The organism is Bradyrhizobium sp. MI1.7 (genome assembly GCF_055811795.1).
This window is the reverse complement of the sequence record NZ_JBVVPO010000005.1, coordinates 18,932-130,293: the sequence shown is the minus strand read 5'-3', so window position 1 is coordinate 130,293 and position 111,362 is coordinate 18,932. Positions and strand designations below refer to the sequence as shown.

The following is a 111,362-nucleotide window of genomic DNA, read 5'->3' as shown; positions in this document are numbered from 1 at the left end:
ATTCCGGTGTGCGGCCGACCATCAGGCCGGCGACGAAGATCGCGAGCACGACGAACAGCAGCATGCCATAGAGGCCGGCGCCGACGCCGCCGATGATGACTTCGCCGAGCTGCATGTTGATCAGCGGGATCATGCCGCCGAGCGCGGTGAAGCTGTCATGCATGGCGTTGACCGCGCCGCACGAGGCGGCCGTGGTCACCACGGCGAACAGCGAGGATGCGACGATGCCGAAGCGGACTTCCTTGCCCTCCATGTTGCCGCCGGTCAGGCCGAGTGCATGCATCATCGAGGTGCCGTTGGCTTCCGCCCAGTAGGTGATGGAGACACCGGCGATGAACAGCACGCCCATCACCGCGAAGATCGCCCAGCCCTGGCGCTGGTTGCCGACCATGCGGCCGAACACATTGGTCATGGCCGCGCCGATCAGGAAGATCGAGAGCATCTGCACGAAGTTCGACAGCGCCGTCGGGTTCTCGAAGGGATGGGCGGCGTTGGCATTGAAGAAGCCGCCGCCATTGGTCCCGAGCATCTTGATCGCGACCTGCGAGGCCACCGGGCCGACCGCGATGGTCTGCTTGGCGCCTTCGAGCGTCGTGGCCTCGACGTAAGCACCGAGCGTCTGCGGCATGCCCTGCCAGACCAGGAACAGCGTGTAGACGACGCAGATCGGCAGCAGCACGTAAAGTGTCGTGCGGGTGACGTCGACCCAGAAATTACCGACCGTGCGCATCGAGGCGCGCGAGAATCCGCGGATCATGGCCACCGCGAGCGCGATGCCGGTCGCCGCCGACAGGAAATTCTGGTGCGTCAGGCCGAGCATCTGCACGAGATAGGATACCGTGCTCTCGCCGCCGTAATTCTGCCAGTTGGTATTGGTGATGAAGGAAATCGCGGTGTTGAAGGAGAGATCCTGGGCGACAGCGCCCTGCCCGGCCGGGTTGAACGGCAACACCGCCTGAAGCCGCATCACGCCGTAGATGATCAGGAAGCCGCCGACATGAAACAGCAGCATCGAGACCGTGTAGGTCAGCCAATGCTGCTCGCGCCTCTCTTCGACGCCAGAAAACCAATAAATGCCGGCCTCGATCGGCCGCAGCACCGGCGACAGGAACGTCCGCTCGCCGTTGAACACAGCCGTCATGTACCCGCCGAGCGGTTTTGTCAGCGCGACGATAATCGCGCAAAAGAGAATGATCTGGAGCCAACCGATCATAGTCATGGCATCAACCCTTTAGGACGTTTGTCCTGCGCAGGAGCGGCAGGATCAGGGCAAGCAGGCACGCGACGAGCGCGGCGTCCGCGAGCAGCAATTCGAGAAGCAGCAGCACGGGTCAGAACCGCTCGGGCCGCAGCAGTGCGTAAGTGAGGTAGAACAGGAGACCGAGCGAGACGACGGCGGCGAGCGAATAATCGAAGGTCATGGTCCGCTCCCTCACAGCCGTTCGCAGGCGTAGGTGTAGCCGATCGCAAGCGCGAAGAAGCCAAAGCCCAGCGCCAGCACCAGAATGTCCATCATGGGAATGCTCCTCGTTGCGGCTTTATGTCGGACGCAACCGTTTCTCAGGCGTCCGGCGAGCGCGTGGAACGAAGGAAATGCAAAGCATTTCCACGGCACCAGCCGGGACTTTTGACCGTGTTGAAGTGCCACCACCGGCATAGGTTTTCGAGATGAGGCCTATGGCGAAGTTATATGAATTCTATAAGTGCCGACGCGTCGTGGCTGTTCGCCATGTGGCACCGACACTGTATTCCGGACGGTCGTTCCGAGCAGGCAGCGCAGCGACACAAGCCACCGTTGCTTTCACTACCGTTGTTAAGGCAGGCCATGGCCAGGGTCTTTTCAAAAAGCCCTGCTTCTATAAGCCTCGACCTTCGGCGGCGACGGCGGCCGGGGATCTGTCGCTCTTATCCGGAAGATTCCGTGCACTTATGAAATCCTTATATCGCCCGTCCCGCCCCCATCTCGTTTTCAAATGCGCTTCCAGCCATCTTGGAGAGGCCGGCCGACTGACCGACGCCAATTCCAGGAGGCCTGACATGACCGCCGTTCTCCGACGCCTTGCCCCACCTTCCCTCAACCAGCAGCTTCGCGCGGCACCGGCAATGACGCGTCCGCTGATGCTCGACATCATCGATCAGGCCTGCCGGCGCTTCCCGTCGCGCGGGCGGAGCGAGCGCAGCGCGCATATCACGCGCCTGGTCGACGCCGAGGCCTGGACCGACGCCGCGCTGGCGCTGATCGAGCTCGAGCTGCCGATGTGGCAGGTCCGCCGCATCGCCTATGACGAGGGCGAGTGGCATTGCGCGCTGTCGCGCGAGCGCGAATTGCCGGACTGGCTCGACGCCGCTGTCGAAGCCCGGCATGCCGATCTCGCGCTGGCGTTGCTGTCGGCCTTCATCGAGGTACAGGCATTGGCCGTGGAGGTATCGCGGCCGAGCGTTCCCACCGTGCGCGCCGCCCCGGACCCGCTCTATCAGCCGGTCGCTTGCGAGAATTTCAGCTAGGCCAAGCGGAGGTTCGCGCCTTGCCGCAATCTTCAGACATGTCGCGGGGCCTCAGCCCGACGCGGTTGATCGCGCGCTTTGCCGTCCGCATCGCACTGCTCGTCGCCTTTGCAGCCTTCGGCAGCGTCGGCTTTGCACGCAGCCTCTCCGCCCTGCTCTGGATGTCGATCATCCTGTGCGCCCTCGCCGGCCTCGTCAGGCGCGAGCCGCTGTTCGGTGCCGTCCTCAATCATTGGGACGAGGGCGTTGCCTTCGGCGCCCTGTTCGCGCTGGTTCAGGTCGTCAACGAGCTGGCCTGAACATCGGGCTTTATGACCTTCCTATGAGATCGTCGCGCAGCCTCACTCGAAATCATATTCGCTTGAAAAGATATTGATCGGGTGGTCGCGGGACACGCACCCGCCGCCCGCGTCAATCGGACGGAATACGAAAGTGAAACTCGTCGAACCTCCCTCGTGCAGCTCTCCCTCGACCATCGTCTTCATCGGCCGCAACCACAGGGGACAGTGGGTCGCCCAGCAGCAGAACGGCCTCTACGGTGGCCTGTTCGTCAACCGCGCCCAGGCCATCAAATATGCGCTGTTCGAAAACGGACAGCACCCCGAGACCATCATCGAGCTGCCACGCGAGATCGAGCTCGACATGGGCAGCAGGCCCGATGCCGCCGCTCCCAAGCGCGCCGCCTGAGCTTCTCGGCAAAAAACCATGTTCATCCCACCCTCCGCCTGGTTCACCGGGTTCATACCGGACCTGCCGACGCCGTTCGATTCGGCCGACGCGATCGACCTGAAGGCGTTCGTCGCGCTCTGCGAGCGTCAGATCGCGGCCGGCGTACCCGCACTGGTGGTGTGTGAGACCGCCGGCGAGGCACCGACGCTCTCGCCGGCCGAGCAGGCGCTGATCATTCGCACCGCGGTCGATGTCGCGCGTGGCCGCGTGCGGATCATTGCCGGCGCCGTGTCGAATTCAACGAGCCACGCCATCGAACTCGCGCGGCGCGCGGAGGCGGCCGGCGCCGATGCCGTGATGTCGGTGGTGCCCGCCTACAACAAGCCGATGCAGGAAGGAATGCTCGCGCACTTCCGCGCCATTGCCGGCTCGATCGGCCTGCCCGTGATCCTGCACGACGCACCCTCCCGCACGCTGCGGCCGCTCGCCGACGAGACGCTTCTGCGTCTCGTCGAATCGCGCCAGTTCGTGGGCTTGCGCGATGCGAGTGGCGACATTACCCGTCCGATGCGCCTGTCCCACCGCCTGCCCGCCGGCTTTCGCTGTCTATCCGGCGACGACACCACCGCCTTCGGCTTCATCGCGGACGGCGGCGATGGCGCGATCTCGGAGATTGCCAACGTCGCGCCGGATCTCTGCCGCACGATTTTTTCACATGTCAGGCAGGGCCGGCTGCAATCCGCCCGGTACCTGCACAGGCGCCTGATCCCCTTGATCGCCTGCCTCGGGAAGGAGAGCCCGGCCGCACTTAAATGTGCACTCGGCGTGCTTGGCCTGATGTCGCCCGCCACAAGGCTTCCGATCGTTCCGCTGGACGCAGCCGCGCAGAGGGAAGTGGTACGCGCATTCGCCGCGATCGCCGACGAGGAGCTGATCGACCGCGTCGGCGCCTGAGGCGTCGCACGGCATCCGGGTATCCCCATGCGGCAATCAATCGAAGGGCCTCACAGGCTGCTCCGCGCCTGGCAGCTCACGCTGCTGCGATTTGCCGTGACGCTCGATGAGTCCGACAGGCTTAATGTCGCCGCGCTCGCGGCGGAGCTCGATCATCTGGGCGGCGGCGCCACGGACTCCCTCCACTTCTTTCGGCGGACCAGCTCGCAACTCTGTGCGGCCATCAGCGGGCAGCGGCAGAGTGTGGAAGCGACGCTGGAATGCTTCTGCAAGCAGATCGAGGAACCGCGGCTGCGGAACGCCTTTGCCGCAGCGATCGGGATGACGCATTCGGATCCTGCGCCGTCTCAGGCCCGGCCGAAGCGGAACCCCGGTCTCTTCAGAGGGCTGCCGGCGCGACGGTCGGCATCCTTATAGCATTCCTATACTGGTGCCTCGGCGCTCATCTCGCAATCCTACGCAACGATGGACATCATAGGAGGCAGATTGCGGCGGCCTCGGCCGCCGCCATGCTGACGAAGGAATGCAGACATGTCGATGCTGACACATGGCGTTGAGCGCTCCCTTGGCTGGGCCGAACGCCCCGCACGGATCTCGCCGGAGCGCAAGGCGCAGCTCAAGCGCATCGCGCTCAGCGCGCTGACCCTGCTCTCGATGGGCAGCGTGCTCGCAGCGCTGATCGCGCTGAAGACCGCGATCTATGTCTGGCACCTCCACGCCTGACGGCATGGGAGACCATCATGACCTTGCAGATGTGTGAGGAAGCCGCGATGACCGCGATCGCCCTTCAAGCCACGCGCCGCCAGCCCGAGCGACCGACAATGGCCGCGTCCGCGGCGTGCCTTGGACCGATCGACCCGGATGTCATAAGCACCGCCATCCCCGCCTTCTTCATCGGGCGCAACAGCGCCGGCCTCTGGGTCGCGCGGGAGGCGCATGGACGCATCGGCGGTCTCTTCCTGTTCAAGAGCTCAGCGGTCGATTTCGCCAACCGGCAGAGTGGCCTCGCAAGATGCGCGCTGGTGTTTCCCGCCGAGACCTTCGAGCTCGATATCGAGAACCGCGGCAATCCGCTGATTGCGCTGGCGGAGGGCGCGAGGCGGCTCCTGGCCCGCGCGGCGGCAAGGCTGCGGACATGATTGAGCTCAAGATCGCCATCCTGGTTGCGGTGATGGGGGCATTGCTGCTCGGCATGCGCATCGGCGCCGCGCCTGCCACGGACAAGTAGCATGCAGCTCCTCAAGGGAAATCTGGAGCAGGCGGTCACGACGACGATCCTGACCATGACGCTGAGCCTGATCTGGGGCGCGATCCTGACAATCGTGATCACGCTCGTGGCACGCGGGCTGGGAGTTTAGAATCCGGCACATCGATGGACCGTGAATTGACCATGGCTGCCTACGAGGCCAGCAGCCGGGTGCGCAGCGCCGTCGCGATGCCCGCCTGAGGCCGCGTATCCCCGCGAAAAGATCTGGCCGATCTGGCGCAATTTCACGGAACCGTGTAGATCGGTTTCATGAGCACAAGCAGCGTCAATGTCGTCGCCCACCCCCTGGTCCAGCACAAGCTCTCCCTCATGCGGGAGAAGGACCGCTCGACCAAGAGTTTTCGCGAGATCCTGAACGAGATCGGGATGCTGCTCGGCTACGAGGTGACGCGCGATCTGCCACTGGAGCTCGTCGAGATCGAGACGCCGATCTCCCCGATGCGGGCACCGAAGATCGCCGGCAAGAAGCTCACGCTGGCGCCGATCCTGCGCGCCGGCGTCGGCTTCCTCGACGGCATGCTGGCGCTGATGCCGTCGGCGCGCATCGCCCATATCGGGCTCTACCGCGACCCCGAGACATTGCAGGCCGTGGAATATTACTTCAAGGCGCCGCAGGACCTGTCCGACCGCACCGTGATCCTGATGGACCCGATGCTGGCGACCGGCAACTCGGCCTGCGCCGGCGCCTCCCTGCTCAAGGCGCGCGACGCCCGCGACATCCGCTTCGTCTGCCTTCTGGCCGCGCCCGAAGGCATCGCGCAGTTCCAGAGCGAGCATCCCGACGTGCCGATCTGGACCGCCGCGATCGACGAGCGGCTCAACGACCACGGCTACATCGTGCCGGGCCTGGGCGATGCCGGCGACCGGATGTTCGGCACCAAGTAGACAGGTCTGCGCGATCGGGTTAGTCCGGTTGCCATGAGCGTCAACCAATTCTCGCTTCAATCGCTGATCGGCACCGAAGGCGCCGAGCCCGCCTTCGTGTTTGACCGCAGGCCGGTCTCGCGCGCGGAATTCTCCGGGAAGGTCGAGCAGACCGCCGCATGGCTTGCCGCGCAAGGCATCGGCCAGGGCGACGTGGTCGCGGTCTGGCTGGTCAACCGGGTCGAATGGATCGCACTGCTGTTCGCCGCCGCCCGCTGCGGTGCGATCGTGGCCGCGGTCAATACCCGCTACCGCAGCGCGGAAGTCGGCCATCTGCTCAAGGTGTCCGGCGCCAGGCTGATGGTGGTCGAGGCCGCCTTCCGCTCGATCGATTTTTCCGCCATCCTCGCCGAGGTCAGCAGGGACGAAGTGCCTGCGCTGCAAAGGCTCGTGGTGGTCGGCGGGGATGCGATCCCCGCACACTGGCCCTGTGCGCACTTCGATGCGTTCGAGAAGTCCTATCCGCCAGCGCCGCCGGCGCAGGACGATGTCGATCTGCCGGTGCTGCTCTACACGACATCGGGCACGACCAAGGGGCCGAAGCTCGTCGCGCATTCGCAGCGGACGCTCGCCACGCACGCCGCCTCCGTCGCCAAGGCGCTAAAACTCGCGCCACAGCGCCATTCGCTGCTGGCCATGCTGCCGTTCTGCGGCACCTTCGGCATGACCAGCCTGCTCGGCTTCATCGCAGCCGGCGCGACCATCCATGTGCTCGATGCTTTCGAGGCGGCATCAGCGTCGAAGGTCCTTGGCGAACACAAGATCACGCACGCCTTCGGCTCCGACGAGATGTTCCGCCGCATCCTCGCGCTCGCCGATGCGCCACGGCCATTCCCGCATCTCGAAGTCTGCGGCTTCGCCGCGTTCCAGCCCGGCTGGCGTGAGCTCGCCGCGGAGGCCGAGGCGCGCGGCATGCCGCTGTTCGGCCTCTACGGCTCGAGCGAGGTGCAGGCGCTGTTCTCGATCGCCCGCCCCGGTGATGCCTTCGCCGATCGCATCGAAGGCGGCGGCTGGCCGATGTCTCCCGGCGCGAAGGTGCGCGTGCGCGATACCGAGACCGGGGAGCTGGCGGCGCAAGGCATCTCCGGCGAGATCGAGATCAGCGCGCCCTCGTGCTTCCTCGGCTATTTCAACAACCCGGATGCGACGCGCGATGCGATCACTGCCGACGGCTTCTTCCGCACCGGCGACATCGGCCGCCTGCGCGGCGACGGCGCCTTCGTCTACGAGACCCGCGCGGGCGATGCGATGCGGCTCGGCGGCTTCCTGGTTGCGCCGGGCGAGATCGAGGACGAGCTCAAAGCCTGCACGGGGGTTGCCGACGCCCAGGCTGTCGCGATCGATCTTAGGGGTCAGGCGCGCTGCGTCGCCTTTGTGATCCCGGCCAAGGAGCCGCCGCAGCAGGAGATGCTGGTGGCGCGCCTGCGCGAGCGGCTCGCCGGCTACAAGGTGCCGGCCCGAATCTATATCGTCGACGCTTTCCCCGTCACCGACAGCGCCAACGGTGTGAAAATCCAGCGCGCCCGGCTTCGCGCCATGGCAATGGAACGGATCGCCGCCGAATAGGCCGGCCTGTTTCAGATAGCTCGCTAGTGCGCGGCGCGAAGTTGTGCCGACAGCGCATCGCGGTGCCCGGGCGCCGCGATCGCGATCATGCGGCGCGCGCGCTCGGCAAGTCCGCAACCGCGCAGCTCCGCAACGCCCCATTCGGTCACGATGGCATCGACGTCGGCGCGCGGCGTCGTCACGGTCTCCACATTGACGACAATGCGGCTGGTCCCGTCGGACGCCGTCGCCGGCAGCGCGATGATCGCCCTGCCCCCGGGCGATGCATTGGCACCGCGCACGAAATCGAGCTGCCCGCCGATGGCGCCGATCGCGACGCCGTTCAGCGTCTCGGAATTGACGCTGCCGTCGAGCCCGACCTGGAGCGCCGAGTTGATCGCGACCAGCCGGCTGATCCGCGCCAGCACGTTCTGGCCGTGCGTGTACAACGTCGGTCGCACCGAAACAGCCTTGTTCTCGTGCACGAAGCGATAGAGCCGCTTCGTGCCGATCACCTGGTTCGTCACCGTGATCCCGGCATCGGTTCCCTTCTCCGCATTCGTCACCGCGCCGCGCTCGATCAGGTCGACGACGGCGTCGTTGATCAGGCCGGAATGGATGCCGAGATTGCGCGCATGCGACAGCGAAGACAGGATCGCATCCGGAATCCGGCCGACGCCGAACTGAAGCGTGCTGCCGTCGGCGATCAGGCTCGCCGCATGTGACGCGATTTTCCGTGAGACGTCATCAAGTGGCGCCGGCGGCAGTTCGACGGGCGGACGGCGAGCGGCGACCCGCAGATGGATCGGCGCGTCCGCAGGCCATTCCGCGCCAAACGTCCAGGGCGCATCCGGATTGATCTCGGCGATGACGATGCGCGCGCCCCGTGCGGCATCGATGACATAATCGTTGGAGAGGCTTGCGCTCAATCGACCATCGCCGGACTCGGCGAGTTGCACCAGCACCACATCCGCACGGTGGCGCCGTGAGGCGAAATCGGCGCAGAAGGCGCTGTAGTTGCTCGGGATCACGTCGAGCCGTCCCGCTTTCGCGAGCCGCCGCGCATTCCCGATCACACCATAGCTCTGGAACGAGATGTTGGGCGCGCACGCCGCGGAAAAGGTGTCGGAGAATATTGGACCGACCATCATGCGGAACGCCGGCAGATGCCCGGCTTGCGCGACCAGCGCTTCGGTCAGGGTGACCGGCTCAGCCGTTGCCTGCCCGCACACGACACGGTCGCCCTCCCGGATCAGGCCGGAGAAGTCGACTTCCATTGGCGTCCCCGCTAAGCGATCCGCGCGAAGACTAGTAAGACTTCGCCAGACCGAGCACCTTTTCCGCAATGAAGCTGAGCGCGAGCTGCGGGCTGACCGGTGCGATGCGCGGGATCAGGACTTCACGCAAATAGCGCTCGACGTGGAATTCCTTGGCATAGCCGAAGCCGCCATGGGTCATCACGGCCTGCTCGCAGGCATGGTATCCGGCTTCGCCTGCGAAATATTTCGCGGCGTTCGCACCAGCGCCGCTGGGCAAGCCCTTGTCGTACTGCCAGGCTGCCTGCATCACCATCAGCCAGGCCGCCTCGAGCTCGACCCAGTTCACCGCGAGCGGATGCTGGATGCCCTGGTTCTTGCCGATCGGCCGATTGAACACCACGCGCGTCTTGGCGTATTCGGTCGCGCGCGACAGCGCGAGCTTGCCGAGGCCGACGGCTTCGGCGGCGATCAGGATACGCTCGGGGTTCATGCCTTCGAGGATATACTGAAAGCCCTTGCCCTCTTCGCCGATGCGGTCCTCCATCGGGATCTCGAAATCCTCGAAGAACAGCTCGTTGGAATCGACGATCTTGCGACCCATCTTCTCGATCTCGTGGACCTTGATCTTCTTGCGATCGAAATCGGTGTAGAACAGGCTCAGCCCATGGGTTGGCGAGCGCACGTCCTCCAGCGGCGTGGTGCGCGCCAGCAGCAAGATCTTGTGCGCGACCTGCGCGGTGGAGATCCACACTTTCTGGCCGTTGACGATGTAGCGGTCGTTCTTGGCCACAGCACGCGTCTTGAGCTGCGTGGTGTTGAGGCCTGTGTTGGGCTCGGTGACGGCGAAGCACGCCTTCTCGCGGCCCTCGACCATCGGCGGCAGCATGCGCTTGCGCTGCTCTTCGGTGCCGAACACCACGACGGGGTTGAGCCCGAAGACGTTGATGTGCACCGCGGAGGCGCCGGACATGCCGGCGCCGGATTCCGCGATGGCGCGCATCATGATCGCGGCTTCGGTGATGCCGAGCCCGGAGCCGCCATATTCCTCCGGCACGCAGATGCCGAGCCAGCCGGCATCGGCCATTGCCTTGTGAAAGTCATGCGGGAAGCCGCCGTCGTGGTCCTTCTTCAGCCAATAGGCGTCGGGAAAGTCCTCGCAAACTTTTGCAACGGCGGCACGAATGGCTTCCTGCTGATCGGTGAGCGCGAAATCCATGTTCTTGATCTCCTTATTGGGAGCCGAGCTCCGATCCTAGCGCCCCATCTGCGAGGGCAGCCAGAGAATGATCGAGGGAAACGCCACCAGGATCGCGATTGCGATCAGGTGCGCGATGAAATGCGGGAAGGTACCGTGGAAGACTTCCGCCACCGGTCGCTTGGCATAGCGGGCGACGATAAAACAGTTCAGCCCGACCGGCGGCGTGATCATGCCGACCTCGGCGGTGACGATCTTGATGACGCCGAACCAGATCGGATCGAAGCCGAGCGTCTTGATCAGCGGCAGCACGATCGGCACGGTCAGCACCAGGATTGCGATCTGGTCCATGAACGAGCCGAGCACGATGTAGCCGCACAGGATCAGCGTGATGATCACCCAGCGCGAAGCGGGCAGGCTGCCGATCCAGGCGACGAGGTCCTGCGTGACATGGGTGAGCGTGAAGAAATAGCCGAAGATCGAGGCACCGACCAGGATCATGATGATCATGCAGGTGCCGTGGCAGGCGCGCAGCAGCGTCGCATAGAGCGATGACGGCGTGATCTTGCCCTTGACGATGGCGAGCAGGAAGGCGCCGAACGCACCGAAGGCGGAGGCTTCCGTCGGCGTCGCGACGCCGAGATAGATCGTGCCTGTCACGATCGAGAACAGCACCACCATCGGCGAGACCTGCCACAACAGCGCGAATTTCTCGCGCCACGGTACAGACTTCGCGGCCGGTGCGCGCGAAGGGTCCTGCCAGACCAGGAAATAGATCGTGGCCATGATGGTGAACGTCACCAGGATCGCCGGGATGATGCCGCTGATCAGGAGCTTGCCGATGTTCACCTCCGCCAGCAGGCCGAAGATGACGAGCGCAACGCTGGTCGGCAGCAGCATCGACAACGTGCCTGAGATCGCAACGACGCCGGCCGCCATCTTCGGCTCGTAGCCCTGGCGGATCATCGCCGGCAGGCTGGTCGAGGACAGCGTCGCGGCCGATGCCGTCGAGGTGCCGCAGATCGCACCGAAGCCGGCGCCTGCGAGCGCAGTTGCCATGCCGAGGCCACCGGGAATGCGGCCGACCCAGGCCGATGCCGTCTTGAACAGATCGTCCGCGACGCCCGACAGCAGCACGAGGTCTGCCATCAAGAGAAACATCGGAATGGTGATCAGCTCGTAGGCCGAGACGGTCGAGAGCGGCGCGGTCTGCAGGATGCCGAGCAGCGTGGGCCATCCGCCGACCATCACGAGGCCGACCGAGCCGGAAAAGGCCATGGCGAAACCGACGGGCGTGCCGAGCGCGAGCAGGCCGAATAGCAGGGCGAGAACGATGAAAGGGGTCATGAAGGCCTGCCGTTACTCGAAGCTGCGTGCTTCGCCGACGCCGGTCACCGGCGGCAGCGGATACAGATCGCGGCCGCTGACGAGGCTCAGCACGTTGCCGACGAGCTGCAGCGCGAGCCGCAGCACCAGCACGCCGCAGCCGAACGGCACGAGCGCCGCCGAAATCCAGGTCGGCCAGGGGATCGCGCCGGAGAGCACGTCGTGCTGCTCGTAATTCTCCAGCGCGCGCTCGAAGCCGACCTTGCAGATTAGGATGAACACGAACAAGCCGGCGAGCGCGGTGACGATCTCGGACAACCGCCGCCCCGTCAGCGAGAAGCGCGACAAGAGGATGTCCACGCCGACATGGACATGCTCACGCAAGGCGTCCGACAGCGTGAAGAAGAACACACCGGCGAGGAGGTAGAGTCCGATCAGATCATAGGTGAAGGAGAACGGACTGTTCAGCGCGTAACGCATGAACACGTCGGTCACCACCAGCAGCATGATCACGAACATGAACACCACCGCGATCACCGTCAGCGCGCGTTCCAGCGCGCCGAGCACATCTCCTGCCCGTTTGATCACCTCTAGCGTCTCCCTGTTGGATATCGGACTACCTGGCGCTTTACTTGGCGCCGCCCGCGGTGAGCAGATCGTCGAACTCCTTCAGCGCGGCAGACGCCTGCTTGCCGCGGCTGTCGAGCCCGCTCGCCCACTCCTTGCCGACGCCCTTGAGCTTGTCCTTGATCTCGGTGCGCGTCGCCTCTGGCAGCGGATCGAAGCTGATGCCTTCGTCCTGCATTTGCTTCTTGGTGACTTCGCCTTCCTTTTCGACGCCGGCGCAGGCTTGCGGCGTAATCGCCTCCGAAGCCTCGTTCATCGCCTTCTTCACGTCGTCGGGCAGCTTGTCCCAGACCGACTGGTTGATGGAATAGGCGACGATGAAGCTGCCGAAGCTGACGCCTTCGGTGGCGTGCTTGACCAGCTTGTCGAGGCCGTAGGAGACGACGCTGTCGAGCGGGAACAGCAGGCCGTCCATGGTGCCGCGCGACAGCGACTCATAGGCATCGGGCGCAGCCATGCGCACCGGCACGGCGCTGAGCGCACGCAGCGTCAGGTCCTGCGCGCCGCCCGTGGTGCGCAACTTCAGGCCCTGCATGTCCTTGGTGGTTTCCACCTTCGACTTGACGGTCCACACCTGGTAGGGCGGCAGCACTACGGCGAGCAGCAGCTTGATCTTGTTCGGCGCGTATTCCTGCTTGGCGAGAATGCCTTCACGCGCGATCTTCCAATAGGCGAGTGTGCCCTGGCAGCTGGTTGCGAACGCACCCGGCAATTGCGCGACTTCCGAGAGCGGCATCTTGTCGGAGACATAGGACGGTCCGATGTAGCCGATGTCGACCACGCCGGACTGCGTCAGACGCAACATGTCGGCGGCTTTGCCGATCTGCTGGTTCGGATAATAGGTGAAGGTCACCGTGCCATTGGTGCGCCTGGTGACGTCGTCCATCCAGGGCTTCAGCATCAGGCGGACGAGATAGTGACCGGCGGGGAAGCTATCGGCGACCTTCAGCTCCAGGGCCTGCGCCTGCAGCGTCGAGACCGGCAGCGAGAGAGCGAGCACTGCTGCGGCCCTGACCAGATTCTTCTTCATGTCGTTCTCCTTGACGCGTCCCCACGCCGAACGCGGCAGCGAATTGCTGCGGCGCCGTCCGGCCCTCGCTCTATTTCTTGCTTGAAAATGTACATATAGGTGAATTTATCTGTCAAGTATATGAACTATGCATGGAGCTATGCGTCGTAGACCGGAGCCGTCGAATTGACACGGCTACTTTATGAACTTTAACTCCACCTATATGAATTTATCCAACGAGGCCTCATGGGACCGCTCGCCGGCTTCACCATTCTCGACCTGACCTCGGTGCTGATGGGCCCCTACGGCACCCAGGTGCTGGCGGACATGGGCGCCGACGTGATCAAGGTCGAAAGCCCCGAGGGCGACATCGTTCGCCAGATCGGTCCCGGCCGCACGCCCGGCATGGGCGGGATGTTCCTCAATGCCAATCGCGGCAAGCGCAGCATCGTGCTCGACCTGAAGAAGACGGAAGGCCGCGACACCTTGCTGCGGCTGGCGAAGCAGGCCAACGCGCTCGTCTACAATGTGCGCCCGCAGGCGATGGCCCGGCTCGGCCTCGACTACGAGACGCTAGCCGCGATCAATCCCGCTCTCGTCTATGTCGGCGCGTTCGGCTACGGCCAGTCCGGCCCCTATGCCGCAAAGCCCGCCTATGACGATCTCATCCAGGGCGCCGCCACGATTCCGACGCTGCTTGCGGCGGCCGGCGACGGCACGCCGCGCTACGTTCCCGTCACCATCGCCGACCGCATCGTCGGCCTGATGCTGGTCAATGCGATCATGGGCGGGCTGATGCATCAGAGCCGCACCGGCGAAGGCCAGCGCATCGACGTTCCGATGTTCGAATCGATGACGGAGTTCGTGCTGGTCGATCATCTGGGCGGCCTCACCTACGATCCGCCGCTCGATCATGGCGGCTATGCCCGCCTGCTCTCGCGCTATCGCCGCCCCTACAAGACCAGCGACGGTTATCTCTGTGTCCTCATCTACAACGACAAGCACTGGCGCAGCTTCTTCGAGGCGATCGGACAGCCGCATTTCCTCGATCAGCCGCGCTTCGCCAACCATGCGTCGCGGACGAAGCACATCGACGAGATCTACGAGGAGATCGGCCACATCTTCCTCACACGCACCACCGCAGAATGGCGCGATCTGCTCGAGCGCGCCGACATTCCGGTGATGCCGATGCACACCCTGGAAACGATCCTCGACGATCCGCATCTCCAAGCCGTCGACTTCTTCAGGACCGTCGATCATCCCGTCGAAGGCCGGATTCGCCAGATGCGCGTGCCCTCCACCTGGAGCGTGACCCAGCCGGAAGCCGCCGGCCCCGCACCGACGCTCGGCCAGCATGGCCGCGACATTTTGCGCGAGGCCGGCTTCTCGACCGAGGAGATCGAGCAGCTCGCAGAGCAAAAAGCAGTTCACCTGGCCGCGCCGCCCTAACGGCAGCGCTGGCCAGAATCGCAGCGATACAGGGAGGAAACCGCGATGGCCGGACTTTATTTCGAGGACTTTTCCGTGGGCCAGGAGTTCAGGCATCCGCTGACCCGGACCGTCACGGAGATGGACAACACCATGTTCAGCCTGCTGACGCTCAACCCGCAGCCGCTGCATATCGACGCGCATTTCGCTGAAAAGACCGAGTTCGGCCAGCGCATTTTCAACAGCCTTTACACCCTCGGCATCATGATCGGCATGACGGTCTATGATACGACCATGGGGACCACCGTTGCCAATCTCGGCATGACCGACGTCACGTTCCCAAAACCGGTCTTCCATGGCGACACCTTGCGGGCGACGACGAAGGTGCTTTCGTTGAGGGAATCCAAATCGCGCCCGAGAGCGGGTATCGTCGAGTTCGAGCACCACGCCTTGAACCAGAACGACGAGATCGTCGGCAAATGCCGCCGCATGGCGATGATGCACAAGAGGCCGGTCTGATGCGTTCGATGCTATTCGTGCCGGGGGATTCCCCGCGCAAATTCGAGAAGGCGAGCGAAGGCAAGGCCGACGCGCTGATCATCGATCTCGAGGATTCCGTCGTCACGGAGAAGAAGCCGGAAGCGCGCGGGCTGACGCTTGCGATGCTGAAGGGCCGCCCCGGCCCGCATCAGCTCTATGTCCGCGTCAACGCGCTCGACACCGACCTGACGCTCGCCGATCTCGCCGCGGTCATGCCCGGCAAGCCCGACGGCATCGTGCTGCCGAAATCGCAAGGCGGCGATGACGTGCGCCAGGTTGCAACCTGGCTCGAAGCCTTGGAAGCCGCGGCCGGCATCACGGTCGGCGCGACCCGCATCGTCTGTGTCGCGACGGAGACGGCCAGCTCGATCTTCGGGCTTGGCAGCTACAAGGGCTGCTCCCCTCGCCTCGCCGGATTGATGTGGGGTGCGGAGGATCTCTCGGCCTCGCTCGGCGCCACCGAGAAAGCCTCGGGCGGCGTGTTCCACAGCCCCTATCGGCTCGCGCGCGATCTCTGCCTGATGGCGGCGGCCGCGGCCGAAGTCGCGCCGATCGACACCGTCTATACCGACATCGACAACCTCGCCGGCCTCGAGCAGGAAACGCGGGCGGCGCGGCGCGACGGCTTTTCGGCGAAGGCGCTGATCCATCCGAAACATGTCGACGTCGTCAACGCGGCATTCGAGCCGACCGAGGCTGAGCGCACCTGGGCGGAAAAAGTGATCGCGGCATTCGCGAGCAATCCGAACTCCGGCACGCTGCGGCTCGACGGCCAGATGATCGACAAGCCGCATCTTCGCGCCGCGAAGAAGATCCTCGGCCAGACCTAGATCGGAACGCCGCCACCATGATCGTTCGCCAAGCCGCAAACGTCCTGGAGATCATGGAATTCTTCGCGCAAACGAGGAAGCCGGCGACGCTTGCCGAGATCGCCGATCATTTCGGCTGGCCGCGCTCGTCGACCTTCAACCTGCTCGCGACGCTGTCCGAGAAGGGCTACCTCTATGAACCGCGGCCGCGCGCCGGATTCTATCCGACGCCGCGCTGGCTGGCGATGGCACGGATGATCTCCGAGGTCGAGCCGCTGCCGCCGTGGACGCATCAGCTGATCGCAGATCTCTCCGCCGAGACGGGCGAGACCGCATCGATCGTGGCGCCGGCCGGCGTGATGGCGGTGTTCATCGACGTCGTCGAATCCCAGGCCGCGATCCGCTATTTCGCGACCATCGGCCACCGCGTGCCGATCCACGCCACCGCCAGCGGCCGCGCCCTGCTGCTGCAATATTCGCAGGAAGAGCGCGACTCCGTCTATCGCAAGATCGAGTTCAAGCAATACGGGCCCTCGACGCCGATCAGCATCGAGGCGGTCGAGATCGAGCTGCGCAATTCGATCGCGCGCGGCTATTGCCAGAGCTTCGCCGATTACAGCCGCGACCTCGCCGGCGCGGCGATCCCGCTGCCGATCGGTGACCGCCGGCTCTCGGTCGTCGTCGCAGGGCCGGAATTTCGCATTGGTCCAAAAGTGCCGGAGGTGGCCGCGCTGATCGCACGGACCGTCGACCGGCTGCGGCCGAAGACGACCGCGGCCTAAAGCCGGAGCCTCATTCGAGTCCCTGAACGGGCGGGGTCGAAGTCTCCGCCGGCGGAGCCGGGGCAGCTTGAACTGGCTGCACCGGGGGCGTGGCTTGAGCCGGCGGATTGCTGGCAGCTCTGATCTGGCCGTTGGCATTCATCGCCTCACGCGCGCGCGGCGGAGCGCCGGTCGCGGCTGCGCGGTACGCCTCGCGGCGTGGCGGCTGCTGGTGTCTTGCCGACCGCGAACCTCTCACGCCCCATGACCTCGCGATTGAAGGACCGGCGGTATAGCCAATCACTGCACCCGCGACCGCACCGACCGGACCGAGCACGACGGCCCCGGACACGGCGCCTATCGCCGCAGCACCAGCGCGCTCCTGCGCAACGGCGCTCGCAGGCACGCCAGCCAGCAGCACGACCGCAGTGATCAAAACTTTCTTCATCGGAGCGCCTCCCTCTCGGGAGATCACTCTTACTCAAATATGGCCGCACGAGGTTTGTTCGTTGCCCAACACGGGGCAATGGCCGATGGAACTCCGGCAATTCAAAGACCCCCGCCACCAGTCGCGGTTCCAGCGGACGCAGTTCGGCGCAACTACGGCGCGATCTTGTCGCTGGTAAATCCATTACCATCGAGCGCACGACGCACGGTCCCGTCTACCTTGGCTTCATCCAGGAAGCGCGCCGCCCAGGCCTTCGCCACGGCCTTGCCCTTGGGAACGACCACGACCACGCCGGTCGATTGAATAACTTCGTCCAGCACCTTGGTTCCGGGCAGCTTTCGCGAAAGGTCTTCCAGAGCTCCCATGCCCATCGCCAGAGCATCGAGCTGCCCCTTGCCGATCAATTCGGCCGCCTCTTCCGGCTTCACGAACTTTGTCAGCTTCGCCTGCATCAGCGATTTCTCGACCGTACGTGACGTCGATGTCCCTTCGATGCAGCCGACCCGCATGCCGGCGCGATCGACATCCGCAACGATCAGGATGTCCGAACCGGCCCGCACGAGATAGCCGCTCATATAGGCGACGTAAGCAGGCCCCTGGTCCACGAACGCCTCGCGCTTGACGTCCGCCGGCATGAAGGAGAGATCCCAGACGTCCTTGCTGCCGGCCGCGGCGATCTCGTCGGAGCTCTGATATTCGACGAGCTGGAGCGGAACGTGCAGCTTGTCAGCGGCGGCCCTGGCGAGCTCGACCGTGACGCCGCGCGGCTTTCCGGTCGAAGGATCGCGCGTGGTCCAGAAGGCCGACGCGGCCGGGCCGACGGCCACCGCTACGCGGAGCGCTCCCGTCGGCGCGATGTCCACGGGGCCTTCGGCCTTTGCAACGGTGATCGCAAAGGCCAGACTCAACGTGGCGATCACAGCATGCCGCAACATGAGCACCTCCCGACGCGATACTTGGCTGCAGGGATCGGTTAAACGATCTTGATCGACATATCAGGCAGGCCCTCGAGCTTGCACAGCAGCACGTCGCCCTTCACCACCGGGCCGACATTCTCTGGCGTGCCGGAATAGATGATGTCGCCAGCTTTCAGCTCGAACGCTTCGGAGAGCTTTGCGATCTGCTCGGCAACGCTCCAGATCATCTTGCTGAGATCCGAGTTCTGTTTCACCGTGCCATTGATCGCCAGCGAAATGGCGCCCTTCTCGAAATGGCCGGTCTTGCTGGCCGGATGGATCGGCCCGATCACCGCGGCGTGGTCAAAGCTCTTGCCGATCTCCCAGGGCTTCTTTTCCGCGGCCATGCCGTTCTGGAGATCGCGCCGGGTCATGTCGAGGCCGAGCGCGTAGCCATAGACGTGATCGAGCGCCTTGTCGGCCGGGATGTTGGTGCCTCCCGATTTCAGCGCGGCGACCAGTTCGACCTCGTGATGATAGTTCTTGGTCAGCGACGGATAGGGATGGTCGGCGACCTCGCCCACCGCAACGTTCTGGATAGCATCCGTCGGCTTCTGGAAGAAGAACGGCGGCTCGCGGTTCGGATCCGAGCCCCGCTCGATCGCGTGCGCGGCATAGTTGCGGCCGATGCAGTAGATGCGGCGGACCTGGAACACCTGGGTCTCGCCGACGATCGGGATCGCGACCATCGGCACCGGGAAGATCGGCTTGGGTGCGGCCTGCGCCGCAGCCGGCGCCGCCTCAGTAAGGCCTGCCGCTGTCATCGCGGCCGCGGCAGTGAGCACGCTGCGTCGCGTGGTTTTTGTCATGGCTTCACTCCCTGATATTTGCCGTTTCTTGTCGAACGGTAGTCTTAGAGCCAAATGCAGGGCGGGCCAATGGCCCGCCCTGTGCATCTTAAGTCGCGACGCGATCGAAGAACGCGCGAACTTTTTGCGCGCAGACGTCCGGGTCAGTCGCGGCGACGTGATAGGAATCGCCCGGCAGCACTTCCAGCTTCGAGCCCAGAATCGTTTCCTGCCATGCCTTCACGGAGGCGACGTCGCCAAGACCGGAGCCGGTCGTGGTGATCACCAGCGTCGGACGCTTGATGGACGGAAGTTCGCCGGTGACGTCGACCGTCGGCACCATCTGTAGGAATGCCTCCAGCGTCGAAGCCTTGGTCTTCGACATCAGCTTGATCCACCAGTCCAGCGCCGGCGGCGGCAGCGAGGAGCCGAGGCGGCCGGCCGTGGTCTCGCGCACCCAGGGCTCGACGCCCTGCTCGCGGATCTGCTTGCGCCAGGTCGGCGCCCGCTCGTTGAACGAGGTGAGCGAGGCCGGCGCACCGACCGCGGCGACTGCGATCACGCGATCCGGGTGTTTTGCGGTCAGGTGCATCGCCAGCGTGCCGCCGATCTTGCCGCCAACCAGGAAAACGCGATCGAGCTTCAGCACGTCCAGCATCCGGATGATGTCGTCGCCAAGGCCTGCGAAGCGGTAAACGTAGTCGCCCTGCATCGGTGTCGAATCGCCATAGCCGCGCAGGTCAGGCCGCACCACCAGATGATGCGTGGCGAAATACGGCACCCAGCGCCGGAACGCCTCGCCGCTCTCGGCGAGCCCGTGCAGCATCACGACCGGCGGTTTGACGTCCCATGGCAGCAGATAATCGTCGATGCGAACCGCAAGCTCGCAATCCTCGCTGACACCGATCTTCCGCAGTTCGCTAGCCATTAGATACACCTCGTTCCACCGCCATCGACATTGATGCAGGTACCAGTAATGAAGGACGCGCGGTCTGAACAGAGGAACGCGACGATGCCGGACACCTCGTGCGGCTGCCCGACGCGGCCGAGCGGAACCGAGGCGATCGCCGCAGCATTGGTCGCGCCCTGATCCTGGCCCGAGATCGCCGCACCTTGAGAGATGAGGCTGTCCCAGCGGTCGGTCTGCACCGGTCCGGGATTGACGCCGGTGACCAGCACATTGTCCGGCGCGCATTCCTCGGCGAGCGCCAGCGTGAAGTTCAGCAGCGCGGCATTGACCGCGCCGCCCGCCATATAGGCCGCGCGCGGCTGGTGGCCGCTGCGGCCGATGATGTTGATGACGCGGCCCCAGCGGCGGTCGCGCATTTCCGGCAGGACATTGCGCGCACAGCGCATGTAGCCAAGCAGCTTCAGCTCGATCGACTTGGCCCAGGTCGCATCCGGCGTCTCCGCGATCCGGCCCATCGGCGAGGCGCCGGCGTTGTTGACGAGGATATCGATGCGGCCGAAGGCCTCGCGCGCGGTGGTCATTGCACGGGCGATGTCGTCAGGCTTGGTCATGTCGCCGGCACAGGCAATCACGCGCCGGCCGGTGTCCCGCGACATCTCTTGCGCCGCCGCCGCAAGCCGCTCGGCGTCGCGCGCGACGATGACGACATGCGCCTGCTCGCGCGCGAGTTCGGCGGCAATGGCACGACCGATGCCGACGCTGCCGCCGGTCACGACGGCAACCTTGCCGCCCAGGTTCAGATCCATGACGCTACCCTAACTCGCTAATCGACCGTGGCGCCGGAGGCCTTGACGAGCTTGCCCCATTTTGCGGTTTCTTCCGTCATGAACTGACCGAATGTGTCGCCGAAAACGGTGCCGGGCTCGGCCCCGAGTTCAGCGAGCCGCTTCTTGACATCCGGCATCTTCAGAATGGTCTCGAGCTCGCCGCTCAGCTTGGCGAGCGCGGGCGCAGGCGTCTTGGCCGGCGCCACCAGTCCGAACCAGGACGAAGCCTCGAAGCCGGGAATGGTGTCGGCCACGGTCGGCACGTCGGGCAGTGCTTCCGCACGCTTGGTACCGGCAACCGCGATCGCATTGATGGCCTTGCCCTGCACCTGCGGCAGCACCGCGGGCATGTTGTCGAACATGAAGGGGATCTGGCCCGCGAGCAGGTCGTTCATCGCCGGCGCCGCGCCACGATAGGGCACGTGGACGATGTCGACGCCGGCCATGCTCTTGAGCAATTCGCCCGCCAAATGATTCGTCGAGCCGATGCCGGACGAGCCGAAATTCAGCGAGCCCGGCTTGGCCTTGGCCAGCGCGATCAGTTCGCCGACGTTCTTCGCCTGCACCGACGGATTGACAACCAGCACGATCGGCACCGAGGCGATCAGCGCCACCGGCGCAAAGGCTTTTGCAGGATCGAACGGCAGCTTCTTGTAGAGCGAGCCGTTGATCGTCAGCGGAGGCGGCGCGGTCAGCAGCAAGGTGTAGCCGTCGGGCTCTGCGCTCGCGACCGTCTCGGCACCGATATTGCCACCGGCGCCGCCGCGGTTCTCAACGAGGAAGGTCTGGCCGTTCCGCTCAGTCAGCTTCTGCGCGACGATGCGGGCGATGATGTCGTTGGACCCGCCGGCCGGGAACGGCACGATGATCTTGACGGGTCGGGAGGGATAATCCTGCGCTACCGCGAAGCCGGAGAACAGAACGGCCGCACAGGCGGCCACAAAGGTGCGTCGCATAACCCCGCGCATGGGCACTTCCTTGATGTTTGTCTTGTTGTTGATTGATTCATCACGCCGTCAGCAATGGCCTCAACTTGCCGACGTCGTCAAGCCGTTCGAGATGACCAATCTGGTCGATCAGCTTCTCGGCCCTGTCACTGCCCAATACCGGTGCAATCAGATCCCGCGTCTTGGCCGCCACGGCTTCCGTACTCAGCGGATTCTCCTTGGTGCCCGGCGGATATTTCGTGAAGTGCTCGACCTTCTTGCCATCGGTCAATGTCACTTCGACGACAGCGCCGCGCGGCGCTACCGGGTCCATCAGTGCCTTGTCGTCGGCCAGCGTCACCTTGGCGCGCTGTTCGAGGATCTTGGGGTCGTGCATCAGCGCGACGTCGTGACTGTCGTTGAACGACACGGCGCCCTTGACCAGCGCGACAGCCACGAGATGCTGGCAGTTGACGTCTGGCATCGCGCTCTCGCCCACAATTCCCATCGCATCGGTCGGCAGCTTGACCAGGATGCTACGCACGTTGTCTGGCGCGAGGCTGTGCTGCTTGCGCAGCGTCAACATCGCATCCAGCGGCGACTGGATGGGATAGCCGACCGAAAATGTCTTGATTGCGGTCTCCGTGACGTAGAAGCGACTGCCAAGCTCTTTCACCATCTCTTCCGGCTTCGGATCGCTCGACAGTGCAATGAAGAGATTATGCGTGCCGTCGAGCACGTCGTCGACGCCTGTTAAGCCATTCTTCACCATGTCGACGGCCATCACGCCGTTGCGTGCGCCCATGCCGGCGAAGTCGAAGGCCTTCTCGATATGGTCCTTGTCCTTGACCCAGCTCCAGAGGCCGGACACCTGCTGCGACGAATAGGAGATCGCGTAGCGCGTCCCCTTCTCGTCGAGCTGAGCCAGCGATGCGGCGGCGCCGAGCGCGCCAAATGTCGACGACGTTCCCTCCGCGCTCCGATGCGAGCCGCGCACGAGATCCGGGCCCAGCGCCATCAGCAGCCGGCAGGTCAGGTCGTAGCCGAGCGTAACGGCGCGAATGAAATCCTGTCCGCTGCGATGCTCGCGCTCGCCAATCGCGAGTGCAGCCGGCACGACCGAACACCCAGGATGCGCCTTGGTGACGGGCTCGAAATCGTCGGTCTCGTCGGCATGCGCACACATCGCGTTGGCCAATGCCGCGTTGACCGCCGTGGTGCGGAAATCGGAACCGATCACGGATGCCTGCTCATCACCGCCGAGCGTGCGAATATATTTCAATGCCATCTCGCCCGGCCGCATGCGTGAGCCCGACACCATCGCACCGAGCGTATCGAGAATGCGATGCTTGCATTCGAGCAGCACCTGCTCCGGCAGCTCCTGGTCGCGCGCGGCGACCATGTAGCGGGCGAGACGCTCGGTGACACCTGGGCTCGCCGCGAGAGCCGCACGACCGCCGGTCGCGGCCAAGGCGGCAACCGAACCGGCGGACTGCAGGAAACGGCGGCGTGACGGCATGCTGTTCTCCTCCGCGGTCAGGTTGCGACCGACATCCTTGCGATCTCCGCCGCGTTCGGCAAGTTCTCGACATTCCAGCAGGCGTCCATCACGCGCCGGATCGTCGCACCAGGGATGATACCCTCGGCAAGGTCCGAGAACTTGGTTTCGAGCTGCTTGTCGGTCATCGGCACCTCGACGCTGCCGATCGCATGCTCGATGTAGCGGTTGAGCTTGCGGCCGTCCTTCAGCATGATGGTGAGATCGACCTGCTCCGGCTTGATGCCTGATGTTATGACCGGGTTCACCTTGCCGCGCAGCGCGACGACGGTCGGATCGGTCACGGCCCGGTCGCTGAACTGCTTCTCGCCGCCGGCGCCCTCGACGATGGCGACCGCGACCGCGTGATAGATGCTGAACTTGCCTTCGAGGCCCGCCTTCGGCGTCTTCTTGCCGGTGAGCTCCAGCACCAGCGGATGGACCTTGAGGTCGACGCGCTCGATCTGGTCCGCAGTCACCTTGCTCTCGTTGCGGAGCTGGATCGCGGCGTCGATCGCCGGGTGCATGACGATGCCGCAGGCGAATGGCTTGTAGGTATTGAGCGCGGCCTCATAGCGTTTGCCGAGGTCGCCCAGGATCTCGTTGTAGTCCTGCTTGGTGCTGATCGTGTTGGCCCACCCGCGCTTGGCCTCGATCATGGCGTCGGACGAGGTAAAATTCTTCGAGGCCAGGATCGCCGCAAAAATGCCGCTTGATGCGGCACGGCCTGGATTGAAGCTCTTGTTCATCGAGCCGAAGGACTCGCGCAGGCCCACCGGCTGCGAGGCGGCAAGGCCGAGCGCCCATGTCATCTGCTGCTCGTTCAGCTTCAACAGCTTGCCGACGGCCGCGGCCGAGCCGAACACACCGGCGGTGCCGGTGATGTGCCAGCCGACATCGTAGTGGTTCGGATAGACCGAGTTGCCGATCCGGCACTCGGTCTCGACGCCGAGCACCAGCGCGTTCAGGAATTCCTTGCCCGATACCGGCTGCATTTCCGACAGCGCGAGAATGGCCGAGGCCACGGGACCGGCAGGATGGATGATCGTCTTCAGGTGGGTGTCGTCATAGTCGAAGATATGGCTCGACACACCGTTGATGAAGGCCGCGTTCATGATGTCGAACCGCTCGCGCCGCCCGAACAGCGAGGCCTGCTGCGGCCCGGAGAACGGACCGAGCGCGGAGACCGCGATATCGACCGTCTCGTGATGCGATCCGCCAATGGCGACGCCGACCCAGTTCAGCAGCGTGCGCACGCCTTCCTTGCGTACATTGGCCGGCAGGTCGTCATAACTCGCGGTCACGAGATAATGCGCCAGCGCACGCGTCACCTCCTTGGGTGGCGCTGCTGCGGGAGCTGCGGTGGGTGCCTGCGCGAATGCCGCGTTGGCGCCGACAGTTGCGAGCGGCAGCGCGGCCGCCGCCTGGAGCAGGGTCCTGCGATCAGTTTGCATGGGCAGCCTCCTTGACCTTGATCGATACCAGTTGCGCTGCAAGGCGGACCGCGCTTTCGAGCGCGCCGGTCTTGGCGACGCCCGTGCCGACGATGTCGAACGCGGTGCCATGCGATGGCGTGGTGAAGACGGTCTCGAGACCCGCGGTGACGGTGACGCCGCGGTTGAAGCCGCGCAGCTTGGTCGCGATCTGGCCCTGGTCGTGATACATCGCGACTACGCTGTCGAATTCGCCGGCGAAGGCGCGGATATAGACGGTGTCGGCGGGATAAGGCCCGGTGCAGGCGATGCCGGTCTTCGCGGCGGCCTCGACCGTCGGGCGGATCATCTCGATCTCGTCGCGGCCGAACAGGCCATTCTCGCCGGCATGCGGATTGAGGGCGGCGACCGCGATGCGCGGCTTGGCGACGCCGGCCTTGCGCATCATGCGGTCGACCAGTTCGATCGAGTCGGTGATGCTCGCCGGATTGATGCCGTCGAGCGCCTCGCGCAGCGACTGATGCCCGGTCACGCGCGACATCCATTGCCCGTCGAGCACGTTCATCTCGGAGAAATAGGTCTTATGCCCGAGCAGGCTTGCGAACATCTTGTGCTCGTCGGGGAACTTCCATCCGCCGTCGAACATCGCGCGCTTGTTGAGCGGCGCAAACGTGATCGCGTCGACCTCGCCCGCCTTGGCGAAATCGATCGCACGCGACAGCGTCTCGCCGGTCAGCCGGCCCGATTCCGCGCTGGCCTTGCCGATCGGGAATTTGCCGGGATCGGTGTTGCCGAGGTCGACGAGCTGCACGGCGCCGCGGCCCCAGTTGGCCGCCTTGGGCGAGGCAATCCGCTCGACCTTCAGCTTCACGCCGGCATGCGCCATGCCCATCTCGAGCACGCGGGCATCGCCGACGACGACGAGACGGGCCGCATCCGCGAGCCGGTCATCGGACAGAATGCGCGCGACCTGTTCGGGGCCGATGCCAGTGCAATCGCCGGGGGTGAGCGCGATGACGGGCAGTTCTTTGGTGCTGGTAGCCATGATAGAAACCTTGAGTCCTTACTTCACTTCTTGGATTTGATCGGCGGACTGAGCCCAGTCCTCGCGGTTGAATTCCCCATCCCATTTCGCGACCACGACGGCGGCGACGGCATTGCCGATGGTGTTGGTGATGGCGCGCGCCAGCGACATGAAGCGGTCGATGCCGAGCAGCAGCGCCAGTCCCTCCGCCGGCAACCCCGCGGCGATCACCGTCGCGGCGAGTGCGGCGAAAGCGCCGCCGGTAACGCCCGCGGCGCCTTTGCTGGTGAACAGCATCACCACGAACAGGCTCAATTGCTGGCCGGCCGACAATTCGATGCCGTAGACCTGGGCGACGAACATCGTGGAGAGCGGCAGCGTCAGCGCGACACCATCGAGATTGAAGGAATAGCCGGAGGGAATGACGAGGCCAGCGACTGCCCGCCCCACACCCGCCCTCGGCAGCTTCTCCATCATGCCGGGGATGGCAGTCTCCGACGAGGAGGTGCCGAGCACGACGAGCAGCTCGTTGCGCAAGAGGCGCAACAGGTCCATCAGGCGGATACCGGCGAGACGGCAGATCACGTTGAGAATGACGAAGATGAAGAACGCCATCATCGCCCAGGCGGTGCCGACCAATAGCGCCAGCGCATAGAGCGTGGCGGCGCCGAACTTCGCCACGGTGAAAGCCATGGCACCAAAGGCGCCGATCGGCGCCAAGGCCACCACGACATGCACGACGCTGAAGACGAGTTCGGTGATCCGCTCAAGGCCCGTCCGCAGCGGCGCTGCCTTTTCGCCGAGCAGCAGCAAGCCGATACCGCACAGAAGCGCGAGCACGAGAACCTGGAGCACGTCGCCGGCCGCGAACGCGCCGACAAAACTCTCCGGGATCATGTGCTGGATGTAGGCTGACAACGACCCGACATGGGCCTGCGAATAGCGCGCGACGGTCTCCGCCTGCTGCGCCGTGGCATGCGCCACGCCCGCGCCGGGCTGCACCCAGCGCACCACCACAAAACTGATCAACAGGCAGACGGTCGTCACCGCCTCGAAATAGGCAAAGGCCTTGAGGCCGATGCGGCCCACCGCCTTCATGTCGCCGACCTGCGCGATGCCGGTGACCACCACCAGGAAGATCAGCGGCGCGATCGTCATCTTGATCAGCGAGATGAAGGCATCGCCGAGCGGCTTGAATTCGACGGCGACGGTCGGAAGCAGGAATCCGAACAGTGCGCCGAGCGCGGCGCCGGCGACGACGAGGACATATTGCTCGCGCCAGAGCGGCTTGCGGCGGCGTTCGGAAACCGGGCGCGACATCGGCTCAGTCGATATGGGCTCAGACAGCGGCGTTGCGGCGATCTGCAATTTGCTTCCTCCAACGGCATCGTCGCGCCATGCGAAGGTGGCGCTTTGTTCTTGTCTTGCGATGCCGTTTACATTGGACCAGCGGCGTGTCAGGCGCTAATGCCGTATCGGTATGATTTGAGGACAAAACCGCATCATGGACCTGGTCTGGCTGGAGGATTTCCTTGCCATCGCTGAGGAAGGCGGGTTCTCGCGCGCCGCCCAGCGACGGCATGTGACCCAGCCGGCGCTGAGCCGCCGCATCAGGTCGCTCGAGGAGTGGCTGGGCACGCCGCTGTTCGAACGTTCGACCCACACGATCACGCTGACGCCGGCCGGCGAGAGTTTTCGCCCCGTCGCGGAGGACGTGCTGCGCCGGGTCCTGGTCGGACGCGAGGAAGCGCTCGAAGTGGCGCGGCTGAAGGCCGAGACCATCACCTTTGCCGCCACGCATTCACTGTCGCAGACCTTCTTTCCGGAATGGATTCGCAACTCCGACAGCGCGCGGGCCGACTCGGCCGTGCAGCTCGTCGCTTCGAATTTCGCCGGCTGCGAGAAGCTACTTCTGGACGCGCAGGCGCATTTCATGCTGGCGCACTACCATCCGACGCTGGTGAGCCGGCTCGACATGGACCGCTTCCAGCGCGTCGATCTCGCGACCGACGTGCTGATCCCGATCAGCGCGCCGGCTGCAAAACCGGGCCGCGGTGGACGCAGCAGCAAAAAGGCACAGCCTCGTTACGCGCTGCCCGGCGCATCGGGCGCGCCGCTGCCCTATCTCGCCTATCACCCCGGCTCGGGCGTGGGGCGGCTCGTCACCTCGTTCCTGGCCGCGAAGGATTCGACGGCGTGGTTAGCGCCCGGCTTCGCCGCGCCGGTCATGCTGCTGGTCGACATGGCGCGCGAAGGGCGCGGCGTGACGTGGGCTCCGATGAGCCTCGTCCGCGCCGATCTCGACAGCGGCCGCCTGTTGCGCGCCGGCGGTGCGGATTGGGACATTCCGATCAGCGTCTCGCTGTTCCGCACGCGGGCCCGCATGACCCGGGCGGCCGAGAATTTCTGGAATTCGGTGCGCAAGGGCCGGCCGGGAGGGAAATCCATCGCCGCTGCGCCGCGGACCAGATGACCGTGTCGCGGATCAAGTCGGCCTTCGGGCTGCTTCGGCCGCAGATGCTGCTGATGAGCCTGCTCGCTGCCACAACGTTAGACGCGGCGCACGCCGGCGGCGCCTCCATCGCACCCGCCGAGCTGAAGGCGATCGGGACGATCGATGCGCGCTTTCAATCCTACAATATCGAAATGGTGGAGGTGACCGGCGGCCGGTTCTGGAAACCTTATCCGCAAACAATGCGCACGCTCGATGAGCGGGATCGTTACGGCGAGAGGCCGCCGATCAATCTTGCCAATGCGCGGCTGCGCAAGCTCGCCGCCGCTTTGGCGCCGGCCTATCTGCGCGTGAGCGGCACCTGGGCCAATGCGACGTTCTTTGCCGACACGAACCATGCGCCGGCCAAGCCCCCGCCGGGATTCAATGACGTGCTCAGCCGCAACCGATGGCGCGACGTCATCGACTTTGCGCGCGCAGTCGACGCGGAGATCGTCACGTCCTTCGCGATCAGTCCGGGCAGCCGCGATGCGGATGGCGCGTGGAAGACCGATCAGGCGCAGCGCCTGATCGACACGACGCGTTCGCTGGGTGGCCACATCGCGGCGGTGGAATTCATGAACGAGCCGACGCTTGCGGCGACGAACGGCGCGCCGCCGGGATATGATGCGGCCGCCTATGGCCGGGACTTCAGGATCTTTCGCGAATGGATGCAACGCGCGGCGCCCGAGACGCTGATCGTCGGTCCGGGTTCAACCGGCGACGCGCCGTCGCCATCCGGGTCGGGCATCACCACGCGCGATCTGCTCGCCGCATCCGCCCCCGGCATCGATCGCTTCTCCTATCATCACTACAACACGCTCTCGCCGCGCTGCGGCGGCCGCGACGATCCGGCGCAGACGCTCTCCTCGGACTGGCTGGCACGCACCGACGCGACGTTCGCGACCTACCGCGCCCTGCGCGACGCATTCGAGCCGGGCAAGCCGATCTGGCTGACGGAGACGGCAAACGCCGCCTGCGGCGGCAATCCATCGGACAAGACGTTTCTCGACACCTTTCGCTATCTCGACCAGCACGGACGCCTCGCAAGGGCCGGCGTCCAGGTGGTGATGCACAACACGCTGGCTGCCAGCGACTACGGCCTGCTCGACGAGGGAACGTTTCGTCCGCGGCCGAACTACTGGGCTGCGCTGCTCTGGCATCGGCTGATGGGAACGATCGTGCTCGACGCGAACCCGGTCGCCGCGCCAGATCTCCATCTCTACGCGCATTGCCATCCGGGCATGCGGGGCGCCGTGTCCGTGCTCGCAATCAACGCATCGCGGCATGCATCATCGACCCTGACGCTGTCACACCCCGCCGAGCGTTACACGATACATGCGAGGCGGCTGCAAGACGCGACAGTTCAGCTGAACGGCAAGACGCTCGCGCTGAGTGCCGACGACGAACTGCCCCGACTTGAGCCGCGCGCAACACCTGCGGGAGCGATCCGGCTGGTGCCGGCGACCGTCACCTTCCTGGCGTTTCCGGACGCAGCAAACCCCGCCTGCCGGTGACCGCGCCTACGACTTCAGCGCGTCGCGCGCCGTCTCCGGCGCCATCAGCGTCGCGATGATCGTGATGACCGACAGCGCGATGATGTAGACCGACACCGGCCAGTAGGCGCCGGCCCATGCGAGGAGCGCGGTCGCAATCAGCGGCGAGAAGCCGCCGCTGAGCGCGGCCGCGACGTTGGCGCCGAGCGATGCGCCGCTGTAGCGCACCTGGGTGCGGAACAGTTCCGGCATGAACGCCGCCTTCGGCCCGAACAGCAGCGCGTGCGTCAGCGTCATCGTGACGACGAGCGCGAACGTGATCAGCGCCGGCTCCCTGGTGTCGAGGAACCAGAACAGCGGAAACGCCAGCGCCACCGAGAACACCCCGCCGGCGAGATACAGCGCCCTGCGGCCGAAGATATCGGAGAGCCAGCCGGCGAGCGGCAGCGTCGCGAACTCGACGAGCGCGGCATAGACCACCGCGTTCAGGATCACCTGGCGAGGCAGGCCGAGTTTCGTCGTCGCGTAGACCACGGTGAAGACGGTGAGGAGATAGGCGAGCCCGACCTCCGACACCGTGATGCCGATCGCGAGCAGAAAACTGCGCCAGTCGCGGCGCAGCACCTCCAGCACCGGCTGCGCCAGCACTTCCTTGCGCTCGACGACTTCCTTGAAATGCGGCGTTTCCGCGAGCTTGAGCCGCACGATGAAGCCGACGCCGACGAGCAGGATGCTGATCAGGAACGGCACGCGCCAGCCCCAACTCAAAAAGTCGGCCTCGGGCAGTTGCGTCATCAGGGCGAAGATACCGGTCGAAGCGGCGACGCCGACCGGAAAGCCGATCTGCACCAGACTGCCGTAGAAGCCGCGCCGATCACCGGCGTGCTCGATCACCATCACGACCGCGCCGCTCCATTCGCCCCCGAGCCCAATGCCCTGGACGAAGCGCAGGATGATGAGCAGGATCGGCGCCCAGACGCCGATCTGGCTGTAAGTCGGCAGGCAGCCGATCAGGAAGGTGCCGAGCCCCATCGCGATCATGGTCGCGACCAGCATGGTCTTGCGGCCGAGCCGGTCGCCGTAATGCCCGATGATCGCGCCGCCGATCGGACGCGCCACGAAGCCGACCGCATAGGTCGAGAACGCCACCAGCGTTCCGACGAAGGGATCGAAGCTCGGAAAGAACAGCTTGTTGAAGACCAGCGCAGCTGCCGTGCCGTAGATCAGGAAATCGTACCACTCGATCGCGGTGCCGAGCGCGCTTGCCCACACCACATGCGCCGTCGTCGATCTCTCCGCGGCCGCGGAGACCCCCGTTGCTGCCGTCATGCCCTGCCCCAAAGATTCCTGACGGCATCATGGCCAATCGCGATGGCGGTTGCAACCTGCGGAGGTGTGATCTCTGTGCGAGATTACGATGCGAGATTTTTGCGCGTCGCTGCTCCCGCACTCCGTCATTGCGAGGAGCTCTTGCGACGAAGCAATCCAGGCTGCCTCCGCGGAGAAAGTCTGGATTGCTTCGCTGCGCTCGCAATGACGGGTGTGGCGGCAGTTGCGCGCACGCCTCCGGCAATGTCTCCCGGGCGACCATGGAACTCATCGCCCCCATTATTCGCCATTGACAAACTCATTCGCCAATATCTAATTTACCCCCCACAATAACCAGCCGCGCCAAGCGGCCAATAAGAGAGGGATCGACGATGAGAGGGCTTTTGGCCTGCACCTTGCTCGCGGCCATGACTTCGGCTGCCATGACCACGGCGGCGCGCGCGCAAGTCTCCGACGACGCGGTGCGGATCGGCGTGCTGACGGATCTGTCGAGCTGGGGCCGTGACAACAGCGGGCCGGGGTCGGTCGAGGCGGCCAAGATGGCGGTCGAGGAGTTCGGGCCGACCGTGCTCGGCAAGCCGATCGAGATCATCAGCGCCGACCACCAGATGAAGACCGATGTCGGTGTGCAGATCGTGCGCGGCTGGTTCGACAACGGCAAGGTCGACGCCGTCGTCGACATCCCCAACTCCGGCATCGCGATCGCCGTGCACAACATGGTGCGCGAACGCAACAAGATCGCGCTGCTCTCCGGCCCCGGGGCGAGCTCACTGACCGACGAGCTGTGCAGCCCGAACACCGTGCACTTCACCTACGATACCTACGCGCTGTCCAAGGTGACGGCCTCCGCCGTGATCAAGGAAGGCGGCAAGTCCTGGTACTTCATCACCGCGGACTATGCCTTCGGCCAGCAGCTCGAAAAGGACGCCACGCGGTTCATCAACGAGATGGGCGGCAAGGTGCTGGGCGGCGTGAAGCATCCGACCAACACAGCCGACTTCTCCTCCTTTGCGCTCCAGGCGCAGAGTTCGAAGGCCGACGTGGTGGCGTTCGCCAATGCCGGCCAGGACACCGACAACGCCATCAAGCAGTCCGGCGAGTTCGGCCTGGTGCAGGGCGGCCAGAAGCTGGTCGGTCTCCTGATGTTCGACACCGACGTGCATGCGGTCGGCCTGAAGGCCGCGCAGGGCACCTACATGACAACGGCGTCCTACTGGAACATGGACGAGGCGACCCGCGCCTGGTCGAAGAAATTCTACGAGCGCACCAAGGTGATGCCGACCATGATCCAGACCGGCGTCTACGGTTCGGTGCTGCATTATCTGAAGGGCATCAAGGCCGCCGGCACCGACGATCCCGCCAAGGTGATGGCCAAGATGCGCGAGCTGCCGATCGAGGATACCTTCGTCCATGGCGGCAAATTGCGCGAGGACGGCCGCGTGATCCGCGACATGTATCTCGCCAAGGTGAAATCGCCCGAGCAGTCCAAGGAGCCGTGGGACTATCTGGAGATCGTCAAGACCGTGAAGGGCGAGGACGCCTTCCGCCCGGTCTCCGAATCCAAATGTCCGCTGCTGAAGAAATGAGGCCCGCATGACCGGCAACGAGCGCAACGCAATTGAGACTTACGAGTGCGATGTGCTCGTGGCCGGATCGGGGGCCTCCGGCATGTCGGCCGCGATCACCGCGGGTTATCGCGGCCTCGACGTGCTGATCGTCGAGAAGGAGCCGCGCTTCGGCGGCACCACCGCCCGCTCCGGCGGCTGGCTCTGGATCCCCGGTACGTCGCTGGCGAAGGCCTACGGCATCGAGGAGGCGCCGGAGCAGGCCCGCACGTACTTGCGCCATGAGGCCGGCAACAACTTCGATGCCGCGCGGGTCGATGCATTCCTGAGTGCGGGTCCGGAGGCGGTCGATTTCTTCACCACCAAGACCGCGCTGCGCTTCGACATGCCGCTGGTGTTTCCCGACTATCACGCCGAAGCGCCGGGCGGCGCGCAGGGCGGCCGCTCCATGGTGACGCGCCCGTTCGACGGCCGCGAGCTCGGTAACCAGATCAAGACGCTGGGTATGCCGCTTCCCGAGCTGACCGTGTTCGGCATGATGCTCGGCTCCGGCAAGGAGATCATCCATTTCATGCGGGTGACGAAGTCGCTGACCTCGGCGGTATACGTCGCCAAGCGCCTGTCACGGCACCTGATGGACGTGCTGCGCTATGGCCGCGGCATGACCTTGACCAACGGCAACGCGCTGGCCGGTCGCCTCGCGAAATCCGCACAGGATCTGAAGATTCCGATGTGGCTGTCCTCGCCGGTGCGCGAGCTGACGGTCGAGAACGGCGCGGTCACGGGTGCCATTGTGACTCGCGAAGGACGCGAGATCCGCATTCGCGCGCGCCAAGGCGTCGTTCTCGCTTGCGGCGGCTTCCCCCATGACGTCGCCCGGCGCAAAAAAATGTTTCCGCATGCGCCGACCGGCAACGAGCACTATTCGCCGGGCCCCACCGGCAACACCGGCGACGGCCTGCGCCTTGCAGAAAGCGCCGGCGGTCACGTCGAGGATCGTCTGCCGAACGCGGCGGCCTGGGTGCCGGTGTCGGTGACCAAACGCAAGGATGGTTCGAGCGGCGTGATGCCGCATTTCATCGACCGCGCCAAACCCGGCGTGATCGCGGTGATGCGGGACGGCAAGCGCTTTGCCAATGAGGGCAATTCCTATCACGACTTCGTCCAGGCCATGATCAAGGCCGCCAAGCCCGGCGAGGAGATCGCCGCATATCTCGTCTGCGATCACCCGACGCTGCGCAAATACGGCCTCGGCTGCGTGCCGCCGTTCCCGATGCCGCTCGGTCATCACCTCGATACCGGCTATCTCATGCGCGGCGACACGCTGGAGGCGCTCGCGGCAAAGGCCGGCATCGATGCGACGGCGTTCACCGAGACGGTCAGGCGGTTCAACGCGACTGCGCCGCAAGGGCACGACGCCGCCTTCGGCAAAGGTTCAAAAGCCTATAACCGCTACCAGGGCGACGCCATGCACGGCCCCAATCCCTGCATCGCGCCGATCGAGAATGGCCCGTTCTACGCCATCAAGATGGTGGTCGGCGATCTCGGCACCTATGCCGGCATCGTCACCGACGAGAACGCGCGGGCGCTCGATGCCGAGGGACGGGTGATTCCCGGACTCTATGCCGCCGGCAACGACATGGCGAGCATCATGGGCGGCAACTATCCGGGCGCCGGCATCACGCTTGGGCCGGCGCTGACCTTCGGCTACATTGCCGGCCGTCATCTCGCCGACAGCGCCGCCAAGCGCAACGCGGCGTAAGCCACGCGCCAGGAGACGCATGAAGAGAGAAAGCCGCGGCATCCAGTCGATCGAGGTCGGCGGAGAATTGCTTCGTGCGCTCGCGAGATGCGGCGAACCGATGATGCTGCGCGATCTCGCGCGCGAGGCCGGCATGACGCCGGCCAAGGCGCATCCCTATCTCGCCAGCTTCTCCCGCATCGGGCTGATCGAGCAGGACGAGACCACCGGCCGCTACGAGATCGGCGCGCTGGCGCTGGAGCTCGGCCTGATCAGCCTGCGCCGGCTCTCCGGCGTGCGGATCGCGCGTCCGAAGATCGCAGCGCTCGCAAGTCAGATCGGACATGCGGTCTCGCTGGCGGTCTGGGGCACGCACGGTCCGACCGTGGTGCAGCTGGAGGAGCCCGGTCAGCCCGTTCACATCGTGATGCGCGCCGGCTCGGTGATGGCGCTATTGGAAACGGCTACAGGCCGGGCGTTCGCTGCCTTCCTGCCGGAGAAGACGATCAACGCTGCGCTCGAAAGCGGCCTCGACCGCCACGGCGTCGGGTACAATCCGAAGCGCGCCGTGAAGGGCGCGAAGGTCGCCGAGATGCTCACGGAGGTCCGAAAACACGGACTCGCCCGCGCGCTCGGCGATCCCCTTCCCGGCGTCAACGCATTCTCGGCGCCGGTGTTCGACCATTCCGGCCATGTCGCGCTGGTGATCACCGCGATGGGGCCGGAAGGCACGTTTGATGCGCGCTGGGACAGCCCGATCGCCCATGCCCTGCGCGACTGCGCCGGCGGGATCTCGAAGCGGCTCGGCTACGGGATGACCATCGCGGCGGAGTGAGGCCTGTTAGGCCGGCGACACGCGCACCTCCTCCGCGGAGATCGATCCGCTGTCGACGACGAGCGCGACGGCGCCGCTGGTCAATGGGAGATCGCCCGTGTCCTGAACGCTGAAGAGTTTTTTACCATCGACATGGGCTTCGATGTCGGTTCCGGCCACGCGCAGCTCAATCCGATATCTCCGGTCGAGCTGCCAGTCGAAGCGTTCGCTGGCGAGCACAAGTTCGTCATGCACGCGCTTGACCAAACGGACGCGGCCGCCCTCGGCACGGTCGAACATCAGCGCGTAATAGCGCTCGCGTCCCTGCACCCGCGCCGCGAGGCCCCAGGCGTTCGCCAGCAGCGGCATGATCTCGGACGTTACGCGATAATCCTTCCAGTCGCGCGTACCTTGCGCGATGAAGCCGAGCCCGTCGCCATTGGTAACGCGCAGGCCCTCCCAGCGGGTCTGGAACTGGCTGACATTGTTGACCCAGGCGTGCTTCCACATCGTGCTCAGATTGTTGTCCGGCCGCTTCAGCACGGTGTCAGGCGCGCCACCCCAGGTCAGATAGTCGAGATAGAGCGTGCCATCGACGCCGAGCGGATCGCGCGTTTCGATCTCCACCCCGATCTCGAAGATCGGATAGGCATGGGTCTCCGGCACCTCCCAGCTCAGCACGGCGTGACAGCCGCCGGTCAGCTCATGCGCATCGCCGTAGATCTGGATCAGCTCATCGTGCTCGTCATAGATGCTGGAAAACAGTCGCACCGCCACGGTGCCGCTATCCGCTTCCGATTCAATCCGGCACTCCACCCGTTGCCCCGAATACAGCGTCGGACAGGCCACAAGCTGGTAGGTCGGCATCGTAAACACCTCCTTGTCGAAGAAGGTGGGGCTCGCAACGCGTGCCACGCGTCCGGGCGCCAGACGGCGGAAGTCGATCGCCAGACTCCGCTCCCCAGTGCGGCTGTGGCCGGCGACATTGCTGAGCTCGACCTCGTGGAGCCGTGCGGGCGAGCCGCCCTTCACGTGGAAGCCCTGCAGGCTGCCCGGAAAGTTGAAGTTGAAGCGCGCGCCGTCCTTGGCGACCGCCAGCGCCGGCGCACCGGCGAGCGCAAGCCCGGCCGCGACCAGCGACTGCGTCTCGATCACGGCGTCGGAGATCGCAGCGCCACCATCGGCCGTCGAGATGTACATGCGGTCGGCGATGGGGGTGCGGAAGTCCGGCCCGGCGTCGAGGCCGGCAAGTCCGGTGCGGATGCCGAACAGGCAGCCGACATTGCCGGCATTGCAATCGGTATCCCAGCCGGCCGTGTTGGCGATGCGCATCGCCTCCTGAAAGCTGTTCCCGCCGTAGAGCGTCGCCAGAATGATCAGCGCGTGGTTGGGCACGACATGGCAATTGCCGAGGAATTTGTCGTAGCCGTAACGTTCGGCGATCAGCGCACGGGTCCGTTCCCAGTCGTCGCCGTTGTCGCCGGCGTGCCATTCCCGGACGTCGTTGACGACGCGCCGGATCAGCGCGTCCTTCGGCACGAAGCCGAGCCCGACATCGATCAGCTTCTGCACGTCGTGCTCGACGAAGGCCAGCGCCTCCATCGCCGCGAGCAGTTTTGCGGCATGCACGGATTCACCATCATGGCTCACGCGCCCGGCCTGCTCGGCCAGATAAGCGGCCTGCTCGGGATTACCCGGGCTCACCATCGCCCAGCCGTCGATGAAGATTTGCGCACCGATCTGCTCGGCTACGGTCGTGCCGTTCAGCGCGATCGAGCCGCTCTGCGGCGCCGGGATACCGGACTTCAGCCGCAGATAGGCGGTGTGCTCGGTGGAATTGCCGATGCCACCCCACCATAGGATGGCGCGCTCCTCGACGATGTAGTTCAGCCAGGCTTGCCCGATCTGCTTCGAGGTGAGACGCTTCGGATAGCCATTGTCGGCAAGCGCGCGGGGAAACGCAAAAGTGCCGGAGACGTCGTCGTCGGTAACGACGAGATGATGGGATCGCAACGCGACGTCACGACGCTCGTTGACATAGTAGTTGATCGGCCCGAGCTCCTTCATGATGCGCTCATAGGTCCAGCCCTCGAAGGGCCGGCCGAGGTAGACACCGATGAGCTTGCCAAGCACGCCGGCATAGACCCGCTCCACGTAGTCATGAGGAATAGCTGTCACGAGTTCACTCCCATATCCAATTTCTTGGCTCGCGGGTCAGACCGACGAGCGCTTCATGATCTCGAATTTCAATTCATGGCTCCGGCCCGGCGCCGCGAGCCCGCCCGGTTGCAACCGCTTGACCAGCGTCTCCGCCGCAAGCGCGCCGAGGTCGAACTCCGGTTGCCGCACCGTGGTGAGCCCGAGCAGCTTTGCGACCGGGATATCGTCGAAGCCAGCGATTGCAATGTCGCTGGGGATCGAGAGCCCGGAAGCACGCGCCGCCTCCATCGCACCGAGCGCCAGCACGTCGCTCGCGCCGAACACGGCGGTCGGGCGATCGCCCTTTCTTTCGAGCAGCCGCTTCATCGCACGCGCGCCGGATTCCTCGGAATAGGCGCTGTCGGTAATGAAATCAGGCGCAAGTCCCGCTTCCCGCATCACCGCGCCGTAACCCTGCGCGCGCCGCTGGCTCGGGCCGAACTCGGCCTGGATCATCGCGATGCGCCGGTGCCCGCGCGCGATCAGAAGCCGCGTCATTTCCGCGGCCGCTTCGGCATTGTCGATATAGACGCTGTCGATCGCGAGCGGTCCGTCCGGCTTGTGCTGGCTCTCCAGCCGCACCAGCGGGATGCCCTTACGCGCGAGCACGGCGAGCTGGGGCGCCCGCAGATGAAAGAACGTTGCGACGACGCCATCGGCCCGTCCCTGGAGGAGCCAGTCGATGGCGCGGGCCTCGCCTTCCGGCCGCCCGTCGGTGTCGAAGATCAGGACGTCATAGCCAGCCGGCGCCGCGACCGTCTGCAATCCCCGGACGAGGCCTGGATAGAACGGATTGGTGATATCTGGAATGACACAGGCAAACGTCATGGTCCGCGCGCTGCGCAGCATCCGCGCCGGATGGTTCGGCTGGTAACCCAGCTCCTGTGCGACCTGAAGAATGCGCGTGCGCGTCGCAGGCGGAACGGACGGCGTCTCCGTCTTATTCAGGACAAGCGACACCGCGGCCTGCGAAACACCGGCCGCGAGCGCGATATCCTTCTGCGTGGGGCGGGCTGGCGCCTGCTTGTCGCGCCCCTTCCCCCGCTTCGTCCTCGTTGTTGACGTCGCCATTTGGCTTAGTTATACGTATTACTAAGGGAAAATCAACAATCACCGCCAATGACCTGAGGAAACCGAGGTTCATCGCCATGACCATGACCCGACGCCAGCTTGTTGCCGCCATCCCCGCTGCCGCGCTTGCCGTTAGCTTGCCGCGCGACGTTCGCGCCGAGGACGGGCGCAAGGTCGTGACGTTCTGGTTCGGCCAGGCGAATTCGGACGGCCAGGCCGCGCTGCGCAACGATTTGGTCGAGGCGTTCAACGCCTCGCAGGACAAATATCTGCTCCAGCTCGAGGTGAAGGGCGCCGCCGTAAACAACCTCCTGAAGGTCGCACTCGTCGCCGGTAACGGCCCGGACATCGTGCAGACAGCGGGTCCCGCCTATCTCACCGCGATCGCGAATGCCGGCCAGGTGCTGCCGCTCGACGATTTCGCCGAGAAGTACAAGTGGAAGGATCGCTTCCTGGCGCCGCTGCTCAACACCAGCGTCTACGGCGGCAAGCTCTACGCGCTGCCGCGCGACTACGAGTCGATGCACCTGTTCTATAACAAAGAGCTGTTCAAGCAGAACGGCTGGAAGCAGCCGACCAACCGGCAGGAGATGGAAGCGATCGCAGACGCAGCGCTCGCCAAAGGCATCATCCCCTTCGGCGCCGGCAATGCCGACTGGAAGGGCGTGAACGAGTGGCTGATGACGGTGTTCTTCAACAACGTCGCTGGCCCCGACAACGTGCGCAAGGCACTTGCCGGCGAACTGCCCTGGACCGCGCCGCCGTTCGTCGAGGCGGTCGAACTGTCAAAGGCGTGGTACAACAAGGGCTATTTCGGCAAGAACTATTTCTCGCTGACCATCGAGCAGAGCTTCCTCCAGGTCGTCAACGCCAAGGCGGCGATGGCGTTCAGCGGCACCTGGTCGTTCGGCACCAAATCCTACGGCATGTCGAAGCCCGATACCGTGATGGACGTCATGCCGACGCCGACCCTCGGCTCGGCCTTCACGGGATCACTGGTCCATCTCGCCTGCGGCGCGACGCTGTCGATCGCCAAGAACTCGCAGAATGCGGAAGGCGCAGCCGCGGTGTTCGAGTTCATGCTGACGCGCAAGTTCTACGAGACCATGAACCGCGACTGGCCCGGCAAATGGGCACTCCCGGTCAAGGACCTGCCGCCGGACATGCTCCAGGGCATCGGCTATCCCCTATTCGAGAAGACGATCGCGAATCTGCACGAAGCGTTCAGCAAGGGGCAGTACGGCTTCACCACCTGGACGTTCTGGCCCGGCGCCACCAACTCCTATCTGATCGAAGGCATCGAGCAGGTCTGGCTCAACAAGATCACGCCGGACGCTTACCTCACGCGGATGCAGACGCTCTTCAGCCAGGAAGCAAAGGAAGGCAAGGTGCCGCCGCTGCCGCCGCGGACGGCCTGACGCACGATGTGGCTCTTCGCGCTTCCAGCGCTCCTGATTAACGTCTGCATCATCCTGGTTCCCGCCGTGCTGACATTCACGGCGGCGTTCTTCATGTGGGACGGTGTCGGAAAGCCGGCGTGGGCGGGACTGACCAACTTCCAGAACATGTTCGCCGATCCCGTGTTCTGGTCGGCGCTGACAAATAACTTCATCTGGACGGCGATCTTCCTCACCGTGCCGGTCTGCCTCGCGCTCGTGATGGCAGCGGCGCTGCTGATGGCGCCGAAGGCGCGCATCGTGGTCCAGTCCATCATCTTCCTGCCGCGCATCATCGCTGTCGCAGTCACGGGCCGCATCTTTCAGGGCATGATCTTCAGCCCCGCGACCGGCGTCGTCGCCTGGTTGAACGAGCACGGCTTTTCGATCTCCGATCCCCTCGCCGATCCCGACCGCTCGCTCTATGCTGTCGCCGCGGTCGACATCTGGCACTGGTGGGGATTTCTCGCGGTCGTGTTCCTGTCGGCGATGCGGCAGATCAGCATCGACCAGATCGAAGCCGCGCGGCTCGACGGAGCCGGCTTCTTTGCTTTGTTCCGCTACGTTCTGATCCCGGGCATCCGCCCGACCCTGACCTTGATGCTGATTCTGACCGTGATCTGGTCGTTCCAGGTCTTCGAATTCATCTTCATTGTCACCCGCGGCGGCCCCGCCTATGGCAGCGAGGTGCTGGCAACATTTGCCTACCGCCACGCCTTCTTCGAAGGCGACGTCGGCCAGGCTGCAGCCGCCGCCTGCGTCATGAGCCTGTTCGGCCTGTGTGCCACCGCCGTCTATCTCTGGCTCCAGATCACCGACGACGCGCAATCGACATGATCGGGGATCGCTGGAGCAGGACATTCAGCCTCGGGCTGATCGGTATCGCATCGTTCAGCTCGCTGCTGCCGATCGTGCTCGCCGTGATGAACGCACTGAAGACGACGGTCGAGATCGGCAGCAATCCGCTCGCGCTGCCGACCCAGTTGCACTGGGAGAATTTTTCCTCCGCCTGGCGCAACGCCCAACTCGGCCCGAGCCTGCTGCACAGTGCCGAAGTCGCGATCCTGACCATTCTGATGGTGTGCGTCACCGCGACGCCCTGCGCCTATGTGCTGGCGCGGCAGAAGGGGAAATTCTGGCGCTTCATCACCTTTTACTTCATGGCCACGATCACCGTGCCCGTGCAGCTCTATCTCTACCCGCTCTACTTCATCTTCGCGAAGCTCGGGCTGGTCAATTCGATCCCCGCGGTGGCACTGATCTACACGGCGATGTTCTCGCCGTTTGCGATTTTCCTCTTGCGGACATACGCGCTCGCGATTCCCGTCGCGCTCGAGGAAGCAGCTCAAGTTGACGGCGCAAAGCCGTGGCAGACCTTCTGGTACGTGATCCTGCCGATGATGCGGCCCGGGCTGCTCACGGTCGCCATCATCGTCGGGCTGAACGCCTGGAACGAGTTCGTCATCGCCGTGACGTTCCTGCAGAACGACAGCAACGTCACCGCGATCGTGCGCTTCTACAATCTGACCGGCCAGTATTCGACCGACTGGGGCGAGATGCTGGCCGCAGCCGTCACCATCGTGCTGCCGATCGTTGCGATCTTCGTGCTGCTGCAGCGTCAGTTCATCGACGGCATGACGTCGGGCGCGGTGAAGTCTTGAAGCCCTACTTATCCTTCACCGGCACCGTGTAGTTCAGGATCAACCGCCCGCCATCCGGATAGATCGTCTGCCCGGTGATGTAAGACGCGTCATCACTCGCAAGGAACGCCACGACGGAAGCCACCTCGCTCGGCTCGCCGCCACGTCCGGCCGGCGTGCGTGACATCACCGTCTTGCGGGCATCCTCCGAGGTGTAGATGGAAGACGCCACCATGTCGGTCAAAATCGTGCCCGGCCCGACCGCGACGACGCGGATGTTGTGCGGGGCGAGCGCGACGGCGGCGACCGAGGTCAGCTGCTTCATACCGCCCTTGGAGATGGCGTAGGTCGCAAGCGTCGGGATCGCAAGCAGTGCGTTCACCGAGGACATGTTGATGATGACCCCGCCGCCGCCCTGCGCGATCATCTGCTTGGCCGCGGCCTGCACGCCGAAGAACGCGCCCTTCAGGTTGATGCCGATGATTTCGTCGAATTCCTCTTCCGAAATCTCCAGGATGTCGCGGTTGCGGGCGACGCCGGCATTGTTGACCATGATGTCGAGCCGGCCGAATTCCCTGACCGCGGTCGCGACCGCGCGATCGACGTCCGCACGCCGCGCGACGTGACATGGCACGGCATACAATTCCTTGGGCTTGCCCAGCTCGTTGACCGTCTTCTCGAGCTCATCCGTATCGACGTCCGAGATGACGACCTTGACGCCGTCGTCGAGGAACCGCTTTGCGCACGCCTTGCCGATGCCGCGCGCCGCGCCGGTGATGACGGCGACCTTGCCGGATAGTTTCATGGGTCTCACTCCAGGATAGCTGCTTGGGCAGCGAGCTATCCCGGAGAAGGCCCCGGTTCAAGCCGCCGCGAAGCCGAGATGAGCACGGAACCGGTTCTTGATAAAGACGGCATCGCGCGAGGGCAGCGAGCGCGGCGGATTTTCCGCCAGAACCTTGACGACAAAAAGCCGCGGGCCATCGGCCGGCTCGGCGATCTGCGCGGTGAGGCGTTGTACCTCCTCGAGCGTCCGCACGGTTCCGGTTGCGGCAAAGCCGCAGGCGGCGGCAATTGCCGTGAGATCGACGCCGCGGCCGGTGTGGCTCGCCTGCATGCCGGTCTCGCCAAAATGCTGATTGTCGATCACGACGATGTCGAGATTGCGCGGACGCGCGACGCCGATGGTGGCGATGCCGCCGAGACCCATCAACTGCTCGCCATCGCCCGTCAACGCAAGGACGCGCTTGCCCGGCTGCGCCTGCGCGAGCCCAAGCCCGATCAACGCGGCACCACCCATTGCGCCCCAGAGATAAAAATTGCCGTCGTGATCCCCCACGGAATGCAGGTCGTAGGTGGGCGAGCCGAGACCGGAGACGACCAGCGCGTCCTTGCGGTCTTTCAGGAGCGCGGCGACAGCGGCGCGACGATCGAGTTGAGCTTGCATCGGCATCACCACTTCTTCTTGCCGATCAGGCGCTGCCCGATCAGAACCGCGATCTGCTGATCGGACTCGTAGGCGAGCGATGCCGCCGATTCGACGGTCTCGACCAGATCTTCCGCCGTCTCCGCGCGCATCACCTTCAGGCCGATCGCCTCCAGCGAGGGCTGCGTCGCTCGGCTCATCGGCACCTGCCAGGGATTGAACTCGGCCCATTCACCGCGCATCGTCACCAGCATCAGCAGGGGAAAGCGGCCGATCGCCGACAGCGACAGCATGTTGATGCAATTGCCGACGCCGCTCGACTGCATCAGCAGCACGCTGCGCTGCCCGCCGAGCCAGGCGCCGGCGGCGATCGCAATACCCTCCTCCTCGGTCGTCAGCACGTTGGTGGTGACGTCGCGGTCGGCCGAGAACATGCGGATGAGCTGGCTATGGCCGGCATCGGGAACGTAGGACATTTGCCTGACGTCGGCGGCTTTGAGGATACGATAGAGCTCGGACGGCCAGTCGTCGCTGCTGCGCGTTTCAGGATTCGGTTGAGGGCTGTGCACCGCGAGGTCTCCGTGAAATTCGAGCGGACCCTAGCGAATAGTCCGCGCGAAAGCTCTGACCGTCTGGCACGATCAGGTATTGAAGGATTGTATAGCTGCCTTTTCCGTTGTCGCCTGGACCAGAGCACGATGCGCATGACTGCGCCCTCTCCCCTTGCGGGAGAGGGCATCACCGCAGGAAGATACAAACTCATTGGGGTGAGGGGTATCTCTCGGCGCATTCATATGCATCGATATGCGCGGAGAGATACCCCTCATCCGGCGCTTCGCGCCACCTTCTCCCACAAGGGGAGAAGGGAAGAGACACTGTCGCTTGGACTAGCGACTCAATTCGCCGCGGACCTTGCCGCAGCCGGCATGTAGATCTGCGCGTAGCCTTCCTTGATCGCCGAGGTGATGCGATCTAATCGGCGGTCGATGTGCTTCTCCAGCACCGAGACGCAGGCCTCTTCGTCGCGCGCCTTCAGTCCTTCGACGACCGCGCGGTGCTCGGCCTGGGTGTTGGAACGGTTGATGCTGTCCATGTCGATCCAGCGGACGAAGCGGATGCGGGCGTTGACGTTGCGGAGCACGCGCAGCATCTCGGCATTGTTCGACATCGCCATCAGCCGCTCGTGAAAGGTCTCGTCGAGCTCGACCAGCTCCACCGAGGAGCGCTCGCCGGGATCGGGACCGGTGGCTTCGAGGAATTTCAGCAGCGCGTCGATGTCCTCGTCCTTGGCGCGCTTGATGGCGAGGCGGACCGAGGCGACCTCGATCGACTTGCGCAGCTCGTAGAGATCGAAGATCTCGTGCGCGTCGAGCTCGCGGCAGAAAAAACCCTTGCCCGGCGTGAAGCGCAGGAAGCCTTCGGTGTTGAGACGGTTGAGCGCTTCGCGCAGCGGCGTGCGGCTGACGCCGAGGCGTTTTGCCAGCTCGCCCTCGTTGAGCCGTTCGCCCGGCTTGAACTCATAGCTCACGGCCATCGCCTTGAGCTGTTCATAGACGCGATCGACGATACTATCGGAAGCCAGTTCCACGTTGCTCTTCATAAGCTGCATTCATGCCCGAACACAGCCCAATATACCGGGGCTGTATGGACGATTGCAATCCAAACAGCTGCCTAGCACATCTTGTGCAGAGCTTTGCGACAGCCGGACTCAGGCAAACGCGCGCGGGCGCAGTCCAGCATGAAACCAGGTGATCATGGAATAGATGTCGTAGACCGGCAGTCCAACTTCGGCCTGCAGAGCTGCCGCATAAGGCGGCATGTTGGTGCATTCGAGCACGATGGCGCCGACATCCGGATTTTTCGCGACCAGCTCCTTGCCCGCCTCGACCACGTCACGCTCGGCCTGGGCCACATCCATGTCGTCCTTCTCGGCCTTGATCAGGACGCGAAAAAATTCCTTGCCGTGCTCGGTGCCGACCAGTGGCGTATCGAGCGGCACGCCGGCGCCTTCGAGATGGGCCGGCGTCAAGGTCGAGCCCGAGACCGTGACGAGGCCGACACGCTTGCCTGGGGGCAAGGTCGCCTGCACCCACGGCACCTGCATCAGCGACGAGGTCGCAACGGGAACGCCGACGGCGGCCGCGATCTCCTTCTGAAACAGCGAGAGGAAGCCGCAATTGGTGGTGATGGCTTCCGCGCCCAGCCGGACGAGGTCCTTCGCCGCATCGATGAAGTCAGGCAGCAGGCCGGCGGCGCCCTTCAGCACCACCTTCTCCGGCGACGCGCCGCTCACCACCCGATAGAGCACGGGGAACGGCCAGGTCGTGCCGTTGCCCATGTCGCCGGGAATGCGGGGAAAGCGCGCTTCCAGCATCAAGATGCCGAGCGGCGCGCCATAGATGGCCTTGCCGCCGCGGGCGATGCGAGAGGACGAGTTGGCTGGATAGGTCATGTTGCGTTCTCAGAGGAAGCGAGTGGGCGCGAACGGCGCGAGCGGAATCTCCGGCTGCTTGCCGCTCAGAAGCTGCGCGACCAGACGGCCGGTGCGGGCCGATCCGACCAGGCCGACATGGCCATGGCCGAAGGCGTAGACGATATCGCGCGAGGCACGCGCATGGCCGATACAGGGAAGGCCGTCCGGCATGCTCGGCCGATGGCCGAACCAGGTTTTGATGCGCGAGGGGGGAATGTCCTTCGGCAGTTTCGGGAACATGCTGAAGAGGTTGTTGCGCAGGATTTCGGCGCGCTTCCAGTTCGGCGCGGCCTCGAGGCCCGCGATCTCGACCGTGCCGGCGGCGCGCAGGCCCTTGTCGGTCCAGTTCACCACCATGCTGACGTCGGACGCCATCATCGAGCTGCGCGGACCCGATTCCGGGTTCTCGATCATGACGTGATAGCCGCGCTCGGTTTCGAGCGGCAAGGGATCGCCGACGGATGCGGTGAGCTGTTTTGACCGCGCGCCGGCGGCGACCACCGCGGCATCGCAAGCAATCTCACCGGTCTCGGTGAGAACGGCAACGAGCTTGTTGCCTGAAAGCTTCAGACCGGTCGCCCTGGCATGAACGAGCTTGGCACCGCTCGCGAGCGCATGCTGGGCCAGCGCCGCAACGTAAGCGCCGGGATCGCGGCAGCGGCCGGCTTCCTCCACCACCACGCCAAAGGTGTAGCGCGGATGCAGATCCGGCTCGCGCTGACGCATCTCGTCGGCGCTCAGCTCCATCCATTCGACGCCGACCTTCTTGCGCAGGCGCCAGCCGAGATTGCTGTCGAAATTGCCGCGCGACGGGAATACGTGCATCACGCCGTTGCGCTCGACCAACTCGGGCACGCCCGCTTCTTCCGCGAGCTTCTTGTGCAGCAGCGGCGCGTCCTTCAGCAGATCGCGCAGCGCAAACGCCGTCTTCTCGACCCGTGCCTCGGTCCAGCCCGAGAGCAAATACTTGATCAGCCAGGGCAGCGCCTTCGGCAAGTAAGACCAGCGGATCGCGAGCGGGCCGAGCGGGTCCATCAGATAACCCGGCACCTTCTTCCAGAGGCCCGGCTCGGCCGGCGGAATCACCGAATGGGAGGAGAGCCAGCCGGCATTGCCGTAGCTCGCCGCCTGTTCGCCACCGGGCTCGCCTGCGTCGATCAGCGTGACGCGATGCCCCTCGCGCAGCGCCTCGATGGCGCTGATCACGCCGACCGCGCCGGCTCCGATGATAGCGACGTGGCGGCCTTCCGACATCGGCTACGCCTTCACCGCCGGCGCGAAATCCTTGCCGACCGAGATCGCGCGCGGATCGATGATGCAGTGGAGGATCGACGGCTTGCCCGAAGCGAGCGCGCGCTCGAACGCCGGCGCAAACTCTTCGGTGCGCTCGACGCGCTCGCCATGGCCACCGAATGCCTTCGCATACATCGCAAAGTCAGGGTTCTTAAGCTGAGTTCCGACCACGCGGCCGGGATAATCACGCTCCTGGTGCATACGGATGGTGCCGTATTGCGAATTGTCGACGACGATGACCACCAGCGGCGCATCGTACTGCACGGCGGTCGCGAACTCCTGGCCGTTCATCAGGAAGCAGCCATCACCGGCAAAGGCGACGACGACGCGATCCGGATATTGCCGCTTTGCAAGCACCGCAGCCGGCACGCCATATCCCATCGAGCCCGAAGTCGGCGCGAGCTGGGCGGCAAAGCTGTGGAAACGGTGATGGCGATGGATCCAGCCGGCATAGTTGCCGGCGCCGTTGCAGACGATCGCGTCCTTCGGCAGGCGGTCGCGGAGCCAGGTCATGACCTGACCGTACTGGAATGTGCCCGGCAGCTCACGCGCCTTGTCGGTCCAGGCGAGGTAATCGGCGTGCGCCTTGGCGGCCTCGCCCTTCCAGGCAACGGCGCCAGCGGGCTTCAGCGCCTCGACGGCGGCGGCGAACGCGGCGGGCGTCGCCTGGATCGCGAGCGCCGGCTGATAGATGCGGCCGAGCTCTTCGGAGCCCGGGTGCACGTGGATCAGCTTCTGCTGCGGGGTCGGAATGTCGAGCAGCGTGTAGGACGAAGACGGCATCTCCGACATGCGGCCGCCGATCAGGAGAATGACGTCGGCGCCATCGATACGCGCCTTCAGGCCCGGGCTCGGCCCGATGCCGAGATCGCCGGCATAATGCGAATGATCGGCGTCGATCAGCGAGGCCCGGCGGAACGAGGTCGCGACCGGCAGGTCGAACCGTTCGGCGAAGCGCGCGATGCTCTTGGTCGCCTCATCCGTCCAGCGCGAGCCGCCGAGGATGACGAGCGGCGCCTTGGCACTCGCCAGCATCGCACTGACCTGCTCGATGTCAGCGGGCGCGGGCCAACTCACCGCCGGCTCGACGCGCATGGCATCGGCAACGGCGGCTGTTTCGGTCAGCATGTTCTCCGGCAGCGCGATCACCACGGGACCCGGACGGCCCTGCATGGCGACGCGGAAGGCACGCGCGACCAGCTCCGGAATGCGATCGGGGCGATCGATCTCGACCGCCCATTTCGCCATGGTGCCGAACACCGCCTTGTAGTCGAGCTCCTGGAACGCCTCGCGCTCGCGCATGCCGGTGTCGACCTGTCCGACGAACAGGATCATTGGCGTCGAATCCTGCATCGCGATGTGGACGCCGTGGCTGGCATTGGTGGCGCCGGGGCCGCGGGTGACGAAGCAGATTCCGGGACGGCCGGTGAGCTTGCCATAGGCTTCCGCCATCATCGCAGCACCACCCTCGGCGCGGCAGATCACGACGTCGATCGGGCTGTCATGCAGCGCGTCGAGTGCCGCGAGGTAGCTCTCGCCCGGCACGCAGGTGACGCGCTCGACGCCTTGGGCGACGAGCTGATCGATCAGGATCTGGCCCCCGGTGCGGGTGTTGCGAATGGTCATGACAGCTCCCTGCAGGCTTTGGCGATGCGCATCACGGCCTCGCGCAAGTTTTGTTCCGAGGTGGCGTAGGACAGGCGGAAATAAGGTGCAAGGCCGAAACAGCTGCCCGGCACCACGGCCACGTCATGCCTCTCCAGCAGGAAGCGGCAGAACGCGGCATCGCTATCGATAACGGTCCCATCCGGCGTGCGGCGACCGATCAGGCCGGCGCAGCTCGCATAGGTATAGAACGCACCTTCCGGCCGGCGGCAGGTGACGCCGTCGATGGCGTTGAGCGCATCGACCACGATGTCTCGGCGGCGCTGGAACGCGGCACGGCGTTCGATCAGGACATCCTGCGGGCCGGTCAGCGCGGCGATCGCAGCGGCCTGGCTCACCGAGGAGGGATTGGTCGTGCTCTGGCTCTGCACCACCGCCATCGCTGCGATCAATTCGCGCGGACCGCCGCCATAGCCGACGCGCCAGCCGGTCATGGCGTAGGCCTTGGAAACACCATTCACGGTCAGCGTGCGTGATTTCAGGCTCGGCTCGAGCGCCGCTGCGGTCACGAACGGCATGCCGTCATAGATCAGGTGCTCGTAGATATCGTCCGCCATCAACCAGACATGCGGATGGCGCTTGAGCACATCCAGGATCGGGCGAAGCTGCGCGGCCGAATAGGCGGCTCCGGTCGGATTGGACGGCGAGTTCAGCAGCAGCCAGCGCGTCTTCGGCGTGATCGCGCGTTCGAGATCGGCGGCATCGAGGCGAAAGCCGTTCTCCTCGCGACAAAGCACGTCCACCGGCGTGCCGTCGGCGATCCGCACCATGTCGGCATAGCTGGTCCAGTAAGGCGCGGCCAGGATGACCTCGTCGCCGGGACTGAGCGTCGCCATGAAGGCGTTGTGGATCACCTGCTTGGCGCCGGCGCCTGCGGTGATCTCGTCGGCGGCATAGACGAGATCGTTCTCGCGGCGGAATTTCTCGGCGATGGCCGCCTTCAATTCCACCGTGCCGTCGAGGATGGTGTATTTGGTCTGGCCGGCGCGGATGGCGCGCTCGGCCGCGTCCTTGGCATGGTCGGGCGTATCGAAGTCAGGCTCGCCGGCGCCCAGCACGATCACCGGCCGCCCCTCGCGCTTGAGCCGCTGCGCGACCGCACCGATCTTCAAGATCTCGGAGACACCGATCGCGCTGATGCGCTGCGCGGGGCGGAAGGTCGATGCGGGCGCCTGGACAGTCACGGCCGAGCCTCAACTACGTGCGGCGATTGCGATCACCTCGATACGGAAGGCGGGATCGGCGAGCTCGACCTTGCCGCAGGCGCGGGTCGGCGTGTTGCCCGGCACGACCCAGGCACCATAGACCGCGTTCATGGCGTCGAAATCGTCCATGTTCCTAAGCCAGACCTGCACGCTGAGCAGGCGCGATTTGTCGGTGCCGGCGCGCGCCAGCATGTCGTCGACCTTCGCCAGCGCCTCTTTCGTTTGCTGGGTGATATCAGCGGTCTTGGTGTCCGCCACCTGACCTGCGAGGAAAACGAGATCGCCGAACACGGAAGCGCGGCTGCGGCGGGCGTTCTGGTCGATGCGGGTGATATCAGACATGGGATGTCCTTAACTTTACTTGCCGGTGGCGATGATGCGGCGGCAGTGGTCGAGCGCCGCGCCGATGAGGTTGTCGCTCGCCTCGGGCGTGCGGAACGCCGAATGCGCCGACAGCGTCACGTTCGGCAGCTTGGTTACGGGATGCCCCGCCGGCAGCGGCTCGACGGTGAAGACGTCGAGGCCGGCATGGGCGATGTGGCCGGAGCGCAGCGCATCCAGCATTGCGTCTTCATCGACCACAGCGCCGCGCGCCGTGTTGATCAGAATGCTGCCGGGGCGCATCTGTGCGATGCGCTCGCGCGACAGGAAACCCTTGGTCTCGTCGTTGAGCAGGAGGTGCAGCGAGACGACGTGGCTGTCGGCGAGCAGCTTCTCCAGCGAGACGAACTCGACGCCCGGATGCGTCTTCGGCGTCCGGTTCCAGGCGATCACCTTCATGCCGCAGCCCGCCGCCATGCGCGCGGCTTCCGCGGCGATGCCGCCGAAACCGATCAGCCCGAGCGTCTTGCCGGTGAGCTGAACCGCGTCACGGCGCAGCCAGTTGCCCTCGCGCATGCCGCGATCCATCTCGCCAAAGCTCTTCGCAGACGCCCACATCAGCGCGATCGCGCATTCGGCAACGGCCGTATCGCCATAACCCTTGATGGTGTGGACGGAGATGCCGCGCTCGGCGAGCTCTTCCGGATTCATGTAGCTGCGCGCGCCGGTGCCGAGGAAGACGACGTGCTTCAGCTTCGCGCACTTCTCGGCAATCGCTGATGGCACCGCCGTGTGGTCGACGATCATGATCTCGGCATCGCCGAGCAGGCCGGGCAGATCGTCGGGCTTGATCGAGGGATTGCGGTTGATGCTGACCGGCAGCTTCTGCGAGGCCAGCAGCTTGTCGGTCACCGCTGCCAGGGTCTCGTTCGCATCGACGAATAGGGCGCGCACAGGCCTCTCCTTCAGCTCACTTCCACATTGCGTTCAGTCTTGTATTCAGACTTAAATGCAATTTACAACCCCACCCTATCAGGAATTTTGCGCAATCCTGCCAAGATATTGGGCTCATTTCTGCCTTGCCGCCCAAATGGCCAGCAACTCGAAATACCGTATTGCATTTTATCCTGAATACAGAAATAGTCCAGAGGCCGGACACGATCCGACCCAGATTCCAGGGAGACAAAGACCATGAATCGCAGGGATGCTCTCACCACAGTCGCGCTGGCAGGCGCAGCGATCGCCGCCGCGAGCGGCTCGGCCAGGGCCGATGCGCCGGCCTCCACGCTCGACCGCATCAAGAAGAATGGCGTGCTGCGCGTCGCCGTCATCGTCGGCCAGGAGCCCTATTTCCATAAGGACCTCGCCACCAACGAATGGTCGGGCGCCTGCATCGACATGGCCAAGGACATCGCCGGCAAGCTGGGCGCCAAGGTCGAGACGCTGGAATCGACCTGGGGCAACCAGATCCTCGATCTCCAGGCCGACAAGGTCGACCTCGCCTTCGCCGTGAACCCGACGCCGGAGCGCGCGCTCGTCATCGACTTCTCGACGCCGATCCTGGTGCACTCCTTCACCGTCATCACCAAGAAGGGCTTTGCCAAGCCGCAGACCTGGGCCGAGCTCAACAAGCCCGAGGTCAAGATCGCCGTCGACATCGGCTCGACCCATGAGACGATCGCGCGCCGCTACTGTCCGAAGGCGACCATCCTCGGCTTCAAGAACCGCGACGAGGCGATCCTGGCGGTTGCGACCGGCCGCGCCGACTGCAACGTCTCGCTGGCCGTGCTCTCGGTCTCGACCCTGAAGAAGAATCCGAACCTCGGCGATCTCGCCATTCCGCGGCCGCTGCTGACGCTGCCGACCAACATGGGTATCCGCGCCGAGAGCGACCGCCGCTACAAGGATTTCCTCAGCGCCTGGGCCGACTACAACCGCGCGATGGGCCAGACCCGCGAATGGATGCTCAAGGGTTTTGAGGCGGTCGGCCTCACCGTCGACGATCTCCCGCCCGAAGTGCAGTTCTGACGGTCGATCGATGTACGTCTGGGACTTCGCGGCGCTCAAGCCGTATTGGGGCCTGATCTGCCAAGGGCTCCTGGTCACCGTGTATTACACGGTGACCACGGTGGTCGCGGGTCTCGCCATCGGACTGTTCGTCGGCATCCTGCGCACGACGGCACCGCGCTGGGTCACGGTGCCGTTGCGTCTCTATATCGAGGTGTTCCGCTGCACGCCGCTGCTGGTGCAGCTGATCTGGGTCTACTACGCCCTGCCCGTGCTGATCGGCGTCGACATGTCGCCGGCGATGGCCTGCTTCATCGCGCTGTCGCTCTATGCCGGCTCGTTCTATGCGGAAATCTTCCGCGGCGGCATCGAAGCCGTCGACACCGGCCAGTGGGAGGCCGGCCGCGCCATCGGCATGCGCCGCGGCAAGATCTTTCGCCGCATCGTGCTGCCGCAGGCGACGCAGGTGATGATCCCCTCCTTCATCAACCAGACCATCATGCAGCTGAAGAACACCTCGCTGGTGTCGGTGGTCGCGGTCGGCGACCTCCTCTATCAGGGCACAGTCATCACGGCGTCGAGCTACAAGCCGCTCGAGGTCTACACCACGATCGCCATACTTTATTTCGTCGTGCTGTTCCCGCTGACGCTGGTCGCCGACCGGGTCGAGCTGAAAATGGGAGCGCATCGATGAGTGCTCTGATCGCTGACAACATCCACAAGGCGTTCGGCGACCATGAGGTGCTCAAGGGCGTCTCGCTCTCGGTCGCCCGCGGCGAGGTCGTCACCTTGATCGGCGCCTCCGGCTCGGGCAAATCCACCTTCCTGCGCTGCCTGAACCTCCTGGAAATGCCGCAGCAGGGTGAGCTTGCCATCGGCACGCATAAATTCGCCTTCGGCAAGGGCATGCGCGCCGCCGGCGATGCGCAGCTCGCGCTGCTTCGGCGCAGCGTCGGCATGGTGTTCCAGCATTTCAACCTGTTCCCGCACATGTCGGTGCTCGCCAACGTCACAGAGGGGCCGGTGCAGGTGAAGGGCATGGCGCGAAACGACGCCGATGCGCTTGGCCGCGATTTGCTCGCCAAGGTCGGCCTCGCCGACAAGGCCGACGCCTTTCCGAGCCGCCTCTCCGGCGGCCAGAAGCAGCGCGTCGCGATCGCGCGTGCGCTCGCGATGAAGCCAGACGTGATGCTGTTCGACGAGCCGACCTCGGCGCTCGATCCCGAACTCGTCGGCGAAGTCCTGTCCGTCATCCGCAGCCTTGCGAGCGAAGGCATGACCATGGTGCTGGTGACGCACGAGATGGCCTTCGCCGCCGACGTCTCCACCCGCGTCGGCTTCATGAACGACGGCATCATGGCCGAGATCGGCACGCCCGAAGAGACCATCCGCCAGCCCCGCAGCGAACGGCTGAAGTCCTTTCTCAGCCGGTTTCACGAGACGCATTAGACTGCCTGGCAAGACCATTCCGAATCGGTGGGGACACCCATGAAACTCCGCGGCGGCTTCACGAATTACGGCGAGACGATCGGCATCCTGATGCTCGATACCCGCTTCCCGCGCCCGCGCGGCGACATCGGCAATGCGCTCTCCTATGATTTCCCGGTGCGCTACAAGATCGTGCGCGGCGCACACGCCACAAGGATCATGGGTGACCACCCCGATCCCGCCCTGCTCGAGCCGTTCATCGCGGCGGCCCGCGAGCTGGAAGCCGACGGCGTCAAGGCGATCACGACGAGCTGCGGCTTCCTCGCGCCATTCCAGAAACAGCTCGCGGCCGCCGTGAACATCCCGGTCTTCACCTCGAGCCTGATCCAGGCACCGTTGATCCATGCCATGCTGCCGCCGGGCAAGGTCATCGGCATCTTCACCGAACGCGGCCACCACATGAACGAGGGGCATTTCCGCGGTGTCGGCTGGTCGCCGGACGAGATCCCCGTCCAGATCCAGGGCATGAAGCCCGATGCGCAGTTTCCCGCAACCTACATTCTCGGCCGCGAGGAACTGGACACCGACGTGCTGCGCGCCGAGATGATCGAGATGACGGAAGCCTTCATGGCGTCCTGCAAAAACCCGGGTGCGATCCTGTTCGAATGCACCAACATGTGCCCGTTCTCGAAGGACGTTGCCGAAGTCTCGGGCCTTCCGGTGTTCGACATCAACACGTTGATCAATCTGGTCTACCGCGCGGCCAATCCGGTGCCGTTCCTGCCCTGATCGCCCTTCCAGACGATCAGCGGCAATTGAATCGATTGTCAATCGCGCCAAAGGCGCGGCAAAAATTCACACCATACTCTTCGTGCGAATTCGCAAATGCTGCGGGGTCGTCGTTTGACAGCATCGGCGCTTGCGCGGCACGCTGACCACGCCGGTCCAACCTTCGACGACGCTCGCTGGAGCGTGCCTGTTCGACCTCACGTCCCGCGAGGACGCGCGAAAGGAACATCGACATGATCGAGCTCACGGTCAACGGGACCAAGCGCCAGGTCGACGTCGTTCCCGAGATGCCCCTGCTCTGGGTGCTCCGCGACGAGCTCGGCATCACCAGTCCGAAATATGGCTGCGGCGTCGCGCAATGCGGTGCCTGCACCGTCCAGATCGACGGAGCCGCCGTGCGATCCTGCCAGGCCCGCATTGGCGATCTCGCCGGCAAGTCGGTCGTCACGCTCGAAGGATTGGACAACAGGGAGCAGCATCCCGTTCTGCAGGCCTGGATCGAACATCAGGTTCCGCAGTGTGGCTACTGCCAGACCGGCCAGATCATGCAGGCCATCTCGCTGCTTGGATTGATCGACAAGCCGACGGACGAGGACATCAACGAAGTGATGTCCGGCAACCTCTGCCGTTGCGGCACCTACCCGCGCATTCGCACCGCGATCCACGCGGCTGCCGCAAAGATGGTGGGGAAGTGAAATGGGACTTCAGACGCTTTCCCGCCGCACTTTCGTTTTCGGTTCCGCCGCCGTGGCTGGCGGCATCGCGTTCGGTTCCTATAGCGACGCAGCACAAGCCGCGACTGCCAGTGACAATCCCCTGAGCACCAGTCTCGGGCCGAACTCCGTGACCTTCAATCCCTGGGTCGAGATCAGCCCCGAAAAAATCACGCTGATCGCCCAGCACGCCGATATCGGCCAGGGCGTCGGCTCGGTGCAGCCGATCATGATCGCCGAAGAGATGGACCTCGATCCCGGCCAGTTCGAAGTTCGCTTCGCCGGCCCCAGCCCCGCCTATTTCAACACCGGTTTTGCCGACGAGTTCGCACCGTTCGTGGCTGCGGACCAAAGTCCCGCCGCCGAGGAAGCGCGCGCCAAGACGCTCGAATGGCTGAGAGAGTCCGGCCTGCAGATGACCGGCGGGTCGAGCACGCTGCCGGACACCTATGAAAAGCTGCGCGTTGCCGGCGCGGTCGCGCGCGAGACGCTGAAGGCCGCCGCTGCCAAGCGTTCGGGTGTCGCCGTGGCCGACCTGCGCACCCAATCAGGCCATGTGATCCTGCCCAACGGCACCAAGATCGCCTACGTCGATCTCTCCGTGGACGCCGCAAAGATTCCGCCGGTGCTCGATGCCAAGCCGCGCGATCCGTCGAAATGGCGCATGCTGGGCAAGCCGATGATGCGCCTCGACGTTCGCGCGAAGGTCATGGGCGAGCTGAAGTTCGGCATCGACCAGAAGATGGACGGCATGCTCTATGCCGCCGTCAAGCTGAACCCTGGCAAGGGCCAACCCCTGAAGTCATACGACGCCAGCAAGGCGCGATCGATGCCGGGGGTCAAGAAGATCCTGGAAATCAAGAATGGCGTCGCGGTGATCGCCACGAACAGCTGGTACGCGATGAAGGCGGTTGACGCCGTCACTTGCGAGTGGGCGCCCTCGGCCTATCCCGCCGAGCAGGCGGATCATTGGAAGGTTCTTGAATCCTCGTTCAAGCCTGAATTCCTGGGCAAGGAGTGGCGGAAGACCGGCGATATCGAAGCCGGGCTGAAGACGGGCAAGCTTGTCGAGGCCGAATATCGCGCGCCCTATGTGGGGCATCAGCCGCTCGAGCCGTTGAACGGGATCGGCCTCGTCACCGACAAGGGGATGGAGATCTGGGTCGGCCATCAGAGCCCCCGTTTCGTGCAATATGTCGCGGCGACGGCGATCGGCCTCAAGCCGGAACAGGTCACCTTCCACAATCAGTGGACGGGTGGAAGCTTCGGCCACCGTCTCGAATACGAGAACGTCCGCGTTGTCGCCGAGATCGCCAATCAGATGAAGGGAACGCCGATCAAGCTGGTGTTCTCGCGCGAGGAGGATTTCCTCCAGGACATTCCGCGGCAGATCGCGATCGCCCGGCACCGAGGCAGCATCGACAAGAGCAAGATCGTCGCAGCCGATCTGCAACTGGCCTCGACTGCTCCGCTCAAGGGGCTGCTCGAGCGTTCGGGCACACCCTCGAAGGATCCCGACGGGCAATTGGCTGCCGGCCTGTGGAATGTCTATTACGACATCCCCAATTTCCGGGCCACAAGCTACGAGGCGCAGGGGCTTTCGCCGAGCACCACGTGGCGGTCGGTCGGCGCCTCGACATCGGGCTTCTTTACCGAGAGCTTCATCGACGAGCTGATCCACGCGGCGGGTCTCGATCCCATGAAGGCGCGCATCGTGATGTGCACCGTGCCGCATTATCGCAAGGTGCTGGAAACGGTCGCGGAAATGTCGGACTGGAAGGGACCACTCGGAAACGGTAGGGGCCGCGGCGTCGCGTTCGTTGAATCCTTCGGCACGCCGACAGCCGAAGTCGTCGAAGTCACGAAGACGGAGCGAGGCATAAGGATCGACAAGGTCTGGGTCGCTGTCGACGTCGGCAAGGTGGTCGATCCCGTCAACTTCGAGAACCAGGTGCAGGGCGGCGTCATTTGGGGCCTCGGCCACGCCATCAATTGCGAGCTCACCTACGCCAAGGGCGCGGTGCAGCAGACCAATTACAATCACCACGAAGCGATGCGGATCTACCAATGCCCCGTCATCGAAGTTCGCGGGCTCGAGAACGATCCCAAGGTGAGAGGCGTCGGAGAGCCGCCTGTTCCGCCAGCCGCCCCCGCACTCGCCAACGCGATCTTCGCCGCGACCGGGCAGCGCATCCGCGAAATGCCTTTCAACAAGTTCATCGATTTCGTGTGAGGCGAGCCATGAAGAGTTCTCTCATTGTGCTCGCTTTCGCCGCTTCGACAATTGCGGCTCTCACCGGGATTGTCGCGGCCAAGGACGAAGCGAACAAGGACGCTTTGCCGCCGGGCAGCGTCAGCCGCGCCGAAGGTCTGGAGGCCTGGAAGCGGATTGAAGCCGTGGTGACCCATCCGCGCTGTGCCAACTGCCACGTCGACGCCAAGGCCATACCGATCTGGACGCCGGCAGGCGAAACCAGGCCGCGCGTCCACGGCATGAACATCCACGGCGGCGACAGCCGCATCGGGGCCGAGAAGGTTGCCTGCTCGACCTGTCACATGACCTCTACCCAGGCGAACGACCCGGCGCCGTCACCGCCGCGTGCCGGTATCGACTGGCAGCTGGCGCCAGTCGAGTTCATCTGGTTCGGCAAGAGCGGCGCCGAGATCTGTACGCAGCTGAAGGACCCCAAGCGCAATGGCGGCCGCGACGCTGTGGGCCTGCTGGCGCATCTACGGCACGACGCATCGCTGAACGGCTTCATCCCGCGCGGATGGGCGCCCGGAGCTGGCCGCACGACCCCACCGGGCACCTTCGAGGACCACGTCAAGGACATGGCCCTGTGGGGCGCTGCGGGACAACCGTGTCCGAACTGACGGTCTTGCTGTTGCCTAGCGGCAGGCCTGCTCGCGCTGAACCCAACCCGTCGCAATCGCGCTTGCCCAGCTGAGCATGCCTTTGCTGCGCGCCAGTGCGGCCATAGCCGAGGTGTCGTAGGGCACGTAGCGGATCGTCGCGGACCAGTCTGCGCCGGCATGCTCCAGAATCGCGTAGCACGCATGCGGCGTACCGACCTCGACCACGTAAGGAACGGGCGCCTTCCCGTCATAACCGGGCAACCCGACGCTGCCGGGATTCACGACCAGACGTCCATCCCTCAAACGCACCACGCGCGGAATGTGGGTGTGGGCGCACAGGATGATCTCGGCGTCGATCCCCTCAGCTTCAGCCTCGATCGCGTCGATGCCGCTCGGACGCGGGCAGCCGTCGTCGGCGATGTGGTCGAGCCAGAAAGCTGCGTCATCCCTTGGCGATCCATGGCACAGGAACACCCGTCCCTTGTACATGAGCGTGGACGGCATGCTTGCCATCCAGTCGAAGTGCTTGCGCGCGAGCTGACGGAAATCGCTGCGAGCGGAGCCGCCGGCCTGCCAGAGCTCGACGAGGATTCGATCTTGGTCGCCCCGTATCGACGGAAAGCCCCTCGCCATCAACAGGTCCGCGGTCCTGGCTGCCTCGAGCGGGCCACTGACGTGGTCGCCGAGGTTCACGACCTCAGCGATGCCGAGCATGGCAATGTCCGCAAGGACGGCTTCAAGTGCCGGACGATTCCCATGCACATCCGCGATGGCAGCAAATCTCATTTGGCCCCTCCCATTCGGAATGGCCGATCGTTCTCGCTATGCGGGGGATGCAGGACTGGCTAGTCAATTTAGCTACGTCTCTTTAGCTGCATTTGTAGAAGCGCCCGCAAGCTGAGGATCAAATCGGCGCTGCCAGAAGAATTACACGATCGTGGTTGCCAGGCAAGCAATGCGAGTTACGAACTGTCGCGGCAATGCCGACGTGACCTCGGGAAAATAACACGCTACGTTTCCCGGACAAGACCAAGAGGAAACGCCAATCGTGTACGACTTCATTATCGTCGGCGGCGGCTCGGCGGGGTCCGTGCTGGCCCACCGGCTCTCCGCAAAGAGCGCGAACAAGGTCCTGCTGTGCGAGGCCGGACAGGACACACCGCCCGGCAACGAGCCCGCCGAGATCAGGGACAGCTATCCGGGCACGGCCTATTTCGATCCCCGCTTCCACTGGACCGAACTCAAGGTCACGACCCAGATCGTCAGCCACAACAATCCGAACGAAGCGCGTCCTCCTTTACGCAAATACGAGCAGGCGCGCGTGCTCGGCGGCGGCTCGTCGATCAACGGCCAGATGGCCAACCGCGGCGCACCGACCGACTACGATGAATGGGACGCGCGGGGCGCCGACGGCTGGAGCTGGAACGACGTGCTGCCCTTCTTCAAGAAGGTCGAGCGCGACCTCGATTTCGACGGCCCGTACCACGGCAAGAACGGCCGAATTCCGGTACGCAGAATTCCGCGTGAGCACTGGACGCGGCATTCGCAGGCGTTCGCCGACGCCTTCCAGCAGGCCGGCCATCAGTTCGTGCCGGACCAGAACGGCGAGTTCGTCGACGGCTATTTTCCGGTGACGCATTCCAATCAGGCCGAGCAACGCGTCTCGGCCGCGATGGGTTATCTCGATCGTGACACGCGCAAGCGCGCCAATCTCACCATCTCCACCAACACGCAGGTCAGGGAGCTGCTGTTCGAAGGCACGCAATGCGTCGGCGTGAAGGCGATGGTCGACGGACGGGAACAGGAATTCCGAGGCCGCGAGATCATCCTGTCCAGCGGCGCCATCCATTCGCCGGCGCATCTCCTGCGCGCCGGCATCGGCCCGGTCGGTCACCTCAAGGATATGGGCATTCCGGTCCTGATGGGGCTGACAGGCGTCGGTCAGCGCCTGATGGATCATCCCTCGATTTCGCTGTCGTCCTTTGTCCGCCGCGGCGCGCGCATGAACGAGCACACCAGGCGCCACATGCAGCTTGGCCTGCGTTATTCATCCGGGCTGTCGGGCGTACCGAAGGGCGACATGTTCGTCGTCCTGCTCAGCAAATCGGCCTGGCACGCGGTCGGCGAGCAGATCGGCTCGCTGCTGACCTTCGTCAACAAGACCTATTCCGAGACCGGACAGGTCAAGCTCGCCTCGCGCGATCCCGCCGCCGAGCCGATCGTCGAGTTCAATCTGCTGTCCGACCGCCGCGACCTCGATCGCCTGATGAGCGGCTTCCGCAAGATGGCGGCCGTGCAGATGAGCGACGTGGTGAAAGCGGTGACGGACAAGCCGTTTCCGGCCGCCTATACGGACAAGGTGCGCAAGATCGGCGTGGTCAATACCAAGAACAGGATCCTGACCAAGATCGCCGCGACCTTGATGGACGGGCCGGCGGCGCTGCGCCACTACCTGATCGACAATTTCGTCGTCGAAGGTTTCACCTTCGACCAGGTGATGAACGACGACGATGCGCTGGAAGCCTTCGTCCGCAAGGCGACCATCGGGGTGTGGCACGCCTCGTGCTCATGCCGCATGGGCCGGGCCGACGATCCGATGGCGGTGGTCGATAATCAAGGCCGCGTCAAAGGCGTTCAGGGCCTGCGCGTCGTCGACGCCTCGATCTTCCCCGTGGTGCCATGCGCCAATACCAATTTCCCGGTGCTGATGTCGGCGGAGAAGATCGCTGCGGCGATGGTGCAGTGAACGCTAGCGACTGCCGGGCAGGTGGAGGGATTCATGGATTGCAGCATCCGCCCGGCGCGCGAAGAGGATAGCGGCGAAATCAGCGCCGTCATTCTGCGCGCACTGCGCGAGACAAATGCGAGGGATTACACAGACGAGATCATCGAACGGGTCGAGCATAGCTTCAGCCCGACCGCCGTTCTGGAGCTGATCCGCAAACGCACGGTCCTTGTTGCCGCCCTTGGCGGCCGCGTCGTTGGAACGGCGAGCCTTGACGGAAGCGTCGTCCGCACGGTCTTCGTGGCTCCCGACGTTCAGGCGCAGGGGATCGGCAAGTTCCTGATGGCCGAGATCGAGCGCATCGCGCGCGAGCGAGAGATCGCTTTGTTGACCGTCCCGTCTTCGGTCACCGCGGAATCGTTCTACGCGCGGCTCGGGTTCAAGGCCGTGCGCGACAGCTACTTTGGCGATGAGCGCACGATCATCATGGAGCGATCGCTCGATGCCCCTATGTAGGCCTGGATTGGCTCGCAGGCGGGAGGAACGGCCATGCCAACATTGCAAGTTCTACGACACGGCGAAGCTCGCCAACAGTCGCGCCGGCTTGCGGCAAATTCATTATCGCCTGCAACACACCGAGGTAGTGCCACGCCAATCCGTCGATGTCAGCTGTCACCGCCAATTCTCCACTTGCGACCGCCTCGCGTAAAATGCCGCCGAGGATCGCGCGCTGCCGCGTAAGTCCCTGCCGCGCGACCGACTGGCCTGCCGGAGGCAGGTCCACCATCTCAGCGCACGATCGGGCCAGCATGCATCCAGCGGGCCGCGCCGTCTTGCCCGCTCTGGGCAAGAATTCGTGCAACAGCGCTTCAAGCTGTTGGCGCTTCGTCTCGCCTCGAACGGCGCTCATGCGCCGCTCGACGCGCTCGATGTAAGCCGAAAGGACCTCTTCGAATAGCCCGTCCTTGTCTTGAAATCGCTTGTACATACTCGACCGCGACAAGCCCATCGCTGTCGTCAGTTGATCGATCGACGAAGCCGAATAGCCGTGACGCCAGAACACATCCATCGCGGAATTGATCACGGCATCGTCATCGAATTGGGGTTTTCCACTCATGCCATTCCCACTTGACATCATGGAACGATCGTTCCACGTATCTTGAACTGATCGTTCCAAGATACGGAAGGTTATCCGGATGTTCAACCCCTCCCAGCGTGGCGCCGGCCGCACGCGCATTGCCGTTGCTGGAGCCACAGGTCGCGTGGGCTCCGCCTTGATTTCGAAACTGTTCACGGAACCGGTTGAGATTGTGGCATTGACCCGCACGTCGGATGCTGGACGTCTGCCGTCCGGAGTTTCGCTTGCGACCGTGGACTTCGATGCGCGATCGACTTTGGACAACGCGCTGCGCGGAGTTGACCGTCTGTTCCTCGCCCACGGCACGTCCCCCCGGCAAGTCGCCAATGAAATTGCGCTGATCGACGCAGCCGTGGCCGGCGGCGTAGGCCACATCGTCAAATTGTCCGTGTTGGGACCACCGTCTCGGCTACATCCGTTCGACTGGCATGCGCAAATTGAGGCGCATCTTGCGGCCTGCGACGTAGGCTTCACGGTTTTGCGGCCATCGAGTTTCGTCGATATCCTGGCACGGGCTGGCGCTCCAGTCGCCAATGACGCATGGGGCGGGGCAGCCGGCGATGGATTGGTCAACTTGATCGACACGCGCGATGTGGCGGACTCGGCTTTCGCTGTGCTTCTCGACGACGCGCACTTAACGTCCCAGCGCGCCTATCATCTGACCGGGCCAATCGCGGTCAGCATGCCTGAGATAGCAAATGAAATGTCCAGACTGCTTGGACGTCTCGTCACATATCAGCACCGAAGCCCTGCGGAGCAGCGTGAGAAGCTGATGGCGTCTGGACTCAACGAATTTGTCGCCGACCTGCTGCTCGGTCTGGATCGCCTTTTCTACGAATCGGTCCTCGCAGAAACCACGTCAACTGTTCGCGAGTTGACTGGCCACGCTCCGCGCCCGGTAACCGATTGGCTAAGCGACAACATCTCGGTGTTTCAGGCGACGCATCATGGAGTCTAATCTCATGGTGCTGCCTTGCTACATCGCAGTCACAGCTTGCGCTGCTCCGGATTGCGCCAATAGCTCCGCCCACACGCGGAAGCGTGCGCCGTCGTTGAGCGGCACGATGTGAAACGGCTGGCCGAAGATCGCGAGCGGCTCATGGCCCGGCTCGAACCGCGGCCAGGCTTGAGCGATATCCGGCCTGCCGGTCGTGACGAAGCGCAAGACGCTCACCTGAAACCGCGCGGCGACATCAATGTCGGCCGGCGTCATCGGCCCGCCCTTGCGCTTGAGGATCGGCCGATCGATGAAATCAGGCAGATGCGCCCACAGGCAGGCGTTGTCCGCACCGTGTGTCGGCCCCTGCGACAGGAACGGCTCCAGCGCTGGGCGATGATCGAACCGGCTCAACCACACCGCGCCGCCTGCCGCAGCATGACGCCGCGCGAGATCGGCCATGGGGCGATGCCAGAACGCATCCGACAACAGCGCCTCGTACGGATCCTCGTCGAGGCGCGCGTTGGCGCGATAATAGGATAGCAGCCGGCACCAGCCGGCATCGCCGAACGCCGCGCGCACTTGTCGCTCGGTGGTGCGGATCATCGCGGCCGGCGGCACGCTCTTCAGGAACATCACCATCTCGTCGCGGCAGGAGCCGAGCCAGAGCGGAATGTCACGCAAAGTTCCGTCGGCGAAGACGTCGCGCGGCTCGCGCGCGATGACGGTGCCGTCGAGCACCGGACCGAACACGGTGCCTGCGTCGGTCTCGTCCGCGAGCCTGCGTCCGACGCGCTTTACCGCCGCAAACAGCTTTGGCAGCGGCACGGACGCAATCGCGCTGGGATCGCGCGCAAGCTCGAGCTCCTCGAGCACGTGGCGCGCGACATCGTCGGCATGATCGGCGCTCATGATGTTTCGGCCGGGCGCGCTCAGCGCGAGCGCACGGATAAACTTGCCTCTTGTCTGCGGCAGGGTTGCGAGCGCGATCACCATGGAGGCGCCGGCGGATTGTCCCGACAGCGTAATCGCATCCGGATCGCCGCCGAAATTCGCAATGTTGGCCCGGACCCAATCGAGCGCTGCGAGCGTATCCTGGAGCGCGAGGTTGTTGGCTTCGGTGAGGCCGTGACGATGCAGTTGCAGGAAGCCGAGCGGCCCGAGCCGGTAGTTGATGGTGACGATGACGGCCGGGCCGTGGGCGGCGAGGAAGGAGCCGTGATAGTCGGCGCCGCCGCCGGTGACGAAGGCGCCGCCATGGATGAAGAACTTGACCGGCAGCGGGTGATCCGCCGCCGGCGCCCAGATGTTCAGGCTGAGACAGGATTCCTCGTCAGCATGATCGAGATGGCCGGGCTGCGGCGCGTAAGCGCCGTAGTCCGTGCATTGGCGCGGCTCCGTCCACGCGAGCGGCGGTGTCGCCCTGGCAAAGCGCCGCGCGGTCGCGAACGGCACGCCCTTGAAGGCGCGTATGCCGTTCTGCTCGGCGCCGATGATCGGCCCGCTGGCGGTCGAAACTGCGTTGGTCAACATGCGACTTTCACTCATCCCGACTCAAGCGCGCTGCTTGCCGAGATCGGCGATGTCGACATTGTGGGTTTCGCGCGCGGTGGCCGCTGATGCCGCCGAGATCACGCAGCAGCAGGCAACGAAGATTGCCACGGGAATCCAGCCGTTCGGCCCTTCGCCGACCAGGCTCGCACTCACCAGCGGCGTGAAGCCGGCGGCGAGGAAGCCGAGCTGCGTGCCGATCGCCGTGCCGGAGTAACGCACGCGCGCGTCGAACATCTCCGCATAGAACGACGGCCAGATCGCGTTCGGCGCGGCGTAGATGACACCCGAGAGGATCATCGCCGCGGCGAAGATCGCCAGCGTATTCCCTGATGTCACCAGCATGAAGTACGGGAACACCAGCACCGCACAGCCGAGCACGCCACCGATGAACACCGGCTTGCGGCCGATCCTGTCGGCCAGCAGCGCCCACAGCGGCTGGGTGATCAGCGCGGTGACATTGCCGAGCACGCCGGCCCACAGCATGGTCGGGCGCGCGACGCCGAACTTGCTGGTGGCATAGCCGAGCGCGAACACCGCGGTCATCGTGCTCACGGTGGCGATCAGCGCACAGACGATCACGCGCAGCACGTCCGGCCAGTAGTCGCGCAAGAGCCTAACGACGGGAAAGCGCGCCACCTGCGCCTTGTCCTTGATGTCTTCGAAGACGGGCGTTTCCGGCATGGTCCTCCGCACCAGATAGGCGACCAGCAGCACGAGCGCGGAGAGCAGGAACGGAATGCGCCAGCCCCAGCTCAACAGCTGGTCTTCCGGCAGGCTCGACACCGGGATGAACACCAGTGTTGCAAGGATGGCGCCAGCCTGGGTGCCGCTCAGGGTCCAGCTCGTGAAGAAGGCGCGGTTGGAATTGGCGGAATGCTCCAGCGTCAGGGAGTTGGCTCCGCTCTGCTCGCCGGCGGCCGACAGGCCCTGCAACAGGCGGAGCAGCGTCAGGATGACAGGCGCGGCGTTGCCGATCGTCTTGGCATCCGGCAGCAGGCCGATCGCCAGCGTCGAGCCGCCCATCAGCACCAGCGTGAACAAGAGCACCGTCTTGCGGCCGATACGGTCGCCGAAATGGCCGAGGATGACGGCGCCCACGGGCCGGGCGATATAGCCGATGCCGAAGGAGAGCAACGCGAGCAGCGACGCGGTCGAGGGATCGACATTGGCGAAGAACACTTTTGGAAAGATCAGCGCCGCCGCGGTGCCGTAGATGAAGAAGTCGTAGTATTCGAGCATGCTGCCGACGAAGCTGACCAGCGCGGCGCGCTTCGGCAGCCTGTTCGGCGTGGCTTCCGCGCTGGATGATGCGCGCAGCGGTGCGGTTGACGTCAACGTCATTGAAAGCTCCTCCCCATGTGGCCGGTGCGGTTCGCGTCAGGCAGATCGCCTCGCGCGCGTTTTCTGGTTCTGGTTGCCGCAACTTTGGTTTGGAGCGATAATGTACGAACTAGTACGTTTATGCAATACGCATTGGATCAGTGCCCCGACGGGTGAAATTTGCCTTCACCTTCAAGGTGATCCGTGGAAACTGGCGGGAGAAACAGTGATGCTCGAGCGTATGCCGCCCCCATCGAAGCGCACCAACGACCCCGAGCGCACCAAGCGCGACATCCTCGAAGTGGCGATGGCCGAATTCGCCTCGGAGGGCTATTCCGGCGCCCGCGTCGATGCGATCGCGGCGCGCACGCGCACATCCAAGCGGATGATCTATTACTACTTCGGCGGCAAGGAGCAGCTCTATCTCGCGGTGCTGGAGGAGGCCTATCGCAGCATCCGCGCGCTGGAGGACCAGCTCGACATCGAAAGCTGCGACGCCCGCGAGGGATTGCGCCGGCTGATCGAGGCCACCTTCGACCATGACGAGCGCAATCCGAACTTCATCCGCCTCGTCAGCATCGAGAACATCCACCACGGCAAGCACCTGAAGCAGAATCTGCAACTGCGCCAGCTCAACGCCAGCGTGATCGCGACACTCGACGGCATCCTCGAGCGCGGCCGCGGCGAAGGCGTCTTCCGCGACGACGTCGACGCCATCGACCTGCACCTCGCCATCTCTTCCTACTGCTTCTTTCGCGTCGCCAACCGCCACACCTTCGGCGCCCTGTTCGACCGCGACCTCAGCGAGCCCAGGGTGCTGGCGACGAGCCGGACGCAGATCGTGGAGATGATCCTGGCGTGGCTTGGGGCGAAGGCTTAACAGCACACTCGCTGTCATTCCCCGCGACCCGGCTACGCCAAGGCTTCGCCGGGGCTGCGGTCCAGGGGCGCCGAAGCTTTAGCGTAGGCGGCAGGCGGGGAATCCAGTACGCCGCGGCCTATCGAGGAACCACTACCGGCTCTGGAATACTGGATCACCCGCTTTCGCGGGTGATGACGGCGGAGACCGGAGCCCCCCTCACCCGCCCCTCTTCCCCCGCGTGCTCGCCAGCAGCACCAGCATGAACGACGCCACCGTCATCAGCGTCGAGATCGCGGCGATGGTCGGGTCGATCTCGTCACGCAGCGCGGTGAACATGCGCTTGGTCAGAGGCTGATACTGGCCGCCGGAGATGAACAGCGCGACGATGGTCTCGTCCATCGCCGAGATGAAGGCGAAGATGCCGCCCGCGACCACGCTGGACTTGATCTGCGGCAGCGTCACCGCGAAGAAGCTGCGCAGGCGGTTCATGCCGAGGCTGCGCGCCACCATCTCCTGCGCCGGATCGAAGCTCTGCAAGCCCGCGAGCACCGAGATGACGACGTAGGGCAGGCCCAGCATCACATTCGCCAGCACGAGGCCGGGCATGGTCGCGACCAGGCCGACCTTTGCATAGACGAAGAAAATGCCGACCGCCGTGATGATGATCGGCACCACCAGCGGCAGCAGCAGTGCCATGTGGATGATGCGCATGATGCGCAGCTTCGACTGGCTGATCGCGTAGGCCGCAGCAACCCCGCACGGCGTTGCGATCAGGACCGTGAAGAAGGCGACCGTCAGCGTTACCCGCGTCGCCTGCATCCAGGCGGGATTGGCGAAATATTGCTGGTACCAGCGCAGCGAGAACGACGGCGGCGGGAACGTCAGGAAGCGCGCACTGGAAAACGAGATCGGCGCGATGATCAGGACGGGCAGGATCAGATAGACCAGCACCAGCGCGCTGATCACGTAGAGGACAATCCGTGCGGGCGAAGTGCGCGTCATTTTTGCCCCAACACGCGATCGAGCGAGATGAAGCGGCTGACGGCGAAGAAGATCAGGAGCACGCTCAGGAGCAGCACCACGGCGACCGCGCTCGCGGCGCCGAACTGGTTGTAGAGTTCGACATTGCGGCTCACCAGCATCGACACCATCACGGTGCGGCCGCCGCCGAGCAATTCCGGCGTGATGTAGAAGCCGAGGCAGAGCACGAACACCATGGTGCAGCCGGCGAGCACGCCCGGCAACGACAGCGGCAGGAACACGCGGAAGAAGGTAAGCGACGGGCTCGCCCCCAGGCTCGCGCCGGCCTGCATCAAATCACCGGGGATCTTCTGCATGGTGGCATAGAGCGGCAGCACCATGAACGGCAGCAGGATGTGCACGGTCGCAACCACCGTGCCGAACGTGTTGTGCACGAGCGCGAGCGGCTCGGAGATGACATCGAGATAGCGCAGGAACTGGTTGATCACGCCGGTGCGCTGGAGCAGCGCCAGCCAAGCATAGGCGCGGACCAGCACGGACGTCCAGAACGGCAGCACCACCAGCGACAGGATGAGGATGCTCCAGCCCTTCGGCACGGCGTTGGCGAGATAGGCGACGGGATAGCCGAGCAGCAGCGCGATGACTGTCACCGCGAGGCTGATCTCGAAGGTCAGCGCAAAGCTGCGCCAGTAGATGTCTTCCGTGAAGACCCGGCGATAGTTCTCCAGCGTGAAACCGTCATGGTAGATCGACTGCCAGGCGAGCCACCCGACCGGCAGCACGATCAGGAGAAGAATCACGAGCAGCGCCGGCGACACCAATGCCAGCATCAGCGCATGCTCGCGGCGCTGATGCTTTTGGGAGGAATCTGGCATGGATGTCGCCAAGGCTGACCTCGCTTACTTCTGCATGAACGACGCCCAGCGCTTCTCGGCGGCCTCGCCCGCGGGCGAGGACCACCAGGCGTAGGACATCAGCGCCTGCTTAGCCGCGTTCGCCGGCTCGCTCGGCAGCTGCGCGGCACGCTCGGGCTTGATCACGCCGGTCTCGAACGCCTTCGGATTGCCCGGGCCGTAGTCGATGTTGAGCGGCAGATTGGCCTGGTGCACGGGATCGACGGCCTCGTTGACGAATTTGACTGCCGTCTCCAGATTCGGCGCGCCCTTGAGGATGCAGAGCGAGGTGCTCTGAAGGACGCCCTGGTTGTAGGTGAAGGAGACCTTTGCACCCTCCTTGGCCACGGCGCTGACGCGGCCGTTCCACGCCATCTCCATGTCGACCTCGCCGTCGTTGAGCAGCTGCGCCGATTGCGCGCCTGAGGTCCACCACACCGTGATGTGCGGCTTGATCTCCTCCAGCTTCTTGAAGGCGCGGTCGACGTCGAGCGGGTAGAGCTTGTCGGGCGCGACGCCGTCGGCCATCAGCGCGGCCTCGAGCGTGGCGATCGGGTGATTGCGTAGCGCGCGGCGGCCGGGGAATTTCTTGACGTCCCAGAAATCCACCCAGCTGTTCGGCGCGTCCTTCGGAAACGTCTTCTGGCTGTAGGACAGCACGCTGGAATAGAACTCGTATGACACCGAATAGGGACTGCGATAGGCCTCCGGCATCGCCGCGCCGTTTGGAATCTTCGAGAAGTCGAGCTTCTCGATCAGCCCCTGCTCGCCGCCGCGCAGGCAGTTTCCGGTGGGGGTATCGACGACGTCCCAGATCGGCTTGCCGCTGCCGACCTGCGTCTTGATCGCGGGCCAGGCGTCGGGAATGGAGTCCTGGTTGATGGTGATGCCAAGCTTCTTGGCGGAGGGATCGAGGATCGCCACCGTCTGCGCCGCCTGATAGGCGCCGCCCTGCGAGACGAAGGTGATCTGCTCGGCGGCGCTCGCCGCGGTGCCGCTAAACGCGATGGCGCCCAACAGGGCGTAGCCAAATCCAGAATGCCGTTTCGTCATCATCCTCGCCTCCTCCATCACCAAATAATCTCACTGACCGATCGCATCGAGAAACTGGTACCAGCCGGCGACCATGCGCACGGCGGGCTCGCGCAGCGGATAGAACGGGATCGCCTTCATGCGCCTGATATCGAGCAGCCCTACCTCGGGCGTCTCGCCGCGCACGAAGGCGGCGAGATAGCGGCCCATCAGGCTCGACATCGCAACACCCGCGCCGTTGTAGCCCATCGAGACCAGCGTGCGGTCGTCGAGCCGGCCGATATGCGGCACCGAGTCCAGGGTCATGCCGACGAGGCCCGACCATTTGTACGCGAGCGGCACATCGGCGAGATCCGGGAAGATGCCGACCATCGCCTTGCGCAACGCGTCGAAGGCAGCTTGCGAGTCCTGCTTGCCGAAGGCGCCGCGGCCGCCGAAGATGACGCGGTTGTCGACCATGCGGAACCAGCGCATCATGCGCTTGGTCTCGGTGTAGGTGCGCCCCGTCGGCATCAGCTTGCCCGCGAGATTGCGCGGCAGCTGCTCGGTCGCGACCATGGCGCTGCGGAAAGGGATCAGCGTGCGCTGCATGTGCGCGGTCGCGCTGGTGAGATCGGAGTAGCTGTTGGTGGCGATGATCGCCTGCTTCGCGCGCACCGCGCCTTGCGGCGTCTCAGCGACGATGCCGCCATTCTCGCGCCGGAGTTTGACCACCGGCGACTCGTGGAAGATCGGAACGCCACGGCGCGCGACGCCATCGGCGAGCCCGCGCAGATAGTTCAGCGGATGAATGCCGCCGGAGCCGGGATTGAGCACGCCGCCGACAAAGATGTCGGAGCCGGTTTCGTCGCGCACCCCGCGCTTGTCGAGGATGCGGACTTCGGCGGAGCCCATCTCGCGCGTCATCCAGTTGGCTTCGTCGATCGCGGCCTTCAGCGTCGTCTCGTTATGCGCGGCCTTGACCTGGCCCGTGCGTGTCAGCGCCGCGCTGGCGATGCCGAATTCGGACACCAACTCCTCGACCATGTCAGTCGATTCATGCGCGATCTCGTACATGCGCTGCGCCATGGCGCGGCCATGGGTGGCGTCGATCTCGCGGAACGACAGGCGAAATTTTGCGGTGATCACCCCGCCATTGCGACCGCTTGCGCCCCAGCCGGGACGGTTCGCCTCCAGCACGACCGGCGACAGGCCGCTCTTGGCGATGTGGTGCGCCGCGGAGAGGCCCGTGTAGCCTGCACCGATGATCACCACATCCGCCTGTCGCTCGCCCGACAGCACGGGAAACGCGCGCGCCGGCTCCGCCGTGGCTTCCCACAGCGAGTTGGCCGATGGCAATGCGCTCCAGTCCCGTGTCATGCCGCCGCTCATGCCTTACGCCGCCGGTCCGATCGCCGCGTCGGCCAGCGCCTTCAGCGTCGGGAAGTGGAAGTCCGGCTTGGTCAGCGTCTCAACCGCCGGCGTGCCGCCGAAACCGGCGATGCCCTGGCGGCGCTCGATCCAGCACACCTTGTAGCCGAGCTTCCGCGCGATCCCGATGTCGTGGTACTGGCTCTGCGCGACGTGCAGGATGTCGGGCTTCTTGTAGCCGAAGGCGGACTGGCGTCCCTTATTGTAGGCGAAGAACTCCGGGTTCGGCTTGGTAACGCCGGTATCGTCGGCGCAGACGGTATCGTCAAAGGGATTTCCGAGCGCGTGCGCATAGCACGACAGCGCGACCCGGTCAGCATTGGTCATCGCCACCAGCCGGAATTTCGTGCGCAGACGCTTCAGCGCCTCGACCGAATCCGCGAACGGCCCCCAGCGCAGCACCGAAAGCTGGAACACATCGCAGGACGCATCGTCGGAGGGAAGCCCGAGCTCCTTGGCGAGATGGCGATAGACGTGGAACATCGCCTCGCTCGAGCGCTCATAATGCTTGTCGCGGCCGCGCTTATAGGGCTCGAAGATCTGCTCGTCGCTGAGCTCGGCCGGCGACTTGCCGGAGATCTTGCGCACCGCGGAGAGCACGCCGGTCTCGAAATCGATCAAGGTGCCGACGACGTCGAAGGTGAGAACCTTGAAATTGCTGAACGAGGCTGCTGACGACATCTTTGGTTTCTTCTCTCGGTTGAACAGGGCTTGAGTTCAGTCCCCCGCCCTGGGGACAACGATGGTGTCCTCGGGGTGAAGGGTCACGGTGAGGCTGCCGCCGAGCGGCGGGATGCGGCTGTAGGCCTGGTGATAGCTCGGCTGGCGCAGGCTGAGCGCGATGCCATCGGTGAGCGCCAGGAAGATGCGGAGGCTCTCGCCCTGGTAGACGATGTCGGTGACAGTTCCGGTCAGCCGGTTGCAGGCGGCATCCTGCGCGCCGTCGTCGATCAAGAGCTTTTCGCTGTGCACGGCGAGCATCAAGGCATCGCCTGAGGGAATGGCGCGGGCGCTGCGCAAGAGCGCGTTGCCGAGCGCGACGCTGGAGGCATCGACGCGGCGAACCGGCAGCATCGTCGCTTCTCCGATGAAGCTCGCGACGAAGGAATCCGCGGGATGATCGTGCAGCCGCTCGGGTGCGTCGATCTGGATCAGCCGGCCGTCCTTCATCACGGCGACGCGGTCGCTCATGGTCAGCGCCTCGCGCTGGTCGTGGGTGACGTAGATGATGGTGGCGCCGATGCGCCGGTGCAGCGCGCGCAGCTCGATCTGCATGGATTCGCGGAGCTGCTTGTCGAGCGCGGAGAGCGGCTCGTCCATCAGGATCAGGCGCGGCTCGAAGATCATCGCGCGCGCCAGCGCCACGCGCTGGCGCTGGCCGCCGGAGAGCTGCGCGATGCCGCGCTCTTCATAGCCGGCGAGACCGACCATCGCGAGCGCTGCGCGCACCTTGTCGGGCCAGCTCGCTTTCGGCAGGCGCCGTGCGCGCAGGGGAAAGGCGACGTTCTCGCCGACGTTCATATGCGGGAACAGCGCGTAGTTCTGGAACACCACGCCGATGTCGCGCTTGTGCGGCGGCATCCAGGTGACGTCACGGCCGCCGAACAGGATGGTTCCGCTCGACGGCAGGATGAAGCCGCCGAGAATTCCAAGCAGCGTGGTCTTGCCCGAGCCGGAGGGCCCGAGCAGCGAGACGAATTCGCCGGCGCCGACATTGAGCGAAACGTCGTCGAGAGCGCGAACGGGGCCATACGCCTTGCTCGCGGACCTGATCTCGACGCTTTCCGCTCGTTTGTCCAACGATCGACCTCGCCTCGTTCCCTGCAATGGCGTGCCTCACTGCGCGCCATAAGCCTGCTTTATAGACAGGAATTTTGAGCACTCACGGCCGAAGCGTGCACCGCACCAAATCTTCGTTCGCAAGCCCTTTCTTTAGGCTGTGATGCCGATGACACCAGACTTGGCAAAACTCGGCAATTGCCAAATTCTCACCGTGTCCATAACATGGCGTTATGCCCGAGCTACGCCGGATGCTGCCCTCCAGTAACGCCCTGTTCGTCTTCGACGCAGCGGCGCGCAATGGCAGTTTCACGGCGGCAGCAGCCGAGCTCAACGTCACGCAGCCGGCGGTGAGCCGGATGCTCGGACAGTTCGAGGAGCATCTCGGCGTCCGCCTGTTCGACCGCACTGCCGGGCGCGCGGTGCTCACCGAGGAAGGCGAGCTGCTTTATCGCCGCGTGCTCGAAGGCTTTCGCAGCATCGAGACCGGGCTCGTCGAGATCGAACGGCGCCGCAAGGGCACCGAGACGGTGACGCTGTCGGTCTCCTCCGCCTTCACCACGCATTGGCTGATGCCGCGCATCGACAAGCTCCAGAAGCAGTTTCCCGAGGTCGATCTGCGCTTCCAGCTGATCTCCGGCGCGCTGCGCGGACCGGTCGAGAATGTCGACCTCGGCATGCGCTTCCGTGACCGCGACGAGCCGTCGTCCGGCGGCACGCTGGTGATGAAGGAAGTCATGCTGCCGATGTGCAGCCCTGGCTATCTCGGCGAGACCGATCCCGCTGAAGGCAACACCATCATTCGCCTCGCCGAGACGCCGGGCGACTGGGCGGCGGATTACGCCTCGCTTCTCACCGGCCGCCGCGGCGCGGCCAAGGCGCTGAGCTTCACCGACTATGCCGTCGTGATGCAGGCTGCCCTGCTCGGCCAGGGCATCGCGCTCGGCTGGCTGACGGTGGCCTCGCACTGGCTCCTGACCGGCGCGCTGGTGCCGGCCTCCGAGACGCTCACCACCACGCGGCGCATCTGCGAATTCCTGCCGCCGCGCAACCGGCCGATGCGCCCCATCGCCGCCGAGATCCGCGACTGGATCATCGCGCAGATGAAAAGCGAGATCGCCGCGATCGACCGGCTCTATCCGAAGCTCGGCGCGATGGCCGCCTGCTATTGATGCCGAACGATCACGGCGCGCTACCCCGGCCGAAAGCGCAGATTGGCGCGCGATAGCTGGCTGATCGACGTGCATCCCATCAGCTTCATATCGCGCACGAGCTCGGCCCGCAGCAGGCCGAGGGCCCGTTCGACGCCGGGCCGGCCGGCGGCGGCGAGCGGATAGAGATAGTATCGTCCAAGCCCGACCGCCTTGGCCCCGAGCGACAGCGCTTTCAGGATATGGGTTCCGCGCTGGATGCCGCCGTCCATCATCACGTCGATGCGGTCGCCCACGGCATCGACGATTTCGGCGAGTTGATCGAAAGCCGAGCGGGAGCCGTCGAGCTGGCGGCCGCCATGATTGGAAAGGACGATCCCGGCACAGCCGATATCGACGGCGCGGCGCGCGTCTTCCACCGACATGATCCCCTTCAGGCAGAACGGGCCGTTCCAGGTCCGCACCATCTCCGCGACATCGTCCCAGTTCATCGCGGGATCCAGCATTTCCGTGAAGTAGCGACCGATCGACATGGCGCCGCCGCTCATGTCGACATGCTCTTCCAGCTGCGGGAGCCTGAATTTCTCGTGGCTGACATACTGGATGCCCCACATCGGCTTGATCGCGAACTGCAACATGCCCGCAGGTGTCAGGCGGAAGGGAATGCTGAAGCCGGTGCGCAGATCACGCTCGCGATTTCCCCCGGTGATGCTGTCGACCGTCAGCATCATCACCTCGACGCCCGCGTCCCTGGCGCGCTGCATCATGGCGCGGTTGAGACCGCGATCCCTGTGGAAATAGAATTGATAGACCTGTGGCGTGTCGTGGGCCTTGCGCAATTCCTCGAGCGACACCGTGCCCAGCGAGGAGACGCCGAACATGGTGCCGTAGCTCGCCGCAGCAGCGGCGACGGCACGCTCGCCTTCATGATGGAACAGGCGCTGCAAGGCGGTCGGCGAGCAGTAGAACGGCAGCGCGAGCTTCTGGCCCATGATGGTGACCGACAGATCGACGTCCTGCACGCCGCGCAACACGTTGGGCAGAAGGTCGCAATGCTCGAAGCTCGCGCTGTTGCGGCGATGGGTGGTCTCATCGTCGGCCGCGCCATCGATATAGTCGAAGATCGGACCGGGCAGTCGGCGGCGCGCCAGCCGCCGGAAATCGTGGAAGTTATGACACTGTGTCAGGCGCATTTCTCAACTCCGCTCACGGCATGCTCTGCGCGTCGATCATCTTGCCATCGCGCCGCCGATGCTGTCAGCGGTCGCCATCGCGGCGATCTCTCGCCTGATGGCGCCGCCGGTCTCCTATCGATGCTCGATCGCCCTGATCGCGCCGCGGAGCTCGGCGAGGCCGCGCAGGCGTCCGATCGCGGTGTAGCCGGGATTGGTGCGCTTGGTTGCGGCGAGATCGTCGAGCATACGATGGCCGTGGTCGGGACGGAACACGATTCTCTTGTCGGGCGAACGCCGTGCGTTCTCCTTCAACAGCGCCTTCAGCACCGCGACCATGTCGACGTCGCCATCGAGATGATCGGACTCGTAGAATGACAGGCCGTCGGCCTCGCGCTTGGTCGCGCGCAGATGGGCAAACGCAATGCGCGGGCCGAAGCGCTCGGCCATCGCGGGCAGATCGTTCCCGGCGCGCACGCCGAGCGAGCCGGTGCACAGGCAGATGCCGTTCGCCTTGGACGGCACGGCGTCGAACAGCGCCTGATAGTCGTCGGCGGTGGAGGCAATGCGCGGCAGGCCGAACAGCGGACGCGGCGGATCGTCGGGATGCAGCGTCAGGGACACCCCGAGTTGCTCGGCGACCGGCGTGACGCGGCCCAGGAACTCGGCGAGATGCTGCCGCAGGATCTTTGGCGTGATGTCGCGATAGGTCTCCAGCCGGTCGCGGAATTGCGGGATCGTCATCGGCTCGGTGGTCGAGCCCGGCAGCGCGCTGGCGATGACCATGACGAGATAGTCGATATCGGCCTGGCTCATCTGGTCGAACAGCTTTTTGGCGCGCGCCTGCTGTTCGGGCGAATACTCCTGCACGGCGGCGGGACGCTTCAGGATATGCAGCTCGAACGCGGCAAAGCGGTCCTGGTCGAAGCGCATGGCGCGGGCGCCGTTCGGCAGCTCCCACTCCAGATCGGTGCGGCACCAGTCCACCACCGGCATGAAATTGTAGCAGATGATCTTGATGCCGGCCGCCGCCACCGCTTCGAGACTCGCGATCCACGCGTCGATCGAGGCCGTCGCCTTGGCCCCGAGCCGCTTGACGTCGTCGGGGATCGGAATGGACTCCACCACCGACCAAGTCAGTTGCGAGCGGCCGGGCTGGCCGTGCTCGATGAAGTTCTTGCGCTCCTCGACCGCCTTGCGTGTCCAGGCTTCGCCGATCGGCACCTGATGCAGCGCCGAGACGATATCCGTCGCCCCGGCCTGCCTGACATCGTCCAAAGACACCGGATCATCCGGACCGTACCAGCGCCATCCCTCGAGCATCATCGAAATTCTCCTAAAGCGTTTTCGGGCGAAGTGGATACCGGTTCGCGTGAAGAAAACGCGTCAAAACAAAGAATCAGTTCGCGGTCAGCACGACCTTGACGCTCTGCGAGCGGTCCAGTGCCAGCCGCAGCGCGTCCGGCGCGGTCGACAGCGGCCGCTCGGCGGTGACCAGCGACAGCACGTCGACGCTGCCTGCGCCGATCAGTTCCACCGCGGTCATGAACTCGAAGCCGAAGCGGAACGAGCCGCGCAGGTCGATCTCCTTGGCCATCACCGCATTCGACGGCGTCGGAATCTGGCCGCCCGGCAGATTGCCGATCTGCACCACAATGCCGCCGCGCCTGACTATGCCGATCGCGCTGGCAAGGCCCGCGGCGGTGCCCGAGACCTCGAACGCCACATCATAGGGACGCGATGCGGCCTGTGCCTTCAGTCCTTCCTCGCCGGCCGAGACGTTCTCGACATGCGAAGCGCCGAGCCGGGTCGCAAAGGCGAGCGGCGCCGGCGCGATGTCGGCCACCGTGATGTCGGCCATGCCGGCGCGATGTGCGGCGAGCATGGTCAAAAGCCCGATCGGGCCGGCACCGAAGATGATGCCGCGCTTGCCCTCGATGTTGCCGGCGCGCGCGACCGCGTGCAGGCAGACCGCGAGCGGCTCGGCCAGCGCCGCGGCCTGATAAGATACGTGGTCGGGGATCTTGACGCACTGCGCCGGGATCGCGTCGAAATAGTTGGCGAAGCCGCCCTGCATGTGCGGCGTCTTCGACGCCGAGCCCATGAAGTAGATGTTCTCGCAGAGGTTCGGCCGGCCCTCGCGGCAGGCGACGCAATGGCCGCACCAGCGCGACGGATTGACGGCGACACGGTCGCCGACCTTCAGGTTCGCTGCGGAACCTGCGATCTCCACGACTTCGCCCGAGATCTCGTGACCGAGCACGAGCGGCGACTTCACGACGAAATCGCCGGTCCGGGCATGACGGAAATAATGCATGTCGGAGCCGCAGATGCCGCCGGCGCCGAAGCGGATGCGCATCATGCCATCAGCGAGCTTGTCGAGCGGATGCTCGATCATGCGCAGATCTTCGGGGCCGAACAGGGTTGCGGCGAGAGCGGTGGAGGTCATTTGGAGAGTCCCATGTATTTAGGCAGCCAGAGGGTCAGTTCGGGAATGTAGGTGATCGCGATCAGCGCGACCATCAGCGGCACCAGCCAGGGCAGGATCGCGACCGTCGTGCGCTCGACCGAGAGCTTGGCCACGCGGGCGAGCACGAACAGCACCATGCCGAGCGGTGGATGCAACAGGCCGATCATCAGGTTCAGCGTCATGATCAGCCCGAAATGGATCGGATCGATGCCGAGCTTGAGCACGATCGGCAGCAGGATCGGCACCAGGATGGTGATCGCCGCCGTGGTGTCGATGAAGCAGCCGACGAACAGGATCAGGACGTTGGCGAGCGCCAAAAACACCCATTTGTTGTGGGTGATGCTGAGCATCCAGTCCGAAAGCATTTGGGCTGCCTGCGACACCGTCAGCAACCAGGCGAAGATCGAGGCTGCCGTGACGATGAACAGCACCGAGGCCGTGGTCTCGATTGTGTCGAAGGTCGCCTTCGCCACCGTCTTCAAGGTCATGGTACGGTAGCGGACGAGACCGAGGAACAGCGACCAGATCACGGCGGCGACCGCGGCCTCCGTCGGCGTGAACCAGCCGAGCGTCATGCCGCCGATCAGGATGACCGGCGCCATCAGCGCCATTACCGCCGAGAAGTCGAAGTACCAGTCGATCGCGAGCAGCGTGCCGAGGCCGATGACAACGGCCATGTTGGTGGACATGCCGGCCAGCACCATCAGCCAGATCGCGAGCGGGAAAGCCAGCACGATGGCGATCTCGATGCCGGCCGAGCCGAGCTGCGGCCAGGAGAACGGCGTATCGCTGCCCCATTTGTTCTTGTGCGCGAAATAGGTGACGGTGGCCATCATCAGCAGCGTCATGACGATGCCGGGAATGACGCCGCCAAGGAACAGCGCACCGATCGAGACGTTCGCCATCATGCCGTAGATCACGAAGGGCAGCGACGGCGGGATGATCGGCCCGAGCGTGGCTGAGGCCGCGGTGACGCCGACGGAGAACTCGGTGGAATAGCCGTGGTCCTTCATCGCCTTGATCTCGATGGTGCCGAGACCGGCGGCGTCCGCGATCGCCGTGCCCGACATGCCGGAGAAGATCACCGAGCCGATGATGTTGACGTGACCGAGGCCGCCGCGCATCCAGCCGACCAGCGCGACCGCAAATTTGTAGATGCGGCCGGTCACACCGGCGATGTTCATGAGATTGCCGGCCAGGATGAAGAACGGCACCGCGAGCAGCGGAAAGCTCTCGACGCCGGCGATCATGCGCTGCGCCAGCGTGACATCGGGCGTCACGCCGCTGACCAGGATGTAGAGCAGCGACGACGCGGCCATGGCGATCGCCACGGGAACGCCGAGCAGCATCAGGATGAGAAAGCCTCCAAGCAACAGCAACATGGGATTACCCTTCAAAACCGTCGTAGGCGCCGGGACGTTCGAGGATCGAATAACCCTGTCGCAAATGTTGGATGGCCAACTGCACCGAGCGCACGAACATCAGCACGAAGCCGGCCAGCACGGCGTAATAGACGTAGTCCTTGGGCAGGTTGATCGTGGTCATCGATTCATCGCCGATGATCTGGATATAGACCCAGACCAGCTTGATGGCGTAGCCGAAGAACGCGATCCGGATCAGGTCGATCGCCGTCGACAGCGCGCGCGCTACGATGTGCGGCAGATAGCGGTAGATCAGGTCGACCTGGATGTGGCGTGAAAGCCGTACGCACATCGAGGAGCCGATGAAGACCACGCCGATCAGGCAGTAGGTCGCGATCTCCTCGGTCCAGGCATAGCTGTCGTTGAGGACGTAGCGGGTGAAGAACTGGAGGAAGACGGCAAGCGCCATCACCCAGAAGATCACCAGCGCCACCCAGTCCTCGAAAGCGTAGACGCCGAGATCGACCTTCGGCACCGCCTCTTCCTCGAAGGTGTGGGCGATCTCGTCCCCGGTGATCTGCCGGTGCACTTCGACGGTGGACATGGGGTTACTCCTCAACCTCTTAATCGTCATTCCGGGGTGACTCGAAGAGCCGAACCCGGAACGACGACTTAGTTCTACGAACTCCACTCCTCATCCTGAGGAGCTTGCGAAGCAAGCGTCTCGAAGGATGGCCTCGGGCGACGCCTGAGCAACATCCGGGCCTTCATGGTTCGCCCGGCGATGCGAAGCATCGTCCGGAGCGCGCTTCGCGCTCCTCACCATGAGGGTCTCAGTTATTTCACCGCCTGAATGCGTTCCCAGTCGGCCTTGCGATAACCGAAGGTCTCGAACGCAACGTTCTTCAGCACGATGTCGCGGAACTCGTTCTTGTCGACCTCGGTCACGGTCAGTCCCTTCTCCTTGAAGAAGGAAACCAGCTTGGCCTCGTTCTGCTTGATCTCCGCGGTCGCCTTCGCAGCGGCCTCCTGCGCGACGTCGGTGAAGATCTTCTTGTCCTCGTCGCTGAGCTTCTTCCAGAGCGCGCCCGCCACCACCGTGTTGAGGTGGTCGACGATGTGGCCGGTCAGCACGATGTGCTTCTGCACTTCGTAGAACTTCTTGGCCTCGATCGTGGTCAGCGGGTTCTCCTGCGCCTCGACGGTGCCGTTCTGAAGCGCGAGATAGACTTCGGCGAACGCGATCGGCGCGGTGTTGGCGCCGCAGGCGCGCGGCATCGCCAGATAGGCCGGAACGTCGGGCACGCGCATCTTGAGGCCCTTGAGGTCGGCGCAAGTCTTGATCGGCTTGTTCGACGAGGTCTGGCGCACGCCGTAATAGGTCACCGCGACGATGTGGTGGCCGCTCTTGTCCTCATAGCCCTTGGCGAGCTCCTTGAAGATGTCGCTCTTGGTGTAGGCAAGGAGATGGTCGGCGTCGCGGAAGGTGTAGGGATAGTAGGTCACGCCGATCGGCGGGAAGCTCTTGGCCGCGAAGCTCGAGCCGGAGATGATGATGTCGACCGAGCCGAGCGAGAGGCCCTGGTTGATGTCGGCTTCCTTGCCGAGCTGCGACGCCGGATAAACGTCCACGGTATAGCGCCCGTTGGTGCGCTTGCCGATCTCCTGCGCGGCCCAGACCGAGGCGGTGTGGAACGGCTCCGAGGTCTCGTAGACATGGGCCCATTTGAGCTTGGTCTGCGCCATGCCGGGATTGGTCGCCGCGAACATCGCCGCGACCGAAGTCGCCAGCACCATCGTCATCTTCTTCAACACTGACTTATCCTCCACTGACTAAAGTCTGCTTCTTGTTCACCCGCCCCAAAACCGGGACGAGCCGCCCAATCTCATCGTCGCCGCGCGTTGCCGCTTTTGGCCTGCGTCTTCGCGCGTTTTGGTTTTGCCGGTTTCGCCGGCGCGCGCGCGACCCGGCCTCGCTCCGCGGGCGATCCCGCGGCGGTCTCGGCACCAAAGTTCTGCGCAAAGCGCTCCTGCGAGCGCGCCAGATGCTTGCGCATGGCCTCGCGCGCGGCGTCCGGATCATGCGCCGCAATCGCGTCACGCACGGCGCAATGCTCGTCGAGCGCGGTGCGCCAGGTGCCTGGGCTCTCGAAGTAATGCGCAAGCTGCGCGAAATAGGGATTGAGGCGCTGGTCGAACAGCTCGCCGACCACGCGCACCAGCACGGCATTGCCGAGACTGCCGGCGATCGCGACGTGGAAGGCACGGTCGTGCACCATCGAGGCCTCGCCGGGATGCTCGACATTCTCCATGGCGACAAGCGACGCATTGATGCGGGCGATATCGTCCTTGGTCGCCACGCGCGCGGCCTGCTCGGCGAGCGCGCTTTCGAGGAATTCGCGGGCGCGCAAGAGCTCGAACGGGCCTTCGATGCCGGCGGCCGGAAGCGCAGGCGCGGCGTCCGCTGGCTCGGTCACATAGATGCCGGAGCCGACGCGAATGCGGACGCGGCCCTCGACCTCGAGCGCGATCAGGGCTTCGCGCACCGTCGGCCGCGAGATCTTGAGCTGCTCGGCGAGTTCCCGTTCGGTCGGCAAGCGGCTGCCGACCGCGTACTCGCCGCTGTCGATCAGGCTTCGCAATTGATCGGCGACCTGGCGGTAAAGCCGTCTCGCCTCCACAGCTTCCAGCGGCACGCTGGCCTCCCCGAAAGGGTCTCGCTGGGAAGCATCGCGTCCCGGCGGCCCGCCAATTTTGGAAAATTGGTCTTACCAATTGACCGAAGCATTGACCGAGGACAGGCGCCATGTCAAGCAGCGGCCAAACACAGGGAGAGACGACCATGCGCCATAGTTCAACGCGTCTTGGCCGCGCCAATCTCGACCGGCTGGCGCCCGCCATCCGCCGGCCGGCCTATGACCGCTCGCGCGTTACGCCCGGCATCGTGCATCTGGGCCTGGGCGCATTTCATCGCGCGCACCAGGCCGTCGTCATCGACGACTGCCTGGCCGCAGGCAACTCCTCCTGGGGTATCGTCGGCGCGAGCCTGCGCAGCCCGGATACGCGCGACGCCCTCGCCCCGCAGGATCATCTCTACACTGTCGCCGTACGTGCCGCCGAAGGCACCGAGCACCGCGTCATCGGCGCGCTGCTCGACAGCGTCGTCGCGCGCGAGAAGCCGGCAGCACTGGTCGATCGGATGGCCGATCCCGCCATTCGCATCGTCTCGCTGACGGTCACCGAAAAGGGCTATTGCCACACGCCGCAGACCGGCGATCTCGACGAGCGGCATCCGGATGTCGTGCACGATCTCAACAATTTTGACGCGCCGCGCTCGGCGCCCGGCTTCATCGTGGCCGCACTGGCGCGCCGGCGTGCACAGGGGCTGGCGCCCTTCACCGTACTCTGCTGCGACAATCTCGCCGCCAACGGCCACACCGTGCAGCGGATCGTGACGCAGTTCGCCGCGCTCCGCTCGAAGGACCTCGGCAAATGGATCGCCGATAGTACTGCCTTCCCGTCGACCATGGTCGACCGCATCGTGCCGGAGACGACGGACGCCGACCGGGATGCGATCTCGAACGCGCTCGGCATGCGCGACGCCTGGCCTGTGATGACCGAGCCGTTCACGCAATGGGTGGTCGAGGACCGCTTCACGGCGGGGCGGCCCGATTTGGCCGCCGCCGGTGTCGAGCTCGTCACCGACGTCAAGCCGTTCGAGCTGATGAAGCTGCGACTGCTCAACGCCAGCCATTCGGCGCTGGCCTATCTCGGCTATCTCGCGGGCTACGAGACCATCGCCGACACCATGCTGGATCCGCATTTCGCCCGTCTCGCCGCGCAGGTGATGGAAGAGGCCGCGGTGACGCTGACGATGCCTGTTGGCACCGATCTCGCCGCCTATCGCGCCTCGCTGCTCAAGCGCTTCGCCAACCCGGCGCTGCATCACCGTACCTGGCAGATCGCGATGGACGGCTCGCAGAAGCTTCCGCAGCGCCTGCTCGGCGCGATGCAGGATCGCCTGCGCAAAGACCTGCCGATCGCGACGCATGCGCTCGCTGTGGCCGGCTGGATGCGTTACGTCACCGCACGCGACGAGCAGGGCCGCGCCATCGACGTTCGCGATCCGCTCGCCGCCGAGTTCGCCGCGCTGGCGCGCGAGGCGGGTCCCGTCGCCGAACGGCTCGCGCCCGCATTGCTCGGGGTCGAGAAAGTGTTCGGACCGCTGGGCACCGAGCCGCGCCTGCGCGAGGCCGTGACCACGGCGCTCGGCCGTCTTTATAAGGATGGTGCGCGGCGAGCGGTGGAGACATCTGTCTCGGCGTGACCACAAAGCAGGCAATGCTGCACTGCGGTCCAAATCGAACGCAAAGTCGGACGGAAGTCGCGCTTGATTTTTGCCTGCCATTGCCCCACCCGAGAGGCATGGCAAAGGACAATAAGGTCATCGCCGCGAACGCGGCCTTCTACGCCGCCTTTTCAACGGGCGACTTCGACGAAATGGAGCGGATGTGGGCGGATGACGACGCCATTTCCTGCATCCATCCCGGCTGGCCGGCCATCATCGGCCGGGCGACGGTGATCGGCAGCTGGCGCGACATCCTGCAAAATCCGGAGCGGCCGCAGATCGTCTGCGCCGAACCGCAGGCGATCGTCGACGGCGACAGCGCGCGCGTGCTCTGCATCGAGATCGTCGACGGCACCGCTTTGGCCGCGGCCAACCATTTTCGGCGTGTCGGCGACGGCTGGCGGCTGGTGCACCACCAGTCGAGCCCGATCGCGCAGATTGTCGAGCAGGCTGAAGACGATAGAACGAGCCACCGCGTCCACTGACCGCGGCGGGCCGGCCGGCGCTTTCTACTGTGCATGGGGTTGTTTTTCAGTTTTTTGTCTTGAGCCCCCAAGTTCCGACAAATCGTCCAGCACGACCTGCGCCGCACTGAAATCATCGTCCCGAAAGAACATGCTCCTGGTGATGAGCACCGGAATGTTCGCCCGCGAGGCCGCGATCAGGCCGTTGCGGGAATCCTCGATCGCGACGCAGTCGGCTGCGCCCAGCTTCAGCCGCGCCAGGGTTTCCAGATAGACATCGGGGGCCGGCTTCTTGTGGCGGACATCGTCGCCTGCGACGACCGCATCAAAATCTGCCGCCCAGCGCGTTCCCAACGCTTGCGACAGCAGCGCATCGATATTGCCGTGCGAGGTGGTGGTCGCGATCGCGAGCCGTTGGCCACGGGCCCTCGCGGCGGTGAGCAGGTCCGCCACACCGGGCCTCAAGGGGCAGCAGCCGGTTTCGATCAGCTCGGCGTAATGCGCGGTCTTGATGCGGTGAAGGGCTGCGATATCGGCATCCGGCAATGGCGGCGCGACCTGCAGCCTCGCGTGAAAGGCGCGCATGCGCTCCTTGCCGCCGGTGACACGCAGCAGCTCCTTGTAGACGGCCCGGTCCCACTGCCAGTCGAGGCCGTGACGGACGAAGGCATGGTTGAAGGCCCGCCGATGCAGCTCCTCGGTTTCGGCCAGCGTGCCGTCGACATCGAAGATCAGCGCGGCGGCGCGCCCGATCAACTCCGCGGCACCGCATGGCACTGCGGCCGGCGCTTCTGCCTGCATGACCGACACCTCCCTCCTGACAAGCGAGCATCGCGTGCCCTGGCGGCCGAGTAAAATTGCAATATCTTTTGCCGGACCCAAAAATCCCTTATGAGCGAACGGCGCGCAGTTCGCGCGAGCGGGAACTCCAGCACGGCAGGCGCATGCGGCTCTTCATCCTCGGCCTCGGCTACAGTGCCCGGCATTTCGTCGGCCAATTCGGCGGCGCCTTCTCGCATATCGCCGGCACCGTGCGCGATCCCGGCAAGCGAAACGACCTTGCCGATATCGAGGTGCACACCTTTTCCGGCAGCAGTCCGGCCCGCGAGGTGGTCGAGCGAGTCCGCGACGCCGATGTCCTTCTCATATCGATCCCGCCCGGCAGCGCGGGCGACCCCGCAGTTACGGCCCTTGGCGACGCGCTCGCGAGCCGGCGGCGGAAGATCGTCTATCTCTCCACCATCGGCGTCTATGGCGATCACGCAGGCCGCTGGGTTGACGAGAGCACGCCGCCGCAGGCCACCCTCGACCGCACGCGCACGCGCGTTGCGGCGGAGCAAGCCTGGACCGCCACGGCGCGCGGCGACGTCGCGATCCTGCGGCTTGCGGGCATCTACGGTCCCGGCCGCAACGCGCTGGTGACGCTGCGGGCGGGGACGGCCCGGCGCATCATCAAGCCGGGACAGGTCTTCAACCGCATCCACGCCGACGACATCGCGACCGCGATCATGGCCGCGGTGAAGCACAGTGACGGCGGCACATGGAACGTCTGCGACGACGAGCCGGCGCCGCCGCAGGAGGTGATCGCTTATGCGGCGAAGCTGATGGGCCTTGCGCCGCCGCCCGAAGAGCCGTTTGAAACCGCCGAGATGTCGGCGATGGCCCGCAGCTTCTATGCCAGCAGTGCCCGGGTCTCCAACGCGAAACTGAAGCACGAGCTCGGTGTCACGCTTGCTCATCCGACCTATCGGCATGGCCTGGATGCATTGTGGCGCACCGGGCAAGGGCGATAGGTTCCGGTTATCTCCGACGCGTCCCAGACATGCCCCGCCCGCGCTTGACTTCGCTCAGGCGCAGCCGTGATCTAGCCGCTCGGCGAGCCACCACAGAACGAGCTCGCCTTGGGAGGATGCAATGAACAAGACGATCGCCATGATCGCGACGGCGGCTGCCGTCATCACGTTCGGTGCGGCGCGCGCCGCACCACTGCCCGAAGCCAGCCCTGATGACGCCGGTTTCTCGAAGCAGGGTCTCGCGCGGCTCGACAGCTTTTTCGCGCGCGAGATCGCCGCCAAGCGCGTCCCCGGCGCCGTCGTCGCGGTGGCGCGGGACGGCAAGCTCGTGCACTACAAGGCTTACGGCATGCTCGATCCGGACAAGGGCACGCCGATGCCGGTCGACGCGATCTTCGCGCTGGCCTCGATGACCAAGCCGATGGCGGCGGTCGCCGGCCTGACGCTGATGGAGAAAGGCCAGTTGCCGCTCCAGGCGAAGCTGTCCGACTACTATCCAGGCTTTGCCGACATGAAGGTCGGCGCGACCGAGGCCAATGGCTCGCTCAAGCTCGAACCGCAGGCCTCCCCGATCTTCATCCACGATCTCTACCGGCATACGTCCGGATTGATGTATGGCGGCCGCCCCGACTCATCAAGCCCGGTGGCGCGGCAATACCCCGATGGCGTCGCCCCGGCGGTGGAAGGCGACACTGAGGCCTTCATCGACCGCATCACAAAACTGCCGCTGGCGCATCAGCCCTCGACCGAGTTCGAATACGGTTTTTCGATCGACGTGCTCGGCGCCGTCGTCGAGAAGGTCAGCGAGCAGAGGCTCGGCGACTATCTCGCCGCCAATGTGTGGCAGCCGCTCGGCATGAAGGACGCGACCTTCCACCCGACCGACGCACAGCGCCCTCGCCTCGCCCGCCCGTTTGCCAATGATCCGCTGACCGGCAAGCCGCAGGCCATCAAGCTGCTGGACACTCCGACCAAGTTCGACTGCGGCGGCGCCTGCTCGTTCGCGACGATGGGCGATTACATCCGCTTCGGCCAGATGCTCCTGAACGGCGGCGAGCTCGACGGCCAGCGCATTCTTTCCCCGAAGACCGTGCATCACATGACGAACAACCACCTCGGTCCCGAGATCAAGAACAATGTGGCGAACATCGAGCCGCATCGCGCCGGCTTCGGCTTTGGTCTCGCGGTCGCGGTCCGGACCAGCGAAGGGCTGTCGTCGGTTCCCGGCAATCCCGGCGAGTTCACCTGGAACGGCGCCTACGGGACGCAGTTCTTCTGCGATCCCAAGGAGCGTCTCGTCGTGGTGGTGGGAACGGCGGCGCCGGGCGAGCTCAGGAAATACTATCGCGAGCAGGTGCAGGACATCGTCTATGGCGCGATGGTGAAGTAAGACCGGCGCGCTGGAATAGAAAGGGCGGCCGCTCAGGCCGCCCTTTGCGAATCTGGCGTCAGCTCAACACGCCGTACCTCTTGAACCAGGCCTGGGCCTGCTTCCAGGCGTCTTCCGCCGCATCCTTGCGATAGCTGCCGCGATAGTCGGCATGGAAGCCGTGCGGCGCCTGCGGATAGATCTTGAATTCGGCGATCTTCTTGTCCTGCTCAAGCGTCGCCTTGAACTGCTCGACCTGGGCCACGGGAATGCCGGTATCGGCGCCGCCATAGAGGCCGAGCACCGGCGCCTTCATCTCGGGGGCGAGCTGAATCGGACTCTTCGGCCACACCGGATTGGCGGGATCGACCGGCGCACCGTAGAACGCGACACCGGCCTTGAGGGTGCCACTGTGGGCAGCGTATTCCCAGACATTGCGGCCACCCCGGCAGAAGCCGATGATGCCTAGCTTCGTGGTGTCGCCGCCTTGCGATCCCGCCCACGCCACCGTCGCATCGAGATCGGACAGCAGCTCGGCGTCCGGCTTGGCATTGACGACCGGCAGCAGATCCTTGATGTCGGTGACCTTGGTGAGATCGACACCCTTGCGGAAATAATAGTCGGGCGCGACCGCGAAGGCGCCGAGCTTGGCGAGGCGCCGTGTCACATCCTTGATGTATTCGTGCAGGCCGAAAATCTCCATCGCCACGATGATCACCGGCGCCTTGGTGTTGCCGGCCGGGCGCGCGAAATAGGCAGGCATCTCTTCGGAGCCGACCTTGATCCTGGTGTCGCCAGCCTGGAGGCCGCCGGTATCTGTCGTGATGATTTCGGCACGGACCGGACCGGCCGCAAGCGTGTAGCCGGCAGCGACGGCCGCGGTGGCGCTCATGAATCCGCGGCGCGAGACCGGCGCGACTTTCGTCAGCCCGACGACGTCGGATGTCATGGTGGTTTCGAAGCTCATCGGTCGATCCTTCCTGATGCTGGGCCCTGATTCCTCAGGCGGCGCATTCGCCGATAATTGCCGGCGAAACGCAAATCACCAGCCTGCGAGCATGTTCGCGTTCAGGCCAAGCCCTGACGTCTTTTCACCGGCGCCGTTTCGGGCATCAGGCTCATTGCGACAAGTCCGACGATCGCCGCAAGCAGGAGGTACCAGGCCGGTGCCAGCGGATTGCCGGTGACGTGGAGGAGCCAGGTGACCACGAGCTGCGCCGTACCTCCGAAGCTCGCGATCGCCACCGCGTAGACGGTCGCGAACACGCCTCCGCGGATGTTCTGGGGCAGCGCTTCGGTGAAGGTCGCATAGAACGCGGTGAACGGCAGCGAGCCGATGATCGATAGCACACCGAAGCCGATCAGGAGCGACAGCGCGCCCGGTGCATGGACGATCCACAGGAAGGTCGGATAGGTGAGCAGGAGGGTTGCGAGCTGCGGCCAGATCATGATCGGCTTACGGCCGAGACGATCGGCGAGCCATCCGCCGACCAGTGCGCCGACGAACTGAATGCCGTTGCTGACGAGCGACACGGCGAAAGCCAGCGTCGACGACACGTGCAGGGTATTCTGCGCATAAGTCGTCATGTATTGCGTGACATAGGTCGAGATCGTTCCGCTGGCCAGGATCATCAACGCCAGCGCGATGATGCCGAGGTGACGCCGGGCCTGCGAGAGGTGACCTGTGCGCTCTTTCGCTGCGACACCGGCATCGGCATGCGGAATCGTCTCGGGCAGTGTCCGCCGCATCCAGAGCCCGAACGGCAGGCAGACGGCCCCGATCAGGAACGCCACCCGCCAGCCGTAGGAGTCCAGCATCTCCGGCGCCATGGTCGTGCTCAGGATGACGCCGACCAGCGCGCCGGCGGTCGCCGCGATCTCCTGGCTCGCCGGCTGCCATGCCACGACCAGCGCCCGATGCTCGAGCGGGGCAATCTCGAGAAGATAGGCGGTGGTCGGTCCGACCTCGCCGCCGAGGGCGAAGCCCTGCACCATGCGCGCCGCAATCACGATGATGGGCGCGGCGACGCCGATCATGCGATAGGACGGCGTGAGCGCGATGGTCAGGATAGCAGCTCCCATCAACGCAAAGCTCAGCAGCATGGCGGGCCGCCGGCCGATCCGGTCGGAATAGATGCCGAGCACGATCCCGCCGATCGGCCGCGTCACGAAGCCGGCCCCGAACGTCGCCAGCGACAGCATCAGGCTGCCGTACTCGCTTCCGGTCGGGAAGAAGGTATGGCCGATCTGGATGGCGAAGAAGCTGTAGGTAATGAAGTCGTAGAATTCGAGCATGTTGCCGATGGTGGCTGCGAATGCTGCTCGTTTGACGTTGAACGGCGCCGCTTGCTCAATTCCCAACGACACTTTGACTTCCCTGGATTCGCTCGTTTGCCAGACTTAACCGTCCGGCTGCATTGCGTCGCAACATCCATTAACCGAAAGAGAGGGTTCTCTCCCGGCCAGCCACATCGCCAGGCGTTGCCGGTGATGCGCCCTTTTGCGTATTCGAAACTCCAGGCCGCAACAAATGGGCCTCGCAGTGGCGACAATGACACATCATGTTGCTCAGGCGTCGCACATCACCGTCAATTCACGTGCAAGCTCTCGTGATTTGATTGAAATTTTCAGAAGAGTTGAGCCGTGCGATTTACTCGAACTTTCTGTGTGACGCTCTAGTTCCACGGCCGGAAGTTCCATCTGCACAACGGATGCAACTTCCCGAGCGCGGTCCCTCCATCCGGCAACGGACGAAGAATCGCCCGAGAACTTTCATTCTCGTCCACCCAGATTGCGCTACCAAAGGCTCAATTGAATAAAGCTTGTCCGACCTGGAACTGAAATGATTTTAGCTCGCGAAGCGATTGAATTGTTGGGACAGATGGCCCGCATCCTGTGGTTCGAAGGCACCAAGCATGGCTTGCGCGACCGCGAATGGATGGCCCTGCGCTTTCTCTCCCGCGCCAACCGTTTCTCGCGGACGCCCTCGGCGCTCGCGAGCTACGTCGGCACCACGCGCGGCACCGCCTCTTTCATCATCGGCGAACTCGAGCGGCTCGGATATCTGGAGCGAAAGCGCTCCGCGACGGACAAGCGATCGGTGACGCTGAGCGTGACGCAGCAGGGCAAGAAGTTCCTGGTGCGCGACCCCATCAGCGTTCTCCTCGAGCCGATCGCCGTCCTCGACGACGAGGCCAAGATCCGCTTTCGCGACACGCTCCGGCACGTGCTCGATCAGGCGGACGCGGCCGAGCAGCGGCACCATACCGACGTCTGCAAGCGATGCATCTTCCTGCGCGAAGATCGCACCGCCACGGACGGCAAGCCCGGCGCCGCCGAGTTCAGCTGCCGCCTGTTTCGCGCGCCGATCGCCGAGGCGGAGATCGATCTGCTATGCACCAGCTTCGAGCATCATCGCCAATAGGAGGCGGCCCTCGATCACGGCGTCGCCTTGCGTGACGAGTAGATGACGCCGCCGCTGGACTCCACGACCAGACGGCCGTTCTCGTTCTTGATCTCTTCGATGCGGCCAAGCCCGGGTACCTGCTGTCCAAGCACGGCCTCGATGACGCCGTTCGGACCTTGCAGGATCGCAATTCCCTCATAGGCCTGGCGGACCGACCAGCCCTTGACCACCTTGCGCGGCGCCGACGGAGGAACCGAACCCGTGATCTCGGGCGCGGCAACCGAGGCCATCATCGGCATCGTCTGCGAGGGCGGCTGCGAGGCGACGGCCGCCGGCGCCGGCGCTTGCGCCTGAGCCTGGGCGAGCTTGTCCAGCTTCACCGTCGAGGACGAACTCACCCGCTCGATACGGTCCAGATTCTCGGCGAACCTGCCGAAGCGATCGTTGGTCGCCTTGCTCGACTGATCGACCGCGGTGCGCAGGCCGTCGAGATTTTCGGACACGCCCGACACCTGCTTGCGCAGCAGCGCGACAGTCTCGCGCAGATTCCTGATCTCCGTATTGGCGGCCACGTTGCTTTGGGCCGGCTGCGTGGTGAGATAGGCGATCACGCCGGTGCAGGCGCAGACCACCAGGATCGCAGCGACCGCCAGTGTTGCGAGCGGCGCGACCCATGTCGGACGCGGCGGCGGCGGCTTGGCCACGATCACGGCCGGCTTCATCACGGTCGGCGCAGGCTTCGGTATCGCCATCTTGTCGAGGCGCGCCTTGGCGCGAATACGCTTCAGCCCCTCGAGCGCCTCTTTCGCCAGGGTCTCGTCGTTCGCCGCAGCCGACACACGCTTCGCGCTTGCAGCGGGCTTGGCCGTCTGTGTCGTGTTTGTATCGCGCGCATCCGGAGCCGGCTTCGCCGCCGCGGAAACATCAGCGGTCGCGTTGGGACGAGCTTGTCCATCGGACAACATGTGAAAATGCTCCGTTCGGTTCGATCTATCGAACGGTGAAGTTATTTGCCGAAGCTTGCCTGAAACGTGCGCAGCGAAAACTTTTCATCGCGCCCGATGCGACGTCGCATGAGTCAAAAGCGTCATGGACGTGGCGAGAGTGCGACTCGAAAGACACACACTCGCCAAGATTTCGCCAAGCTGGAGTCGCCGCGCCATACATGAGTCGAATTGTCGCATGGGGAAACACCAGCAGGAGAGTCAATCCCGGGTTGAAAACCCCATTGTGCGCATGACCTGCAGCACCGCGCAAAATAGCTGTGATTACGCGGGGATGCGGAACTTTAGAAACGCTACGGTGCAAAACTAGTTCGATTACCAAATCAACTGATGCGATCGAACATACAAAGAAACAACCAGAAACGAATCAACAGCATCAAACACGCATAGCAACCGCTTTGCTGCGCGCGCTTGATCGGAAATCGGCAATTGTTACGGTCCTACTCAAGTGATTCTCGCCAGTTGGCGAGGAGATCGACACAGTTCAGGTGCGTTCGGACGCAATCGGCAAGTTGGCGCAACTGTTCTAGGTCTGTCTCAATCCGCTCCGCGAGGTGATCCGTAAGACACCCGCCGAGCCTCACGCAGTAAGCGTTCAGTATCGAGTCGAAGTAGCAGGCCTGCACACGCAGGCACTGAATGCGTAGGGCTGCCCGCGAATATCGAAACCATAACAACGGTTCGCGGGATGGAAATATCGTCAAACAGCATGGTTGCCGAGCCGGGCATCACAACAACCATCCGGCAGCAACAAGTGCGAAACAGGGGCGAAAGACTAATGTATATTATCGTTGATGATCGCGAGAGCGTCACGAACAGCTACGTTGGAGGGCTCGTTCGCGAAGGTGTATCGTCGATCGGCTTCTCCTCCGGAGAATTCTGGGACTGGCTGCAATCTGCGAGCGAACCGGATCTGGCGGCGGTCGACGCCTTTCTCCTCGGGGACTGCGATGCCCGCGGAAGCCTGCCGCGGGCGATGCGCAAGCGCTCCTCGGCGCCCATCATCGCCATGAGCGGCCAGAAGATGCTCAAGAACACGCTTGAGCTGTTCGAATCGGGCGTCGACGACGTCGTCCACGTGCCGATTCACCTGCGCGAGATCCTCGCCCGAACGGCCGCAATCGCGCGCCGCCGGGTGGGCGAGCTGCCGAGGCCCTGCGAGACCAGGATCCAGGTCTTCTTCAACGGACGTGACCCCGAGATCGCGGGCCACGCTCTCACCCTGCCCCGCCGCGAGCTGCGCATTCTCGAGTATATGGTCAGCAACCACGGCAAGTGGATCACCAAGACGCAGATCTTCAACGCGGTCTACGGCATCTTCGAGTCGACCTTCGACGAGAGCGTGATCGAGAGCCACGTCAGCAAGCTGCGCAAGAAACTCCGCGACCGCCTCGGCTTCGACGCGATCGTGGCCCGGCGCTACGTCGGATACCGCCTCAACATCCCTGCCGGCGAGACCATCGACGTGCCGATGCAGGAACTCGACGAGGTCGGGATCCTCCTGAACAGGGCACATGCCGCCCCGGCGGCGTACCCGGCCGGAAACTAACGCGGCAGGGCACCGCCACGAAAACGACAACGGCCTCTGCGGAGTACCCTTCGCAGAGGCCGTTGCACTTTCAGCGGCAGGGATGGCGGAACAGCGGCCTCGCGATGCCGGCGCCGCGACAGCTACGGCTTCTGCTGGAATTCTTCCTTCGAAACATAGTTGAAGTCCTCGACCAGGACGTCCTGGACGACGTCGGCCTGCATCCGCTCGTTGACACGCTGCTTGATGGCCGTCGTGAGGATGGAAAGGTCGTAACGGGCGAGCTTCCTGAAATCGAGGCGGTCGTCGGCATAGATCCTGCGGAAGGCCTCGTCGACGACGAACGGCTCCGGCGGGACGTTGAGCTGGTGCATGATCCGCGCTTCAACGGTGTAGACGAAGCGCGCCACGATGTAGCCCTGCACGCTGCCGCCCTCGACCATTGGCACGCTCAGCGCCCGCGTCTTCTGGTATTGAAGGCCGTCGAGATATTCGTCCTTCGCCGGCAGCAGGCTGCCGTTTTCCTTCCAATAGGCCACGGCATAGCTCGTGCCCGCGGTGAGGATGCATACCCAGAGCCCGGCCAGCACGAGTCTGATCATTTTCCGTCCTGTGCTGTGCGGCCGGTATAGGTGCCGTCCGACTCGGCTTCCTTGATCGCCTTGACGATGATGGCCGCGACCTCACGCACCGCATCGTAATGCATTTCGAGGATGGAACGGTTTCGCTCGAGCTTCTCGCGCAACCGCTGGATCTCCTCGGTGATCTCGACCTCGTTGCCGAGATGCATCCGAGCCCGCATCAAGCGGACGAATTCGAGCATGCTCCGGCTCTTCCGGGCACTGAAGTCGTCGAAATCGATCTTCTTGCCCGTCGAGAGCGCGACCGTCTCCTCCTCGACGATGTTCTCGAGCCGGCGGATCGCAGACAGCAGGCCACGCACCTCGTCCGATCTCGCCGCGTCGGTGCCGTCGTTCACCACGTCACCGCCGAGATTCGGCAGCAGCGCAGGCAAGAACGCATCGCCTTCTGCCGCTTCCAGCGTCATCGCCTCGGCGTCCACGACCGGCTGCTCCACCACCAGGACCGCCGCACCTTCTTGTGCTTGCATAGGAAATTCACCCCTCAACTTCTGTCACCCATTCCCGGATCATGATCCGGTCTTTTCCGTAACGCCGGGCCCCGCCGGTTGCGCAGCGGCCAGTTGCTTGGCAATGCCAATGCCCTTGCCCTTTGCCAGCTGAGCACCAAGCTGCTCCGCCAGCATCGACTTCCAGACGCCGCCGGCCGTGCCCTTGCCGAAGACTTCCTCCGACTCCTTCGGCAGCATCGTCTCGACGAAGGTCTGGAGAATGAACGCCTCGAACTTCCGGTACACCTCGCCGGATGCGGGCGCCTTGATCACCCGCACCGGCGGCCCGTTCACCGCACCCGGCTGCTGCGCTTCGGCAGCCTGCGCCGCGGATTGATCGGCATTCGCCGCCTTGGCCTTGCCGACCTCCGCGTCCATGGTGGCGGCGAAATCGGCGTCCGACGATTTCAGTGCATCGAGCTTCGCGGTCGCCGCCCGCTGCGTCACGGGGTCGGCGGCATCGAGGACATCGAGAACGAGGTCGGGCGTCGCTGTCACGATCATGTCTTGTTCCGGCTGGCTGGCCGTGGCGTCCAGTCACGCACGGCGGGGCTTATTCCCGTCATCTCTTCGAGCGAGCGCGCCTCCGCGTCGCGAAGCTTGTCTGCGAGCGCGGCCTTCGCGACCTGCTCGAACTGTTTCACACGGCGGGTGTCCGCGCGGACCTGGTCGAGCTGCTGCGACGCCTGCGCCTGGACCGCGCGCGCACCGGCGCTCGTCCTGTTCAGGCGCCGCGCGATTGAGTCGCTCGACGAGCCCGCCGGCGGCTTGCCCTCGTTGAGGGTTCCTACCAGCCATTCCTGCTCGTCCTGCAAGCTGCGCTCCTGCTGCCGCAGATGCGCGAGCTGCCATTCGGACAGCCGGAGCTGAAGCTTCACGAGCGAGACCATCCGGCCGAGCTTGTCCGCGCGCGACGTCATGACCATCACTCCGCCAGCCACGACGAGACGCCAAGCATGAATTGCGTCAAGAGCTCGTCGCTCGTGAGGTAGAGCAGCAGGAAGCCGCCGAACAGCACGAAGGGCACCGAGATGAAATAGACCGGAATTGCCGGCGTCAGCTTGTTGATCAGGCCGACCGCGAGGTTGACGATGACCGAATAGACGATGAAGGGGCTCGTGATCCGCAGCGTCAGCACGAACGCCTCGGACAGGCGGCTGACGAGCTGTTCGAGCGCCATGCTGCCGCCGATCCTGTTGCCGGGCTGCCAGACGTCGTAGGAGTTCATCAGCCCGCGCAGGACCTGCCAGTGCTGATCGGTCATGAAGAACAGCGTGGTGACGGCTGCCATGATCAGCGGGACCAGGGCCGGCGCCGGATCGGTGTCGCCGACCGGCGTTCCCGGGATGTTGCTCAGCCCGATCGCGCCCGCCATCACGGTCGCCATGGTCTGCAGCGCGAGGAAGAACACGCGCCCGCCGAGCCCGATGACGCTGCCGACCACGAGCTCGGAGCAGATCAGGAGCGCAAGCGTCAGCGGCGCGGCGTTGTCGGTGAGAGGTTTCAGGACCGAGATCAGGATCGGCGTCAGCGCAAACGTCGTGACGAGCGCGACGAACAGGCGAACCTGGGCCGGAACGTTGACGCTGGAATAGCCGGGTACGAGCATCAGGCAGGCGCCGATGCGGCAGAACACGATGAACGTGACCAGCACGCTGTCGGCCAGGCCGCTGATCACGATATGGCTCCCAGCGCCCTGATCTCGGCACTGCGCGCGACCTCGACATGCGACAGGACCGGCAAGGTCGGGAACACCCGCTCCAGGATCATCCGGACATAGGGGCGGGCTTCGGGGGTGACCGCCAGAACCACGCTGGTGCCGTTCTCGGTGAATTTTCGGATCGCGGCGCTGGCTTCGGTTGCGAACTGCTCGATCAGGCGAGGATCGGCGTCGAATTCGAAGACTTCGCCCTTGGCGTCGCGCTTCAGGCTCTGGTGGAACGCCAGGTCCCAGCGATTGCCGAGGCGGACGACGTTCAGCACACCGTTGTCGGAAAGGTCGCCGCAGATCTGCTGCGCAAGTCGCGTCCGCACATGCTCCGCGACCTGCTCGGAGCGCCGCACATGGGGTGCGATCTCGGCAATGGCCTCAAGGATCAAATGGAGATTGCGGATCGACACGCGCTCGGCCAGCAGGATCTTCAGGATCGCCAGCAGGCCCGAATAGGAGATCTGCGACGGGCAGAGATCCTCGACCAGGCGCTTGTATTCGGGATCGAGACGGTCGAGCAGGCCGCGCATGTCCTTGTAGGATAGCAGCTGTGCGAGATTTGCCCTGAGCACTTCGCTCAAGTGCGTGAGCAGCACCGACAGGTTGTCGACGGGCTTGCAGCCCTGACGCTTGACCTCGTCGGTGAACGCCTCCGTCACCCACAGCGCCTTCATGCCGAAAGCGGGTTCGATCACCTCTTCGCCGGGCACGTCGGGCTTACCGTCCTTGTCGACGAGCACCAGCACCTCGCCGAGCCGCAGCTCGCCATGGGCGATACGCGTGTCGTGGATCCGGATCTGGTATCCCTTGGGATCGATCGACAGATTGTCGCTGAGCTTGATCTCCGGAATGACGAAGCCGTATTGCTTGGCAAACTTCTTGCGGAGCTTGCTGACCCGGTGCCCAAGCTCGGTGCGCGCGCCCAGCAGATGGACCGACAGATGGCCGCCGAGCGACACCTCGATCTCTGCGGTCTTGAGCGATTCCTTGACGGATTCCTTGGCATCGGCCTGGGCGCGCTCGTCGGCCTTGCGCGCATGCTCTTTCTTCTCCCGCGCCGCCTGCCGCCGCGGCAGCGAGTAGCCGACAAAGGCCATGGCACCGCCGAGCAGCACGAAGGGTGCCATCGGCAGCCCAGGCATCAAGGCGAGCACGAACATCATCAACGACGCCGCCGACACCGCGCGCGGGTAGCCACCGAGCTGCCTCAGCACGGCCTGCTCGGCCGACCCCCTGGTGCCGCCCTTGGAGACCAGGAGGCCCGCCGACAGCGACACGATCAGTGCCGGCATCTGCGTTACCAGACCGTCGCCGACGGAGAGTTTGGTGTAGACGTCGGCGGCGCGCGACAGCGTCAGCCCGTGATGCGTCACGCCGATGATGATGCCGCCGAAGATGTTGATCGCCGTGATGATCAGGCCGGCGATTGCGTCGCCGCGGACGAATTTCGAAGCACCGTCCATTGCGCCGAAGAACGCGCTTTCCTCCTCGAGCTCGCGGCGCCGGCGCTGGGCCTCCTTGTCATCGATGAGGCCCGCGGAGAGGTCGGCGTCGATCGCCATCTGCTTGCCCGGGATGGCGTCCAGGGTGAAGCGGGCACCGACTTCGGCGATACGCGTTGCGCCCTTCGTGATCACGACGAAATTCACCGTCACCAGGATCGCGAAGATGATCAGACCGATGACGAAGTCGCCGCCCATGACGAACTTCGAGAAGCCGGCAACGACGTGACCCGCGGCTTGTTCGCCCTCCCCGCCCCGCGACAGGATCAGACGGGTGGTCGCAACGTTGAGTGCCAGCCGCAGGATCGTCGCGATCAGCAGCACGGTCGGGAAAGCGGAGAAATCGAGCGGCCGCTGGATCCACAGCGCGACCATCAGGATCAGCGCGGACAGCGCGATCGAGAAGGCGAGGCCGAGGTCGATCAGGATCGGCGGTATGGGCAGGAACAGGATCGTGAGCATGGCCACGATACCGCCCGCGAAAAAGGCGTCGGCCCCCAATCGTCGCGGGGTCGGCAGGCTAGCAGCTAATGTATCGGCCATGGGTCACCGGCAGAGGGTCCGCCCCGCAATCTGCCGTGCAAAGCTTACGCGAGGGTGGTGGCCGGGCTCGCGCGGATCAGAAGCCGTGCTCGATCCGCGAATAGACCATCTCGGTGAAGGTGGAGAGATGGGCGCCGATGAAGGAGCCGGAGACGGCAACGACCAGGAGGATGACGATGATCTTCGGCACGAAGGTCAGCGTCACCTCCTGGACCTGGGTCAGCGCCTGGATCAGCGCAATGGCGGTGCCGACGAGCATCGCGGCGCCGACGGCGGGGCCGGAGGCGACGATGATGGTCCAGATCGCCGCCTGGACGATGTCGAGGGCGTCCCGCTCGTTCATGACTGGCTGATCGTAAGGCCGGGCCCGACCGCGACCTTCGTGCCGTTCTCGAGGGTTGCGATGGAGCCATCGTTGTTGATGGAGATCGAAACGACCTTGCCGCTGAAGGTCGCGCCGGTCGCGTCGGTGAAGCTGACGGTCTTTCCGATCAGCCCGTTGGCCTGCGACAGCGACTGCGACGACAGCAGCGCATCGAGCTTCGAGTTGGTCTGCATGGCCTGCTCGACCGTCGAGAGCTGGGCGAACTGGCTCATGTACTGCGAGGTATCCATCGGATTGGTGGGATCCTGGTTCTTCATCTCGGCGACGAGGAGCTGAAGAAAGGTATTGTAGTCGACGGTGTTGCTCGCCGTGTTCTTCGTGGAATCGGTCGCATTGGACTTGCTGGTGCTGTCGGTCGCGCTGTTGACGTTCATGTAGCCTCTCCGCTGTCAGGCAGCCTCGAATGGGATCTCGGTGGCGACGCCGGCCAGGCCGGCCAGGATTGCGTCCTCTACCGGGAACAGTCCCCGGATCCGCTTGAGCGCCTCGAAATATCGGGTCGTGCGGACCAGCTCGTGGATCGTGGCGAGCCCGTCGAGCATCTCACGGCTCTCGCAAACCGCGAGCAGGGCCGCGTGATGCTCCCCGTAGAGCGCGACTGCGGCGCCGATATCCGTCGGGTTCATCAGCATGAGCTGGACGATGAAATAGAGCTGCCGCATCGCCGTAGTGGCGTCGGAAGCCTGCATGACCTGCCCTTCGAGCAGGAACATCACGTCGTTGACGAGCTCGACGGAGACCTTGCGGTCCACGCGCAGCACTGCGCCGTTGACGTAGATCCGCTCACCCGCCCGCAAGGATATTTTCATCAGAGCGCGTCTCGGATCAGGCGGTTGATTTCGATGAGCTGCATCACGTCGTTCGACTTCTCCTCGCGAAGCCGATCGGCTTCCTTGACGACCCACAGGCCGATCGAGATGATGTCGGCGCGCAACTTTTCCGGGAGTGCGTTCTCCGGATGGGCGAGATCCTCGATGAAGATCGTCCACAGCCGCCGCACGTAGAGCAGACTCTCGACCAGATCTTCGAAGCTGAAGCGCCCGCCCTGGACCCGCTCGAGCCGGTCGATGCCGAGACTGAGCGCCTGCCGCTCGCGGCCCCGCGCCTCAGAGGCGCTATCATCGACGACCGCTTCATAGGCTTCAAACGTCATCAGAACCACTCTGCGCAGGAGACCGAACAACAAGACAAAGTTACAGACCCCGGCTCAGAGATAGTTGATCAGGCTGATCTGCTGGAGCTGCGACGTCAGCGACAGCGCCGTCTTGATCTGGGTCTGCAGGGTGTTGACCCGGACCGAGGCCTCCGTCGGGTCGACGGCCTCCATCTTGACGATCTGATTGTTCAGAATGTCCTGCTGCGTCTTGAGCTTTTCGGTGGCGCCGGTGACCCGCTGCTGGACCGTGCCGACGCCGCCGCCGAGCGTAGCGAGGTCCGTGATGGCGTTACCGACGAGGCCGATGGCCTTGTCCACGACGACCTGGAACGTGTCCTGGCTCAGGTTCGCGTTCCCAAGATCCGCCATCATGGTGTAGGCCTCGGCGAGCCTACGGAAGCCGATCTGGTTGGCGCTAACGGACGTATCGGCGATCTCGGTCGTGGAGATACGGCTTTGCATGGTCTGGTCGGTGGCCGTTGACCAATTGGTGTTCCAGGCCGGGCTCGCGAACTCGGCATCGAAGGTGGTGTTGAGGAAGGCCTGCATTTGGGCCGGGGTAATGGTGCTCACGCTGGCCGAGGATTGCGAGAAGCCGAAGGTCGCAAGGAAATCGGCATCGACCTGGTTCTTGCTGGCCGAACCCGCAGTGTAAGCCGTGATCGGCGTGTTCTGCGTGTTGACCCCCGAGAAGAGATACGAGCCATTATAGGAGACGTTCAGCGCGCCGATCAGATCCTGGAGGTTGGCGGACGCAGGCGGCAGGATGATCCGCCCGCCGCCGTCGGTGCTGCGGGCCGCGATCAGGTCCTTGAGGAAAGAGGTTGCGGTTGCGCCCAGCTGGGTGATCCGGTTCTGCGTCGTGTCCAGGCGCCCCGAGACGAGCCCGTTGGTATCGACGAGCTGATCGGCGAAGCTCAGGTCCGCCCGCAGGGTGACGTCGCTTCCCGTCGTGGCACCAAGCTCGAGGCCGACATCGGCGAAGCGGCCGGTGGTGGCTTCCTTCGAGGCCTTGGTCAGCGCGGCCTGATTGTTCGTGATCGAGGACCTCAACGACGAAGACAGCATCAGGGTCGAGATGTAGTTGGCGCTCATCATGACTTAATTCCCCACGGCGGCCAGCAGGCTCTGCAACATTTGGTCGACGGTCGAGATGATCTTCGACGACGCCGAATAGGTACGTTCGACCTGAAGCATCAAGGACATCTCGTCGTCCATGTTGACGCCGCTGACGTTCGACAGCGCTGCGGAGCTGCGGTCGAGTAGCGTGTTCTGATAGGTGGCGTTGTCGTCCGCGGCCTTGCGCTGGTTTTCGATCCAGCTCGTCGACGACGCCGCGAAGTCGATCAAGCTGCCGCTCGGCTTGCCTTGCGTGGTTGCATCGAACGGCTGCGACGCATCCATGTTGCCGATCAGCTGCTGCAGCCTGGTCGAGTAGCCGGCATTGCCGGTGGTGTTGTATCTGTAGGCGACGTTGCCGCTGATCGCGCCATCACGCAGCAGGTTGGGATTGCCGCCCTGGGCCGGGTCGACCGACGCGGCAACGCTGATCGAGCCGGCCAGGCCGACCGAGACGGTCGCGCTTGCGGGCATCGCGGGTGAGCCGGGATAGGTGAAGAGGCCGGGCCGGTCGGGCAGCGCGGCGCCGGACTGGTCGACCTCCTTGAAGGATTCGACAAGGCCGCGTGCGACCTCGTCGAGCTGGCTCTGATACGTGACCGTGGCGTTGTCGCGCAATTGGGCGAGGCCAGCGAGCTTGCCGGTCTTGATCGGCATCACGGAATTGGCGCCGGTGACCGGGACACCGTCGATATAGACAGCATTTCCGGTGGTCCCGGGCGTATAGATGTTGGTCGCCGCGAAGCTGACCGAGCGCGCCGTCTTGTCGAACAGCACGACACCGCTGTCGGTGTAGAGCGCCGCGTCGCCGTTGGCGCGCAGCGTCATCGAGACGCCGACCTCCTGCGACATCTTCGAGACGATGTTGTCGCGCTGGTCGAGATAATCGGTGACGTCGTCGCCGGCGATCGTCCCCTTCACGATCGCGGTGTTGACCTTATCGAACTGGGTCAGGAGCTGATTGATATTCCCGACCGAAGTCGCCATGTCGGCGTCCGCTCCCTGGCGCACCGTCTGCACGGTCTTGGTGGCCTGGTTGAGCGCGGTCGCCATGTCCTTGGCGGACGTGACCGCCGCCTGCGCCAGCGTGGTGTTGTCCGGAGCGTTGGCATATTGCTGGAGCGCCTGCTTCAGCTTGTTGAGCTGGGCGGCCGGCGACTGCCCAAGTTCGGGATCGTCCACAGTCGAGGCCGATATCTTCTGAAGACCGTCCAGGATCGCATTCTGCTTGGCGGACCCAGACGTCGCGATCAGGACGTTATTATAGAGACCCGAGCTGGCGGCGCGCTGGATCGCCGCCACATAGACGCCGGCCCCGGGGAGATTGTCCAGCACGGCGATCTTGCGCGAATAGCCGGCGGCGCTGGCACCGGCTATGTTGCGCGAGATCGTCGACGACTGGATACCCGACGCCATGAGCGACGCACGAGCGGAGTCGAGAGCGGCGGTAAGGGACATAATCTGCTCTTGCCCGGAATGAGCGCTTGAGGATTCAGCGCTTCAGGTTGACGACGACGTCGAGAAGATCGGCGCCGGTCTGGAACGATTTCGAATTCGCAGTGAAGCCGCGCTGCGCCTCGATCATCCCGGTGAGTTCGTCCGCGAGGTCGACGTTGGAGTCCTCCAGCGCGCCCGACTGGACAGTGCCGAGACCGCCGGTACCGGCATTCCCGGCCTGCGCGTTGCCGGAATTCATGTTGGTCGAATAGACGTTGCCGGGCTCCGGCGTCAGGTTGTCGGGGCTCGCGACGTCGGCGAGCATGATGGTGTAGAGCGTCAGCTGCTGACCGTTCTTGAGGATCGCCGTCACGAAGCCCGAATCGTCGACATCGACTTTGTCGATGGCCGATGGAACGCTGCCATTGACAGTCGCCTTGAAGCTGAAGTCGGTTCCGACCTGCGTCATGTTCGACAGGTCCAGGCTCATCGCCGCACCGCCGGGAACGGTGAGGGCGAGAGTCGTCGGGCTCGCCGCGGCCAGCGTGCCTTTGCCGGCTGCGGTCGTATCGAAGGTGAAAGTGGTGGCGGCACCGACCGACGCACCTGTCGCGGAGTTGTAAGCCTGAAGCTGCCAGGTGTCAGAGCCGGCGGCCGTCGCCGTGTGGGACATGTAGACGTCGAGCGTAACGGCCTGGCCGATATTGTTGTAGGCCACGATCGAGCTCTTCGACGAATATGACGCCGGCCCGGGCGGACCGGCGATCACAGCCGCTTTCGGATCCAGATTGCCGGTCGTGAGCGTTCCCGCCGTCGACGGCACAGGCACTTGCGAAACCTGGGCAATGTTGACGATCTGCATGCCGGACAGGCTGTTCTGCGAGAAATTGGTCACCTTACCAGGCTGGCCCAGGAGGTAGTAGCCGGCCGCGTTGACCAGATTGCCCTGGGCGTCCGGCACGAACGAGCCGGCGCGCGTCAGATATTGCTGCGTGTTGGCGGCGTTCGACACCACGAAGAAGCCGTTGCCCTGCACGGCGAGGTCCGTGGTCGACGTGGTGAACTGCGTGTGTCCCGCGTCGCTGATGGCGTAGCGAACCGTCGTCTCGACGGCGCCGGAGTCGTAATTGCCCGAGCCGCTCTTCAGGATCAGTGACGAGAATTCCGTCGAAGCCCGCTTGTAACCGGTCGTGTTGACGTTCGCGATGTTGTCCGAAACCGTCGACAGCTTGTTGGACTGCGCGCTCATTCCGGAAACGCCGGTGCGCATAACACCATACAGGCTCATGAAGTAGGCTCCTTTGTCAGGTTGTATCTACAATGCGGGTTCTTGCTTGCGCGGAGCTGATGATTAGGATCCGTGCACAACTTTCAGGTTGTAGCGGTCACGTTGTCTTCGGCTGACAGAACGAGCGCGCCTTGTCGGTCCACGCGCCGAAGCCGCTGGAGACGAGATGCGCGACGATGTGACAGACGTAGCGCTTCTGCGCGGGCTGATTGTTGGGGCCTGCGTTGTAGCGCGCGACCGCCATGGTCCAGCTGCCCTCGCGCTGCTTCAGCTCTTTCAGGAAGCGTGCGGCGTATTCGACGTTCTTCGCGGGATCGAACATCGCGCGCACCGACGTGAACTTGTCGCCGTGATAATAATGGTTGATCTGCATGCAGCCGAGGTCGATCAGCTTGATGCCCTTGCTGCGCATCGTCTCGAAATTCGCGATCGCGTCGTTCATGTCCTTGGCGAACACGGTCTGGCCGTCGGCGCCGAGCGCGTAAGGGTGGAGCGAACCGCGCCGTCCGGTCTCGGTGAGGCCGACCGCATAGAGAATGCCGAGCGGGATCCCATGCTGCTGGGACGCGCGCGCCATCTCGCGCTCGCACGGGCGCGCGTTGTTGGTCGCCGCTGCCGCGGCGCCCGCGCTACAGATAAACAGGGCCGCGGCGAATATGCGGCCCCACGTCCTGGTCATGACGCGTCTCCTCGTTGGACTGGCGCTCCTGCCGGGCCTGCTTCGCACCGCCGTCCGATTGCCCGGACGACGTGCCGGCGCCGCCGAACGTGCCTTGCGACTGCGACGATGGCTGTTGCTGGCCGGAGAGCTGCGGCTGCGGCTGGCCGGAGCCGCTCTGGAATCCGTCCAGCGAGCCGTGCTGCACGGGCGCGACGTCGGCGACATAGCCCGCCGACTGCATGAGATCGCGGATCGACTCGCGCTGCTGATCCAGCATCAGGCTGGTGTCCTTGCGCGCGGCCGCGAGGTGAACGGAAACCTCCGAGCCGACAAGGCGAAGGCGTACCGTGACGTTGCCGAGTGCCGGCGGTTCGAGATTGATCGTCAGGATCTTCAGCGGCTCAGGCGCATTGGTCCGCGACGTCGCGAGATCGGGGGCGGTGGACGCCGTCGGAGCCGGCGACTCCTTCAGCTCGGCGACGACTGCGTTGGCGATCTGCTGCGGAGCGCTGAACTGCGCCGGCGGCAGATGGGTCTCCTGCTGGACCACGGTGACCTTGGTCGCTTCGGGCAATGCGTCCCGCGCCGAGGCTTTGACGGCGCGTTCGACATTGGCCGTGACGGCCTCGAAGCCTTGCGTCGCGGGCATTGGCTTCGAGGACGCATCGCTGCCTTGCTGCGCGGCTGCCGCCGCCTGCGAAGGCGCGGCCTGCGAGCGCGTGCCCGTTGAAGCGGCAGCGGGCGGCGCGGGCTCGGCAGAGGTGACCTTCGCCATGCCCTGGACCTCACGCTTCGTCGTGGCAGAGCGCTCGTCGCGCGCAGGCGCGTCCTTCTTGTCGGCCGCCGGCGATTGCAGTTGCGGCTTCGCGGCCGGCACGGCGGCGAACTGCTGTTCGACGACCACCGGAATGCTGGATCGGGCCGAAACATCGGTCTTCGCGCTGTGGTCGACCGGAGTTTGCGTCTCCGGCGATTTTTCAGTTTTCTCGTCGGACGATTTGCGAATGGATTCGGGCTCGTCATCCGCCTCGGTGCGTTCCCGCACCGTCTTGTCCTTGTCGGCCGGGCGCGCGAGGTGCGTGCGCAGCGATCCGGCCTTCGCGCTCGTGTTGCCGCCCTCGTCGTTGAGCGCCCGCTTCGCGAGATTCGAGACGGTGTGCAGCAGATCGTTGAACGACGAATCTGCCGGCGATTTCGTTCCGGCGGATTTTCCCGAGCGCGATGCGCCGCGCACGTTGAGGCTTTCGGCGAGACCCGAAAAGACCTGTCCGGAGGTTCCACTGAGCTTCGTCATGGGCGATCCCTGGTAAGGCGTTCGAGTTCGCCGAGCTGCTTCCGCGCGCGCGCAAGCGTCTCGGTCGACGCGGCGAGATCGAGACGCGCCGGCGTGACCGGAGGCTTGTCGGCGGCGGCGGTGGATCCGCCCGCGAACGGCTTGCGGACATCGAGTGCGAGCTGCAACGTCGCATTCAGCAACGGAACGTCGCGCTCGGGCAACTTCGAGCGGTCGAGGGCCTTCAACTCGGCGACACCGCCGTCATACTCGTCAGTGAGCGCCCGCGAGACGCCGCGGAAGAAATGCGCGCGCTCGCGATCCTCCGACGCGTCGGCGCTGAGCGTCAGCGCACGCTCGCCTGCAAGCCGGGTCACCGCCAGCCGTCCATGCACCATCGCGGTGCGCGCGATCACGAGATAAAGCTTGAGGCGGCTCGCGCGGTCGATCTGCTCCAGCAGAGTGACGATCCGCGCAAACCGGCGCTCGTCCAGAGCAATGCTCGATTGCGTCAGGCCGGAGGCGAAGCGCTGCCAGAAGTCCCCGGCATAGACCGAGTTGCGGTAATGGCGGATATAGGCGAGCGTCAGGAACTCGAACTTGTCGAAATCCTCGGCCTGCCCGACCAGCAGGATCTCGCGCCGCAGCGCCGCCTCCTCCACCAGCGTGCCCGGCAACAGCAGTCGCGCGTCGTCCAGACGCTCGATCGCGAGCGATGCCTCGGCGCGCGCGAACAGCGCGCCCTGGACCAGCGCGACCTGTCCGCCCAGGCCCGTTGGCAACGTGCGCGGCTTGACGTCCTTGAGCAGTTCGCGCGCTTCGTCCTGGCGGCCTTCGACATAGGCCAGCGCACCATTGAATAGCCGCTCGTCGACGTTCAGCTTGTCGCGCGGCAGCTTTCGGACGACCTGCGGCCCGCCGCCGCTGAGCAAATAGATGATGACGGCCTGGCCGTTCTGCGCGTTGCTCCACACGCTCGGATCGGCGGCGAGGAACTTTTCACCGACCTGCCGGGTCAGCGCGATGTGGCTGCCATGCGCCGCGGTGTCGCCGCGGGCAATGCCATCCTGCACCGCCTGCAAGGTGCGCACGAGCTCATAGGGCTCGCCCGAGGTTGGTGCCGGGGACGGTGCCGGATCGGCAAACGCGCATACCGTCGTGAACGGCAGCAGCAGCGCGGCGCGCAGGAGCGGCCTGATCAAGGGCGCTTCTCCCGGATCAGGATCTCGATCCGGCGGTTCTGGGCGGCAGCAGGATCGTTCGTCAGTTTCGGCCGCCGATCGGCGTAGCCTTCGACATGCTCGATCCGCTGCGCATCGACGCCGGACCGAACCAGCATGTAGTAAGCCATCTGCGCGCGCGCGGTCGACAGCCGCCAATTGTCGTAATTCTCGGACTTGTAAGGCCGATTGTCGGTGTGGCCGCGGACGATGATCATGCCCTGGCGCTTCGTCAGCAGCGGCCCGATCTTGTCGATCACGCGGATCAGCTCAGGCCGCGGCTCGGCCGAGCCGACCGCGAACATCCCGAAGCTCGCATCGTCGGTCAGGCTGATCAGAAGGCCCTCCTCGACCTGACGCACCTCGGCAACCGGGCCCGCACCGGCCTTGATGTCCGACAGCGCATCCGCAATAGCAGACTGAAGCTGCTTGACGGTCGGCTGCTGGGTCTGTGCCACATCGCGCGATTCGGAATTCTTTGCTTGATCGCCGGGGCGTGGCTGCGCGGCGGCATTGGCTTGAGCGCCAGCCTGGGCGCCCGGTTGCGGCGCATTTGCCTGGGCACTGCCATCGCGTTGAGCCTGCGAAGGCGCAGGCCCCGGCGGCAGCAGGGGCGACAGGCTTGCGGACGACGCGTCCGCGTTCGGCGCCACGCTTCCGCCGGCATCGTCCTGCTTGGCACGTTGCGCCTGCGGCTCGCCCTGACCTGTCGCGGACGCGTTGTCGCGCGCGGACGCGTTCGGCTTTGGCTCGCTGTCGACGAAGTGATCCGCATCCTTGGACGTCTGCGGCGTCAACTTCCAATAGCCGGGATCGAAGGGATCGCGGTAGGCATCGCCGCCCTTGAGGCCGTCCTCTTCGGCGGAGGTCAGCGCGCCGGCACGGCGCTGGCCCGAGGCCTGGTTCGCGCTGTTGGCGATCTCGGCAAGCGTCGCATAGGGATCGCGGAACAGAACCTTCTCTTCGAAGGAGGCAGGCTTCTCCGCCGTCGGCGAGTCTCCGCGACGTTCTTCGTTCGGCCCGGCCGGCTGACGCTTGCCGTCCTGGCCTTCGAACTGCGTCGGCTCCTTCTTGCTGAGATCCTTGAGGCCCTTCGGGGCGGGTGCGTTCTCCGCGAGCTTGATCGGGTTGAAATAGCTCGCGACCACCTGCTTCTGGTCCTGGTTGAGCGCATTGAGCAGCCACATGACCAGAAAGAACGCCATCATCGCGGTCATGAAGTCCGCATACGCGATCTTCCAGACGCCACCGTGATGCGCCTCCTCGGCGAAGGCGCTGCGCCTGCGGATGATCACCAGCTCGTGCTTGACTTCTTCCATGGCAGACTACCGGCGCGCCTCGTTCAGACGTTCGCTCCACGCCGCAATCTGCGTCTCGATCACGGTCTGGTCGGCGACAACGCGGACCTCGAAAGTCTCGGCGGCTTCGTATTCAATCCCGGTTCGCCGGGCCGTCTGGAGCTGCGAGCGCACCAGATCGAGCAATTCGCCCGGGCCGGTGATCTTGAACACCGGCACCGGCGAATTGCCGGTCAGCGCTGCGATCTGCTCGACCAGCGATCCGATCGCCTTGTCACGGACGGCATCGGCGAGGAAAGGCAGCAATATCCGCGCAACCGAGCTTGCGATGTTGGTTTCGATCTCGCGGCAGGCCGTCTCGAAGCCGCCCACGATCGTGGCCGCCTGCTGGTCGGACCATTTGGCCCGCTCCTCGCCGAGCCGGATCGCGCTGCGAACGCGCTCCTCGGCAATCCTGGCATCGCCTTCCGCGACACCGGCGGCATGGCCGCGACGATAGGCATCCTCGAGAAGATTGACCGGCGGGGCTTCGGCCTCGGGCGCCGGAAGCGGCGACTGAAGCTGCGGCTGCGATTGGGCCTGACGCGACGGCTGGGGCTCGCGCCGCACCTCCATCGGCCTTGTCAGCACATCCTGGATCTTGGGGGGCGGAGGCGGCGGTGGAGACTTGGCCCGCCCATTCGCGTCGAACTGCGTCAGGAGTTTTCCGATAGCCGCGTTCATGCTGCCTCCTCGCGCCGCATCCAGTCTTTAAGGATTGCTGCCGCCTGCATCTGATCGAGCCGGACGATCTGCTCCAGCCGCTTCTGCGGCGTCCGCTGCATCTTGCCTTCGAGATCCTCGACGAGGTTGAGCTCGGGGTCCTGACTGTCGGCCAGTGCAAGCGCCGTTGCAGCTTCGAGCTCGGCGGCCTCGGCCGCCTCGGTCTGCTCCTGCGCTGCGCGATGCGTCAGAATGCCGTTGACCGCGGGGCGAAGGCCGAACCAGACCAGCATCGAGGCAACGGCCAGGATGGTGACCGCATTGATGACGCTGCCGAGCTGCTTGTTGATCATCTCGACGAAGCTGATCGGCGGCACCGGCGCCAGTTCGCGCGAGCCTTCGATGAAGTCGACGGCCGTGACCTGGATCTGGTCGCCCCGCTGCTTGTCCAGTCCGCCTGCCGTCGCCGCGAGCTGGCTGATCTCGGCGAGCTTGCTGTCGACGATCGCCTGGTTGCTCTTGTCGCCGAGATCGGCGACGAGCCGCGCGCGGTTGACCAGCACGGCGATGAAGAGTTTCTTGACCAGGTAACCGTCGCTCACCGTCGTCGTTGTCTTGGACGACACTTCGAAATTGGTGACGTCCTCGCGGCGGGTCTTGTCCTCGCTGGAATTCTTCGTGCCGCCGCTATTCACCTGCTGGTCCGGCAGGTTCTGCTGCACCGTGGTCGGCGTCGAACGGTCCGCATTCTGCGACGATTCCTTCTCGCGCACGTTCCGGACCGAACGCTCGGCGCGGCTCTCCGGGTCGTAGACCGTCTCGTTGGTCTGCCGCTTGTCGGTGGAGAGCTGCGGCGCGACGCTCACCTCGAAATTGTCCAGACCGAGATATGGCGTCAACGCCTTGCGGATGTTCTCCTGCACCATCCCGCCGACCGTCTTCTGGAGGCTCGCCATCTTGGTCGGGGCCGCGCTAGCCTCGTCCTCTTCGGCCAGCAGCATCGAACCGTCGGCATCCAGCACCGTCACCTTGTCGCGGCTCATGCCGGGAATGGCCGCCGCGACGAGGTGGCGGATCGACTGCGCCGTGCGCGCCTCGATCGCGCCGTCGGTGCGCAGCACGACCGACGCCGACGGCGGCTGCTGCGTCGCCCGGAACGAGCCGCGCACCGGCATCACGATATGCACCCGCGCCGCCTTGACGCCCTTCATCAACTGCACGGTGCGCGCGATCTCGCCTTCCAGCGCCCGCAGCTTGGTGACTTCCTGCATGAACGAGGTCAGGCCGAGCGAGCCGATCTTGTCGAACAGCTCGTAGCCGGAATTGGCGCTGGTCGGCAGCCCCTTCTCGGCAAGCAGCATCCGCGCCTGCATGGTCTGGCTCGGGCGCACCGAGATGGCGTCGCCGGCCGTATTGACGTCGAATGTGATATTCTGCTCGCGCAGCGCGGCGCCGATGCGCGTCACGTCTTCGCGATTCAGGCCTGTATAGAGCGTTTCGAACTCAGGCCGGCTCAGATAATAGGCGCCGCCGACGACGGTGACGAGAACGGCAAAGCCGATCAGTCCCAAGGCCATCAGGCGTCGCGGCCCAAGCTCCAGCAGATTGTTGAGCAGTTGCTGTACCTGCGCACGACTGAGCAGCATGTGACCTCGTACCAATGCGAACGTATGGGACACTCCGCTGCCAACCTTGTCTGAAGGTTGCGCAAGGAGACGAATGTGTCGGTTCGCGGGCGAGGCGTTGCAATTTTACAAGAATCCTGGACGACGCGATCAACTCAGCAGCAACAAGCAGGCGCACGAGCGCATGGCAGCGCAATCGGCTGCGGCGTGTTGCATGACGTCTGGCGTCGGAAGAACTTCCATTACGGGCACATCTTGTGCCGCCACACCCGCCGGTCATGGCAGGGACCGTGCTCCCGGGGGAGCACGGTTGTTTCCAAAGCCGAAGCTTACTTGAACAGCGACAGGATGCTCTGGCTGTTCTGGTTGGCGATCGAGAGCGCCTGAACGCCGAGCTGCTGCTGGGTCTGAAGGGCCTGGAGGCGGGTCGATTCCGCATTCATGTCGGCGTCGACGAGCTGACCGACACCGCGATCCACCGAGTCCATCAGGGTCTTGACGAACTCCGTGTTGGTCGAGATGCGGTTCTTGACGGCGCCGAGGTCGGCGGCGGCCGAGGACACCGAGTTGATCGCAGTGGTGAGCTGCGTGATGTAGCCATCGAGCGTGGTCTGGTCAGCCGTCGAGTCGGTCAGCGCGGAGATGTTGATCGTGTTGACCGACGCCGGGCCGCTCACCTTGTCCAGGATACCGGTCTGGGTCGCGGTATAGAGCGAGTAGTTGGCAATCGTCAGGGTGATGGACCCGATCGTCGGCGTGCCGCCGACGCGCGAGAACGACGACACCAGGTTGAAGGTCGCCGGAGTGGCGGCGGTCGTGCTCAGCCAGTTCACGCCGTTGAAGGTTGCCGCATCGGCGGTACCCTTCATCTGCTGCTGGATCTGGGTGATGTCGGCCTGGATCTTGGTGCGGTCGATACCAGCGGTCTTGGCTTCGACCAGCAGCGCCTGCAGCTTGGTCAGGCCGCCGGTCTTGTCGCCGACAACCGCGGTCAGAGCGGTGTATTCGGTGTCGACGGTCGCAGCCGACAGACCGAGCGAGTCGGAGACGGCGGAGAGCGCGGCGTTGTCGGCGCGCATCGACGTCGCGATCGACCAGTAGGCGGCGTTGTCGGAAGCGGTGGCCACGCGCTGGCCGGTCGAGATCCGGTTCTGCGTGGTCGCGAGCTGCGAGCTGACGCTCCGGAGTGTCTGGAGCGCGGTCATTGCAGCGGAGTTGGTAAGCAGGCTCGAGGCCATTCTTGACGTCCCTTTGAAACGGATTGAATTGATTTTGGGGACATACCGGGCTTGCACCGGTACGGCGGGGCGGCATCATGCCTTTGGGCGGCCGAAGAGCGGGCCCAACCTGTCGTAGCGGCGACGATAGCGCGCGAAGTTTGTGCGAGGCTTGTGGCGACGTGGCTGGACCGCAACACGGTGAGCCAGGAGGTCACGACGCGTGACGAGCGTACGCCAAATAAAAAGGCCGCGCTTCGCGAGAAGCGCGGCCTTCCCGGATGGTTTTGAGGCTTAGCCGCGGAACAGCGACAGGATGCTCTGGCTGTTCTGGTTGGCGATCGAGAGCGCCTGAACGCCGAGCTGCTGCTGGGTCTGCAGGGCCTGAAGGCGGGTCGATTCCGCATTCATGTCGGCGTCGACGAGCTGACCAACACCGCGGTCCACCGAGTCCATCAGGGTCTTGACGAATTCCGTGTTGGTCGAGATGCGGTTCTTGACGGCGCCGAGGTCGGCGGCGGCCGAGGCCACCGAGTTGATCCCGGCCGTGACCTGCGCGATGTAGCCATCGAGCGTGGTCATGTCAGCCGTCGAGTCGGTCAGCGCCGCGATGCTGATCGTGTCGATCGATGCAGCGCCGCTCACCTTGTCCAGGATGCCGCCCTGGGTCGCGGTGTAGAGCGAGTAGTTGGCGATCGTCAGGGTGATGGACCCGATCGTCGGCGTGCCGCCGACGCGCGAGAACGACGACACCAGGTTGAAGGTCGCCGG

General features: G+C 64.6%; 113 protein-coding genes and 1 pseudogene (1 of these 114 cut by a window edge). 39 read left to right on the top strand and 75 right to left on the bottom strand.

Annotated features, from left to right (window positions below):
• From kdpA to AC0L3X_RS07930, 3 genes are all read right to left on the bottom strand, one after another.
• Positions 1–1,219 carry the 5' portion of a potassium-transporting ATPase subunit KdpA gene (gene kdpA / locus AC0L3X_RS07940; RefSeq protein WP_063981390.1) on the bottom strand. The gene continues 485 nt to the left of window position 1, outside the view, so only the first 1,219 of its 1,704 coding nucleotides appear in the window; its start codon is at positions 1,217–1,219; the stop codon falls past the left edge of the window.
• A 112-nt stretch (positions 1,220–1,331) separates the two neighbouring features.
• Complete coding sequence (locus AC0L3X_RS07935) at positions 1,332–1,421, bottom strand: K(+)-transporting ATPase subunit F (RefSeq protein ID WP_041953522.1); 90 nt, start codon at positions 1,419–1,421, stop codon at positions 1,332–1,334.
• Positions 1,422–1,432: 11 nt separating this feature from the next.
• Positions 1,433–1,657 carry a hypothetical protein gene (locus AC0L3X_RS07930; protein ID WP_187387946.1) on the bottom strand — a complete coding sequence of 75 codons (225 nt, stop codon included), beginning with the start codon at positions 1,655–1,657 and terminating at the stop codon, positions 1,433–1,435.
• 380 nt (positions 1,658–2,037) lie between these two features.
• On the opposite strand from AC0L3X_RS07930, the gene AC0L3X_RS07925 reads away from it, so the two are divergent.
• The 4 genes from AC0L3X_RS07925 to dapA all read left to right on the top strand — a co-directional run bounded on the left by AC0L3X_RS07925 (position 2,038) and on the right by dapA (position 4,128).
• Positions 2,038–2,505 (top strand): hypothetical protein, encoded by a 468-nt coding sequence (locus tag AC0L3X_RS07925; RefSeq protein ID WP_063981389.1) that lies wholly within the window; start codon positions 2,038–2,040, stop codon positions 2,503–2,505.
• A gap of 20 nt (positions 2,506–2,525) precedes the next feature.
• The gene (locus tag AC0L3X_RS07920) at positions 2,526–2,804 is read left to right on the top strand and encodes a hypothetical protein (RefSeq protein WP_081369150.1); all 279 of its coding nucleotides are present in this window, start codon (positions 2,526–2,528) and stop codon (positions 2,802–2,804) included.
• Positions 2,805–2,937: 133 nt separating this feature from the next.
• Positions 2,938–3,192, top strand: coding sequence for a hypothetical protein (locus AC0L3X_RS07915; RefSeq protein ID WP_063981387.1), 255 nt, complete (start codon positions 2,938–2,940; stop codon positions 3,190–3,192).
• Between the two features lie 18 nt (positions 3,193–3,210).
• Complete coding sequence (dapA, locus tag AC0L3X_RS07910) at positions 3,211–4,128, top strand: 4-hydroxy-tetrahydrodipicolinate synthase (RefSeq protein WP_063981386.1); 918 nt, start codon at positions 3,211–3,213, stop codon at positions 4,126–4,128.
• A 36-nt stretch (positions 4,129–4,164) separates the two neighbouring features.
• On the opposite strand, the gene AC0L3X_RS07905 is transcribed toward dapA, so the two are convergent.
• On the bottom strand, positions 4,165–4,458 hold the full coding sequence (locus tag AC0L3X_RS07905; protein ID WP_187387945.1) for a hypothetical protein: 294 nt from the start codon (positions 4,456–4,458) through the stop codon (positions 4,165–4,167).
• 201 nt (positions 4,459–4,659) lie between these two features.
• Here AC0L3X_RS07905 and AC0L3X_RS07900 point away from each other — a divergent pair, with 201 nt between their 5' ends.
• The 5 genes from AC0L3X_RS07900 to AC0L3X_RS07880 all read left to right on the top strand — a co-directional run bounded on the left by AC0L3X_RS07900 (position 4,660) and on the right by AC0L3X_RS07880 (position 7,885).
• Positions 4,660–4,851, top strand: coding sequence for a hypothetical protein (locus AC0L3X_RS07900; protein WP_063981384.1), 192 nt, complete (start codon positions 4,660–4,662; stop codon positions 4,849–4,851).
• 17 nt (positions 4,852–4,868) lie between these two features.
• Positions 4,869–5,267, top strand: a complete 399-nt coding sequence (locus AC0L3X_RS07895; RefSeq protein ID WP_063981383.1) for a hypothetical protein — start codon at positions 4,869–4,871, stop codon at positions 5,265–5,267.
• A 90-nt stretch (positions 5,268–5,357) separates the two neighbouring features.
• Positions 5,358–5,486 carry a hypothetical protein gene (locus AC0L3X_RS07890; RefSeq protein WP_256376468.1) on the top strand — a complete coding sequence of 43 codons (129 nt, stop codon included), beginning with the start codon at positions 5,358–5,360 and terminating at the stop codon, positions 5,484–5,486.
• 158 nt (positions 5,487–5,644) lie between these two features.
• On the top strand, positions 5,645–6,280 hold the full coding sequence (gene upp / locus AC0L3X_RS07885) for a uracil phosphoribosyltransferase (protein WP_063981382.1): 636 nt from the start codon (positions 5,645–5,647) through the stop codon (positions 6,278–6,280).
• A gap of 33 nt (positions 6,281–6,313) precedes the next feature.
• Positions 6,314–7,885: an AMP-binding protein gene (locus tag AC0L3X_RS07880; protein WP_063981381.1), complete on the top strand. Its 1,572-nt coding sequence runs from the start codon at positions 6,314–6,316 to the stop codon at positions 7,883–7,885.
• A 23-nt stretch (positions 7,886–7,908) separates the two neighbouring features.
• Here the strand turns inward: AC0L3X_RS07880 and AC0L3X_RS07875 are convergent, their stop codons facing one another.
• Genes AC0L3X_RS07875 through AC0L3X_RS07855 form a run of 5 tightly spaced genes read right to left on the bottom strand, consistent with a single transcriptional unit; the run spans position 7,909 to position 13,301 of the window.
• The gene (locus AC0L3X_RS07875; RefSeq protein WP_473316350.1) at positions 7,909–9,141 is read right to left on the bottom strand and encodes an acetyl-CoA hydrolase/transferase family protein; all 1,233 of its coding nucleotides are present in this window, start codon (positions 9,139–9,141) and stop codon (positions 7,909–7,911) included.
• A 31-nt stretch (positions 9,142–9,172) separates the two neighbouring features.
• Complete coding sequence (locus tag AC0L3X_RS07870) at positions 9,173–10,339, bottom strand: acyl-CoA dehydrogenase family protein (RefSeq protein ID WP_063981379.1); 1,167 nt, start codon at positions 10,337–10,339, stop codon at positions 9,173–9,175.
• 36 nt (positions 10,340–10,375) lie between these two features.
• Positions 10,376–11,665, bottom strand: coding sequence for a TRAP transporter large permease (locus tag AC0L3X_RS07865; RefSeq protein ID WP_063981378.1), 1,290 nt, complete (start codon positions 11,663–11,665; stop codon positions 10,376–10,378).
• A gap of 12 nt (positions 11,666–11,677) precedes the next feature.
• A complete protein-coding gene (locus tag AC0L3X_RS07860; RefSeq protein ID WP_187387944.1) occupies positions 11,678–12,232 on the bottom strand; it encodes a TRAP transporter small permease in 555 nt (184 codons plus the stop codon).
• 40 nt (positions 12,233–12,272) lie between these two features.
• Positions 12,273–13,301, bottom strand: coding sequence for a TRAP transporter substrate-binding protein (locus AC0L3X_RS07855; protein WP_283017524.1), 1,029 nt, complete (start codon positions 13,299–13,301; stop codon positions 12,273–12,275).
• A gap of 225 nt (positions 13,302–13,526) precedes the next feature.
• Between AC0L3X_RS07855 and AC0L3X_RS07850 the strand changes: the two genes are divergently transcribed.
• The 4 genes and pseudogenes from AC0L3X_RS07850 (at position 13,527) to AC0L3X_RS07835 (ending at position 16,839) form a co-directional block, all read left to right on the top strand.
• Positions 13,527–14,729, top strand: coding sequence for a CaiB/BaiF CoA transferase family protein (locus AC0L3X_RS07850; RefSeq protein WP_063981376.1), 1,203 nt, complete (start codon positions 13,527–13,529; stop codon positions 14,727–14,729).
• Between the two features lie 30 nt (positions 14,730–14,759).
• Positions 14,760–15,227, top strand: a pseudogene (locus tag AC0L3X_RS07845) (MaoC family dehydratase); the annotation flags it as partial.
• Positions 15,227–16,078 (top strand): HpcH/HpaI aldolase/citrate lyase family protein, encoded by an 852-nt coding sequence (locus AC0L3X_RS07840; RefSeq protein ID WP_063986125.1) that lies wholly within the window; start codon positions 15,227–15,229, stop codon positions 16,076–16,078. The pseudogene AC0L3X_RS07845 and the gene AC0L3X_RS07840, both read left to right, overlap by 1 nt.
• Before the next feature lie 17 nt (positions 16,079–16,095).
• Positions 16,096–16,839: an IclR family transcriptional regulator gene (locus AC0L3X_RS07835; RefSeq protein ID WP_063981375.1), complete on the top strand. Its 744-nt coding sequence runs from the start codon at positions 16,096–16,098 to the stop codon at positions 16,837–16,839.
• 10 nt (positions 16,840–16,849) lie between these two features.
• Here AC0L3X_RS07835 and AC0L3X_RS07830 read toward each other — a convergent pair whose 3' ends face one another.
• The 10 genes from AC0L3X_RS07830 to AC0L3X_RS07785 all read right to left on the bottom strand — a co-directional run bounded on the left by AC0L3X_RS07830 (position 16,850) and on the right by AC0L3X_RS07785 (position 27,035).
• On the bottom strand, positions 16,850–17,266 hold the full coding sequence (locus AC0L3X_RS07830; protein WP_084794986.1) for a hypothetical protein: 417 nt from the start codon (positions 17,264–17,266) through the stop codon (positions 16,850–16,852).
• 152 nt (positions 17,267–17,418) lie between these two features.
• Positions 17,419–18,201, bottom strand: a complete 783-nt coding sequence (locus tag AC0L3X_RS07825) for a transporter substrate-binding domain-containing protein (RefSeq protein WP_063981374.1) — start codon at positions 18,199–18,201, stop codon at positions 17,419–17,421.
• A gap of 38 nt (positions 18,202–18,239) precedes the next feature.
• Entirely contained in the window at positions 18,240–19,031 is a 792-nt protein-coding gene (locus tag AC0L3X_RS07820) for a fumarylacetoacetate hydrolase family protein (protein WP_063981373.1), read from the bottom strand.
• A gap of 88 nt (positions 19,032–19,119) precedes the next feature.
• Positions 19,120–19,938, bottom strand: coding sequence for an alpha/beta fold hydrolase (locus AC0L3X_RS07815; RefSeq protein ID WP_063981372.1), 819 nt, complete (start codon positions 19,936–19,938; stop codon positions 19,120–19,122).
• A complete protein-coding gene (locus AC0L3X_RS07810; RefSeq protein WP_063981371.1) occupies positions 19,938–20,726 on the bottom strand; it encodes an SDR family NAD(P)-dependent oxidoreductase in 789 nt (262 codons plus the stop codon). Before AC0L3X_RS07810 ends, AC0L3X_RS07815 begins: the two co-directional genes overlap by 1 nt.
• 17 nt (positions 20,727–20,743) lie before the next feature.
• Positions 20,744–21,715 carry a Bug family tripartite tricarboxylate transporter substrate binding protein gene (locus tag AC0L3X_RS07805; protein WP_063981370.1) on the bottom strand — a complete coding sequence of 324 codons (972 nt, stop codon included), beginning with the start codon at positions 21,713–21,715 and terminating at the stop codon, positions 20,744–20,746.
• Between the two features lie 40 nt (positions 21,716–21,755).
• Entirely contained in the window at positions 21,756–23,192 is a 1,437-nt protein-coding gene (locus tag AC0L3X_RS07800) for an MmgE/PrpD family protein (protein WP_063981369.1), read from the bottom strand.
• 17 nt (positions 23,193–23,209) lie between these two features.
• Complete coding sequence (locus AC0L3X_RS07795; protein ID WP_063981368.1) at positions 23,210–24,664, bottom strand: MmgE/PrpD family protein; 1,455 nt, start codon at positions 24,662–24,664, stop codon at positions 23,210–23,212.
• A complete protein-coding gene (locus tag AC0L3X_RS07790; RefSeq protein WP_063981367.1) occupies positions 24,654–25,688 on the bottom strand; it encodes a PdxA family dehydrogenase in 1,035 nt (344 codons plus the stop codon). The genes AC0L3X_RS07795 and AC0L3X_RS07790 overlap by 11 nt, the downstream gene beginning before the upstream one ends.
• A gap of 18 nt (positions 25,689–25,706) precedes the next feature.
• Positions 25,707–27,035, bottom strand: a complete 1,329-nt coding sequence (locus AC0L3X_RS07785) for a cation:dicarboxylate symporter family transporter (RefSeq protein WP_473316347.1) — start codon at positions 27,033–27,035, stop codon at positions 25,707–25,709.
• 136 nt (positions 27,036–27,171) lie between these two features.
• Between AC0L3X_RS07785 and AC0L3X_RS07780 the strand changes: the two genes are divergently transcribed.
• Positions 27,172–28,140, top strand: a complete 969-nt coding sequence (locus tag AC0L3X_RS07780) for a LysR family transcriptional regulator (protein WP_063981365.1) — start codon at positions 27,172–27,174, stop codon at positions 28,138–28,140.
• Positions 28,137–29,675 carry a glycosyl hydrolase family 79 N-terminal domain-containing protein gene (locus tag AC0L3X_RS07775; RefSeq protein ID WP_063981364.1) on the top strand — a complete coding sequence of 513 codons (1,539 nt, stop codon included), beginning with the start codon at positions 28,137–28,139 and terminating at the stop codon, positions 29,673–29,675. The genes AC0L3X_RS07780 and AC0L3X_RS07775 overlap by 4 nt, the downstream gene beginning before the upstream one ends.
• Before the next feature lie 6 nt (positions 29,676–29,681).
• Here AC0L3X_RS07775 and AC0L3X_RS07770 read toward each other — a convergent pair whose 3' ends face one another.
• Complete coding sequence (locus tag AC0L3X_RS07770) at positions 29,682–30,983, bottom strand: MFS transporter (RefSeq protein ID WP_063981363.1); 1,302 nt, start codon at positions 30,981–30,983, stop codon at positions 29,682–29,684.
• 371 nt (positions 30,984–31,354) lie between these two features.
• Here AC0L3X_RS07770 and AC0L3X_RS07765 point away from each other — a divergent pair, with 371 nt between their 5' ends.
• From AC0L3X_RS07765 to AC0L3X_RS07755, 3 genes are read left to right on the top strand one after another with little or no spacing between them, the layout of a single operon-like run.
• A complete protein-coding gene (locus AC0L3X_RS07765; RefSeq protein ID WP_135214840.1) occupies positions 31,355–32,569 on the top strand; it encodes an ABC transporter substrate-binding protein in 1,215 nt (404 codons plus the stop codon).
• 7 nt (positions 32,570–32,576) lie between these two features.
• On the top strand, positions 32,577–34,310 hold the full coding sequence (locus AC0L3X_RS07760; RefSeq protein WP_473316346.1) for an FAD-dependent oxidoreductase: 1,734 nt from the start codon (positions 32,577–32,579) through the stop codon (positions 34,308–34,310).
• 19 nt (positions 34,311–34,329) lie between these two features.
• Positions 34,330–35,124, top strand: a complete 795-nt coding sequence (locus tag AC0L3X_RS07755) for an IclR family transcriptional regulator (RefSeq protein ID WP_063981360.1) — start codon at positions 34,330–34,332, stop codon at positions 35,122–35,124.
• Between the two features lie 6 nt (positions 35,125–35,130).
• Here AC0L3X_RS07755 and AC0L3X_RS07750 read toward each other — a convergent pair whose 3' ends face one another.
• Entirely contained in the window at positions 35,131–37,281 is a 2,151-nt protein-coding gene (locus AC0L3X_RS07750) for an ADP-ribosylglycohydrolase family protein (protein WP_063981359.1), read from the bottom strand.
• A gap of 36 nt (positions 37,282–37,317) precedes the next feature.
• On the bottom strand, positions 37,318–38,373 hold the full coding sequence (locus AC0L3X_RS07745; RefSeq protein ID WP_063981358.1) for a LacI family DNA-binding transcriptional regulator: 1,056 nt from the start codon (positions 38,371–38,373) through the stop codon (positions 37,318–37,320).
• A gap of 77 nt (positions 38,374–38,450) precedes the next feature.
• On the opposite strand from AC0L3X_RS07745, the gene AC0L3X_RS07740 reads away from it, so the two are divergent.
• Genes AC0L3X_RS07740 through AC0L3X_RS07730 form a run of 3 tightly spaced genes read left to right on the top strand, consistent with a single transcriptional unit; the run spans position 38,451 to position 41,470 of the window.
• Positions 38,451–39,791 carry an ABC transporter substrate-binding protein gene (locus AC0L3X_RS07740; protein ID WP_063981357.1) on the top strand — a complete coding sequence of 447 codons (1,341 nt, stop codon included), beginning with the start codon at positions 38,451–38,453 and terminating at the stop codon, positions 39,789–39,791.
• A gap of 6 nt (positions 39,792–39,797) precedes the next feature.
• On the top strand, positions 39,798–40,646 hold the full coding sequence (locus AC0L3X_RS07735) for a carbohydrate ABC transporter permease (protein ID WP_063981356.1): 849 nt from the start codon (positions 39,798–39,800) through the stop codon (positions 40,644–40,646).
• Complete coding sequence (locus AC0L3X_RS07730) at positions 40,643–41,470, top strand: carbohydrate ABC transporter permease (protein ID WP_081369148.1); 828 nt, start codon at positions 40,643–40,645, stop codon at positions 41,468–41,470. The genes AC0L3X_RS07735 and AC0L3X_RS07730 overlap by 4 nt, the downstream gene beginning before the upstream one ends.
• 4 nt (positions 41,471–41,474) lie before the next feature.
• Here AC0L3X_RS07730 and AC0L3X_RS07725 read toward each other — a convergent pair whose 3' ends face one another.
• The 10 genes from AC0L3X_RS07725 to AC0L3X_RS07680 form a co-directional block, all read right to left on the bottom strand.
• Positions 41,475–42,254 carry an SDR family NAD(P)-dependent oxidoreductase gene (locus AC0L3X_RS07725; RefSeq protein ID WP_063981355.1) on the bottom strand — a complete coding sequence of 260 codons (780 nt, stop codon included), beginning with the start codon at positions 42,252–42,254 and terminating at the stop codon, positions 41,475–41,477.
• A gap of 57 nt (positions 42,255–42,311) precedes the next feature.
• A complete protein-coding gene (locus AC0L3X_RS07720) occupies positions 42,312–42,902 on the bottom strand; it encodes a thiamine pyrophosphate-dependent enzyme (RefSeq protein ID WP_063981354.1) in 591 nt (196 codons plus the stop codon).
• The gene (locus tag AC0L3X_RS07715; RefSeq protein ID WP_063981353.1) at positions 42,902–43,444 is read right to left on the bottom strand and encodes a thiamine pyrophosphate-binding protein; all 543 of its coding nucleotides are present in this window, start codon (positions 43,442–43,444) and stop codon (positions 42,902–42,904) included. The genes AC0L3X_RS07720 and AC0L3X_RS07715 overlap by 1 nt, the downstream gene beginning before the upstream one ends.
• A gap of 326 nt (positions 43,445–43,770) precedes the next feature.
• Positions 43,771–44,475 carry a GntR family transcriptional regulator gene (locus tag AC0L3X_RS07710; protein WP_245328552.1) on the bottom strand — a complete coding sequence of 235 codons (705 nt, stop codon included), beginning with the start codon at positions 44,473–44,475 and terminating at the stop codon, positions 43,771–43,773.
• A 108-nt stretch (positions 44,476–44,583) separates the two neighbouring features.
• Entirely contained in the window at positions 44,584–45,327 is a 744-nt protein-coding gene (locus tag AC0L3X_RS07705) for an aspartate/glutamate racemase family protein (RefSeq protein WP_014492734.1), read from the bottom strand.
• A gap of 9 nt (positions 45,328–45,336) precedes the next feature.
• Positions 45,337–46,602 carry an NAD(P)/FAD-dependent oxidoreductase gene (locus AC0L3X_RS07700; protein ID WP_063981351.1) on the bottom strand — a complete coding sequence of 422 codons (1,266 nt, stop codon included), beginning with the start codon at positions 46,600–46,602 and terminating at the stop codon, positions 45,337–45,339.
• A 3-nt stretch (positions 46,603–46,605) separates the two neighbouring features.
• Entirely contained in the window at positions 46,606–48,267 is a 1,662-nt protein-coding gene (locus tag AC0L3X_RS07695) for a thiamine pyrophosphate-binding protein (protein WP_063981350.1), read from the bottom strand.
• Entirely contained in the window at positions 48,264–49,490 is a 1,227-nt protein-coding gene (locus tag AC0L3X_RS07690) for a pyridoxal phosphate-dependent aminotransferase (RefSeq protein ID WP_063981349.1), read from the bottom strand. Before AC0L3X_RS07690 ends, AC0L3X_RS07695 begins: the two co-directional genes overlap by 4 nt.
• A 9-nt stretch (positions 49,491–49,499) precedes the next feature.
• Positions 49,500–49,853, bottom strand: a complete 354-nt coding sequence (locus tag AC0L3X_RS07685; RefSeq protein WP_473316345.1) for a RidA family protein — start codon at positions 49,851–49,853, stop codon at positions 49,500–49,502.
• A gap of 15 nt (positions 49,854–49,868) precedes the next feature.
• Positions 49,869–50,786 carry an NAD(P)-dependent oxidoreductase gene (locus tag AC0L3X_RS07680; RefSeq protein ID WP_063981347.1) on the bottom strand — a complete coding sequence of 306 codons (918 nt, stop codon included), beginning with the start codon at positions 50,784–50,786 and terminating at the stop codon, positions 49,869–49,871.
• 237 nt (positions 50,787–51,023) lie between these two features.
• Between AC0L3X_RS07680 and AC0L3X_RS07675 the strand changes: the two genes are divergently transcribed.
• Genes AC0L3X_RS07675 through AC0L3X_RS07660 form a run of 4 tightly spaced genes read left to right on the top strand, consistent with a single transcriptional unit; the run spans position 51,024 to position 54,056 of the window.
• Positions 51,024–51,860: a transporter substrate-binding domain-containing protein gene (locus AC0L3X_RS07675; protein ID WP_063981346.1), complete on the top strand. Its 837-nt coding sequence runs from the start codon at positions 51,024–51,026 to the stop codon at positions 51,858–51,860.
• 10 nt (positions 51,861–51,870) lie between these two features.
• Positions 51,871–52,533 (top strand): amino acid ABC transporter permease, encoded by a 663-nt coding sequence (locus tag AC0L3X_RS07670; protein WP_063981345.1) that lies wholly within the window; start codon positions 51,871–51,873, stop codon positions 52,531–52,533.
• The gene (locus AC0L3X_RS07665; RefSeq protein ID WP_063981344.1) at positions 52,530–53,288 is read left to right on the top strand and encodes an amino acid ABC transporter ATP-binding protein; all 759 of its coding nucleotides are present in this window, start codon (positions 52,530–52,532) and stop codon (positions 53,286–53,288) included. Before AC0L3X_RS07670 ends, AC0L3X_RS07665 begins: the two co-directional genes overlap by 4 nt.
• 39 nt (positions 53,289–53,327) lie before the next feature.
• Positions 53,328–54,056, top strand: coding sequence for an aspartate/glutamate racemase family protein (locus tag AC0L3X_RS07660; RefSeq protein WP_063981343.1), 729 nt, complete (start codon positions 53,328–53,330; stop codon positions 54,054–54,056).
• A 16-nt stretch (positions 54,057–54,072) separates the two neighbouring features.
• Here AC0L3X_RS07660 and AC0L3X_RS07655 read toward each other — a convergent pair whose 3' ends face one another.
• Positions 54,073–54,291, bottom strand: coding sequence for a hypothetical protein (locus AC0L3X_RS07655; protein ID WP_135216107.1), 219 nt, complete (start codon positions 54,289–54,291; stop codon positions 54,073–54,075).
• Between AC0L3X_RS07655 and AC0L3X_RS07650 the strand changes: the two genes are divergently transcribed.
• From AC0L3X_RS07650 to AC0L3X_RS07640, 3 genes are read left to right on the top strand one after another with little or no spacing between them, the layout of a single operon-like run.
• Positions 54,290–54,751: a (2Fe-2S)-binding protein gene (locus tag AC0L3X_RS07650; RefSeq protein WP_167768222.1), complete on the top strand. Its 462-nt coding sequence runs from the start codon at positions 54,290–54,292 to the stop codon at positions 54,749–54,751. The two genes, AC0L3X_RS07655 and AC0L3X_RS07650, sit on opposite strands and share 2 nt — an antisense overlap.
• A gap of 1 nt (position 54,752) precedes the next feature.
• Positions 54,753–57,002, top strand: a complete 2,250-nt coding sequence (locus AC0L3X_RS07645) for a xanthine dehydrogenase family protein molybdopterin-binding subunit (RefSeq protein WP_063981342.1) — start codon at positions 54,753–54,755, stop codon at positions 57,000–57,002.
• 8 nt (positions 57,003–57,010) lie between these two features.
• Positions 57,011–57,643 (top strand): hypothetical protein, encoded by a 633-nt coding sequence (locus tag AC0L3X_RS07640; RefSeq protein WP_063981341.1) that lies wholly within the window; start codon positions 57,011–57,013, stop codon positions 57,641–57,643.
• Between the two features lie 15 nt (positions 57,644–57,658).
• Here the strand turns inward: AC0L3X_RS07640 and AC0L3X_RS07635 are convergent, their stop codons facing one another.
• The gene (locus AC0L3X_RS07635) at positions 57,659–58,411 is read right to left on the bottom strand and encodes a metallophosphoesterase family protein (RefSeq protein ID WP_063981340.1); all 753 of its coding nucleotides are present in this window, start codon (positions 58,409–58,411) and stop codon (positions 57,659–57,661) included.
• Between the two features lie 262 nt (positions 58,412–58,673).
• Here AC0L3X_RS07635 and AC0L3X_RS07630 point away from each other — a divergent pair, with 262 nt between their 5' ends.
• Positions 58,674–60,371 carry a GMC family oxidoreductase gene (locus AC0L3X_RS07630; protein WP_063981339.1) on the top strand — a complete coding sequence of 566 codons (1,698 nt, stop codon included), beginning with the start codon at positions 58,674–58,676 and terminating at the stop codon, positions 60,369–60,371.
• Between the two features lie 33 nt (positions 60,372–60,404).
• Positions 60,405–60,866 carry a GNAT family N-acetyltransferase gene (locus AC0L3X_RS07625; protein ID WP_354095459.1) on the top strand — a complete coding sequence of 154 codons (462 nt, stop codon included), beginning with the start codon at positions 60,405–60,407 and terminating at the stop codon, positions 60,864–60,866.
• On the opposite strand, the gene AC0L3X_RS07620 is transcribed toward AC0L3X_RS07625, so the two are convergent.
• The gene (locus AC0L3X_RS07620) at positions 60,859–61,467 is read right to left on the bottom strand and encodes a TetR/AcrR family transcriptional regulator (protein ID WP_063981338.1); all 609 of its coding nucleotides are present in this window, start codon (positions 61,465–61,467) and stop codon (positions 60,859–60,861) included. The two genes, AC0L3X_RS07625 and AC0L3X_RS07620, sit on opposite strands and share 8 nt — an antisense overlap.
• A 79-nt stretch (positions 61,468–61,546) precedes the next feature.
• On the opposite strand from AC0L3X_RS07620, the gene AC0L3X_RS07615 reads away from it, so the two are divergent.
• Positions 61,547–62,446: an NmrA family NAD(P)-binding protein gene (locus AC0L3X_RS07615; protein ID WP_063981337.1), complete on the top strand. Its 900-nt coding sequence runs from the start codon at positions 61,547–61,549 to the stop codon at positions 62,444–62,446.
• Between the two features lie 18 nt (positions 62,447–62,464).
• Here AC0L3X_RS07615 and AC0L3X_RS07610 read toward each other — a convergent pair whose 3' ends face one another.
• Together AC0L3X_RS07610 and AC0L3X_RS07605 are read right to left on the bottom strand one after the other, a co-directional pair.
• Positions 62,465–63,958: a carboxylesterase family protein gene (locus AC0L3X_RS07610; protein ID WP_063986121.1), complete on the bottom strand. Its 1,494-nt coding sequence runs from the start codon at positions 63,956–63,958 to the stop codon at positions 62,465–62,467.
• A 21-nt stretch (positions 63,959–63,979) separates the two neighbouring features.
• Positions 63,980–65,320: an MFS transporter gene (locus AC0L3X_RS07605; protein WP_084794985.1), complete on the bottom strand. Its 1,341-nt coding sequence runs from the start codon at positions 65,318–65,320 to the stop codon at positions 63,980–63,982.
• A gap of 208 nt (positions 65,321–65,528) precedes the next feature.
• Between AC0L3X_RS07605 and AC0L3X_RS07600 the strand changes: the two genes are divergently transcribed.
• Positions 65,529–66,179: a TetR/AcrR family transcriptional regulator gene (locus tag AC0L3X_RS07600; protein WP_063981336.1), complete on the top strand. Its 651-nt coding sequence runs from the start codon at positions 65,529–65,531 to the stop codon at positions 66,177–66,179.
• Between the two features lie 198 nt (positions 66,180–66,377).
• Here the strand turns inward: AC0L3X_RS07600 and AC0L3X_RS07595 are convergent, their stop codons facing one another.
• The 6 genes from AC0L3X_RS07595 to AC0L3X_RS07570 are packed head-to-tail and all read right to left on the bottom strand — an operon-like array spanning position 66,378 to position 72,277.
• Entirely contained in the window at positions 66,378–67,163 is a 786-nt protein-coding gene (locus AC0L3X_RS07595; protein WP_063981335.1) for an ABC transporter permease, read from the bottom strand.
• A complete protein-coding gene (locus AC0L3X_RS07590; protein WP_245328551.1) occupies positions 67,160–68,017 on the bottom strand; it encodes an ABC transporter permease in 858 nt (285 codons plus the stop codon). Before AC0L3X_RS07590 ends, AC0L3X_RS07595 begins: the two co-directional genes overlap by 4 nt.
• 24 nt (positions 68,018–68,041) lie before the next feature.
• Positions 68,042–69,091: an ABC transporter substrate-binding protein gene (locus AC0L3X_RS07585; protein ID WP_063986119.1), complete on the bottom strand. Its 1,050-nt coding sequence runs from the start codon at positions 69,089–69,091 to the stop codon at positions 68,042–68,044.
• 27 nt (positions 69,092–69,118) lie between these two features.
• Positions 69,119–70,426: an NAD(P)/FAD-dependent oxidoreductase gene (locus tag AC0L3X_RS07580; RefSeq protein WP_063986118.1), complete on the bottom strand. Its 1,308-nt coding sequence runs from the start codon at positions 70,424–70,426 to the stop codon at positions 69,119–69,121.
• 15 nt (positions 70,427–70,441) lie between these two features.
• Complete coding sequence (locus AC0L3X_RS07575) at positions 70,442–71,158, bottom strand: HAD family hydrolase (RefSeq protein WP_473316342.1); 717 nt, start codon at positions 71,156–71,158, stop codon at positions 70,442–70,444.
• Between the two features lie 36 nt (positions 71,159–71,194).
• On the bottom strand, positions 71,195–72,277 hold the full coding sequence (locus tag AC0L3X_RS07570; RefSeq protein ID WP_354131761.1) for an ABC transporter ATP-binding protein: 1,083 nt from the start codon (positions 72,275–72,277) through the stop codon (positions 71,195–71,197).
• 212 nt (positions 72,278–72,489) lie between these two features.
• On the opposite strand from AC0L3X_RS07570, the gene AC0L3X_RS07565 reads away from it, so the two are divergent.
• A complete protein-coding gene (locus AC0L3X_RS07565; RefSeq protein WP_028147133.1) occupies positions 72,490–73,428 on the top strand; it encodes a LysR family transcriptional regulator in 939 nt (312 codons plus the stop codon).
• Between the two features lie 20 nt (positions 73,429–73,448).
• Here the strand turns inward: AC0L3X_RS07565 and AC0L3X_RS07560 are convergent, their stop codons facing one another.
• From AC0L3X_RS07560 to AC0L3X_RS07530, 7 genes are all read right to left on the bottom strand, one after another.
• Positions 73,449–74,600, bottom strand: coding sequence for an alpha-hydroxy acid oxidase (locus AC0L3X_RS07560; protein WP_063981332.1), 1,152 nt, complete (start codon positions 74,598–74,600; stop codon positions 73,449–73,451).
• Positions 74,601–74,714: 114 nt separating this feature from the next.
• On the bottom strand, positions 74,715–75,905 hold the full coding sequence (gene uxuA, locus AC0L3X_RS07555; protein ID WP_084794984.1) for a mannonate dehydratase: 1,191 nt from the start codon (positions 75,903–75,905) through the stop codon (positions 74,715–74,717).
• A gap of 73 nt (positions 75,906–75,978) precedes the next feature.
• Positions 75,979–77,028 (bottom strand): L-idonate 5-dehydrogenase, encoded by a 1,050-nt coding sequence (locus AC0L3X_RS07550; protein ID WP_354131762.1) that lies wholly within the window; start codon positions 77,026–77,028, stop codon positions 75,979–75,981.
• Positions 77,025–78,431 (bottom strand): TRAP transporter large permease, encoded by a 1,407-nt coding sequence (locus tag AC0L3X_RS07545; RefSeq protein ID WP_063981330.1) that lies wholly within the window; start codon positions 78,429–78,431, stop codon positions 77,025–77,027. Before AC0L3X_RS07545 ends, AC0L3X_RS07550 begins: the two co-directional genes overlap by 4 nt.
• A gap of 4 nt (positions 78,432–78,435) precedes the next feature.
• The gene (locus tag AC0L3X_RS07540) at positions 78,436–79,014 is read right to left on the bottom strand and encodes a TRAP transporter small permease (protein WP_473316341.1); all 579 of its coding nucleotides are present in this window, start codon (positions 79,012–79,014) and stop codon (positions 78,436–78,438) included.
• Positions 79,015–79,247: 233 nt separating this feature from the next.
• Complete coding sequence (locus AC0L3X_RS07535; RefSeq protein WP_071917185.1) at positions 79,248–80,207, bottom strand: sialic acid TRAP transporter substrate-binding protein SiaP; 960 nt, start codon at positions 80,205–80,207, stop codon at positions 79,248–79,250.
• An 89-nt stretch (positions 80,208–80,296) separates the two neighbouring features.
• Positions 80,297–81,106: a FadR/GntR family transcriptional regulator gene (locus tag AC0L3X_RS07530; RefSeq protein ID WP_354131763.1), complete on the bottom strand. Its 810-nt coding sequence runs from the start codon at positions 81,104–81,106 to the stop codon at positions 80,297–80,299.
• A 146-nt stretch (positions 81,107–81,252) separates the two neighbouring features.
• On the opposite strand from AC0L3X_RS07530, the gene AC0L3X_RS07525 reads away from it, so the two are divergent.
• Together AC0L3X_RS07525 and AC0L3X_RS07520 are read left to right on the top strand one after the other, a co-directional pair.
• Positions 81,253–82,737, top strand: coding sequence for a mannitol dehydrogenase family protein (locus AC0L3X_RS07525; RefSeq protein ID WP_063981327.1), 1,485 nt, complete (start codon positions 81,253–81,255; stop codon positions 82,735–82,737).
• A gap of 98 nt (positions 82,738–82,835) precedes the next feature.
• Positions 82,836–83,243 carry a nuclear transport factor 2 family protein gene (locus AC0L3X_RS07520; protein ID WP_014492699.1) on the top strand — a complete coding sequence of 136 codons (408 nt, stop codon included), beginning with the start codon at positions 82,836–82,838 and terminating at the stop codon, positions 83,241–83,243.
• A gap of 24 nt (positions 83,244–83,267) precedes the next feature.
• Here the strand turns inward: AC0L3X_RS07520 and AC0L3X_RS07515 are convergent, their stop codons facing one another.
• Positions 83,268–84,023: an HAD family hydrolase gene (locus AC0L3X_RS07515; RefSeq protein WP_063981326.1), complete on the bottom strand. Its 756-nt coding sequence runs from the start codon at positions 84,021–84,023 to the stop codon at positions 83,268–83,270.
• A 143-nt stretch (positions 84,024–84,166) separates the two neighbouring features.
• Here AC0L3X_RS07515 and AC0L3X_RS07510 point away from each other — a divergent pair, with 143 nt between their 5' ends.
• Together AC0L3X_RS07510 and AC0L3X_RS07505 are read left to right on the top strand one after the other, a co-directional pair.
• Positions 84,167–85,015 carry an SDR family oxidoreductase gene (locus AC0L3X_RS07510; protein ID WP_063981325.1) on the top strand — a complete coding sequence of 283 codons (849 nt, stop codon included), beginning with the start codon at positions 84,167–84,169 and terminating at the stop codon, positions 85,013–85,015.
• Between the two features lie 121 nt (positions 85,016–85,136).
• Complete coding sequence (locus AC0L3X_RS07505; protein ID WP_354131764.1) at positions 85,137–86,405, top strand: serine hydrolase domain-containing protein; 1,269 nt, start codon at positions 85,137–85,139, stop codon at positions 86,403–86,405.
• A 58-nt stretch (positions 86,406–86,463) separates the two neighbouring features.
• Here AC0L3X_RS07505 and AC0L3X_RS07500 read toward each other — a convergent pair whose 3' ends face one another.
• Entirely contained in the window at positions 86,464–87,351 is an 888-nt protein-coding gene (locus tag AC0L3X_RS07500; RefSeq protein ID WP_063981323.1) for a dienelactone hydrolase family protein, read from the bottom strand.
• A 101-nt stretch (positions 87,352–87,452) separates the two neighbouring features.
• The gene (locus AC0L3X_RS07495) at positions 87,453–88,679 is read right to left on the bottom strand and encodes an MFS transporter (protein ID WP_245328637.1); all 1,227 of its coding nucleotides are present in this window, start codon (positions 88,677–88,679) and stop codon (positions 87,453–87,455) included.
• Positions 88,680–89,226: 547 nt separating this feature from the next.
• Between AC0L3X_RS07495 and AC0L3X_RS07490 the strand changes: the two genes are divergently transcribed.
• Positions 89,227–89,808 (top strand): MarR family winged helix-turn-helix transcriptional regulator, encoded by a 582-nt coding sequence (locus tag AC0L3X_RS07490; protein WP_028147146.1) that lies wholly within the window; start codon positions 89,227–89,229, stop codon positions 89,806–89,808.
• A gap of 14 nt (positions 89,809–89,822) precedes the next feature.
• Here the strand turns inward: AC0L3X_RS07490 and AC0L3X_RS07485 are convergent, their stop codons facing one another.
• Positions 89,823–90,755: a hypothetical protein gene (locus AC0L3X_RS07485; RefSeq protein ID WP_063981321.1), complete on the bottom strand. Its 933-nt coding sequence runs from the start codon at positions 90,753–90,755 to the stop codon at positions 89,823–89,825.
• A gap of 817 nt (positions 90,756–91,572) precedes the next feature.
• Here AC0L3X_RS07485 and AC0L3X_RS07480 point away from each other — a divergent pair.
• Positions 91,573–92,343 carry a response regulator transcription factor gene (locus AC0L3X_RS07480; RefSeq protein ID WP_028147148.1) on the top strand — a complete coding sequence of 257 codons (771 nt, stop codon included), beginning with the start codon at positions 91,573–91,575 and terminating at the stop codon, positions 92,341–92,343.
• A 122-nt stretch (positions 92,344–92,465) separates the two neighbouring features.
• Here the strand turns inward: AC0L3X_RS07480 and AC0L3X_RS07475 are convergent, their stop codons facing one another.
• From AC0L3X_RS07475 to AC0L3X_RS07375, 21 genes are all read right to left on the bottom strand, one after another.
• A complete protein-coding gene (locus tag AC0L3X_RS07475; RefSeq protein ID WP_014492689.1) occupies positions 92,466–92,924 on the bottom strand; it encodes a hypothetical protein in 459 nt (152 codons plus the stop codon).
• Entirely contained in the window at positions 92,921–93,433 is a 513-nt protein-coding gene (locus AC0L3X_RS07470) for a hypothetical protein (RefSeq protein WP_063981320.1), read from the bottom strand. The genes AC0L3X_RS07475 and AC0L3X_RS07470 overlap by 4 nt, the downstream gene beginning before the upstream one ends.
• Before the next feature lie 39 nt (positions 93,434–93,472).
• Positions 93,473–93,958 carry a rod-binding protein gene (locus tag AC0L3X_RS07465; protein ID WP_063981319.1) on the bottom strand — a complete coding sequence of 162 codons (486 nt, stop codon included), beginning with the start codon at positions 93,956–93,958 and terminating at the stop codon, positions 93,473–93,475.
• Positions 93,955–94,374, bottom strand: a complete 420-nt coding sequence (locus tag AC0L3X_RS07460) for a hypothetical protein (protein ID WP_063986115.1) — start codon at positions 94,372–94,374, stop codon at positions 93,955–93,957. Before AC0L3X_RS07460 ends, AC0L3X_RS07465 begins: the two co-directional genes overlap by 4 nt.
• 5 nt (positions 94,375–94,379) lie before the next feature.
• Entirely contained in the window at positions 94,380–95,132 is a 753-nt protein-coding gene (gene fliR / locus AC0L3X_RS07455; RefSeq protein WP_063981318.1) for a flagellar biosynthesis protein FliR, read from the bottom strand.
• A complete protein-coding gene (gene flhA / locus AC0L3X_RS07450) occupies positions 95,129–97,210 on the bottom strand; it encodes a flagellar biosynthesis protein FlhA (RefSeq protein WP_071909981.1) in 2,082 nt (693 codons plus the stop codon). Before flhA ends, fliR begins: the two co-directional genes overlap by 4 nt.
• Before the next feature lie 76 nt (positions 97,211–97,286).
• Complete coding sequence (fliQ, locus tag AC0L3X_RS07445) at positions 97,287–97,553, bottom strand: flagellar biosynthesis protein FliQ (protein WP_014492683.1); 267 nt, start codon at positions 97,551–97,553, stop codon at positions 97,287–97,289.
• A complete protein-coding gene (gene flgD, locus AC0L3X_RS07440; RefSeq protein WP_063981316.1) occupies positions 97,550–97,969 on the bottom strand; it encodes a flagellar hook assembly protein FlgD in 420 nt (139 codons plus the stop codon). The genes fliQ and flgD overlap by 4 nt, the downstream gene beginning before the upstream one ends.
• 15 nt (positions 97,970–97,984) lie before the next feature.
• Positions 97,985–98,404, bottom strand: a complete 420-nt coding sequence (gene flbT, locus AC0L3X_RS07435; RefSeq protein WP_063981315.1) for a flagellar biosynthesis repressor FlbT — start codon at positions 98,402–98,404, stop codon at positions 97,985–97,987.
• On the bottom strand, positions 98,404–98,748 hold the full coding sequence (flaF, locus tag AC0L3X_RS07430) for a flagellar biosynthesis regulator FlaF (protein WP_208069782.1): 345 nt from the start codon (positions 98,746–98,748) through the stop codon (positions 98,404–98,406). The genes flbT and flaF overlap by 1 nt, the downstream gene beginning before the upstream one ends.
• 54 nt (positions 98,749–98,802) lie before the next feature.
• A complete protein-coding gene (locus AC0L3X_RS07425) occupies positions 98,803–99,849 on the bottom strand; it encodes a flagellar hook-associated family protein (protein WP_354131765.1) in 1,047 nt (348 codons plus the stop codon).
• A gap of 3 nt (positions 99,850–99,852) precedes the next feature.
• Complete coding sequence (gene flgK / locus AC0L3X_RS07420) at positions 99,853–101,328, bottom strand: flagellar hook-associated protein FlgK (RefSeq protein WP_071909975.1); 1,476 nt, start codon at positions 101,326–101,328, stop codon at positions 99,853–99,855.
• Positions 101,329–101,362: 34 nt separating this feature from the next.
• A complete protein-coding gene (locus tag AC0L3X_RS07415) occupies positions 101,363–102,595 on the bottom strand; it encodes a flagellar hook protein FlgE (RefSeq protein WP_063981311.1) in 1,233 nt (410 codons plus the stop codon).
• 97 nt (positions 102,596–102,692) lie between these two features.
• Complete coding sequence (locus AC0L3X_RS07410; protein ID WP_231143352.1) at positions 102,693–103,274, bottom strand: transglycosylase SLT domain-containing protein; 582 nt, start codon at positions 103,272–103,274, stop codon at positions 102,693–102,695.
• Positions 103,225–104,550 carry a flagellar hook-length control protein FliK gene (fliK, locus tag AC0L3X_RS07405; protein ID WP_231143353.1) on the bottom strand — a complete coding sequence of 442 codons (1,326 nt, stop codon included), beginning with the start codon at positions 104,548–104,550 and terminating at the stop codon, positions 103,225–103,227. The genes AC0L3X_RS07410 and fliK overlap by 50 nt, the downstream gene beginning before the upstream one ends.
• The gene (locus AC0L3X_RS07400) at positions 104,547–105,731 is read right to left on the bottom strand and encodes a chemotaxis protein (protein WP_231143354.1); all 1,185 of its coding nucleotides are present in this window, start codon (positions 105,729–105,731) and stop codon (positions 104,547–104,549) included. Before AC0L3X_RS07400 ends, fliK begins: the two co-directional genes overlap by 4 nt.
• Positions 105,728–107,068, bottom strand: a complete 1,341-nt coding sequence (locus tag AC0L3X_RS07395) for a MotB family protein (protein ID WP_231143355.1) — start codon at positions 107,066–107,068, stop codon at positions 105,728–105,730. The genes AC0L3X_RS07400 and AC0L3X_RS07395 overlap by 4 nt, the downstream gene beginning before the upstream one ends.
• Before the next feature lie 6 nt (positions 107,069–107,074).
• On the bottom strand, positions 107,075–107,770 hold the full coding sequence (locus AC0L3X_RS07390) for a hypothetical protein (RefSeq protein ID WP_354131767.1): 696 nt from the start codon (positions 107,768–107,770) through the stop codon (positions 107,075–107,077).
• Positions 107,767–109,395 carry a flagellar basal-body MS-ring/collar protein FliF gene (fliF, locus tag AC0L3X_RS07385; RefSeq protein WP_063981305.1) on the bottom strand — a complete coding sequence of 543 codons (1,629 nt, stop codon included), beginning with the start codon at positions 109,393–109,395 and terminating at the stop codon, positions 107,767–107,769. Before fliF ends, AC0L3X_RS07390 begins: the two co-directional genes overlap by 4 nt.
• Before the next feature lie 308 nt (positions 109,396–109,703).
• Positions 109,704–110,612, bottom strand: a complete 909-nt coding sequence (locus AC0L3X_RS07380) for a flagellin N-terminal helical domain-containing protein (protein ID WP_063981304.1) — start codon at positions 110,610–110,612, stop codon at positions 109,704–109,706.
• Positions 110,613–110,885: 273 nt separating this feature from the next.
• Positions 110,886–111,362, bottom strand: a 477-nt coding sequence (locus AC0L3X_RS07375; RefSeq protein WP_473316337.1) for a flagellin, incomplete at its 5' end; no start/stop codon positions are given.

Bases quoted from the DNA above. Each gene is read 5' to 3' on its own strand.
- AC0L3X_RS07390 (WP_354131767.1), bottom strand. From the start codon at position 107,770: ATGAACGCGGCTATCGGAAAACTCCTGACGCAGTTCGACGCGAATGGG.
- AC0L3X_RS07635 (WP_063981340.1), bottom strand. From the start codon at position 58,411: ATGAGATTTGCTGCCATCGCGGATGTGCATGGGAATCGTCCGGCACTT.
- AC0L3X_RS07730 (WP_081369148.1), top strand. From the start codon at position 40,643: ATGATCGGGGATCGCTGGAGCAGGACATTCAGCCTCGGGCTGATCGGT.
- AC0L3X_RS07770 (WP_063981363.1), bottom strand. From the start codon at position 30,983: ATGACGGCAGCAACGGGGGTCTCCGCGGCCGCGGAGAGATCGACGACG.
- AC0L3X_RS07580 (WP_063986118.1), bottom strand. From the start codon at position 70,426: ATGACACGGGACTGGAGCGCATTGCCATCGGCCAACTCGCTGTGGGAA.
- AC0L3X_RS07410 (WP_231143352.1), bottom strand. From the start codon at position 103,274: ATGACCAGGACGTGGGGCCGCATATTCGCCGCGGCCCTGTTTATCTGT.
- AC0L3X_RS07480 (WP_028147148.1), top strand. From the start codon at position 91,573: ATGTATATTATCGTTGATGATCGCGAGAGCGTCACGAACAGCTACGTT.
- AC0L3X_RS07900 (WP_063981384.1), top strand. From the start codon at position 4,660: ATGTCGATGCTGACACATGGCGTTGAGCGCTCCCTTGGCTGGGCCGAA.
- AC0L3X_RS07700 (WP_063981351.1), bottom strand. From the start codon at position 46,602: ATGTCGGAAGGCCGCCACGTCGCTATCATCGGAGCCGGCGCGGTCGGC.
- flhA (WP_071909981.1), bottom strand. From the start codon at position 97,210: ATGGCCGATACATTAGCTGCTAGCCTGCCGACCCCGCGACGATTGGGG.
- AC0L3X_RS07535 (WP_071917185.1), bottom strand. From the start codon at position 80,207: ATGGTGCTGGCGACTTCGGTCGCGGCGATGTTCGCGGCGACCAATCCC.
- flgK (WP_071909975.1), bottom strand. From the start codon at position 101,328: ATGTCCCTTACCGCCGCTCTCGACTCCGCTCGTGCGTCGCTCATGGCG.
- AC0L3X_RS07775 (WP_063981364.1), top strand. From the start codon at position 28,137: ATGACCGTGTCGCGGATCAAGTCGGCCTTCGGGCTGCTTCGGCCGCAG.
- AC0L3X_RS07685 (WP_473316345.1), bottom strand. From the start codon at position 49,853: ATGTCTGATATCACCCGCATCGACCAGAACGCCCGCCGCAGCCGCGCT.
- AC0L3X_RS07655 (WP_135216107.1), bottom strand. From the start codon at position 54,291: ATGTCGATGTTCCTTTCGCGCGTCCTCGCGGGACGTGAGGTCGAACAG.
- AC0L3X_RS07665 (WP_063981344.1), top strand. From the start codon at position 52,530: ATGAGTGCTCTGATCGCTGACAACATCCACAAGGCGTTCGGCGACCAT.
- flbT (WP_063981315.1), bottom strand. From the start codon at position 98,404: ATGAAAATATCCTTGCGGGCGGGTGAGCGGATCTACGTCAACGGCGCA.
- AC0L3X_RS07675 (WP_063981346.1), top strand. From the start codon at position 51,024: ATGAATCGCAGGGATGCTCTCACCACAGTCGCGCTGGCAGGCGCAGCG.
- AC0L3X_RS07865 (WP_063981378.1), bottom strand. From the start codon at position 11,665: ATGACCCCTTTCATCGTTCTCGCCCTGCTATTCGGCCTGCTCGCGCTC.
- AC0L3X_RS07745 (WP_063981358.1), bottom strand. From the start codon at position 38,373: ATGGCGACGTCAACAACGAGGACGAAGCGGGGGAAGGGGCGCGACAAG.
- AC0L3X_RS07875 (WP_473316350.1), bottom strand. From the start codon at position 9,141: ATGGAAGTCGACTTCTCCGGCCTGATCCGGGAGGGCGACCGTGTCGTG.
- AC0L3X_RS07805 (WP_063981370.1), bottom strand. From the start codon at position 21,715: ATGCGCGGGGTTATGCGACGCACCTTTGTGGCCGCCTGTGCGGCCGTT.
- AC0L3X_RS07720 (WP_063981354.1), bottom strand. From the start codon at position 42,902: ATGCCGATGCAAGCTCAACTCGATCGTCGCGCCGCTGTCGCCGCGCTC.
- AC0L3X_RS07800 (WP_063981369.1), bottom strand. From the start codon at position 23,192: ATGCCGTCACGCCGCCGTTTCCTGCAGTCCGCCGGTTCGGTTGCCGCC.
- AC0L3X_RS07600 (WP_063981336.1), top strand. From the start codon at position 65,529: ATGCTCGAGCGTATGCCGCCCCCATCGAAGCGCACCAACGACCCCGAG.
- AC0L3X_RS07470 (WP_063981320.1), bottom strand. From the start codon at position 93,433: ATGCAAGCACAAGAAGGTGCGGCGGTCCTGGTGGTGGAGCAGCCGGTC.
- AC0L3X_RS07890 (WP_256376468.1), top strand. From the start codon at position 5,358: ATGCAGCTCCTCAAGGGAAATCTGGAGCAGGCGGTCACGACGACGATC.
- upp (WP_063981382.1), top strand. From the start codon at position 5,645: ATGAGCACAAGCAGCGTCAATGTCGTCGCCCACCCCCTGGTCCAGCAC.
- AC0L3X_RS07705 (WP_014492734.1), bottom strand. From the start codon at position 45,327: ATGACCTATCCAGCCAACTCGTCCTCTCGCATCGCCCGCGGCGGCAAG.
- AC0L3X_RS07625 (WP_354095459.1), top strand. From the start codon at position 60,405: ATGGATTGCAGCATCCGCCCGGCGCGCGAAGAGGATAGCGGCGAAATC.
- AC0L3X_RS07590 (WP_245328551.1), bottom strand. From the start codon at position 68,017: ATGCCAGATTCCTCCCAAAAGCATCAGCGCCGCGAGCATGCGCTGATG.
- AC0L3X_RS07640 (WP_063981341.1), top strand. From the start codon at position 57,011: ATGAAGAGTTCTCTCATTGTGCTCGCTTTCGCCGCTTCGACAATTGCG.
- AC0L3X_RS07660 (WP_063981343.1), top strand. From the start codon at position 53,328: ATGAAACTCCGCGGCGGCTTCACGAATTACGGCGAGACGATCGGCATC.
- AC0L3X_RS07500 (WP_063981323.1), bottom strand. From the start codon at position 87,351: ATGAGCTTCGAAACCACCATGACATCCGACGTCGTCGGGCTGACGAAA.
- AC0L3X_RS07895 (WP_063981383.1), top strand. From the start codon at position 4,869: ATGACCTTGCAGATGTGTGAGGAAGCCGCGATGACCGCGATCGCCCTT.
- AC0L3X_RS07645 (WP_063981342.1), top strand. From the start codon at position 54,753: ATGGGACTTCAGACGCTTTCCCGCCGCACTTTCGTTTTCGGTTCCGCC.
- AC0L3X_RS07620 (WP_063981338.1), bottom strand. From the start codon at position 61,467: ATGAGTGGAAAACCCCAATTCGATGACGATGCCGTGATCAATTCCGCG.
- AC0L3X_RS07545 (WP_063981330.1), bottom strand. From the start codon at position 78,431: ATGTTGCTGTTGCTTGGAGGCTTTCTCATCCTGATGCTGCTCGGCGTT.
- AC0L3X_RS07615 (WP_063981337.1), top strand. From the start codon at position 61,547: ATGTTCAACCCCTCCCAGCGTGGCGCCGGCCGCACGCGCATTGCCGTT.
- AC0L3X_RS07460 (WP_063986115.1), bottom strand. From the start codon at position 94,374: ATGACGTCGCGCGCGGACAAGCTCGGCCGGATGGTCTCGCTCGTGAAG.
- AC0L3X_RS07695 (WP_063981350.1), bottom strand. From the start codon at position 48,267: ATGACCATTCGCAACACCCGCACCGGGGGCCAGATCCTGATCGATCAG.
- AC0L3X_RS07935 (WP_041953522.1), bottom strand. From the start codon at position 1,421: ATGACCTTCGATTATTCGCTCGCCGCCGTCGTCTCGCTCGGTCTCCTG.
- AC0L3X_RS07515 (WP_063981326.1), bottom strand. From the start codon at position 84,023: ATGCAGGCAGAAGCGCCGGCCGCAGTGCCATGCGGTGCCGCGGAGTTG.
- AC0L3X_RS07740 (WP_063981357.1), top strand. From the start codon at position 38,451: ATGACCATGACCCGACGCCAGCTTGTTGCCGCCATCCCCGCTGCCGCG.
- flgD (WP_063981316.1), bottom strand. From the start codon at position 97,969: ATGAACGTCAACAGCGCGACCGACAGCACCAGCAAGTCCAATGCGACC.
- AC0L3X_RS07585 (WP_063986119.1), bottom strand. From the start codon at position 69,091: ATGATGACGAAACGGCATTCTGGATTTGGCTACGCCCTGTTGGGCGCC.
- AC0L3X_RS07565 (WP_028147133.1), top strand. From the start codon at position 72,490: ATGCCCGAGCTACGCCGGATGCTGCCCTCCAGTAACGCCCTGTTCGTC.
- AC0L3X_RS07415 (WP_063981311.1), bottom strand. From the start codon at position 102,595: ATGAGCCTGTATGGTGTTATGCGCACCGGCGTTTCCGGAATGAGCGCG.
- AC0L3X_RS07830 (WP_084794986.1), bottom strand. From the start codon at position 17,266: ATGAAGAAAGTTTTGATCACTGCGGTCGTGCTGCTGGCTGGCGTGCCT.
- AC0L3X_RS07725 (WP_063981355.1), bottom strand. From the start codon at position 42,254: ATGAAACTATCCGGCAAGGTCGCCGTCATCACCGGCGCGGCGCGCGGC.
- AC0L3X_RS07795 (WP_063981368.1), bottom strand. From the start codon at position 24,664: ATGCAAACTGATCGCAGGACCCTGCTCCAGGCGGCGGCCGCGCTGCCG.
- fliQ (WP_014492683.1), bottom strand. From the start codon at position 97,553: ATGAACGAGCGGGACGCCCTCGACATCGTCCAGGCGGCGATCTGGACC.
- AC0L3X_RS07575 (WP_473316342.1), bottom strand. From the start codon at position 71,158: ATGTCGTCAGCAGCCTCGTTCAGCAATTTCAAGGTTCTCACCTTCGAC.
- AC0L3X_RS07490 (WP_028147146.1), top strand. From the start codon at position 89,227: ATGATTTTAGCTCGCGAAGCGATTGAATTGTTGGGACAGATGGCCCGC.
- AC0L3X_RS07510 (WP_063981325.1), top strand. From the start codon at position 84,167: ATGCGGCTCTTCATCCTCGGCCTCGGCTACAGTGCCCGGCATTTCGTC.
- AC0L3X_RS07520 (WP_014492699.1), top strand. From the start codon at position 82,836: ATGGCAAAGGACAATAAGGTCATCGCCGCGAACGCGGCCTTCTACGCC.
- AC0L3X_RS07735 (WP_063981356.1), top strand. From the start codon at position 39,798: ATGTGGCTCTTCGCGCTTCCAGCGCTCCTGATTAACGTCTGCATCATC.
- AC0L3X_RS07880 (WP_063981381.1), top strand. From the start codon at position 6,314: ATGAGCGTCAACCAATTCTCGCTTCAATCGCTGATCGGCACCGAAGGC.
- AC0L3X_RS07595 (WP_063981335.1), bottom strand. From the start codon at position 67,163: ATGACGCGCACTTCGCCCGCACGGATTGTCCTCTACGTGATCAGCGCG.
- AC0L3X_RS07380 (WP_063981304.1), bottom strand. From the start codon at position 110,612: ATGGCCTCGAGCCTGCTTACCAACTCCGCTGCAATGACCGCGCTCCAG.
- AC0L3X_RS07485 (WP_063981321.1), bottom strand. From the start codon at position 90,755: ATGTTGTCCGATGGACAAGCTCGTCCCAACGCGACCGCTGATGTTTCC.
- flaF (WP_208069782.1), bottom strand. From the start codon at position 98,748: ATGACGTTTGAAGCCTATGAAGCGGTCGTCGATGATAGCGCCTCTGAG.
- AC0L3X_RS07905 (WP_187387945.1), bottom strand. From the start codon at position 4,458: ATGCGTCATCCCGATCGCTGCGGCAAAGGCGTTCCGCAGCCGCGGTTC.
- AC0L3X_RS07495 (WP_245328637.1), bottom strand. From the start codon at position 88,679: ATGCTCGAATTCTACGACTTCATTACCTACAGCTTCTTCGCCATCCAG.
- AC0L3X_RS07610 (WP_063986121.1), bottom strand. From the start codon at position 63,958: ATGTTGACCAACGCAGTTTCGACCGCCAGCGGGCCGATCATCGGCGCC.
- AC0L3X_RS07810 (WP_063981371.1), bottom strand. From the start codon at position 20,726: ATGGATCTGAACCTGGGCGGCAAGGTTGCCGTCGTGACCGGCGGCAGC.
- AC0L3X_RS07505 (WP_354131764.1), top strand. From the start codon at position 85,137: ATGAACAAGACGATCGCCATGATCGCGACGGCGGCTGCCGTCATCACG.
- fliK (WP_231143353.1), bottom strand. From the start codon at position 104,550: ATGACGAAGCTCAGTGGAACCTCCGGACAGGTCTTTTCGGGTCTCGCC.
- AC0L3X_RS07425 (WP_354131765.1), bottom strand. From the start codon at position 99,849: ATGATGAGCGCCAACTACATCTCGACCCTGATGCTGTCTTCGTCGTTG.
- AC0L3X_RS07465 (WP_063981319.1), bottom strand. From the start codon at position 93,958: ATGATCGTGACAGCGACGCCCGACCTCGTTCTCGATGTCCTCGATGCC.
- AC0L3X_RS07475 (WP_014492689.1), bottom strand. From the start codon at position 92,924: ATGATCAGACTCGTGCTGGCCGGGCTCTGGGTATGCATCCTCACCGCG.
- AC0L3X_RS07760 (WP_473316346.1), top strand. From the start codon at position 32,577: ATGACCGGCAACGAGCGCAACGCAATTGAGACTTACGAGTGCGATGTG.
- AC0L3X_RS07835 (WP_063981375.1), top strand. From the start codon at position 16,096: ATGATCGTTCGCCAAGCCGCAAACGTCCTGGAGATCATGGAATTCTTC.
- AC0L3X_RS07925 (WP_063981389.1), top strand. From the start codon at position 2,038: ATGACCGCCGTTCTCCGACGCCTTGCCCCACCTTCCCTCAACCAGCAG.
- AC0L3X_RS07605 (WP_084794985.1), bottom strand. From the start codon at position 65,320: ATGACGTTGACGTCAACCGCACCGCTGCGCGCATCATCCAGCGCGGAA.
- AC0L3X_RS07395 (WP_231143355.1), bottom strand. From the start codon at position 107,068: ATGGAAGAAGTCAAGCACGAGCTGGTGATCATCCGCAGGCGCAGCGCC.
- AC0L3X_RS07525 (WP_063981327.1), top strand. From the start codon at position 81,253: ATGCGCCATAGTTCAACGCGTCTTGGCCGCGCCAATCTCGACCGGCTG.
- AC0L3X_RS07550 (WP_354131762.1), bottom strand. From the start codon at position 77,028: ATGACCTCCACCGCTCTCGCCGCAACCCTGTTCGGCCCCGAAGATCTG.
- AC0L3X_RS07855 (WP_283017524.1), bottom strand. From the start codon at position 13,301: ATGAAGAAGAATCTGGTCAGGGCCGCAGCAGTGCTCGCTCTCTCGCTG.
- AC0L3X_RS07790 (WP_063981367.1), bottom strand. From the start codon at position 25,688: ATGGCTACCAGCACCAAAGAACTGCCCGTCATCGCGCTCACCCCCGGC.
- AC0L3X_RS07540 (WP_473316341.1), bottom strand. From the start codon at position 79,014: ATGTCCACCGTCGAAGTGCACCGGCAGATCACCGGGGACGAGATCGCC.
- AC0L3X_RS07850 (WP_063981376.1), top strand. From the start codon at position 13,527: ATGGGACCGCTCGCCGGCTTCACCATTCTCGACCTGACCTCGGTGCTG.
- AC0L3X_RS07820 (WP_063981373.1), bottom strand. From the start codon at position 19,031: ATGACAAAAACCACGCGACGCAGCGTGCTCACTGCCGCGGCCGCGATG.
- AC0L3X_RS07670 (WP_063981345.1), top strand. From the start codon at position 51,871: ATGTACGTCTGGGACTTCGCGGCGCTCAAGCCGTATTGGGGCCTGATC.
- uxuA (WP_084794984.1), bottom strand. From the start codon at position 75,905: ATGATGCTCGAGGGATGGCGCTGGTACGGTCCGGATGATCCGGTGTCT.
- AC0L3X_RS07840 (WP_063986125.1), top strand. From the start codon at position 15,227: ATGCGTTCGATGCTATTCGTGCCGGGGGATTCCCCGCGCAAATTCGAG.
- AC0L3X_RS07780 (WP_063981365.1), top strand. From the start codon at position 27,172: ATGGACCTGGTCTGGCTGGAGGATTTCCTTGCCATCGCTGAGGAAGGC.
- AC0L3X_RS07650 (WP_167768222.1), top strand. From the start codon at position 54,290: ATGATCGAGCTCACGGTCAACGGGACCAAGCGCCAGGTCGACGTCGTT.
- fliF (WP_063981305.1), bottom strand. From the start codon at position 109,395: ATGCTGCTCAGTCGTGCGCAGGTACAGCAACTGCTCAACAATCTGCTG.
- AC0L3X_RS07560 (WP_063981332.1), bottom strand. From the start codon at position 74,600: ATGCGCCTGACACAGTGTCATAACTTCCACGATTTCCGGCGGCTGGCG.
- AC0L3X_RS07815 (WP_063981372.1), bottom strand. From the start codon at position 19,938: ATGGCTAGCGAACTGCGGAAGATCGGTGTCAGCGAGGATTGCGAGCTT.
- AC0L3X_RS07930 (WP_187387946.1), bottom strand. From the start codon at position 1,657: ATGCCGGTGGTGGCACTTCAACACGGTCAAAAGTCCCGGCTGGTGCCG.
- AC0L3X_RS07825 (WP_063981374.1), bottom strand. From the start codon at position 18,201: ATGTTGCGGCATGCTGTGATCGCCACGTTGAGTCTGGCCTTTGCGATC.
- AC0L3X_RS07710 (WP_245328552.1), bottom strand. From the start codon at position 44,475: ATGAAGAGCAACGTGGAACTGGCTTCCGATAGTATCGTCGATCGCGTC.
- AC0L3X_RS07870 (WP_063981379.1), bottom strand. From the start codon at position 10,339: ATGGATTTCGCGCTCACCGATCAGCAGGAAGCCATTCGTGCCGCCGTT.
- dapA (WP_063981386.1), top strand. From the start codon at position 3,211: ATGTTCATCCCACCCTCCGCCTGGTTCACCGGGTTCATACCGGACCTG.
- AC0L3X_RS07765 (WP_135214840.1), top strand. From the start codon at position 31,355: ATGAGAGGGCTTTTGGCCTGCACCTTGCTCGCGGCCATGACTTCGGCT.
- AC0L3X_RS07755 (WP_063981360.1), top strand. From the start codon at position 34,330: ATGAAGAGAGAAAGCCGCGGCATCCAGTCGATCGAGGTCGGCGGAGAA.